Source organism: Stenotrophomonas sp. YJH_SMC_81 (assembly GCF_059370875.1).
The window spans coordinates 509,286-621,054 of sequence record NZ_JCAFUB010000003.1 but is presented as its reverse complement, the minus strand read 5'-3'; the positions used below and the strand labels follow the sequence as shown (position 1 = coordinate 621,054).

The window sequence follows — 111,769 nt, the reverse complement described above, 5'->3', positions numbered from 1 at the left end:
ATTTGCGAGCGGACGGCCGTTCGATGACCTGTATGACGTGGTGATCGGTGCCGAGGTGGCACAGGCACAGAAGGTCGTCCTCGGTGATGAGATCGTGCTGGCGCACGGCACCGGCGCAGTCACCCTGGCCAGGCACGCCGACAAGCCATTCCGTGTCACCGGCATCCTGCAGCGCACCGGCACGCCGGTCGACTCGTCGCTGCTGGTCTCGCTGGCGGCCATCGAGGCGATCCATGTCGACTGGCGCTCGGGCGTGCAGCTGCGCAGCCAGAGCGTCAGCGCCGAGCAGGCGCGTCATCTGGACCTGACCCCGACCAGCATCACCGCCTTCATGCTCGGCCTGAACTCGCGCATCGCGACGTTCTCGGTGCAGCGCAGGATCAACGAGTACCCGGACGAGGCGATGCTGGCGATCCTGCCCGGCGTGACGCTGCAGCAGCTATGGCAGTCGCTGGGTACCGCCGAGCGGGCGTTGCAGCTGATCAGTGCGATGGTGGTGCTGCTGGGCATGGTTTCGCTGGTGGCGCTGCTGGTCTCGACCCTGCAGGAGCGGCGGCGTGAGATGGCCATCCTGCGTGCCACCGGGGCACGGCCGGGTTACATCGCCGGCCTGCTGGTGGTGGAAGCGGTGGCGACCAGTGCGGTGGCGTGCGTGCTGGCCCTGTCGCTGCTGGTGGTCGCCAGCATTGCCGGGCGCGGCTGGGTACTGGCCACCTTCGGCCTGTCGATCACCCATGTCTGGCCGGATGGCCGCGAGCTGGCGTGGGTGGCGGGGGTGCTGGCGATCAGTGCGGTGGCTGGGCTGGTGCCGGCATTGCTGGCCTACCGGCGCACCTTGGCCGATGGCCTTTCACCGGGAGGCTGAGCATGCGCTGGATGCTGTCATTGCCGATGGTGCTGGCGCTGGCAGCCTGCGAGCGGCCGGTGGATACGGGCTTACAGGCCTTGCCACCCGCGCCGGTGGTCGACCGCGAGGACCCTGCAGGCGCTGCGGAGCAGGAGCTGGACTGGTTGCAGATGATGCCGAAGGATGAGCTGGCCGCGCTGGAGCGGGGCGAGGGCCCGGAGGTCGAGCACAACGGCAACCGGCGCATGCCGCAGTTCGGCACCTTCCGCACGGTGGACACGGTCCTGCAGCGACCGGTGCGCCTGCCAGGCTACGTGGTACCGCTGGCCAATGCGCAGGACGGGCGGCTGACCGAATTCCTGTTCGTGCCGTACTACGGCGCCTGCATCCACGTGCCGCCGCCGCCGCCGAACCAGATCGTGCACGTGGTGCTGCCGCGCCCGATCGAGATGCCGGACATGTACTCGCCGTTCTTCCTGGCCGGCACCCTGCGTGCCGAACGGCTGGATGACGATCTGGCCGGCTCGGCGTACACCATGCGCGATGCGGAGCTGAGGCCGTATGAACCGTAGCCCCCTTTTGCTCATGCTGGGATGCCTGTGGCTGGCGGGCTGTACGTCGCCGGGCGGCGATGCCGTGGCGGTCGTGCCGCAGGACAAGCCGGCGCCCTCCGCCACGGCCGAAGCCCCGATCGACCGTTGGGACGCGTTGCGGCCCGACGAAGTCACCTATCAGCGCCCGCCCCCGCAGATCGGCCTGTCACGCAATGGGATGGACGGCGTGGGCGGGCTGATCGACGACACCGGCTCGGGCACGCCGCCGGGGCAGGAGATCGACCATTCCAGCCCCGATCGCGCCAAGCAGTTCGGCTCCTCGCGCGTGGTCGATGCTGCCGATGGCCGCGCGGTGGACCTGGATGGCTACGTGGTACCGCTCGGCACCAACGATGCCGGTCTGGTGGATGAACTGCTGTTCGTGCCGTTCTACGGGGCCTGCATCCACGTGCCGCCACCGCCGCCGAACCAGATCATCCACGTGACCCTGGCGACGCCGATCGCGCTGGGCGATCTGTGGGATCCGTACCGGTTGGCCGGCCGCCTGCGGGTGAAGCGCTTCGATGCGGACATTGCCAGCGCGTCCTACGATGCCGCCGCGGCCACGCTGACGGCGATCCACAACTGATGCGGCGGCGCTGGGTCCTGGCTGCTGGGGTGCTACTGGGCGCAGTTGTGCTGCTGGTGTGGTGGCAGCGGCGGGCTGCACCCGCTGCGCCGCCGGAAGTCGCGTTCCCGGCACCGGCGTCCGATGCCCGCCAGCGCATCGAACAGCGCTTGGGCGATGACCACGCGTTTCGCAATGACGTGCTGTTCCTGCTCGCGGCAACAGTGCGCGACCGCTGCCAGCCGACGCAGGCCGGGCTGCTGGCGCGCATGGCCAATCGTGCGTCGTTGCCGGTGCTGGCGGCGGTCAGTGCGGTGACCCAGCAGAATCCAACGCTGGACCGGCCGATCTACCAGTACATCCAGCATCGCGCTGATGCGACGCCGTGCGGCCAGCCGCTGCAGATGCCGCTGGCCGGTGGGCGCAGCCTGGCGGTGGACATCGAGCAGTACGCGCGCACGTTCCCGGACAGCTATTTCGACCCGCAGCGCAGCAGCGAACCACGGGATTTTGGTGGGGTGTCGTTGCAGCAGCGGGCCGGCAATGCCTGCAACAGCCTGGTGTATTCGGTGTTGCCGCTGGGTGGCACCGATTGGCGGTGCAGCAGCCTGCGCGCCAATGCCCGGGCGCGGGTGCGCGGGCTGTGCGAGGACGAACTGCGGCGCCAGCATGGGAATACAGGTGGGGAGCTGGACATGGCCGTAGGGCAGGGCATGCAGGCGGCCGTGGTATCAGCCATCGCCGCGCTGCCAGAACACTGCCGGTGATGATCCCTGACACCGGCCACACTCGGCAGGCGCGGCGCGGCAACATGAACATTGGCCGGACCCCAATCTGAACCGGTGGTACAGTTTCCGTAACTATACCGGACATCCTGTATAGTTACGGTGGTACTTCATCCCATCAGGTTCTCCCATGGCTCTGTCCCAGCCCTTGGCCGGCGCTCCGGCCCTGTCGCGTGCCCGTCGGTGGGCACTGTTGTTCACCGTCGCCGCCGGCCTGCTGCTGGTCACGCTGGATAACTCGGTGCTCTACACCGCACTGCCCACACTGACTGGGGAACTCTCGGCCAGCGCCGGCCAGGCGCTGTGGATCATCAATGCCTATCCACTGGTAATGGCCGGCCTGCTGCTGGGGGCGGGCACGCTGGGCGACCGCATCGGCCACCGCCGCATGTTCCTGATCGGCCTGGTGGTGTTCGGCGTCGCCTCGCTGGCAGCGGCGTTCGCCGACTCCGCAGCACAGCTGATTGCCGCACGTGCGTTGCTGGCGGTCGGCGCGGCCGCGATGATGCCGGCCACGCTGGCGCTGATCGGCCTGAGCTTCCACGAAGAGCGCGAACGCAACATCGCCATCGCCATTTGGGGTTCGGTGGCCATCGTCGGTGCGGCGCTCGGCCCGATCATTGGCGGCTGGCTGCTGCAGCATTTCTGGTGGGGCTCGGTGTTCCTGATCAACGTGCCGGTGGCGGTGGTCGCCTTCGTGGCCACGCTGCTGCTGGCGCCGGAAGGACAGCGCGACACCTCGCGGCCGTGGGATCTGGTTTCGTCGCTGCTGGCATTGGCGGCACTGTCCGGCCTGGTGCTGGCGATCAAGTCGCTGATCGCTCCGCCGCCGTCGTATGCGCTGGGCGCGGGCGCGCTGCTGTTGGCTGTCACCAGCGGCGCAGCGTTCGCACGCCGCCAGCAGCAGCTGCCGTACCCGCTGCTGGACTTCGCTATCTTCCGTAATCCGGCGTTCCTGGCCGGCACGCTTTCGGCGGTGTTCACCCTGTTCGCGATGGCCGGCCTGCAGCTGGTCACCACGCAGCGCTTCCAGCTGGTGGCAGGTTTCACGCCGCTGCAGGCGGGCCTGCTGGTGTCGGTGGCGGCGCTGGGCAGCCTGCCCAGTGCGCTGCTGGGCGGCAGCATCCTGCACCGGGTGGGCCTGCGCCCATTGATCTGCGGTGGCCTGGCTACGGGCGCGCTGGGCGTCGGCCTGGTGGCGTTCGGCTTCCCGCACGGCCTCGGTTGGGTGATCGCCGGCATGGCGATCACCGGCTTCGGCATGGGTTCGGCCATCTCGGTGGCGTCCACGGCCATCCTCAACAACGTGCCGACGCACCGCGCGGGCATGGCGTCTTCCGTGGAAGAAGTGTCCTACGAGTTAGGTGGCCTGCTGGCGGTGGCGATGCTGGGCAGCCTGAGCGCGGCGATGTACAGCGTGTTCCTGCCGGTCTCGGCCGATATGCCCGCGCTTGCCCGCGAGGGTTTCACCCAAGCGCTGCATGCCGCGCGCGAGAGCGGGCAGGGTGATTGGTTCGCACTGGCTGCGGCGGCATATGACCGTGGCTACCAGAGCGTGCTGCTGGTGATCACGGCGGTACTGGCGCTGGGCGCGACGATCCTGGCGCACCTGCTGCGTGGCCGGGCCGGCAGCCGTGAGGGCGCGGCCGATCGCGTAAAATGACGCCATGAGAACCAGCAAGCGCGACCGCATCCTCGACGCCGCCGTCAACGTGATCAATCGTGACGGCGTGCGTGCGGTGACCTTCGAGTCGGTGGCGGCCGAGGCCAGGCTGACCCGCGGCGGCCTGCTGTACCACTTTCCCTCGCGCGAGGCGCTGCTGCGCGGGATCGACGAGTACCTGGCGCAGGCCTGGGAGGCGTCCATGGAAACGCTGCTGGGCAAGCGTGCGGACGAAGCCTCGGCGCTGGAGCGTTACCAGACCTTCGTGCGCGTGTCGGCCCAGAGCGCCACCCGTGCCGAACTGATGTTCATGCTCGAATCGGCCGACCCGGAGGCGGGCGAGCGTCCGTGGGGCCCGGCGGTTCAGCGCTGGGCACCGTCCGCGCCGGAGGCCGGGAATGTGGATCCGACGACGCTCGACAATTTCGTGGCGCGCCTGGCGGCCGACGGCCTGTGGATCTACGAGGCGATGTACGAAGGGCAGCTGGATGAAGGCGTACGTGCCCAGGTGGCCGAGCGCATCGCCGGGCTGCTGGCAAAGTCTGACGGCACGTCCAGTTGAGCGGCCAGCCGGCGCGCCGACATCGCCCGTGGTAGAGCCGACCGCGGGTCGGCAGCCCTTCGGTCAGGCCACGGAAATGCCGCTTCGATCGCCCGTGGTAGAGCCGACCGCTGGTCGGCTGCCCTTCGGTCAGACAACGAAAATCCCGCGCGTCGCGCGATAGTCGACCAGCGGCCGACTCCACCCCTCACCCATTTACCGAGCCTGCGTGGCGCTCGCGGCCAGCCACGCCCTGGGCGATGCCCTCAGCCGCTTGCGGAACGCCTTCGACAACGACGCGGCATCGGCAAACCCCACCTCGACCGCTACCTGCTTGACCGCCACGCCGGCCCGCAGCTGCGCGCAGGCCAGGCTCAGCCGCCAGTCCAGCAGATAAGCGGCCGGCGTCGCCTGCATCACCTCCTTGAACACTGCCGCGAATGCGCTGCGCGACATGCCGGCGGTCGCGGCCATCCGGGGCAGCGTCCATTCGTCCTGCGGTGCCTGGTGCATCGCCACCAGCGTGCGTGCCAGCCTCGCGTCGGACAGCCCGCGCATCAGTCCGTGACTGACGCCCGCTGCATCCGGGTGGTCGACCACCCAGCGCAGGATCTGGATCAGCGCCACCTCGAACAGGCGATTGGTCAGCAGCCGTGAACCGCAGCGCTGGCGATCGGCCTCGGCAAACAGCAGCTGCAGGGTGTCATCCAGTTCGCCGATGGCCGCCAGCGGTACTACCATCACCGGTGGCAGCGACTGCACGATCGGATTGCGCGCACCGCCATCGAAATCCAGCGTGGCGCAGGTGAAATCCGGGCCATCCAGCGGCGCGTTGAAGAACACATGGTGCAGCGGCTGCGGGTACAGCAGCAGGCTGGGTGTGTCGATCTTCAGCCGGGGCAGCGCGATATCGCCGTCGGGATGGCGGACTTCCATTTCACCCTGGCGCAGGATGTGCAGGAACGCACGACCGGGCTGCGGCTCGAAGACATGCCGCCCGCACAGCGGGCCACTGTAGAACAGCGCCGCCTGCACCCGGAAGCGTTCCAGCAGGCAGGAGAGTCGATCTGGCGCAGGGGCGGCGGCGGGCATGCTCATGGACGTATGGACAACATGTATGGCGAATTACGACTGATGCGTCCGGCGAGTCTACCTAGGATGAGCGGGTCGTCCAATCCCGGGCGCTTTCCCAAGGAGATCCACCATGTCCCGTGTCCCCCTGATCGATGCCGCCAACACCACCGCCGACCGCCAGGCCCTGCTGGGCCAGGTCCACGCCGCTTTCGGCGCCACCCCGGCCATGTTCCGCGCCGTGGCCAACTCGCCGGCCGCCCTGCAGAGCATGTGGGGTTCGTTCGGCGCGCTGGGCGGCGGTCGCCTGTCGCCGCTGCTGGGCGAGCAGATCGCCGTGGCCATCGCCAACCGCAACGCCTGCGAGTACTGCCTGGCCGCGCACACCGCGCTGGGCCGCAAGGCTGGTGCCAGCAGCGAGCAGATGGCGGCCGCGCAGATCGGCCAGTCCAGCGACCCGGCCACTGCGGCGGCGCTCGACTTCGCGTTGAAGGTGGTCGAGCAGCGTGCGCAGATCGCCGACGGCGACGTGCAGGCGCTGCGCGCGGCTGGCTTCGATGATGAGCAGATCGTGGAGATCCTCGCGCATGTGGCGCTCAACCTGTTCACCAACTACGTCAACGTGGCGTTCGACGTGCCGGTGGACTTCCCGAAGGTCGCGCTGCGCTGAGTGCAATTGCTCCGGGCAGCAGAGTGCTGCCCGGACTCAGGCCCGCAGCTCAGTGGCTACGCCGGCTGGAAGCTGAAACCGCATTCGCGCAGCGCTCTGATGTAGCCGTTCCCGTCGAACGCATCTGCAATATCGAGCATCGCAAGCGTGGTTGATCTTCCCGCGGTTACGGTTTCCACTGCGCTGAGCCAGGCCTCGCGTCGAAGCGTGTCCAGCTCGTTGCTGCCAGTCGCTGTCACGTGCATATCCATAGGCACGTCATGCCCACACATGCCAAGGGCATTGCCCTGCGCCCAGGCCTTGGACTGAACACGGGCGGTATCGTGAAGGCGACGGAGTCGTTCGACCTGCACCGCAAACCGTGTCGTGTCATCCAGTGCAGGATGCGGTTTACCGCAGTCGTCAGCTGCCGCGATGTCGATAGCCAGTTCAGTGCGCGGCACGAAGTAGCGCGCTCCACCCGCGCGTCCTATCCTGCGCAGCTCCTTGCAGAATGCCTTCGGCGACTCCAGCCGATGCCTGGCCATGACGGCCTTGCGCAGCGCTCTGGCCGCGAAGTGGGGACGCAGGCGTTCCAGCTCGATTGGATCGATTCCGCACTCATTCAATGCCGCTTGCCATTCTGCATGGACGTCCGCCGGCAGAACATCCTTCAGGGTCAGGTTGTCGGGATTGTGGTGGATGGTTTCGGCTTCAGACACCGCGCGGGCCAGTGTGAACAACGCGCTCAGTCCCGAGCCCTCCCATCTGCCGGTGATGTCCACCTTCGGCCGGCCCAGAATGGTGTGCGCAACCGCGGCAATGCGTCCTGCTTCGCCCGTCACGCATCGCATCGATCCGGGTAGCGCGGTGGGGACGGGCAGGATCCACAGGTGGGCCTCTTCACGCCTTGCCTGCCAGAGCGCCGGACCTTCTGCACGGATCGTGGGGGGAGGCAGGGCATCCGTTACCTTGGTTCCGCGGCTTCCGGAAGCCGGCGCACCTGCCAACGTACGGTGCACGGAAACATCAAGGGAAACCGACAGCAGTGAACGTGGTTGCCGGGCAGCCGACATGGGGAACTCCAGAAAGGACCATGATGAGTGTCCTCGATGGTGCGTGGCGCGCCGATTGTCGGCTATCGGACTACGACGATTTCGCCTTGGCTGGGCGAGGGGCCCGGAAGCCGTTGCGGTAGAGGCGACAGTTAATCGACTGCTCGTCCTTCAGGTGCCCGGAAACCTCGCGCCACGAGTGATAGTCGACCCTACGCAGCGGAGATTACCGGTCGTCCGCCTGCAACCGGTCCGGATGGGTATACACATTGAACCCGCTCTCCCGCGCGAACCCGACCAGGCACAGGCCGGCACTGCGGGCCAGGTCGATCGCCAGCGCGGTCGGCGCCGACACTGCCGCCAGCACGCTGGCGCCGGCGCGCACCGCCTTGCTGACCATTTCGTAGCTGGCCCGGCTCGAAATCACCAGCAGGCCGCCTTCGATGGCGTGTTCGTTGTGGTGCAGCGCACCGATCAGCTTGTCCAGTGCATTGTGGCGGCCGACGTCCTCGCGTACCCAGCCGATGCGCCCACTGGCGTCGGCCCAGGCCGCGGCGTGGATCGAGCCGCTTGCCGCATTCATCGGCTGGTGCTGCGCCAAGGTGGCCAACGCCCGCTGCAGGGCCGTGGCGGAATAGCTGCGGCGCTCGCGGATCTGCGGCAGTGGGCGCAGCACTTCTTCCAGCTGGCGCGTGCCGCACAGGCCACAGCCACCACGGCCGGGCAGCAGGCGCCCCTTGTCGGGGTCGAGGTTTGCGCCGGGCGCAGCCTCGTCCACGGTCATCTGCAGCTCGATGCCTTCCAGCTGTGGGTGGATATCGATCGACAGCAGCTGCGAGGGCGCGCTGATCAGGCCTTCGCTGAGCGAAAATCCGAGTGCGAAGTCCTCCAGATCACAGGGTGTGGCCATCATCACGGCAAAGGCGGCATCGTTGTAGCGCAGCGCCACCGGCACTTCCTCGGCCACCACGTCGACCCGCTGCTGTTGCGTGCCGCCGCGCCAGCGCTGCAACGGGCGTTGGGCGGTGCCGGCAGGCGGGGTGTGCGGCGGGATCGAATCAGGCATGCAGCGCGTCCGGACAAGGGAGAAACGCGGGCGGGCCACCGCCTGCGGTTTCGAGGATAGCGCAGTGGTCGCGCGCAGACGCGGCTGTAACCGTTGCCATGGCAGGTTGTGCTGAAATCAGCCTGTGCCCTCTGGCGAAGCGCCGTGGGCCGTGCTTGACTGTGCGGCTGGCCGTGCCACTGAATGCACCGCCGGACCGCGTTGTGCCGTTCGTTGCTGCGTTCCTTCCGCCAGGTTCCCGAACATGTCCGAGCAGAAACCGCCGCGTTACAAGCCCTACAACCAGCCCGCCGGAGGCTGGGGTGCCGCCGGCGCCACGGCCAAGGTGCTGCTGCAGCAGAGTGTGATCGGCAAGGGGTCGAAGGCATTGCTGGCGATGAACCAGCCCGGTGGCTTCAAGTGCCCCAGCTGTGCGTTCCCCGATGCCGACGAACGCAGGAAGCTGGAGTTCTGCGAGAACGGCGCGAAGGCACTGGCCTGGGAAGCTACGGAGTTCCGGTCCGGCCGCGAGTTGTTCGCCCGGCACACCGTGACCGAACTGATGGCGCAGACCGACTACTGGCTGGAGATGCAGGGCCGGCTGACCGAGCCGATGCGCTACGACGCAGCCACCGACCACTATGTGCCGTGCAGCTGGGAAGATGCCTTCGCACTGATCGGTCGCCACCTGCAGGCGCTGGACAGTCCTCACCAGGCCGAGTTCTACACCTCCGGGCGCACGCCCAACGAAGCGGCGTTCCTGTATTCGATCTTCGTGCGCGAGTTCGGCACCAATAATTTCCCGGACTGCTCGAACATGTGCCACGAGCCGACCAGCCGCGGGCTGCCGCCGGCCATCGGGGTGGGCAAGGGCACCATCGTGCTGCAGGATTTCGAGCACGCCGAGGCCATCTTCGTGATTGGCCAGAACACCGGCACCAATTCGCCGCGGATGATGAGCAACCTGGTCGAAGCACGCAAACGCGGCATCCCGATCGTGGCGGTCAATCCCATGCCCGAGCGCGCGCTGATCCGCTTTGCCGAGCCGCAGGACGTGGTGCAGATGGCCACGTTCGGCTCGACCGCGATCACCAGCGAGTTCGTGCACATCCGCATCGGCGGCGACCTGGCCCTGATCAAGGGCATGATGAAGGTGATGTTCGAGCGTGAGGCACAGGGCGAGCGCGTGCTCGACCATGATTTCCTGTCGGAACACACGGTGGGCCTGGAGGCGCTGCGCGAAGACGTGATGGCGCAGGACTGGGACCAGATCGTGCAGGTGTCCGGCATCTCGGAGGCGCAGATCCGCCGATGCGCAGAGATCTACATCCGCTCCAACGCCACCGTGATCTGCTACGGCATGGGGCTGACCCAGCACCAGTATGGCTCGCGCCTGCTGCAGCAGGTGGCCAACCTGCTGATGTTGCGCGGCAACTTCGGCAAGCCCGGTGCCGGCATCGGTCCGATCCGCGGACATTCCAATGTGCAGGGCGACCGCACCGTCGGCATCGACGAGAAGCCCAAGCCGGCCTACCTGGACCGCGTGCAGCAGGTGTTCGGCTTCGATCCGCCGCGTGAGCATGGTCACCACGTGGTCGAGTCGATCGAGGCGATGCTGGCGGGCAGCGCCAGGGTTTTCATCGGCCTGGGGGGCAACTTCATTCATGCGGTGCCCGATACGCCGCGTGCGTACGAGGCGATGCGTGGGCTGGACCTGACCGTGGGCATCGCCACCAAGCTCAATCGAGGTCATCTGGTTCATGGCCGCGATGCGCTGATCCTGCCGGTGGTGGCGCGCTCGGAGCGCATCGTCACGCCGGCCGGCGAGCAGTTCGTCACCATCGAAGACGCGATGTCGAACGTGACCGCCTCACGCGGCGTGCTCGAGCCGGTCAGTGCCGATGTGTTGCCCGAGGTCGAGATCGTCTGCCGCATGGCGATGGCCACACTGCCGCACAGCAAGGTCGACTGGATGCGCTGCATGCACGACTATGCCTCCATCCGCGCGCTGATCGCTGCCGTGTACCCGGAGATCTACGCCGGCTTCAACGAGCGCATCCAGCAGACTCATGGCTTCCACCTGGACATTCCGCCGCGCCGCCGGGTGTGGCCCACGCCCAACGGCAAGGCCAACATCCTGGTGATGCCCGGCCTGGACGTGGACGATCCGGTGCACGATCCGGACTTGTTGCGGTTGGCTACCGTGCGCTCGCATGATCAGTACAACACCACCATCTACAGCTACAACGATCGCTATCGCGGCGTGTACAACGATCGCATGGTGCTGTTCATGAACATCGAGGACCGGCTGGCGCGCGGGCTGGAGAAGGAGGCGCTGGTCAGCCTGGAGACGATCAGCGGCGATGGCGTGCAGCGCCGCATCGAGGGCCTGACGGTGCTGGACTACCCGATGCCGCGCGGCGCGCTGGCCGGTTACTACCCGGAACTGAATCCGTTGCTGCCGCTGGACTACTACGACCGGATCAGCGGCACACCCGCAGCGAAGTCGATCCCGGTGCGGATGCGGGCGATGGCGGCGGCGATTGCGTGACGCGCATCGGCTATCATCGGCGGGTGAACCTGCCTGACCTGCTGCTGCGATGGATGCTGCTCGTTGCCCTGGTGCTGAATGCACCGGCGCTGGCGCTTGCCTCGTCTTCGTACGGCGGGTCGGGCAACCAGGATCACTGCGCTGCACCGCACGCGGCTGCGCTGGCGGCAGCCGGCTGCTGCGATGATGCGGCCCGGGCGGCCTGCCAGAGCGGTGAGTGCGAATGCCCGCCGGCCTGCCTTGGCATGCTGGCCACGTTGAGCGGAACGCCCGCCTCGCCGTGGCGCGAGGCACCTGTAGCCGCGCGCTCCCAGCAACGCGCATCGCCGCCGATGCCGGACCCGTTGCGTCCCCCCATCGTGTGATGTCCTGCAGGCGCTCAAGCGCCTGCCATGACTGTTCGACTTTTTCTCGCCTCTGCCTGCGCCTTCGATGCGCGGGCGGCGGGCCGCGTTGTCCGCCTCTGCAAAGGAATTACTCAATGAACCGCACTCTCTCCCTCGGCCTGCTGCTGGGCACCGTGCTGACCACGACTGCCTGTGCACGTGCCGCCGAAGAATCCGCCGCTGCACCGATCGCCAGCGCAGCACCGGTGGCACCGATCCAGGCCGGCCCGGCCAAGGTCGATCCGGTCTTGCCGGTGGCCATCGTGCACAAGACTGCCAGCTGTAGCTGCTGTGGCATCTGGGTCGACCACCTGAAGGCCGCCGGCTTCCAGGTCGAGGTGCGCGACACCGATGACATGAATCCGATCAAGGTTCGCCTGGGCGTGCCGGTCCGCAAGGCCTCCTGCCATACCGCCGAGATCGGCGGGTATGTGGTCGAGGGCCACATCCCGGCCGAGGACATCAAGCGCCTGCTGGCCGAACGCCCGGCCGCGCGCGGGCTGGTACTGCCCGGCATGCCGGCCGGTTCGCCGGGCATGGAAATGCCGGATGGCTACGTGCAGCCGTACACCGTCGAGCTGGTGCGCAACGACGGCAGCACCGAGCCGTTTGCCCAGCACGGGCAGGGTGGCTGATTGACGGCGGGTGCCGGTCGTTCTGACCGGCACTCTTCGACGCATCCTGTGTAGAGCCGAGCCCACGCTCGGCTGTGTTTGGCCGGCAAGCCGAGCATGGGCTCGGCTCTACAGGATCAGCGTGCCGTGGCCGTTTCCTTGGCCAGCTGCGCGTCGAACTTCTTCTCTGCCGCATCCGCGTAGGCTTTGCAGCTCAGTACCTTCTCGCTGGCCTTGCTGCCAGCAGCATAGTTCCAGTTGCTGGCGCCCGGATGCGGGGTCAGCAACAGGTCGCAGGGCAGGCCGCGCACCGTAGCGAAGCTGCGTCGGTAGTCCTCGACCAGGCGGGGATAGCGGACATTGCCCTGCAGCTGGTAGCCCGGCGCGCTCAGGCTGTCGGCATAGGCGATGCGCACCGGCTTGCCATCGCGCGTATCGGTCCAGGTCCAGGCGGTGCTGCCCGGGGTGTGCCCGGGCATGAAGTGGGCGGTGAACTCGATGCCACCCACCGTGACCACTTCGCCATCCATGATGATGCGGTCGGTGCTGGCCGGCGGAAAGGTGATGCTGTCGCCAAAGTGCAGGTCGTTGCTGCCGCCGCGCGCCAGCAGCACCGCTGATTCGGCGTTGGCTACCACCATCGCACCGGTACGGCGCTTCAGTTCTGCCACCGGGCCCGCATGGTCGGCATGCGCATGGCTGAGCAGGATCAAGCGCAGGTCCTGCGGCGCCACGTCGCGCACCTTCATGTTGCTGATGAGGTGGCTGGCCATCTGCGGCATGCCGCCGTCGAGCAGCACCGCGCCGTCGGCGGTCTGCACCAGTAGCGCGGTCAGGTCCTCAGTGCCGATCTGCCAGGTATGGTCGGCGATCTGCAGCGGCGCCATCGGCTGCAGCCAGGATGGGTCTACGGTGTAGGCCTGCAGCTGTGGCAGCGGTGTGTCGGCGGCAGTGACATCAAAGGCAAGTGTGGCAGTCAGGGCAAGGGTCGTCAGGCAACGGTGCATGGCGGAGAGGGGTCTGGATAGGGTCGGATGAAGCTAGCACGTACCCTGGACGGCCCGTTTCGCGAATAACTCATGGCTGCCATAAGGTTCGCCGCAGCCGATGCCGGGATTGTTCGCTTGCTCTGGACTGTGAATCCATCTCCACGGGCTGTTGCGCACAATCGGCTGGGGCTAGCCTGTTCCCAGGCTCAAGGAGGTGGACCATGCATGTGCTCATGGTGATGCTCGGCGGCGTGCTCCTGCTGGGCGTGTTCCTGCTGTTTGGCCGTCTCTGGAGCGTGGGCACCTCGCAGCTGCCCACGGCGCTGATCGCCTTCATCGCTACCTGGCTGCTGGTGGCCGTGGCCAACATGTGGGTGGGGGTCAGCAAGGCCGGTTACGCGGTACGCGAGGAGTTGCCGATCCTGTTGCTGGTGTTTGCCGCGCCGGCGTTGCTGGCCGGTTTCCTGTACTGGCGCTTGGCGCGCTGAAGGAGTTCCATGCGTACCCGACTGCGCTTGCCCGCGCTTCGCCACCGCGACGGCCACCATGCCCGCGTGACCTACGAAGAACTGTTCTTCGATCTGGTCTACGTATTCGCGGTCACCCAGCTCAGCCACCATCTGCTGCACCACCTGGACCTGGCCGGTGTACTGCAGACGCTGGTGCTGTGGTTCGCGGTCTGGCTCGGCTGGCAGTACGCGTGCTGGGTCAGCAACTGGTTCGACCCGGAGGCGCCGCGCATCCGCGGCCTGCTGTTCGCCACCATGCTGCTGGCGTTGTTGATGTCCTCGTCCATTCCCGAGGCGTTTGCCGATCGTGCGTGGATCTTCGCCGGGGCGTACGCCACGATGCAGGTCGGACGCACCGCGTTCGTGCTGCTGGAGGTCGGCCGGAGCCATCCGTTGGCACCGAACTTCCGCCGCATGCTGGCCTGGGTCAGCGTGTCGGCCTGCCTCTGGCTGGCCGGCGCGGCGGCCGAGGGCAACCTCCGCCTGGCATTGTGGGCGGTGGCGGTGGCCTGCGAATACATCTCGCCGATGTTCGGCTTCGCGTTCCCGGGCATGGGTCGTTCGCACACCCGCGACTGGACTATCGAGGGGGGGCACCTGGCCGAACGCTGCCAGTTGTTCGTCATCGTCGCACTGGGCGAGACGTTGCTGGCCACCGGTGGCGTGCTCAGCGACGTCGAGCATTGGAGCCTGGAAGTGGTTTCAGCGGTGTTGGCCACCTTCGCCGGCACGATTGCCATGTGGTGGCTGTACTTCGGCATCTCCAGCCGCGATGCCACAGAGGCCATCACCCACGCCGAAGACCCCGGACGGATGGGCGCCAACTTCCACTACGTGCATGCATTGCTGATCGCCGGCATCATCGCCACGGCGGTGGGCAATGATCTGGTCATGGACCATCCGGGGGTGGCCGTCACCACGGTTTACGCCAGCGTGATGGTGGCAGGCCCGCTGATCTATCTGCTGGGCAGTGCCCTGTACAAACGCGTGGTCTATGGGCACGCGCCGCGCTCGCATCTGCTGGGCGCGGTGGCGCTGCTGGTGCTGGGGCTGATGCTACCGCACGTGCACCTGCTGGCCGCCGGATGGCTGACCAGCCTGGTGCTGCTGGGCGTGGGGCTGCTGGATACGCGATTGAAGCGCCGCTTGCAGCGGGCGTGACCCGTTGGGTCCGCCCACTGCTTCAGCCTCCACGGAGCGCGAGCGCAGCGCAGTGCCTGAGGGTCGACGCTACCGCCTCCGGCCAGCACGCGGATTGCTGGCAGGCCAGGTAAGCGCTGCGGCCATCACTGCAAGCTTGCCGATTGTGTTCATATTGCGGGCGGTGCCGTGCTGGGCATAGGGCACCCGCAAGCGCGAGTCGGCCATGCCGGCACCGTAGTGGATGAAGATCTCGCGCGTGCCGAGTGCAAGCTGTTCGTCGCGCCGGCCGGTCACGCCGTCCAGCGGATCGGCAGGCAGGCTGCCGTCGAGGAACAGGGCGACCACACGGTTGCCGGCCGCCTGTGCAAACGGGTTGCGTGCCACCACACCGGCAATCTCGTTGGCCGTGCGCACCAGCACGCCCACCGGCTTGCCGGCATAGGCCTGGAGCCGCTGGCCGAGGGCCTGGCGCACGCCTGCTTCGTCGAGCGAGCTGCGCAACACCACGTTGCCGCTGGCGATGTACGTGCGGACATCGGCGAAGCCTGCGTCCTCGCACATTGCCACCAGTTCGCGCATCGGCAGCTTGCCGGTGCCGCCGACATTGACCGCGCGCAGCAGCGCGACGTGGACGTTCATGGCGTACCCGCCTGCAGGCGGTCGTACATGCGCACCAGGTCGACCAGGGTGCGTGCGCCCATCTTGCGCATCACCTGCGCACGGCGCACCTTCACCGTGATCTCGCTGACGCCGAGATCAGCGGCGATCTGCTTGTTGAGGCGGCCGCGCACCACGCCATCGACCACCTCGCGCTCGCCGGCATTGAGGGTGTGCCAACGCAGCTGTAGCGCGCCGAGCGCCTTGTCCTCGCGGCGGCGCTGGCGGTCGATCTCGATGCCCTTGTGGATGGCATCGAGCAGCTCCTGGTCACGGAAGGGCTTGGTCAGGAATTCGATGGCGCCACCCTTGATCGCGTTGACACCCATCGCGATGTCGCCGTGGCCGGTGATGAACACCACCGGAAGCTGCAGGCCGTGGTTGCCCATCGTGCGATGGAATTCAAGACCGCTCTGGCCGGGCATTCGCACGTCCAGCACGAGACATGCCGGTGCGTCTTCCAGCGCGTGTTCGAGGAGGGCCTGGGTGGAGGCGAAGGCCCGCACCTGCAGGCCCATCGAGGCCAGCAGGTCTTCCAGTGCCGCGCGCACCGACGGATCGTCGTCGACCACATAGACGATGGGTGCCGGATCGGGGTTGGCGGCAGTCGGCTTACGCATGGTGGGCGTCCGTGGCAATGGGCAGGTCGAACACAAAGCAGGCACCGCCGCCTGCCGGTCGTTCGGCACGGATCTGGCCGTCGTTGGCTTCGATCATCGAGCGGCTCAGGCTGAGACCCAGCCCCAGACCGTGCGACTTGGTGGTCCAGAAGGCATCGAAGACGCGTTCGGGATGGTCGGCGGGCAGGCCGACGCCGCGGTCACGCACACTGAGGCTGATCCGCTGGCCGTTGCGCCGGGTCAGCAGGGACAAGCGTCGGTCGGCGGTGGGCACGGTCTCCATCGCGTCCACCGCATTGAGGATCAGGTTGCCGATCACCTGCTGCACCTGCACGCGATCGGCCTGCACCGGTGGCAGCTCGGTGTCCAGCAGCAGTGCCACGGCCACGCCATGCCGGTCCAGCTCGCTGCGCGACAGCGCCAGCATTTCCTCCACCGCTTGGTTCAGATCGAAGGCGCGTCGCTGCGGTGCCGCGCCCTGGGTCAGGCCGCGGATGCGGGCGATCACGTCACCGGCACGATGTGCATCGGCCAGGATGCGGGCCACGGTCTGCCGCGCCTTGTCCACGTTGGGTGGATCCTGCGCGAGCCAACGCTGGCAGGCTTCGGCGCTGCTGGCGATGGCCGCCAGCGGCTGGTTTACTTCATGCGCGATGGAGGTGGTCAGCTCGCCCACGGTGGAGGCGCGCGCTACCCGCAGCAGGCGGCCCTGTGCTTCCTGCACGGCGGCCTTGGCCGCTTCCATGTTCAGGGCAAGGTAGGTGGTGATACCGATCACCAGCATGCCAATGACCGAATTGACCAGGCCGATGCGGTAGGTGCCGAAGCGGGTCAGGAAGAAGCTCAGCCCGGTCAGCGCGATGCAGGCCAGGGCAAGCGTGATCAACCCGCGTGCGCCCAGCACGCGCGATGCGGCCAGGATGACCGCCGCGTAGAAGCAGGCGGCGGCAACCGCGTAATCGGTGACGGTGTCGATCAGGAAGATCGCCGCCATCACGACGAACAGGGCCAGCAGCACCAGTGGGCGGCGGGGCGACAGCGATGGCATCGGGACGGCTCCCTGGCGTGGGGTGAAAGGATAGCAAAGCCGCCATCGGTGGATGCCGGCCTTGGTCGGCACCGGTCAAAGCGATGCCTGGTAGTGCCGGCCGCTGGCCGGCATCTGCACGGTGCTTCCGGAGATCACGGGGTTGCCGGCCAGCGGCCGGCACTACCCCCAGCGGTGGGCATGCCGAGGCGATGCATGGGGCGTCCGCGGATCATGGGTCGGCGTGCTCGTGTGGGGTGGGTGCCGACCGTAGGCCGGCACAAGCCAGAACGATGCCTGGTAGTGCCGGCCGCTGGCCGGCATCTGCAGGGTGCTTCCGGAGATCATCAGGTTGCCGGCCAGCGGCCGACACTACTCCTCCAGGCTGGCGTTCCAGAACCCCTGCAGGACGCCGGGCGTGGTCGCCAGCGTGGCCAATACCGCATCGAGTTCGCCCGCATCGACGGTGGTGGCATACAGCACCGCTTCGATCTCCACGTCGCGCTCGCCAAACGGGCGCTGGTCGACTGCGCGCACCGGGTACTGTGCCTGTTCAAGCAGCAGCAACAGCTGGTCCAGCACCTCGGCCTGTTGCTCGCGCTGGCAGACCACGTTGATCGCATAGGTCGCTTCGCTGAACGCTTCCGGCAGCGGCTGCCGCTGGATGCGGTTCACCACCGGCCGCAGCAGGGTGTTGGCGGCCAGCACGAACACCGCCGCCAGCACCGCTTCCGGCAGCAGCTTGATACCCGCGCATGCACCCACCGCCGCCGAGCCCCACAGGGTGGCGGCGGTGTTCAGGCCGGACACCTGCGCACCATCCTTCATGATCGCGCCGGCGCCCAGGAAGCCGACGCCGGAGATCACATAGGCCACCACATGCAGCGGCGACGGCGGGCCGCCGTACAGGTCATGGAAGCGCACCGCCAGATCGACGAACACCGCCGCTCCCACCGCCACCAGGGTGTTGGTGCGCAGGCCCGCGGTGCGTTGGCGCAGCTGCCGTTCCAGGCCGATGGCCGTGCCAAGCACGAACGCCACCGACAGGCTGATCAGCGAACTCAGGGTTGCGCCGGCGTTGAACGCCGGCAGGTTCGGATTGATGTCCATTGTGATTCTCCCTGGACAAGGCGGCGGGCGCTTACTGCCAGCCGTAACGACGGATGTAGAGCCGCTTCAGCGCAGTGGTCAGCACCGCGTAGCCGAACAGGATCGCGACCAGGAACGGCCAGTAGCCGGCCGGCAGCGCCTGCAGCTTGAAGTAGCCGGCCAGCGGGCTCATCGGCAGGGCCACGCCAATGGCCATGATCAGGCCGGTCATCAGCAGCAGTGGCGGCGCGGCGATGCTCTGCAGGAACGGCAGCTTCGGCGTGCGGATCATGTGCACGATCAGGGTCTGGGTCAGCAGGCCGACCACGAACCAGCCGGACTGGAACAGGCCCTGGTCGGCCGGCGTGCGTGCATCGAACACGTACCACATCAGCGCGAAGCAGCTCAGGTCGAAGATCGAGCTGATCGGCCCGAAGAACACCATGAAGCGGCCGATGTCTGCCGGGTTCCACTTCAGCGGCCTGCGCACCAGCTCTTCGTCCACGTTGTCGAACGGGATGGCGATCTGCGAGATGTCGTACAGCAGGTTCTGCACCAGCAGCTGCAGCGGCAGCATCGGCAGGAACGGCAGGAAGGCCGAGGCCACCAGCACCGAGAACACATTGCCGAAGTTGGAGCTGGCGGTCATGCGGATGTACTTCAGCATGTTGTTGAACGTGCGCCGACCCTGGATGACGCCTTCCTCCAGCACCATCAGATTCTTTTCCAGCAGGATGATGTCGGCGGCCTCCTTGGCGATGTCCACCGCACTGTCCACGCTGATGCCGATATCGGCCGCGCGCAGCGCCGGTGCATCGTTGATGCCGTCGCCGAGGAAGCCGACCACCTTGCCCTGTGCACGCAGCTCGCGCACCAGGCGCTCCTTGTGCAGCGGCGTCAGCCGGGCGAACACGCGATGGTGGTGCAGCGCCCGCGACAACGCGCCGTCATCCATGCGCTCGATCTGCGGCCCGGTCAGGATGGTGTCGGCATCCAGTCCCACCTGTGCGCACACACGCGCGGTCACCAGTTCGTTGTCGCCAGTGAAGACCTTGACCTCGACGCCGTGTGCGGCCAGCGCCTGCAGCGCCTGCGCGGCCGATTCCTTCGGCGGGTCCAGGAACGCCACGTAGCCGACCAGGGTCAACCCGCACTCGTCCGCCTGCGAGTAGGTGGTCTGGCTGGCTGCGGTCTCCTTCATCGCCACCGCCACCACGCGCAGGCCCTGTTCGTTCAGTTCCTCGGTGGTCTGCCGCACCCGCGCCAGGCGGCGCTCGTCCAGCGGCATGTCCTGGCCGTTCTCGCGCACGGTGCTGCACACCGCCAGCATCTCTTCCACGGCTCCCTTGCAGATCAGCTCATGGTGGTCCTCGCGCTCGGAGACCACCACCGACATGCGGCGGCGCTCGAAGTCGAACGGGATCTCATCCACCTTGTGGTAGTCCTGCGACAGCCGCAACGAACTCTGCAGCTCCACGTGTTCCAGCACTGCGCGGTCCAGCAGGTTGATCAGCCCGGTCTGGAAGTGACTGTTGAGGTAAGCGAACTTCAGTACGTCTTCCGAATCGTGGCCGAACACATCGGTGTGGCGCTCCAGCGCGATCCTGTCCTGGGTGAGGGTGCCGGTCTTGTCGGTGCACAGCACTTCCATCGCGCCGAAGTTCTGGATGGCATCCAGGCGCTTGACGATTACCTTGCGCCGCGACAGCAGCACCGCGCCCTTGGCCAGGGTGGAAGTGACGATCATCGGCAGCATTTCCGGCGTCAGGCCCACCGCCACCGACAGCGCGAACAGGAACGCCTCGGTCCAGTCGCCCTTGGTCCAGCCGTTGATCAGCAGCACGAATGGCACCATCACCAGCGCGAAGCGGATCAGCAGCCAGCTGACACTGTTGACGCCGGCCTGGAATGCGGTGGGCGCACGGTCGCTGGCGGTGCTGCGCTGGGCCAGCGTGCCGAAGTAGGTGCGGTTACCGGTGGCCAGCACGATGGCGGTGGCCGTACCGGACACCACGTTGGTACCCATGAACAGCAGGTTGTGCTGTTCCAGCAGGCCGGCCAGGCCATCGCCCGGGTGCGCGAACTTCTCCACCGGCAGCGATTCGCCGGTCATCGCCGCCTGCGCCACGAACAGGTCCTTGGCATTCAGCACGCGGCAATCGGCCGGAATCATGTCGCCTGCCGACAGCACGATGTGGTCGCCGGGCACCAGTTCACGGATCGGCAGGTCCAGCAGGCGTGCAGGGCGACGGCTGTGCAGGCGCGCGCCGAAGTACTGGTCTGCCACATCCGCAGCCTCGGTGCCGGGATTGCGGCGCAGCACGCGCGCAGTGTTGCCGACCAGTGCCTTCAGCCGCTCGGCCGCTCGGTTCGAACGACCCTCCTGCACGAAGCGGATCAGCGTGGACAGCAGCACCATCGCACCGATGACGATCGTCGCCTTGATGTCCTCGGTCAGCCAGGATACCGCCGCCAGCACGGTCAGCAGCAGGTTGAACGGATTGCGGTAGCACTGCCACAGGTGGCGGCACCACGGCAGCGGCTTCTCGTGATCCACCTCGTTGGGGCCGAGCGTGGCCAGTCGCTCCTCGGCCTCGTGCGGGCTGAGGCCATCGGCATGTGATTCCAGCGTGGTCAGCAGCTCGGCTTCGTCCTGCTGGGCGAGGGTGACCAGGCCGGTGGTGAGCGCGAACGGCGCGGCCTCGGCGCTGCCAGGGCCGAAGCCGGCTTCGGGCATCGCACGGCGGCGGAACAGGTTGCCTGCGCGGCGGCTGCGCAGGAAGGCGTTGAACCAGGCGTTGAGCAGGCTCATGGGACGCTCCTCGAATGTCAGAGCCGGCCGCAGCCGGAACACGAACGGAATGGGTGAGGCAGGTCAGGCGTGGCGCATGGCCAGCACCGCTGGCGACCACGGCTGCATGCGCAGGCGCTGGCTGCCACCGATGCACAGTGGCTTCATCGCGTCGCGCAGGGGATAGGGCAGGTGGCGCAGCACATTGATGCGCTCGCTGATCGGGAGCAGCGACAGCGCGTCGGCCACAACGCGTGGCGAACCGAGCGACAGCGAACGGGCAAACATGATCGGGCCGTACTGCAGCAGCTGGCTGCGCAGGGCGGCAACATCGCGCTCGCCGATCAGGCGACGCAGGGTGATGTAGAGGATCTTGTAGGACATGGGGGCGATCTCCAGGCAGGCGGCGCCTGGCGGTCCCCCGTCACTCAGGCAGGCAGGGACCGGCGGCCAGGCGCCAGGAACAGGCAGCAATCAGGCATACGGGTCGCGGTGCGCCCGGAAGGGTCGGGGTCCATCTGCGTCTCCATGAGGGGAGGGGGCCGGCCAGGGTTGCCCTGCCCAGTGGTGCTATTGTCCGCGCCTGAACGGGAAAGTCCTAGAGGTCCGTGGGTTAGCCCGGCTATACCTTGGTATAGCCGGGCATGCACAGCGCCAATCGGGGGTTCGGTGATGGATCAATGCGAAGCGCTGGTCTGCTTGCACACGTCGTACTCGCCGCGGCTCAGCGTCTTGTTGCGGTCGGTATCGCAGGCATGCAGGCGCTCGGCCCAGTCCGGTGCCACCGCATCGACTTCCGCCAGGGTGACGATGCCGTCCTTGTCCTTGTCCAACGATTCATACGGCGGTATCAGCTTCACTTCGGTGACGTCCTCGTCGGCGGTGGCCCTGCTCGCCTCCTGGGTCCTGGAACAGGCGCCCAGCAGCAAGGCCGCAGAAAGCGAGAGTACAATCGGAAGGTAGCGACAAGCGATCATGGCGTGCTCCTGAAGAAAAGGCGGACGACCGGTGCGGTGGTCACGGCCGGATCTTCTGCGGGAGGCTGTAAGCGGGCTGCGAAGAATGGGGCCCGTCGACCATTGCCGGTGGGCCGCCATTCACCGGGCCGCGCAGAGGCGATTGCGCGCGGAGGCCTTGGGGGCGGTGGCTCGACGGAGACGCCTCGGTAGAGTCAACTGCTAGTGCAGCGCGGGGCCTTCAGCTTCCTGCCAAGAGCAGTCGACTAACAGTCCACTCTACCCTCGAACGGCAGGAAGCCGGCCAGCGGCCGGCACTCCCGTCTGCTTCAGAAGCGGTCTGCAAAGGCGTCGGTGGCTCGCACCAGCGCATCCACCGTGGCCGGCTCGTTGGCGCTGTGGCCGGAGGTCACCATTTCCAGCCGCGCCTCCGGCCAGGCCTTGGCCAGGTCCCACGCGCTGCGCGGTGGGCAGATGATGTCGTAGCGGCCCTGCACGATCACGCAGGGCAGATGGCGGATGCGATCGATGTTGCGCAGCAGCTGGTCGGGTTCCAGGAAGATGCCGTTGCGGAAGTAGTGCGCCTCGATGCGGGCCTTGGCCAACGTATCCAGCGGATCATCGGTGGATTGAGCGTCGACGTCGTGCTGCAGGGTTGCCGCATTGTCTTCCCAGCCCAGCCACGCCTGCGCGGCTTCGATGCGGGTCGCCTCATCCGGGCCATCCATGCGGGTCCAATAGGCCGCAATCATGTCGCCACGCTCAGCCTCCGGAATGTAAGCCTCATAAAGGTCCCAGCGCTCCGGAAAGATCCAGCGCGCACCGCCATCGGCCTCGGCGAACCAGCGATTCTCCATTTCGCGTCCAAGGAATACGCCGCGCACGATCAGGCCGGTGGCGCGCTCGGGATGCGCTTGTGCGTAGGCCAGTGACAGGGTCGACCCCCAGGAGCCGCCATAGACCAGCCAACGCTCGATGCCCAGGTGCTCACGCACTTTCTCGATGTCGGCCACCAGGTCCTGCGTGGTGTTGTCGCGCAGCTCGCCGAACGGTGTGGAGCGACCGCTGCCACGCTGGTCGATCAACACGATGCGGTAGCGTGCCGGATCGAAGAAGCGGCGATGGGTGGGCGAGATACCGGCGCCCGGGCCGCCGTGCAGGTACACCACCGGAATGCCGTCCGGTGTGCCGCACTCTTCGACATGCAGCGTGTGCAGATCGCTCACCGGTAGGGTGAACTCGCGGTAGGGCTCGATGGCGGGGTATAGGGTTCGCATGGCGGGTGTCTCACAAGCAGGGGCGGCCAGCATAGCGCCGCCACCTGCGGGCTGCAGCGACGGGCTCCTGCGCGGCGCTGGAAATGGGCTGGCCGATGCGCATAAGCTTCCGCGATGCAAGCGACCACGACCGGGACGTCAACCTTCAACTTCACCCTTGGCAGCGGTGCGCGCGAGCTGTTGAAGTGGATCGCACTGCTGGCCATGACCGGTGATCACGTGGCCAAGGTGGCCTTCGGCGGCTACGTGCCGGTGGTCAGCGAACTGGGGCGTATTGCCTTCCCGCTGTTCGCGCTGGTGATGGCCTGCAACCTGGCCCAGCCCGGGGCCGACCTGCGCAAATCGATACGCCGGCTCGTGCTTTGGGGGTTGATCGCCCAGCCAGTGCACGCATTCGCGTTTGGTTCCTGGCTGCCGCTCAACATCCTGCTTACTTTCACTCTGGCGGCCGTGGCCGTTCATGCGCTGGCGAACCATCGGCCCGTTCTGCTGTTGCTGGCTGCCGGCGTGCTGCCGATGTTCGTGGATTACCAGTGGGCGGGTGTCGGCTGCGTGCTGCTGGGATGGATCGCGTTCCGGCATCGCGCGTGGTGGCTGTTGCTGGTCGGGCTCGCAGCGGTGTGCTGGGCGAACCACAACGGCTGGGCGCTGCTGGCCGTTCCGGTGGTGCTGCTGGCCGCGCGGGTGAATTGGCCACTGCCGCGCTGGCGGTGGGTGTTCTACGGGTACTACGTGGGACATCTGGCGGTGCTGGCGTTGATTGCCTATCTGCTTGCGTAATGTCGCAACTGGCGCGTCGCCTGTCTTGAATGCCGGATGCGGTCAAGGAATGCGCGGTGCCGATGCGGGTGAAGCATGCCGCCATCGGCATGGTGCAAGTTGTTGAATCTTCGGCTCGATTGTCGATATGCGACAATGCTGCCACTGCGTGAACGTTGCTGTCTTTGCACGTGGGTTGTTGGCGCCTGCCACCCCGCCGTGCACATGATGGATTGCCGCCGGAAAAGGGTGGCCGGGTGTGGAAACCCGTTTAGCTATGCGTTGTTTACGCTTGCCAGCCGGCGTCGCCTTGCGCGGCGCCGGCTGGCATTCCGTTCGCGTTCCATGGCGGGCGGTACGTGGGGTGCGCGCAAGCGAACCCACCGGGTAATGACGCTTAGCTACCGGTTTCCACACACGTACCGTCCGCCGCCTTTGTTAAGGGCGGTGGTCCCGCATGCCTTGCACGGAGACCTGCCATGAACGCATCGGAGTTTCCCCATCAGCGCGCCCCGGCCAATGCCGATGAGGGGCACGACATCCCGCCCGATCCCAACAACCTGACGGCCCTGCTGCATCGCATCGGGTTGGGCGCGGCTGCCGACGGCCAGCCCTGGCCCGAGCGCCATCAGCTGCCGGGCCGGTGCCTGGCGTTGGCCGACAGCGACGGCGCGTTGGCGGGGCTGCGCATCGTCAACGAGATCCTGCTGGCCGCCGAGCGCGCCCGCCAGAATGGCGGCCCGGAACACTACGTGGGCGACCGCGTGATGGAAGGGCTGATGTTGGCCGCGCTGGCGCTGACCAATCACGCCATCTTCCGCCTGCATCCCGAGTAGAGCCACGCCATGCGTGGATGCTGTTGGCGTGGAGCCGAGCGTGGGCTCGGCTCTACAGAATATTCGCATCCTGCCTGGATGCCGTTGGCGGATGGCCCCGCGTTCTGTAGCGCCGAGCCTACGCTCGGCTCAGCGGGCGAACGGAGCCGAGCATGGCTCGGCTCTACAGGGATTCCACGTATGCTCAGAAGTCCATCGTCGCCGACACCAGCACCGTCCTAGGTGCACCCAGCGCCAGGCTCGACAACATCGGCATGCCCCAATACGCCTTGTTGGTCACGTTGTTCACACTGGCTCTCAGCGCAAGCGGTCGACCCGCCACGGTGGTGCTGTAGCGCGCGCCCACGTCGAACAACGTCCGCCCCGGCACCGACAGGCGGTTGTCGGCGCTGATGTACTGCTTGGACATGGCCGTGGCATTGCCGGTCAGGGTCAGGCCTTCCAGCGCGGGCACATCCCACTCCACGCCCAGCTTGGCCTGCCGCTGCGCAATTGCTGTGGCCATGCGTCCTTCGTTCACACCACCGGCGGTGCGGGTCAGTTTCGGCTGCACAAAGGCCACGCCGCCCAGCAGGCGCACGCCGTCCAGTGGCGCACCGAAGAAGCCCCATTCCACGCCGCGGTTCCGCTGTTCGCCGCCGAACGAGAAGATATTCGTGACCGGGTCGGTGTAGCTGCTGGGCCGCTTGATCTCGTACACGCTGAAGGTGTGCGCGAAGCGGCCCAGGTCCAGCTTCAGGCCCAGCTCCTTCTGCCTGGTGCGGAACGGCGCGAATACATCGCCGGCATTGGCGGCGGTCATCGGCGCGGTTGCGCCCTGGCTGAGGCCCTCGATGTAGTTGGTGTAGAGGGAGATCGTGTCGGTGGCTTTCACCAGCAGCGCCGCTGCCGGCGTGGTGGCGCTCTCGTCGTAGCGTGAGGTGCGCGCACCCGTGGCGACGTTGAAGGTCTCACTGACCACCTGCTGGCGGCGCACGCCCAGGGTCAACTGCACGCGTTCATCGGCGAAGGACAGGGTATCAGCGAAGCCGAGGCTGTCCAGCCGCAGTTCGGTATGCGAGATGTGCGGCGCTACGAACGGCGCGGCCGGGCCCCACACCGGGTTGTAGAGGTTGGTGGTCCAGTCCCAGCCCGGCACGCTGCGGCGGCCGTAGTCGTTCTGGGTGTGCTGGTAGTGCGTCACGTTGGCAGCCCACTGGTGGCCGACCCTGCCGGTCCGGAACGAACCACGCAGGCCGGCATCGCCGGACTGCTTCCTGATATCGAAGGCGAGCTGGCCGATCACCGTGGTGAAGTCGCCGGCCGGGTTGAGGATCTGCGCGCTGATCGAACCGTTGTAGCGGTAGTCGGTCCTGCTGGTGCCGTAGGCCAGGTAGGCCATCAGGGTATCGTTGATGTCCAGTTCGCCGCGCAGCATCGCGCCCTTGTCCTGGCTGTCCACGTAGGCCCAGTCCGGGTTGATCAGCGTATCGCCACGCGGCGGCCGCGGAATGGCGACGCCGGGTGCCAGGCCGACGCCACGTGCGGGGCCGTCAACACGGTCATCGGCGCTGTACAGATCGGCCGACAGCCGCGCACGTTCGCCGCGCCAGTCCAGTGCCAGCGAACCGAGCTGGACCTTCTTGCGCTGCTTGCCCACGGCGCCATCGCCATCACGGTACGCGCCGTTGAAGCGGATGCCGAACTGCTTGTCCGCGCCGAGCCGACGGCCTATGTCCACATGGGTGCCGAACTGCGCGTCGGAGGCGAAGTTGGCGCTGACCCGCAACAGCGGCTGCTGGCCGGCGCGCTTGGGCACGAGGTTGACGCTGCCACCGACCGAACCACCCGGCGGCATGCCATTGAGCAGCGCGGAGGGGCCCTTCAGTACCTCGATGCGTTCGAACATTTCCGGCGAGGTGCGGTAGTAGGGCGCCATGCCACTCAGCCCGTTGAAGGTGGTGTCGCTGGTGCTGGAGGCGAAGCCGCGGATTGCGTAGTTCTCGCTCCAGGAACCGGTGACGCCGTTGCTGAACACCGTGGGGTCGGTGGCGGCGATGACGTCGGTCAGGTCCTTGGCCTGGCGGTCGCGGATGAAGGACTCGGTGTAGCTGACCGTACTGAACGGCGTATCCATGAAGTCCTTGTCGCCGAGCAGGCCGATACGGCCGCCGGCGGCCACCTGGCCGCCGGCATAGTCGCCGGTCACGCGGCGCTGTTCCTGTACCTGCACCGAGGGCAGGGTGGACGGCGCGGTTTCGGCCAGCGCGGCACACGATGCCATCAGGCCAAGCGCGAGCGCCGATGCGCGGTAGCGCAGGGCCAGGCCGTGTGGAAGTGGCTGGCTGCAGGACACGGCGGCAGCTTGGTTCTGTGAAGAGGAGAAGGGGGATACGGTCATACCAGGGTCCTGTGAATCGCGAGGGCGAGCGCGCCTGGCGCGCGGCCATCGGCAAGCACGGGGGAGGGCGCAGCGCGGGGTTGTCGGCTGGGTGGGGACCTGGCGGGAAGTGAGCCACGGGCTCGATCCGGACGGCGCCATGATTGCGAACCAGACGCATTCCGAATTAGTTGAGTAAATTAAACTAAAGAGACCAAAGCGGACAAGAGGGTCCCTTTGCTGGCACCCTCGGCAGGGTATGAACACGCAACGCGAAACCACGGTGCCGCCGCGCGGCCGTCCACCGACCATCACCCCCGAGCGCCTGGCCGACATCGGCATCCGCCTGGGTCTGCCCAACCTGACCATGGCCAATGTGGCCGCCGAGCTCGCGGTCACCCAAGCGGCGCTGTACAAGCGCGTTGCGAACCTGGAGGCGTTGAAGCGGCTGGTGGCCGAAGCCGTGTTCCAGCGCTGGCAGATTCCGCGCGCGTCGGCCGATGCGGCGGGCGGCCTGCAGGGCTATCTGATGGTGTTCGTGGAATCGTTGTGCGAGGTGGTGAAGGCGCATCCCGGGTTGCCGCCATACCTGCTGCGGCGCACGGTGGCGACCGCGCCGATGCTGGAAAAGATTGCCTCGCACCAGGCGCACGTGGCCGAAGTGTTCGGCCTGCCGATGGACAAGGCGCGCTGGCTGCTGGCCACGATCGCGTTCTACTGCATCGCCGGCGCCGACACCATCTACGCGATTGCGGATGACGAAGAGGGCCAGGTGATCACCGAGTTCAAGCAGGGCATGCAGGCGCTCGTGATCGGGTCGTTGCAGTTGTTGGATGCGGACGGCGATCTGTAGCGTTGGTCGTGCCTGTTGGCCCTACGGGCGGGCACATCTGGGACCTGTCCTATGTGTGGCCAGGTGTGCCCGGTCTAGCCTAGGGCTCCGAGTCCTTCCATCACCTTCCGGAGCCCTTATGGATGCCACCCTCCGCGCGTCGTGGTCCCAGCGAATGCTGGCGTGGCTGAAGAAGGAGGCCGCGCCGCTGCTGATGCTGCTGGGCCTGTTCTTCGTTGCACGCGACACCCTGGCCAACCATTACGTCGTGCCGAGTGGTTCAATGCAGCCCGCCTTGCAGCCGGGTGACCGCGTCGTTGTCGATATGCGCGCGTACGGCCTGCGCCTGCCTTTCAGCGGGCTGAAGCTGATGGGCGCCACCGTGCCGCAACGCGGCGAGGTGGTGGTGTTCGCTTCGCCGGCCGATGGCGTGCGCATGATCAAGCGCGTGGTGGCCGTGGCCGGCGACCGCGTGCGTCTGCAGGATGGGCGCCTGAGCGTCAATGGACGCCCCCTCCAGATGACCTATGCGAGCGGCGTGGAACGGTTTGGCAAGCGGCACGCCTGGCTCGACCTGACGCATGGCGGAGGCCCGGACATTGCCGATGTGCAGGTACCCTCCGGCAAGGTACTGGTGCTGGGTGATCACCGTGGCAACAGCCTGGACGGCCGCTTCTTCGGATGGGTCGATGCGGACCGGATTTATGGCCGCGCGATGGCGGTGTACTACCGCCGGGGTGAGGGCGTGGTCTGGCAGCGCCTGTAGTTGGATCCGGTGAAGGGTCCGGGTGCGATGAGCGCTAGCCCTCGGGGGAATTGCCGTGATCCCATCCACGCATGGCGTGGATCTACAATGCAGCCATGCCTGCCACGCCTACCCTTGAAGATCTGCGCCGCTACGCGGTGGCGCGCACCCTGTTCAAGCCGACCACGCTGTTGACCGCGATCCGGCGGCTGGGCTTCGTGCAGGCCGACCCGATCCGGGCACCGGCACGCGCGCAGGATCTGACCCTGCGGCACCGGGTGAAGGACTACCGCGCGGGTGATCTTGAACGTCGTTATGCGCGCTTGCCGGTGGAAGAGGACTGCCTGGTGAACTACGGCTTCCTGCCGCGCGAGCATCTGGCGCTGATGCACCCGCGCGTGTCCAAGCGCGAGTGGGACGCCGAGACCCATCGCCGCGCGGCCGACGTGCTGGCGTTCGTGCGCGAGCGCGGCAGCGTGCACCCCCGCGAGGTCGACCAGGCGTTTGCGCATGGGCGGGTGACCAACTACTGGGGCGGCACCAGCAATGCCAGCACCCACCTGCTCGATGGCATGCACTACCGCGGAATGCTGCGCGTGGCGCGGCGTGACAACGGCACCCGTATCTACGCCGTGGCCGAGCATGCCGAGGCGGATGCCAGCGAGCAGTCGCAGGTCGAACGCGCGGCCGCCCTGATTGATCTGGTGGTGCGCAAGTACGCGCCGCTGCCATCGGCCAGCCTGACCTACCTGGTGCGCCTGCTGGGCTATGGTGCACCGCATCTGGCCGAGCAGACCCGCAAGGCATTGGCGCTGGCCAAGCAGCAGCTGGCCAGCTGCTCGCTGGAGGGCACCACCTGGTACTGGCCGGCAGACGAGAATCCACGCTCGCGCAGGCACGCGCCAGACGATCAGGTGCGCCTGCTGGCGCCGTTCGACCCGGTGGTGTGGGACCGCCGCCGTTTCGAGTTGCTGTGGGATTGGGTCTATAAGTTCGAGGCCTACACACCTGCGCCAAAGCGCCAGTATGGGTACTACGCACTGCCGGTGCTGTGGCATGACCAGGTGGTGGGCTGGGCCAACCTGAGCGTGTGCGGCGGTGAGTTGGTGCCGAACGTGGGTTATGCCGGAAAGTCGCTGGCCCGCGACAAGGCATTTCGCAGCGCATTGGACGACGAGCTGCAGCGCATGGCGGAGTTCCTGTAGCGCCAAGCGGCGCATGGGTACCTATCTGGTGCTGGCCGCGTTGGTGTGTTCGTCTGTGATCGGGCTGGGCTTTGGCTACTTTCCGGCGCGCAGCGCCGCGCAGCTGGACCCGATCCAGGCATTGGCGGCGGAGTAGGGTTGCACCCGCTGTGGCACCCGTAGAGCCGAGCCCATGCTCGGCTGCTCTCCGTTCAGGTCGCGCTGCACCGAGCGCTGCGCGCAGCAAGCCGAGCATGGGCTCGGCTCTACAGCTACTCAGCGCACCTTGCCTTTGATTGGCACGCTTCCCGGCAGCTGGGAATAGCCGCTGTCACCCCAGTGGCGGGTGATGCGCTGGAAGAACAAGGAGTTGGGCACGCGCAGTAGGCAACCGCGCGCGCCTTCGCCACGATCACTCAGCGTGGTGTAGATCAGGTTGATGTCCACCACCTGACCGCACAAGCCCGGCTTGTCCACGCTTTCCAGCACCTCGATGGTGTCATTGATGCGGAACGGGCGCGTGGCGACGATCAGGAACGAACAGAACAGGTTGGACAACACGCTCCATGCAGCAAAGAACGCCACCGCACCGACCGCCATGAACCCGGTCAGCGCGGTCCACAGCACCGAGCGCGACACGCCCAGTCGCTCCAGTATCAGCAGCGCAGCCGCCAGATACAGCAGCAGGGCACCGCCGCGGCGCAGGCCCACATGAAGCTCTGGTGCCAGCCTGCCGCGCTGCCGCGCCTGCACCAGCAGCCACGCCAGGGCACGCACCATAACCCATGCGACGCCGAGGATGGCGAGCACCTCGGCCACCGGCACAACCACGGTCAGCCAGTCCTCAATCCAGGCGGGCAATCCGGCCATGAGGGGTCACAGTGTTGCCGCGCCGCCGGAGATGGTCAGCAGCGCACCGGAGGTGTAGCTGGCGCTGTCCGAAGCCAGCATCACATAGGCCGAGGCCAGCTCGGCCGGCTGTCCGGGGCGGCCGAATGGCGTCTGCGCGCCGAACTGTTCGACCTCTTCGGCGGCCATGCCTGCGGGAATGAACGGCGTCCAGATCGGGCCGGGCAGCACGGCATTGACGCGGATCTGATGCTCGGCCAGCAGGCCGGCCAGCCCCAGCGTCAGGTTGGCGACGGCACCTTTGGTTGCAGAATAGGGAAGGATGTTCGGCGTCGGCCGCTTGGAGTTGACCGATGCGGTGTTGATGATCGCACCGCCACCGCGCAGGTGCGGGACGCACAGTCGGGTCAGATTGAACACGGCATGCACGTTGGTATCGAACGTCCGCTTCCAGTCATCCAGGGTGATGTCGTCGAAGTGCTCGTAGTAGCGCTGGTAGGCCGCGTTGTTGACCAGGATATCGAGACCGTCCAGTTCGCTGGCCACGCGGTCTACGAGCGATCGCGCCTGTGCCTGGTCACTGATGTCGCAGGGTACCAGCACGGCTTTGCGCCCGGCCTGTTCGATCTGCTGCTGCACATGGCGGGCGTCGTCCTGCTCGCCATCGAGGAATGCGATGGCAACGTCGGCGCCTTCGCGCGCGAAAGCGATCGCCACCGCCGCGCCGATACCGCTGTCACCGCCAGTGATCAATGCCTTCTTGCCCTGCAGCAGGCCATGCCCGCGATAACTGTCCTCGCCGTGGTCCGGCCGGGGCCGCATCTGCGCAGTCTTGCCGGGGAAGGATTGCTGCTGGGCCGGGAAGGGCGGGCGTGGATAGTCGGGCAGGGCCATCGTCACTCTCCGAAAGGAAACCGGCGCCAGTCTCCCTCCAAGCGGGTAAACGGCTGGACGGCGCGGTGTCGTTGCAGCGTGGACGCCTGCGCGCGCGGCTTCACACTGGATGCGCGATGGTGGTCATGATGCTGTTGGCCGGTTGCCGTGAATCCAGCCGCGTGTGCTGCACGATGATCGGCTGGTCGGATTCGACGAGGGTGGCGAAGCCCGTTCCGCGCGGCACAGGTGCCGGATCCTGCAGGTCGTTGAAGCGCAGATGGCAGGTGCGCCGCGCCGGCACTGTAATCCGGTAGGGACCCACCGGATCGCGCTCCTCGAAGTAGAGGGTCAGCGTGACATGCGCGTCCTCGCTGCCGGCATTGAGGACACAGCAGGTTTCGTGACTCTGCATCTCCGGTGACGGGCCGTTGCTCCAGGCTGGAATGTAGCCCTCGGCGATAGCCCAGCGTCGATGCCCGATGCAGGGAGTGTTCGTTTCCATGACGCCGTTTTAGCTGGAGGGGTGTTGCCATCGTGTCCAGTCCCCGCACGGAATCCGTGATGACCATCGGCTACCACGCATCGCATGAGCAGTTCCCGCCCGCCACCTTGCTGGGCCTGGCGCTGCGCGCCGAACAGGCGGGATTCGAGGCCCTGATGTGCTCCGACCATTTCCACCCGTGGACGGCTGCGCAAGGGCAGTCGGGCCACAGCTGGGTGTGGGCCGGCGCGCTGGCGGTGCAGAGCGCGTTGACCCTGGGCATGGTGACCTGCCCGATGCTGCGCCAGCACCCGGCCTTGGTGGCACAGGCAGCGGCGACGCTGGAGCAGCTGGCGCCGGGCCGGATCTGGCTGGCGCTGGGTACCGGCGAGGCCCTGAACGAGCGCATCACCGGCCAGCCGTGGCCAGCCAAGCGCGAGCGGCAGAAGGCACTGCGCGCTGCGGCCGAGGTGATGCGGCGGCTGTGGGGAGGCGAGCGGGTCGACCACAGCGGTGGCTTCCAGGTGCGCCAGGCGCGACTGTACAGCCGACCGGCCCTTCCCCTGCCGCTGCTGGGTGCAGCCGTCACCGAGGAAACCGCACGCTGGATGGGGGGCTGGGCCGATGGCCTGATCACCATCAGCCAGCCACTGGCGCAGTTGCGGCGTGTGGTGGCGGCGTTCGAACAGGGCGGTGGCAGGGGCAAGCCGATGTACCTGCAGGCCAAGCTCTCCTACGCGCGTGCCGAACAGGCGGCACTGGAAGGCGCGATGGAGCAGTGGAGCGCCAATGTGCTGCCACCGGAACTGGCCGAAGGCCTGGACCAGCCCGAGCAGTTCGAGGCACAGGCCCGGTCGGTCAGTGCCGAGGAGCTGCGCCAGCACGTGCATGTCTCGGCGGATCTTGGCCAGCACCGGGCCTGGCTGCAGGAACTGCAGTCACTGGGCTTCGATCGCATCTACCTGCACAACGTGAACCGCGAGCAGGACCGCTTCATCGATGATTTCGCCGAACACGTGCTGCCCGCGCTGCGCACTCAGGCGCCCTCGGCGGCCAGCCACGCGTAGCCGTGGCCCTGCAGGATGCAGCGGTTATCCTGCATGGTGGTGCCGTGGCCCACCAGCATACGCAGCGGGCCGTGCAGTGGCACCTCTACCTCAACCGGGTTGTCGCCGAAGTTGATCAGTGCAAGCGCCTGGTGGGGGGCCTCGCCGTAGCGGAGCATCAGCAGCGCAGGTGAAGGTGGGTCGAGCGTGTGTGGCCCCTGCTGCAGCACGGGATGGGCATTGCGTTGCTGCAGCAGCTCGCGCACACGCCGCAGCAGCGAGCCGGGCGTCGCGCGTTGCGCCTCGACATTCACTGTCCGGTAACCGTAAGCGCCGTCTGCCGGAGGCGCGCGCCACGCATGCCGTGGCTGATCGGTAAACCCCGCCCCTGGGCGGTCGTGCCAGTGCATCGGCATCCGCACGGCGTTGCGCTCGGGCAGTTCCAGGCAGTCGCCGAGGCCGATTTCCTCGCCATACCGGATCACCGGCACCTGACCCAGCGACAGCAGTGCGGCCCAGGCCATGGCCTGCCACGCGGTGTCGCCGTCCAGCATGGGCGCCAGCCGGCGGCGGATGCCGCGGCCATAGATGCGCATGCCAGGTTCGGGCGCGAAGCGCTCCATCACCGCTTCGCGTTCGTCGGGCCGCAGCTGCTCCAGGTCAAGCTCATCATTGTTGCGCAGCCAGGCGATGCGCGTGTGCGGCGGCGCCTGCGGTCCGTATTCGGCCATGACCCGGGCCACTTCACTGGCGTCGCCGCGCGCCAGGGCCAGGAAGAAATGATTGTTCAGGTGGAAGTCGAGCAGGTGCGAAAGCCGCCGCCCCTGGCACAGGAAGTCACCGTAGCGGGACGCGCGGACATCCGCTTCGCCGATCAACGGCAGCCCTGGCTGCTGTGCGTCTGCCGTGGCGCGCATTTCCTCCAGCAGCCACAGCCCGTCGTCGCGCGGGTCCGCGTGGCGGGCGCGCTCGACCATGTACGGGACCGCATCCACGCGGAAGCCGGCCACGCCGCGCTGCATCCAGAACGTCATCACCCGCAGCAGTTCGTCGCGTACTGGCGCATGGGCCAGCTCCAGGTCTGGCTCGTGCCGGTAGAACATGTGCCGGTTGAACGCGCCGGCCTCGGCGTCCCATGTCCAGGCAGACGCCTCGATCGGCGGGAACATCGGCTGCAGGCCGTCGTCGGGCACGTGGTCGCTCCACAGGTACCAGCGGCGCCAGGCCGGGTCGCCGCGCTGCGCGGCGACGAACCATGGGTGGGCGCTGGCAGTGTGCTGCATCACCAGCTCGACGATGATGCCCATACCGCGTGCGTCGGCAGCATCGACCAGGCGCTGGAACGCGGTCTGGTCGCCCAGGCGTGGATCGATGCGATAGTGATCGGTGACATCGTAGCCACCGTCACGGCCGGCATTGCAGTAGAACGGCAGCAGCCACACATGGCTGATGCCGAGCCACTGCAGGTAGTCCAGCTTTTCGGTGATGCCATCCAGGGTGCCCCAGCCGCGCCCATTGCTGTCGCGGAACAGGTAGGGGTCGACCTGGTAGATCGCGCGCAGCGGGCGCACCGCCATGGGGCTTCTCCGTCACTGGCCACGGGTGACCAGCCTGCTGTCGCCCGTGGCAGCGGTTGGTGAAACGGATGGCACCCTGTCATGACATGGCATCCACGGACTCTGCATGCGCGGGCGGGCACAGTGAATGCTCATTCCCGGCGCCGAGGAGGCTTCCTGCATGGCCCGACGCAAGACGCTTCGCATTGCCACGTTCAACGTCAACGGCATCGGCACACGCTTGCCGCAGCTGTTGGACTGGCTGCACAGGGAATCGCCGGATGTGGTTGCCCTGCAGGAACTGAAGGCGACCGACGCCGCGTTTCCGGCTGCGGCATTGGAAGAGGCGGGCTACGGCGCGCTCTGGCAGGGCGAGGCGCGGTGGAACGGCGTGGCGCTGCTGGCACGAGGGACCACGCCGGTCGAGAGCCGCCGCCGATTGCCGGGCGAGCCCAAGGACACCCAGAGCCGCTACCTGGAGGCGGCGGCGCACGGGGTCATCGTGGGTGCCCTCTACCTGCCCAACGGCAACCCGCAGCCCGGTCCCAGGTTCGACTACAAGCTGCGCTGGATGGCGCGCCTGATCCGGCATGCGCGCAGCCTGGTCGAGCTGCCGCATCCGGCGCTGCTGCTGGGTGATTTCAACGTGATTCCCACCGAAGCCGACGTCTACGACCCCAAGGCCTGGCGCCGCGATGCGCTGTTCCAGCCGGAGGTGCGCGAGGCCTTCGAACGACTGCTGGCGCAGGGCTGGACCGATGCGGTGCGGAAGGTGCACGGCGACGCCACGATCTATACCTTCTGGGATTATTTCCGCCAGCATGCCGAGCGCGACCGTGGGTTGCGCATCGATCATCTGCTGTTGAACCCCGTACTGGCGTCGCGACTGAAGGGCGCTGGCGTCGACCGCTGGGTACGCCTACAGGAAAAGGCCAGCGACCACGCGCCGGCGTGGGTGACGGTAAGCGCGTGATCAACGCGCGGCTGGGTCCTCGCGTCGCTCGCGGCGTACCCGTGCGCGGGTGCGATACAGGCGGCTGTCCGCTTTCTGGATGGTGTCGGCCACCGGCTCGCCGGGCGTGTTGATGGCCGCACCCATCGAGAACGCGCTGGGCGAGAGCGCGGCGTGGTCCTGGTACCAATGCTCCAGTTCGCTCAACCGGCCGTCCGCAGGCGCGACCAGTACCACCATGAATTCGTCGCCGCCCAGACGCACCACCGTCTCCTCCTTGCCCAGCGGCGAGCGCAGGAAGGTGGCGAACTCGACCAGCACGGCGTCGCCACGCCGGTGGCCTTGGGTGTCGTTGATGTGCTTGAAGTGGTCCAGGTCGAACATCACGCAGGCCCAGCGCTCGTCAATCAGTTCATCCAGCCGGTGCAGGTAGCGCCGGTTGTAGCACTGGGTGAGCGGATCCTTGAAGGACATTTCGCGCAGCTGCTGCTCCTGCATCCGCAGCGCGGTGACGTCCTGTGCATGTCCCAGCACGTAGGGCGGGCTGGCCTCGCTGTCGAGCACGTTGTGGTACGCCCAGTAGTGGCGCGTACCGTCCGCGGCAATCAGCTCGATCACGCCAGCGTCGGTGTGATTTGCCCGGATCCGAGCGAGGTAGGCCTTGAAGCCCTCGCGTTTTTCCGGCGGCATCAGGTCACACAGGCTGCGCCCGATCATCTGGCTTTCCTCGAAGCCCAGCGACTGCACCGCCGCGGGATTCACCGAGGTCAATGTGCCGTCCAGCGTGTGGGTGCAGATCAGGCCCAGGCTGTAGTGGAACAGTCGCCGGTAGCGGGTTTCGCTTGCTTCCAGCGCGTCGAGCGCGGCTCGCTCGTCCGTGATGTCCTGGATCGCCCCGACCAGGCGCGGATGGCCGTCGACCTGTTGCCGGCTGCCGACCACCCGGGTCCAGATCGCGCGCCCGTCGGCGGTGGTCATTGGCAGCTGCACCTCCCAGGACGTGCCTTCGTCGATGCAACGCTGCACTGCTGCCCGGATGATGTTGCGGCTGTCTTCGCGATAGAACGACAGCGCGGTGTCGAGCGTCGGTTCAAAGTTGCTGCGCACGCCGTGCAACTGCTTGGTCTCGCGGGTCCAGCGCACTTCGTTGGTGACCAGGTCCATCTCCCAGCCGCCCACCCGGGCGGCGCGGTTGGTGCGCTCCAGGAAGTCCTCACTGCGTTTGAGCTCACGATGCAGCGCCTTGGCCTGGCCCACCTGCGCCATCAGCGTGCTGCGCTGCTCCAGTACCTGGGTGGTGACCCGGGCCAGATGCACCATCAGCTCGCGCTGCGACGGCGACAGCACACCCGGCATCGGGTCGAGCAGGCACAGTGTTCCGATACGCGCGCCGTGCGCCGTGCCCAGCGCGATGCCAGCGTAGTGGCGGATGCGCGGTCCACCCGTCACCAGCGGATTGGTGGAGAAACGTGGGTCCTGGCGCGCATCGGGTATCTCGAACAGCTCGTCCTGGCGTATGGCATGGGTGCAGAAGGAAATTTCGCGGGCCGTTTCGCGGACGCCCTCAAGGCCGATGTTGGCCTTGAACCACTGGCGGTCTTCGGCCACCACGCTGATCAGGCCCATGGTCATGCCGGTTGCGGCGCGGGCGGCGGCGACGATGGCATCGAACACCGGCTCCGGGGGCGTATCCAACAGGTGCAGTCGTTCGATCTCAAGCAGTCGTTCGGCTTCGTCCATGGTGCTTTTCAGGGCAGGGTGGCGAGGGCGCTTGCGGCGGCTGTCTGGGACTACGGTAGTCGGTACAGTGTTATGTATCGCTGTGACGGGGTGATGCCGACGTGAGCTGGGTGCGCCGGTTCAGTGCTCGCGCAGCGACGCCTGCAATGCGGTTGCCAGCGCCGCGTCCCCGGACACCAGATCCTGCCAGCGCAACGCAATGCCCTTGCGTCGCCCCTTCTCCGCCAGCTTCAGGCCTTCAGGGTCCACAGTCAGGGTGTAGGGCTGGCCATCGATCTCCAGTTCGCGTCGCAACGGCTTGTCGAGAGGTGTCATCAACGTTTCCTTGCGGGGGCGGAGATGCGGCGTCGCCGCACCGATACGTGACGGTGGTCACGGACGTGCCATCGCCACGGGAAATCCACGGCTCGGGTGATGCCGATGCGAGGACCAACTTCCGGGTCGGACGGAGGCGGGGTGCCATCGCTGGCGATCACGATGCCATGGCTGCCGGTCACCAGATCGGCGCCGTCGAAGCTGCGGTCCAACCCGAAGGCCTGCGAGAGCTTGCCGGGGCCACTGGCCAGATCGTGGTCGCGGCGCGCGGCGGAGCGCAGCTCGTGCATGCGCTCCAGGCCCGCCAGCGGCTCGACGGCCCGCAGCAGCACCGCCACGCCTTCACCGACCTCTCCGCAGACCACGTTGCTGCCCCAGTGCATGCCGTACGTGAAGTAGACATAGAGGTGGCCGGCCTCACCGAACATGCTGGCCGTGCGCGGCGTTGGCCCGCGATAGGAGTGCGCGGCGGGGTCGTCGCTGCCGGCATAGGCTTCAACCTCGACGATGCGGCCAGCGCGACCATCGTCGCGCACCAGCAGCTTGTTGAGCAGCTCCGGCGCAACGTCGGTCGATGGACGCCGGTAGAAGCGGCGCGGCAGGATCTGCAGGGAGGCGGGCAACCAATCCGGCACGGTGGTGGCAGGCTCGGGAGAAAGACCGTGGCACTGTGGCATCGATCAGGTGAAACGGGCGCAGACGCCGCGTCATTCCGGCGCAGGCGGTGCGGCCAATGCAGCGCGCCGGGCGGCATACACCTCCGGCGTCTGCGGCTTGATGAACAGTGCCACCAGCTCCGGATACTCGCGCTTCACCGCCGTTTCGATGCGGGTGATGCAGGCTTCGATCTGCGGGGTCCGCCGGTCATCCTCGAACTCGGCGCTGAGCATGGCCACCACCTGTTCCGGGCCCATCTGCATGGTGGTCACCCCGTTGGCGCGGCGCAGATCCGGATCGGTTTCGGCCACCGCCATGATCCGCTCGGCCACTGCGGGATGGGCAGGCTCTCCGACCAGCAGGCCCTTGGTCTCACGGGCCAGGAGGAAGGCGGTGGCGGCCAGCACGCCAGCGATGCACAGCGACGCAACGCCATCAAGCACCGGCATGTCCAGCACCTGCGCGGCCACCAGGCCGATCAGTGCGAAGCCCAGGCCCAGCAGGGCCGCGCTATCCTCCAGCAGCACGGTAAAGGTGGAAGGATCCTTGCTGCGGCGGAACGCTTCGAAGTAGCCAAGTCTGCCCTTGGTGCGCCGGAACTCACGCAGCGCCACCCACCAGGAAGCCCCCTCGAACAGGATGGAGATGCCCAGCACGCTGTAGCTCAACGCGTGGTTGGTGGCCGGCTCCGGCTGGCGGATGTGCTGGATACCTTCGTAGGCCGAAACGCCGGCGCCGGCAGCGAACACCAGCAGGGCGACGATGAAGCTCCAGAAGTACAGTTCGCGGCCATAGCCGAACGGATGCAGGGAATCCGGCGCCTTGCTGGCACGGCGCAGCCCGTACAGCAGCAGAAGTTCATTCAATGTGTCGACCAGCGAATGCACGCCTTCGCTGAGCATGGCCGAGCTGCCGGAGATGCCGGCTGCGATGAACTTGGCCACGGCAATGGCCAGATTGCCTGCAAGGGCCGCATAGATGACGAGACGGGAGCCGGTGGGAGCGGACATTTCGGTGGCGGGGTGGGGCGGATGCCTGATCTTCCCGATCAGCGCGTGCCCACTGCGTGCACGGTGCGATCAGCGCCCCTTGGGATTGATATACAAGCGCGCACCATCCGATTCACGGTACCCCGTCCAGCGTCCGCCGCCCGACGCGCGGAAGCGCCCGAATACGGTGTTGCTGGTGTCAGTCAGCAGCAGCTGGTTGCCCGACAGCACCCAGCGGTTGGCCGAGAAGAAGCCATCCGGGCAGCCGGCAGGCACATAGGCACTGTAGCCGCCGAACCACTCGATGTTCTTCAGCTCGATGGTGCAGGTGCTGCCGTTCTCCTGGCCCAGTGTCCAGTTGCCGACCAGGTCGCTGTCGCGTGTATCGCGGTCATCGCGCCAGTCGTCGTTGTTGTCATGGACGCCGAAGTCCACGTCGATGCCTTTGCTTTCGCTGCGTGATTCGGATTGCGAGCTGCCACTGCTGGTGGTCTGCATGGTCATCGAGCCACTGTTCTGGATCTCGGTACTGCTCGAATGGGTGGTCTGGTCGGTGCGGGCGGTCTGCTGGCCGAAGCCGAACGAGGCCTCCTGGGCGAGGGCGGGCAGCGCCAGGCAGCACAGCGCGAGCAGGCAGGTACGGGGGAGCACGGCGGCCATTGCAGCATCCTCGGCAGGTTGGATCGCGCGAGTACCGAACCGGTGGGGCGGGAGACGGTGTGAGGGCGCGCCCTGAGGCAAGCCAGCCAAGAACAGGTGCTGTCCGCTGAAGGGTCGTGCCGGCCGCTGGCCGGCTCCCCTTTGACGCCCAGAGACCGAAGGGATGCCGGCCATCGGCCGGCATGACCCGCAGCCAGGCATGGCCTGGCGCTACTGATCCGGCTTCACCCTTGCCACCCGTTTCCGGTACTCATACACGTTGTCACCGCGGATACGCTTGTCCTCGGTGCCGGTGACCCGGCCGACCTGCTGGTCCGAGCCGGTGACCGGCTTGGCCTCGATCTCGGTCTCGTGCTCGAAGGAGTGCGATTTGTCGGTGTTGCGGTAATAGCGGTACAGCGCCCAGTACAGCGCGGTTGCGCCGGCCGGACCTGCCGCCAACAGCCAGAGGCCACTGTCGTCGCTCATGTCGATGCCACCAGGAAGGCAATTGCGAGGGCTTCAATGACGGTGCCGGTGGCCAGGGCCGCCAGCAGCATCTTCCATTGCTGCACGGGCACACTGCCCATGGTTTCGCCGGTACGGCCGTTCACTGCGATGTAGTGCAACATGCCGCCGTTCTTTCCGGGCTGGTGATACGAGTACAACCACACCGGCAGGTACATCGACACCCAGCGCGTTCCATGCACCTCCAGCTGTTCATGTTCCCAACGCACGCCACGGTTGTAGCGCCTCACCGACCCTTCCACCTGCGCGCGGGCGATCGACAGCAGCTGGTCTTCCAGCCGCGGCCGCAGCTTTTCCACATCCAGGTTGCGCTTCTCAGAGGTGAAGCCAGCCAGGTATGAGGCGTTCCATTTCACCGCGTTCTTGGTGTCGAACGGCAGGATGGTGTTGATGATGTTGTTGGTGTTGGCGCGGGTATCCAGATTGCCGCGCTCGGCCGAGGATTCCAGGGGCAGGTCATCAACCGTGAAATCCACCTGGCGTTCGACCTGGTAGACATCGGCGTCGTACAGGGTGCGCTTGTTCTTCTCGGTGCCGACCGTGTATTGCCGGGTCTGGATCTCGCCCTTGCCGGCCACGGCCGCGCTGACGTTGCTGTCCACGATCATGTAGGGCAGGAATACACCCACCACGTTTTCCGGGGTGAACTGCTCCTTGAACGCCTTCAGCGCGAACATGCGGCGCTTGTCGACGAACTGGCGGATGCGCGCGACCGCATCGTCCTTCTTGATGTGGAAGGGCAGCACCGCGTCGGGCACCGCACCATTGCTGATCTGTTCGTTGACGCCGAATACATGGCGGCACCAGTGGCAGCGCGCCGTCATCGTGCTTTCGGTATTGACCGTGACTTCAGCGCCGCAGCCCGTGCACTTGAACGTCATCAACGCCGAGGTGTCGGCGTCGATGTCACGCGCGCCGGAGGCGATGACCGTGCCACGCAGCTGGTCGATGGCCTCGCCCAGCCCGAATTCCTCCTCGACCCGCGCGCCATGCCATTCGTGACGGCAGTACAGGCAGATGAGGATATCGGTGCCGGCCTTGGGCCGGATGTCGGTGGCGCCGCACTTCGGGCAGCGGTTGAGGCCGTCCTCCAGCTCGCTGGCCGAGGTATCAATGGCCACAGGATCGGGCGCTTCCACTTCATCGCGGATGGCCTGTGGCAGTTTCGAGGTGTCCAGCGGGAAGCTGCCCGGCAGGGGAGGGACGTCCTGCGGCGAACCGGGCCCATCCAACGACGCCGCCGGCAAGAGCGGCGGCGTCGCGGGCGTGGATCCGGGCAGCGGCGGTGGGCCGTTTCTGGGATCGGACATGTGGGTTGTGCGTCCTGCTGTTACAGGCCCAGCGCCTTGGCTTTCAGGGCGTCATAGTCGCCCTGGGTGATCAGGCCCAGGTCCAGCATTTCCTTGGCCTTCTTCAGCTTGGCCACCGGATCGTCGGCAGCCGGCGTGACCGGCTGCTGCATGCCGCCGACACCGAACATGCCCGAGGCCATGCCGACACCGACCAGGCCGGCCGCACCGCCGTTCTCGCCGGCCGACTGGATGCCCTGGGCGACGCTCGCCTGCAGGTTGGAATTGCCGCGCGAGCCGGACAGCGCATCGGCGCGCTGGACGGTCTTCAGCAGTTCGCGGGTGTTGGCGTCGTACTCGATCGAGACAATGGCGGTCTTGACGATGGCCAGGCCGCGATCCGACTTCCACTGGTAGCCCTGCTCGACGGCGGCCGACAGGCTCTGTGCAAAGCCCAGCGAGTCCTGCTGCAGCCTGGTGATGCGGTTGCCCTTGCCCGCATCGTTCGTGTACAGGCTGAAGGCCGGCGCCAGCGAACCGACCACTTCATTGAACAGCTGGCTGGCGGCGGCGTTGTCCAGGTCGGTGAAGTCGAACACCTGGCCCGGCTGCAGGTAGCTGGCCGGCACGAAGTTCTTCACGAACAGGATCGGGTCGACGATCTTCAGCGTGTACGAGCCGCGCGTGACCGCGCCCACCTGGGTATTGAGGAAGCCGTCGTCCCAGTAGATTTCCGACTGGGTCCCGAAGCGGTTGTCCGGCAGCTCCTTCAGCGAGACGAAATAAGCCGCCTGCTGCGAACCGGGCTGGCCGCCGAACTTGAAGCGTTCCCAGCTCTGCTTGATGAAGGTGCTGACCAGACCGTCGCCGGCGAAGATCGATTGCGAGTTCAGGTCGTCCGAACGCCACTCGTAGCCGCCCGGTTCGGCGACGAACGCGGTGATCGCGCCGTCCTGGAACAGCAGCAGGCCGTAGCCCTCCGGCACGATGATCTTCGAGCCGTTGCTGATGATGTTGGACGAGCCGCTGGTGTTGGAGCCGCGGCCGGCGTTGGTGCCGCGCGGCACCGCCGCGAACAGGGCCGCCGTCGAGGGCAGGCCCGTGGGCACGGTGTAGAAGTCCTTCCACTGGTCGGCCAGCACACCACCGACCGCACCCTTCACCGCCTGTACCAGACCCATGTCCAACTCCCTGTGATTCGAGGGCAGGCACCATGCCTGCCGAGCTGGGCTGAATATAGCAGCGGGCAGGGACCGCTGTGGTGCCGGAAGATGAATCCAGGCCCTGCCGGGGCGCAGGACCGTGCCTGGCGCTGTCTCTACAACATGTACGGGATCTTGAAGGCGAGCGTGAAGTCCGGTGCATCCGGGGTCAGCCCGATGCCGAGCAGGGTCACCAGTGTGGTGTGCTGGTTGAGCGCGTAGGTCACGCCCAGATTCAGTGATGCCGCGTTGGCGTCGCTGCCGATCACTTTCATCCACTTCCCGCCTTGGAAACGGGTGGAAGCGCGGGCGCTGATGCGGTCGCTGAAGGACAGGCTGAGGCTGGTGCGCTCGTTGAACGCAAAGGCCACGCCAGCGCCGAAGTAGACCGCGCCGCCGAGCTTCACGTCACCCGGGTTGACCGTGTCGGGGTTGCTGTCGATATCACTGAAACCACGCGGGAACGAATGCACATAGCCGACGTTGGCGAACAGGATTGCCGGATCGGCGGTCTTGACCATCGACAGGCCCACATTGGCCTGCCACACGCCATTGCCGGTGGGCTGTTCCCTGGGTACTGCGAAGCGGATGTAGTCATCGTCGTCGCGCTCGATCACCTTCCAGTCCAGACCGTAGGGTGCGCGCCCGGTAGGGGCGGTGACTCCGGCGGTGAGCACCGTTTCCGGGCGCCAGCCGCGTTCGCCGAACAAGCGGTAGTTCGCACTCAAACCGATATCGCCCAGCCCGTTGCCATTGGTTTCTTCCTGCGCGATCGCGGCCGCCGCGCCGCCGGCGCCGCCCTTCTGGTAGACGGTGCGCCGCGCCAGGTAAGGCACGTCCAGGTTGAGCGTCAGGTTCGGGCTGACACCCCAACGTGCGGCCAGGTTGTAGGTGAGCGAATCGGATTCAACGTTCTCGATGGCGATGTTGCCGAGGAAGATCGCGTCCAGCGCCAGGAAACCATTGAGGGTGAGCTGCTTGCGGTCGTAGCGGGCGTAGGTGAGGCTGTTCTCGACGGTGAAGCGGCGCGAGAATAGGGCCGACTGCTGTTGTTTCACATCATCCACGCTGCGCCGCGATTCCTGCTTCGCCTGCTGTGCCTCGGCCGCCGTACTGGCGTAGCTCTCGCTACCCTGCGACGTCTGTAGCGTCGAGCCATGCTCGACTGCTGCGCCCGTTGCCGCCGCCGTTGCCGGCCCGGTGGGCCCCGTGCGTCCACTCAATCGCGCCTGCATGGCCTGCACCTGCATGTCCAGTTCGCGCAGCCGCCGCACTTCCTGTGCATAGTTGGATTTGAGCTGCTCCAGCTGGTTGGCAAGTGCCTGCACGTCGCCGCCATCGTCCGCCGCTGGCGGTGCGGCAAAGGCGGTGCCCGCCAGCGCCGCCAGCGCCAACGGGGTGATCCTCATCAAGGTGTGCATGTTCGTGTCCTGCGTTGTGGAACGCCTCCCCCAACGCCGTGCCGTGGTGCTATCGGCCCGGCCCCATGCCGCGGTTCATCGCAATCGCCTGGGCCACGTTCTGGCTCAACGGCAGGTTGCCGCCCGCGGTATCCCGCACCAGTTCCAGCCGCAGCTGGTTGCTGGCGATCTGGCCGTCACCGGCCAGGGCGATGCCCTGGCCGACGCTGCCGTTGCGTATCCATTGCTGGACCATGCCCTGGCCCTCCACCTGCAGCTGCAGGCGTGCCTGGTTGCCGTCCAGCACTGCGGAGGCCGACGCGCCTGCACCCTGCGCACTGAGCGAATGCGCACCGTCATCCGAAAGGCCCGGCACCGTGCCGTTGCGCACCACCAGCGTGGTCGAATTGCGGGCAACGTTGCCATCGCCGGCCACCTGCACGCTCTGCACCAGGCCATTGGCGTTGGCCAGGCCGGTGCTGTCGATATGGCGGCCCTGCGTGTCCGGCAGCGGCGCATCTGCGGCAGTCACGTGCACGCTGGGCTGGAAGCTCAGTTTCGGGCTGCCGCCGCCGCGGAAGTCCATGCCCAGAGTCAACGCACCCTGCAATACGTTTCCGTTGCCGGCCTGCCACTGCGAGACCATCGTCACCCCGAACCACGCGACGGTACTGCCGCCCACGGTGTAGCGGCCGCGCATCAGGTTCAGTTCGGGATCCGGAATTTCCTTCAGGCCGCGTCCCGGCGCAGCATCCGCCGCCTGCAGGGGCAGGGCGGGGCTCGCCAGCAGCAGGAGCATCAACAGACGGTGGCGGAACATGGCGGAACCTCCTTCAGAACAGGTCGGCGTGGCTGAAGCCGAAATCGACCAGTTCGGCATCGGTGATCGGCCCCTGTCGCGCGTAGAGCGCGCGGGCACTGGGCCGTTCGCTGGGTTGCAGCAGGACTGTGTTGCGATCGAAATCACTCCCGATCACCACGAATACGGCACGCGATGGCCACGCAGCGAGGAATTCAGGCAGCGCCAGGCTGCGGTTGCCAAGGATGGGATCAGCCACCTCGACCACACCGCCGCGCACCTGCTTGAGCACCACGAAGTGGCGGAAGCCGCGCACGTCCATCAGCACAAGACCCGGAACCCGAAGCGTGCGCAGGCGGGCCTCATCGATGCGATAGCCGCGCCCGCGCATGCCCAGCGACTCCACGTAGCGCTTGATGTCGAGCAGCGAGAAGCCACGCTCGGCCACCAGCGCCGGGTCGGACACCCCCATCATCCCTTCGATGACCGTCGCCTCGTCGGTGTCCAGGTGGTAGGCATGGCGCAGGACGGTCGCCAGTGCGGCCGCTCCGCAGCTGTAATCGGTGTGCTGGCGTACCACGTTGCGGTAGCGCCGTTCCTGCATGCTCTCCACCTTCTGCTGCAGCAGTGCGCCATTGGGCAGTACGCCGGCGAAGCCGACGTCGCCCGCCCGCGCGGACGCGCCGCCCAGCAACAGCAGGCAGGCCAGCAGGCGTATCGAGAGACGGTGGCCGAACATCGCATTCTCCGGCAGCAAGGGGGAGCTCCTGTCCCAAGGGGGAGGAGGAACAGGAGCTCCCGGGGAACCCGGCCATTGGCGGACGGCCGGGGTGTTGCGCTTACTCGCCGCTGCCACCACCGCCGCCGGTGCTGGGCTGGGCGACTGCCAGGGCCAGGCTGTTGGCCTGCAGGTTGCCGGTGCCCGCGGCCACGTTCACGCCGATGTTGCCCGAGGCGCCGGAGAAGGCGCTGCCCGACAAGGCCGAGGTGTTGGTCGCGTTGACGTTCACCCAGCGCGTGGTGCTGACCGTGCCGCTGAGGCTGGCATACAGGTCGGCCACGCCCAGTTCGACGAACTGGCTGGTGCCACTCTCACGCGTATCGAAGCCCAGGCCACCCACCCCCGGCCGGTTGGGGTTCATCGTGGCGTTCTGGATTTCGTCGTCCAGATCGATATGGCCGGTGCTGCTGCCACCCGGGTGCGGCAGCTCGCCACTCCAGGTATCCAGGTAGTAGTTGGCCATCTGGTAGGCGTTGCCGGTGCCGCGGTAGGTGCCCGCGCCATAGGCCAGGGTCAGGCCGCTGACGCCGCCACGCATGCCGACCTGCACGGTATCGGTGTAGGACTGTACGAAGCCGGCGTTGCTGACCGTGTTGCCGGTGGAGACCTGGTTGGAGCTGATGCTCGACTGCGCCACCGCGGTGGTCGCGACCGACGCCGCCAGCGCGTTCTTCTGCTCGTTGTTGTTGCCCGAAGCAATGTTGACGCCGATGTTGCCTGACGCACCGCCGAAGGCATTGCCACCGAGACCTGCGGCATTGGTGACGCCGGAGTTCATGGTCGCGTTGCCGAAGCCGGCCTGGTTGACGAACACCTCGGCGTCGGCCATGCCGAAGCTGAAGGACGCGTCGGCGGCGGACAATGACGCGGCATTGTCCTGGGCGTTGTTGTCGCCCGATACCACGTTGAAGCCGAGGTTGCCGGAGGCACCTGCGCCCACGCTGTCACCGATGGAGGCACTGTTGGTGACCAGGCTGTTGCTGGTGGCGTTGTTGCTGATCGACTGGCGGTTGTCGATCACGGCGATGGCCGCCGAGTCGAGGTCGATGTCGCCGGTGATGTTCGGGTCGCCGGAGAAATTGATGTCGGTGCTCAGTCGCAGGTCCTTCTCCAGGTTCACGTCGACGCCGTGGTTGTTCTTTTCCTTGCGTTCGTCGGCCTGGATGGTGCTGTGCTTCTGCACATTGACGTTGACGGTGCGGTTGCTCACGTCGTTGTCGGTGTGGTTGTGCGTCTCGTTGCGGGTTTCGCTGACGGTGTGGGTGTGGTTGATGTTCGCGTTGGCGTTCTGGTTGTCCCAGCCATTGGCCGCAGCGGCGGTCGAGGCAGTGGCAATCGCCATGGCGAGCATGGTCCGTTTGACGGTCGCTTTCATGGTGCCCTCTTTCTCTCATCAGGTGGTGCATCGGTTGGGTGGTTGTCACGGGCGGTCCTGCACGACCAGGCCCAGCACATTGGCCGTGTCATTGCCGCTGCCCGCGATCTGATTGAGTTGCAGGACCCCGTCGAATCCCCGCAGCGCGGTGCTGGTGACACCGGCGCTGCGGGTGCCCGTCGCGACGCCGCGACCGGCGTCGTCCCGCCCCCCTGCCAACGCGGAACCCTCGGCGGCCAAGGCCGTATCGTCGGTTTCGCGTATGCCCTGTCGGGCCAGCGTCGCGCTGACGACGTTGAGCGTCGTGTTGGCGATGCCGCTGGCCTGGTTGATGGATGCGATGCCGCTGGCACTGGCCAGCGCCTTGCCATCGATGACGGCAGTGGCGTGCATCGGCGCACCCAGCACGCGGTTGCCACCGCGCAGTTGTCGGTTGCCGATCGAGACGTCGGCATGTTCGCCCGTGGCGATGCCGCGCAGGTTGGCCTGCAGATTGAGGTCGCCGGCCGCCTGGTTGACCGCGATGGCGCCGTTCGCGCCGGCCAGTGCATGGCCGTCGATGCGGGCAACGTCGAGGTAGGCGAGCATGCCGCTGTAGTCATCGGCCTGCGCGATCAACGGCGTGGCAGGCAGGATCAGCAGCAGCCAGTGCGCCCGCCTCACTTGCCACCTGCCGGGGCCATGCCCTGCAGCGGGAACTGGCCGAGCGCGCCGCGCACGGTCTCGCTGATGCCGCGGGTATTGTTGCCGACCGCGCCGAGCGGCCCGCTCATGGCACCACCGAGACTGCTGCCGACCATGCCGTCACCGTTGCGGCCGAGCGTACCGCCCAATGCCTGCTGCGTCACACGTTCGACCGTGGTGCCTGCGGGTGCGGTGGCTGTGGCGGCGTGACCTGCCCCCATGCCTGCGTAGTCCTCATCGCTCAGCTCGTCCATCCCGTTTGCCGGGGCACCCGCACCGAGGGCCGCCGCGATCTCGCGCTGGGGTTTCGGGTCGGCGATCAGCGCCATGCCGGGCGGCGCCATGCGATAGGCCGGGCGTGCGGACACATCACGCAACAGGACGATTTCGCCCGGTTGAGCCTTCACACCCTGGCGCGCACCGGAGGCAGAGGCGCTCGCGCCAACCGACAGCAGGGCCACAGCCAGCGTTGCCAGCAGGCCGCGAATGGGGGTGATGCCGTCCATGCCGATCTCCCGTGGTGGGTGCGGCGGAAGCACGCATCAACCGTGCCAACCCTGCAAGGCTTGGCTGCCTTGGCGTCAGGCGCTGGCAGGCGCAGGGGGCTGCTGCCGCGCCGTTACAGCGGCGTCGGAAAAATGTTGGGATCGCGCTGTACCACGCGCCGCAGGGCAAGGCGGGCGCCCGACTGTCACACCGGCGTTACAGGTGCCGTCGCGGACTGTAACGATGCCGCTTCAGCCGGTGGTCTCTTGACGTGGCGCTCATTGCGCCGCCGTTTAGCGCAGCGCTAGGATCCGCCCATCAAAGGCCGCTGCGGTGGCCGTAGAGGGTCCCGGCGGAGGGCGGCACGCCGGCGATTGCCTGACAGTCCGCCGACGGTGTCCGGATGCTGGGGGAAGCATGGCGGCGGTCCCGGAGGCTTCTACATCACGTTGCGTGCTCTGGTTCGGCGAGCCGCTGGCGAACGAGCGCAGCGCGCTGGCGGCCGCAGGCTGGTACGTGCGCTGCATCCATCCCGACCCGGCGATGGCGATCGGGCTGCGCGGGCGTGATCGGCTGGTCGCTGTGCTGGATCTTCGCCATCTGGATACGCCCGCGCTGCAGTTGCTGGCGCCATGGATCGAACAGCACGTGCATCTGCCCTGGATTGCGGTGCTGCCACCCGGCGCGGGGCCCACGCCTGCAGCGTGGCTGCCCTTGCTGCAGCGTTGCATCTCGCGGTTCACGCTGCCTTTCGGCCTGCAGGACCTGGTGGCTGCGATGCGCCAGCAGTTCGACGCGGATGATCCTTCTGCCAGCGAGGTATGCGCCGGCCAGGGGCCGCGCACACTGATCGGCGAGAGTCCTGCGTTGCATGCGGTGCGCAGCGTGCTGCACAAGTTCGCGCCGGTCGAACTGCCGGTGCTGGTCACCGGCGAAACCGGCACTGGCAAGGAGCTGGCGGCTCACGCGCTGCATGCGTTGTCCGGCCGTGCGGGCAAGCCGTTCATCGCGGTCAACTGCGGTGCCATTCCGGCCAGCCTGGTGCAGTCGGAGCTGTTCGGCCACGAGCGCGGCTCGTTCACCGGCGCCGACAAGCGCCAGATCGGCGTATTCGAAGCCGCCCACGGCGGCACCGTGTTCCTCGACGAGGTGGGCGACCTGCCGGCGGAGGCGCAGACCAGCCTGCTGCGCGTGCTGCAGGAAGGCACCTTCGAGCGCGTCGGCAGCAGCCAGCCGCTGCGGGCCGACGTGCGTGTACTCGCCGCCACCCACGTCGAACTGGAGCACGCGGTGGCGCAGGGGCGGTTCCGCAGCGATCTTTACTATCGGCTCAATGTGCTGCGCCTGCTGATGCCGCCCTTGCGCGAGCGTGGCGCCGATGTGCAGCTGCTGGCCGAGCACTTCCTGCGCTGCTTCCGCCTGCGCCACAGCGTGCGTGCACGTGGCTTTGCGCCCGCTGCGCTGCAGGCGATGCGGCGCTTCGGTTGGCCCGGCAACGTGCGTGAACTGCTCAACCGGGTGCAGCGGGCGGCGATCATGGCCGAAGGCGAGCTGATCAGCGAGCGTGACCTTGAACTGGGTGGGGCCGAGCATGCGCCGCCGGGCGCGATGCTGCAGGATGCCCGCGGCCAGGCCGAGCGCGATGTGCTGCTGCAGACCCTTCGCCAGACCGGCTACAACGTCTCCGAGTGCGCACGGCAGATGCAGATCTCGCGGGTGACCGTGTACCGGCTGTGCCGCAAGCATCGTCTGGAACTGCCGGCGCAGCGTTGAGTGCGGATCATGGTTCGCCCGAACGGTAGCGGATGCGGTACAGGTCCAACCCCGCACCGTCTGCGCGCCGCGCCGAATAGGTCAAAGTGTCAGGTTGCGAGCCATCCAGCATCGCACCGTAGCTGTCGCCGGAGGCTTCGTTCACCGGGGAGGGCAATGCATGGCCCGCGTCATAACGGCCTCCACGCTCGTAGGCAATGAACTGGCGGACCGGTGCAGTGGCGAAGTCCAGGGCGCGGGCAAACACCACCGTTTGGCCGTTGCCGAGGAACGTGGCATCGAACTCCTGTGCGGCGGTATTGATGCCACCCGCCAGCGGCCGCGCCAGCTGCGCCACGCCGCCGATCATCGTGGCGCTGTAGAGGTCATGGCCGCCGGCACCGCCCGCGCGATCGCTGGAGAACAACAGCGTACGACCGTCCGGCGAGAGCATCGGCGCGAACTCGTCGGCCGCGCTGTTCACCGCGGGGCCCAGATTCTCCGGTTCGCCGAATCGACCGTCACGTCCAATGCTGACCCGGTACAGATCGTCGCCGCCCTGGCCGCCTGCTCGATCCGAACAGAAATGCACCGTGCGGCCATCGGCAGAAAAGGCGGGATCGAAGTCTCGTCCCGGCGTGTTGAACGAGACCGGCGTCGCCGGCCGCCAGCGCTGCCCATCGTGGCGGGAGACCCAGATGTCATACCCGCCCGGACCGCCGGGACGGTTGCGGCTGAACCACAGCGCGGTGTTTCCGTCCGGGCTCAGGGTCAGTCGAATCTCGTCGTACTGCGTGGATGCAACGCCCGGCGCAAAGCGTTCAGCGGAGCCGACGATCTGCAGCACGCTTGAGGGAGTCGCGGGGGGCGACGCAGCAACCAGCAGCATCACGGCCAGCCGCGCTTTCATGCCTGCCGCTCGAAGTCGCTGACCCAGTTGGTTTCCCAGCTGCGCCCGCCATCGGTCGATGCCGCCTGTTCCCAGCGCGCCGAGCGCGGGGTAATGCGTGACCAGATCACCCGCGTCTGGATTGATCGACCGTCGTGCTGGTCTTCGCCGAAGAAGCGGCCGACGCCGGCCTCGAAACCACCGCGCAGCGGCGCGCCGATCCGGGTCGGCTCCCGGCCATCCAGCCACCAGCTCAGCCAATGCCGCTCAGCGGCGTTCCAGGCGCGGATACCCATGCCGCGCAGCGGTGCTCCCGGCACGTCCATCAGGTTGTCGCCCACGTTGCCGAATCCTCCCAGTACCGGCCAGTTGTGCAGGGTGCCGTTGAACGCGTCCCACGCATCACTGCCTGCCAGCCGAGCACGCAGGCGACGATGGCGCACGTTCCAATGGCCCACCAGGAAATCGAAATCGCGCGGTGCATCCGGCAGCTTCGGAAGCGGTGAGGGGACCGCCGCAGTGCGGCGGAACCAGTTGCGCCAGTTCACTTCCCAGTGCGCGCCGGCATCGTCGGAGAACGCCTGCTCCCACCATGGCTCCTCGCCATGGATGTCATGCCAGCGGAACCAGACGTCGATGGGGCGTCCCCTGAAGTGATCACGACCACGGAAGCTGCCGCCATCGCCTTCGAAGACGCCGCGCACGGGCGCTTCGATATGGGCAGGGTTGCGCCCATCGATCCACCAGATCGACCACGTGGAAGACACTGGATCAAAAGCACGCACGCCCAGGCCTCTGTACGGGCCCGAAGGCAGCGCCATGACGTTGTCATCGATGGTGCCGAGTCCGCCCAGGGTGAGCCAGACCGCGCTGGCGCCGGTGAAGGCTTCCCAGCGGGTGTCGCCCACCAGGCGCTCCTTCAGGCGTTGGTGCCGGACCTGCCAGTTGCCCTGCAACCATTTCCAGTCTTCGCTGTGGCTGGACAGGGGCCGCCCCGAGGGTAGGGCGCTTGAGGCTGCCACTGCGGCCAAGGTGGCCAGGAACTGCCGTCGATCCATGTGCGTGACCCCTTGCCGGAAGTGCCTCCATCGTTGCGGGTGCGAGGGGGATTGACCACGCAGATATCCGGGCTCAGGCTAAGCCACACTTATGGTGAGCCAACGCCAGCTTCCATCGCTTGCCGCCATCCGCGCCTTCGAAGCGGCGGCGCGGCTGGGCAGTTTTGCCCGTGCCGCCGAGGAGCTCGACACCAGCGCGGCATCGGTGAGTTACCACGTGCGCCGGCTGGAGGCCCAGACCGGCACCTGCCTGTTCCTGCGCCACGCACAGCATGTGGAACTGACGGCAGCGGGTGCCAGCGTCGCGCAGGAGGCCACCCGGGCCTTCGACGCGCTTCGTGCCAGTTTCATGCGCGCCGCAGACATGGATGCGGCGCGACTGCGCCTGTCCGTGCTACCCACGCTGGGCACGAGCTGGTTGACACCGCGGCTGGGCAGTTTCCGCGGCCGCCATCGGAGCATCGTGCTGGAACTGGACCTGTCGGCAGAGCCGCAGGACCTGGCCGCCGGGCATTTTGATGCTGCCATCCGCAATGGGCATGGCGAGTGGCCCGGGCTGCAGGCCACGCCCCTGTTCCCCAGCATTTTCACCCCGTTGTGCGCGCCAGCGCTGCTGCCGGCGGCAGACGGGCTCGGGCGCCGGGCCTTGGAGGTTCCGCTGCTCGGCAGGCCCGACTGGTGGGCACTGTGGTTTTCCGCACATGGCGCGGTTCCGCCGCCGGCCGAGGAGAGCCTGGTCAGCCCCTTTGCGGTAGAGCATCTGGACGTCGGCGCGGCCATTGCCGGGCAGGGCATCGCCATTGCTTCGCCAATCCTGTTCCAGGCCGAACTGGACAGCGGGCGCCTGGTGCAGGCACATCCCGGTGTGGCCAGCGACGGGCGTGGTTTCTGGTTCGTGGCACCGACGGCGCGCAGCCGGAGCGCCAAGGTCATTGCATTCGGTGACTGGCTGGGCGAGCAGGCCGCGCAGGCCAGGCATGCGGCGCGACATCATCTGGCGAGCACGGTGGCGGCATGAACCAGAGCCCTGAACTGCTGCGACGCCTGCTGCGTGCCAAGGACCGGATGGACCATGCCAGCCACGAGGACTGGCCGGTGGCCCGCCTGGCCGAAGTGAGTGCCGTATCCGCGGCGCATTTCGCGCGTTCGTTCAAGCAGGCCTTCGGGCTGCCGCCGCACCGCTACCTGCTGAGCCGCCGCATCGAACGGGCCGTGGCGATGTTGCGTGACACCGATCTGCCGGTCACCGAGATCGCCGCGCAGACCGGCTGGAGCAGCCTGGGCACCTTCGGCCGCATCTTCCGTGACATCATCGGCGACAGCCCGGGCAACGTGCGCGAGCGTGAGCGGGCCGGCCAGGCGACGCCGGCCTGCGTGCCGGAGTGCCACGCACGTGCCGCGCAGCGACCGGACCTGAACATGGCAGTTTTGGAGAAGCGCCGGCGCGCGGCGGTTGCTAACGTGGATCCCACGTGAGGGAGGTCCCATGACAAACACTGTGAACACGGTCGGCCTCTATGTGCGCGACCAGGATGAAGCGCTCGCGTTCTACGTCGGCATGCTCGGTTTCGAAGTGCACACCGATGTGCGCAATGGCAGCTACCGTTGGCTGACGGTACGCAGCCCCGGCCAGGACGGATTCCAGCTGGGGCTGTTCGTTCCGGGCCCGCCCACACACGACGCGGCCACCGCGCAGGCACTGCAGCAGCTGGTGGCGAAAGGCGCAATGCCTCCGCTGGTGCTGGCCGTCGATGACTGCCGGGCACGCTATACGCAATGGCTGGCACGGGGCGTCGAGTTCACCCAGGAGCCGGTCGAACGCTATGGCGCCATCGATGCCGGATTCCGTGACCCGTCCGGCAATGGCTGGAAGATGATCGAAGCCCGATCCGAAGCGAGGCGCCGTCAATGAGCCGGGGTGGCTGGGCGCGGCCCGTGCATCGCTGGACCTCGATCGTCTTCACCCTGGCGGTGATCGCCAATTTCGCCGCTCGCGGGCTGGGGCAGGGCGAGCCGGCAGCGTGGATCACCTATTCGCCGCTGCCGCCATTGTTCCTGCAGCTGTTCACTGGCCTGTACCTGTTCGTGCTCCATTACACCGGGAAACGCCGCAGCGCCACGCTGGGCGCTGCAGGCTGAGGCCGCCTCAGGCGGCAGCGTCGGCGGCGTAAGCCGCCAGCAATGCCGGCAGCTGGTCCATGCGCTGGAAGATCACCTTCGCACCCGCAGCGCGCAGGGCCTCCGGCGTGCTGTGGTGCGGGCCGCCCTCGCTGAAGCCAAACACGGTGGCACCCGCCGCGACGCCGGCGGTCGCGCCGGTCACGGTGTCTTCAATGACCGCGCAGCGCTTCGGATCCACACCCAGCGCGGCAGCGGCCGCCAGGTAGACGTCCGGGTGCGGCTTGGTGTTCGGCATGTCCTGGCCGCTGTAGACGTGGTCGCCGAATGCATCGAGGATGCCGACCTTGCCCAGCTGCAGTTTCACCTTGATCAGGTCGGCACCGGACGCGCAGGCAATGCGGCCACCGGTCGCTGCGGCGATCGCACGCACGGCCTCGGGCGCCCCCCGGATCGGCTCCAGATCCCGTTCCAGCGCCCGGTTGCGCTGCTGGCGGAACTCCTCCAGCCATTCCTCGGTGAACGGCTTGCCGGTGCGCTCTGCGATCAGCCCGGCCAGATGGGCCACGGATTGGCCCAGGAAGACCTCGCCGGCCTGCGCCGGGGTCAGCGGCCAGCCGCGTGCGGTCAGCATTTCCGAGAGCACGCGGGCCACCAGCGGCTCGGAATCGACCAGTACGCCGTCGCAGTCGAACAGCACGGCATCGAAGGGGAAACGGGACATCAACTACTCCGGGAACAGCCAAAGGGGCGAGGCGCCCGCCATTTTCCCATAGCGGGACGGGCAGGGCACGCTGGCCACAGGAACGCTAGACTGCCGGGCCACCCCACCCAGCGCTTGCACGGGAATACCCCTTGAACCGAGTGCGATCCCGGGCCCGGCACCATCGCCTCATCAGTGCCGGCATCGCCGGCGCGGTGACGCTGGCCGGCAGCTGCCTGCTCCCCGTCCTGCTTGTCGTTGCCACCGTCGCAGGCGCCGCAGTGCAGTTCCTGGTTGCCAGAGTGCTGGCGTCACGATGGCTGCGCGTGCAGGCATCGTGATTCCTCTGCCTGCCGATCAGCCCAGGTCACACCCTGCAGGCTGTGGCCAGGTGCTGGCCGGCAGCATGTTCTTCAGCGAGGTCGGTGCGTTGATCGCCACATAGCTGGCGCCCAGCAGCTCCTCCAGATCGGCAATCGTCACCAGATAGTTGTCCAGGCTGCCCAGGTTGGCCTCGTTGGGAATGATCCAGCTGATCGCCTTGGCGGTTCCGGTGTTCGGGTCACGGGTGATGATCGTCTTCCAGAAGAACTCCGGGGTCGGGATGCCATGGCTGGCCAGGAAGTAATCGTTGGCGGCGTCGCCGTAGACCACACCACCGTAGACGTCCACCGGTGCGATGTCGCGGTAGCACTCGGCCACGTTTTCGGCCTTCACCCAGATGCCCTGGTTGAAGCTGGACACCTGCGGCACGATGTTGGTCATGTAGTTGGCGTGGCGGATGTAGGTCGCGTCGTAGTCCATGTGGTTGGACGTGACCAGATGGCCACGGTCGTAGCCGGATCTGATGCTGGCGTAGGACGCGGTGCTGGTCTGGCCCAGGCAACCGGCCGGCAGGTCCGGGTCCTTGTAGAAGCTGGACGGCCGTGCGGCCGAACCGGTATCGGCAGTAAGCGTGTACTCGTAGCGGGTGGCGCTGTGGATGCTGCAGTCGTAGGTCAGCACGAAGCCGCCCTTGTTGAGGGTGACCACCTGGGCCTGTGCAGCACCGGCAAAAGCACTGAGTACGAAAGCAAAGACAAAGCTTGCAAGGCGCATTTCGATTCTCCAGCAGAAGATTCAGGGCGCAGCCGCCCGTCACGACCTGGCCGGGGCGAGGTCATGCGGAGATGCTGCGGAGACGGATGCTGCGGATTGCGGTGGAGCCTGGCCGCGTTGTTGGGCCATCAGCCCTGCGGTGTCATAAGCGTCACAAGCTGGCGTCTTGTGGTCAATGACGAAAGGGCGAAGCTGTGATCATGCGCAAGCACTGGTGATATGTCAGATCACGCGGCGCGTGGATGACACGCGCGCGTGCTAGGCGCCCGGCAGGCCTGCCAGCTGCGCCCCTGGGCCTGCGGCGGCGGGCGCTACAGGAATGTTTCCTGTTCTTCGTCCGGCGCCAGGCATGCGGCCTTGCTTTGCTCGGTCGAGTGCGCAATGGCCGCCTCGTCGAAACCGGCGCGGCTCAACCACAAACGATTCCAGCGGACCAGTGCGTCGCCGTCGCGTGCCAGGCAGGCATAGCGGACGATCGATTCCAGGTTGTCGATGGTCGGGTACTGCTGGGCGATTTCGTCCAGCCCCTGGCGCATCAGCGGCCAATCGGGCTTCGCTGCGCGGAAGTGATCGGGCGAATATTCGGTGGCCGACCAGTACAGCCGTGCGTAGCGCATGGCCCGCTTCTTCTTCGGTGCACTGGCCATCGAGTGCCGCGCGAAGGCTTCCATCTTCTGCGCGCTGCCACCCCAGGCCGGCGTGAAGTACTCCATGGCAATGAGGTGCAGTGGTTCGTAGTCGGGGAAGGCCTTCGCTGCGCGATCAACGAGCGCCAGCATTTCGTCGTCATCCGCGCTTTCGCGCAGCGCGATCAGCACGTTCATCTCGTGCCAGAACGGGTCGCCGCCGGCAACATCCTCATGCGATTGCAGGTAGGCCCGCGAAACCGCGTTGTACTCATGGAACTGTGCCCAGTCGTCGGCGTTGACGGTGTTGGCGTAACCGTTGCCGCGGTAGCTCCAGGCCAGGTTGAGTGGAATCCGTGCGGAGATCAGGTGGGCCGCCGCAGACTTCGGCGCGTGCTGAACCCAGCGCGCCGCCCATGCAGACCAGTCGTTCCAGGCTTGAACCTCCTGCCGCGACGTGCCGATTGCACGCGACATGCAGATGTAGAAACGGCCGAGCCGGGATTGGCCGGCGGCGTTGAGCTCGCCCTTGCGGAAACGTGCGGCCATCGCATCAAGTGCCGCAAAGTCGTCGTTGGCCATCAGCCGCGCAATCTCCGCGCAGTCGTTGGCCGGTTCGGGGGCATCTTCCGCCAACACTGAAGGGGCGAACAGACAGGCGACGCTGGAGAGCGTGCCTGCGACGAGCATCCTGTGCATCGGGGGCGTCCTTGCTTTGATGGGAGACTGCGGAGGGCCCGCAGTGCCTTGAAGCATAGCAAGGCGCGCTTTGCGGCATGTTGCGTCGCAAGGTGCCAGCCACCATTCGCACTGGTACGGTCCGATCCGTTGCACCACCACCGACGGGGAGAGACAACGATGCGCAAGGTTCTGCTGCTGTTGATCCTGCTGACCGGGCTGGCGCCCACGGCCCTGGCGGCCACGGTCAAGACCACCCATCGCACCATCCCCAGCTGGGATGGCACGCCCCTCGGGGCCTTCGTCATCGAACCCCAGGATGCCGGCAGTGGCCGCTATCCGCTGCTGGTGATGCCCAGCAGCTGGGCAGTGCCCAGCGTGGAGTACGTGGGCGCGGCACAGTCGCTGGCGCAGCGCGGCTATGTGGTCATCAGCTACAGCTCGCGCGGCTTCTGGGAGTCCGGCGGCAGCATCGACATCGCCGGGCCCGCCACGGTCGAAGATGTCAGTGCCCTGATCGACTGGGCGCTGGCCAACACCCGGGCCGATCCGGCCAGCATTGGTGTCTCTGGCATCTCCTACGGGGCCGGCACCAGCCTGCTGGCGGCGGCACGCGATCCGCGCATCAAGGCCGTTGCCGCGCTGAGCGGCTGGGCCGACCTGCAGGCGTCGCTCTACAGCCATGACACGCCCAGCGCACAGGGCATCGCCCTGCTGGTGGCAGCCGGCCTGGCCACTGGCCGCCCCGGGGCGGAGCTGGCCACCATCAACGGCAATGTGCTGGTCGGCAACTACCAGGGGGCGGTGGACTCGCTGCTGCCGGTAGCGGCACAGCGCAGCCCGGCCAGCAGCCTTGATGAGATCAATGCCAACCAACCCGCGGTATTCCTCGCCAACGCCTTCAACGACAGCCTGTTCCCGCCGGGCCAGCTGGTCGACTTCTTTACCCGCCTGAAGGGACCCAAGCAGTTGCAGCTGCGCCATGGCGACCACGCCCTCAACGAAGCCTTCGGTGCGCTCGGCATTCCCAATGAAGTCTATGCCGCGGTGGGCGACTGGTTCGACCACTACCTCAAGGGCGTGGCCAATGGCATCGACCGCCAGCCGGCGGTGCAGTTGAAGTCGCAGAAGGGCAGCTGGAGCCGTTATCCGGACTGGCAGGCCACCTCTACCGGCGCCGTAAGCTACGGGCTGACCGCGCCGACCGGGCTGCTGCTGCCCACCGGAGGGCTGGCCGAGAGCGGTGGCGGCACCGGTTGGAACTACCGGATCGGCAGCGGCCTGCTGACCGCCGCCAACTCCGGCGTGGTGATGGCGTCCGGCGCGCTGCAGATGTTCAACCTGCCGCCCGGCGCCTATGTGCCGTTCGTTGGCCGCAACGCCGCAGGCGTCTGGCAAGGCCCGATCTACTGGAGTGCACGCCGCCTGGATGGCGCACCGGAAGTGCGGTTGACGGTGACGCCCACGCGCGCCGACACCACGCTGTATGCCTACCTGTATGCCGAGGATATGCTGGGCAACGGCCAGCTGATCAGCCACAAGCCGTACACCCTGCGCGGTGCCACGCCCGGCCAGCCGAGAACCATCGATCTTCGCCTGGAAGCCAGCAGCTGGAACCTCCCGACCGGCAGCCGGCTGACCCTGGTGGTCGATACCGTGGACCTGCGCTATGCGGGCATCAGCCAGCTGGGCGGTGCGGTGACCTTCAGCTCGCCAGCCAACGCGCCTTCGGTGCTGAAGGTGCCTTTGCATTGATGGGTCAGCGCAGGTCCGGTGGATTCATCGAAGCGTCGCGGACACAGGGATCACCGGCGTCCGGTGTCAGGCACGCCTCGATGTCCGGTGGAAACCGCGGAATCCTGCTGGTCTGCATCACCACCCAGCGCATGATCGTGTGCAGGTAGTTGAGTGGCAGCATCGTGAGCCACATGAAACCCGGGAGCTGCGCGTCTTCGGCGAAGATGCGCTCCTTGCCGGACGCGAAGCTCTCGCGCTTGCCGTCCAGCGGCATGCAGTAGTGCACCGCGTCCACGACGGCTGCCGGTCCTTCTTCCATGTAGCGCCGCAGGAACTCCCAGTGGGCATGCGCGTTCTCGATGCGGGAGGTCGCGATGCAGAACGCGAACGTCTCCCGTACTGTCACGCCATCCGCGTCTAGGATCAGTCCGCGGACATCCCAGTTGTACCATCCGAAGGTTCCGGTTCCGCGGCCAAGCGTGAAATACACTCGGTCCCAGGGCGCGCTGAGGGTGGTGCCATCCAGCCGGAACACGTGTATCTGCCGATGCTTGCGATCAAGCGCGATCGGATAGTAGGTCCAACGGAACAGCTCGAGGCAAGCTACCCATATGCTCGCTGCAGTGAAGACGGCCAGCATCGCCATGCCTATGAATATCGCCTCCCACAGGCCGTTTTGGTTCGGTAGCCTGTTCACGACCAGCAACCAGAGCAGCATCAGCATGCCGCCCAGCCCGAAGGCAATGCCGATCGCGCCCAGCAGGGCTGCAAAGCCACGTGCGGCGAACCAGCGATCCACCGAAACCAGGCAGTTCGAATTCATCTTCACCACGCACAGCTGCGCCAGCGGCGCGACATCCAGTCGCTTCTTCCGCAGCAGGCGGTGCTCACGATCAAACGCATTCAGCGGGCGGTTGTTGGGAAATTTGCGCGTGTATCCGGTGTAATCCATGGGCGATCCCTGCGCGATTCCAGCGCCCGTTGGATTCTAGCGGGATTATCCTGGGGGAGATCAGCGACGAACGTCGAACTGGTCGCTCTCCATCAGCGCCCGGACTTCAGCTTCGCGGGCAGGGCTGAAGTCGCCGGGAATGGCGTGCTTCAACGCGCCCGCAGCCAGTCCGAAGCGCACGGTGCTTTCTGCGTCCAGCCCGGACAGCAATCCGTGCACGATGCCGGCGGCAAAGGCATCGCCACCGCCGATGCGATCAACGATGCCGGGCAGCGGCCTCGGAGGAGCCTGCGCGCGGGTTCCATCGCGTCCCAGCAGCAGCGCACCGAGCACGTGATGGTCGGCGCTGATTACTTGGCTGTTTCTGAAGAACTACCAGCGCTAAGCTTGATCTGGCGCGACGCACACCTGCGTTGAAGCGCGCAATGCCTCACGAAACGGTGAATGGCCCTCCTGCCCCGCCGAGCGCAAAGAGGTTTCCTGCTACCTTCGGCCGTGGAGCCGGCACTGGCTCCTGAACTCATTCCATGGAGGAAACCTAGATGTCGCTAGCATCAGTTCTGCTTGTTCTCGCGTCAGCTCAGAGTCTCGCGGTCATGCCGGCAGGCCAGGCATTTTCGGAGAAGGAATCGGATATCGCTGCCAAGGCCTACATGAGTGCGAACGGCGTGTCACTCGACACCGCCAAGCGCAGGCTGGAAGTTGAATCCGAGCTACCTTCGGTCATCGCCGAACTGAAACGGCGATACAGTGATCGGCTCGCATTTGTTTCGATCGAAAACATGCCCGATCAACACCTCGTTGTTGGACTGAAGGGAAACATGATGGAGGCGGTCCGGCACTTCAGAGTGAGCGACTCATCCATCAGGGTCGAGTTCGAGGAGGGGTATCCGTACACGGAGAAGGAGTTCTCCGAAACCATGCATAGAGTCGTTCCACTTGTGGTCGAACTCATACCTGATGCAGTGAGTGTGGACGGCCGCCCCGAGCTGGGCATGATTGACGTTTCGGTTCGTGGAGCCGATGCAAAATCGTATGAAGCGGCCAAGCGCAAGATTGAAGAGGCTGCGAAGCTGAAGGTCAACATCATCCTTGGGAGGGATCCCTTCCGCAATTCGGCGTACACCGCCGGTGGGGCGATCCTGACTGCCAATGGCAGGATGTGCACAAGCGGCCTTGCGGTTCGGCACAAGCTGACCAAGGTAAAAGGGCTCCTTACGGCAGCGCACTGCGATGATCAGTTGCTTTACAGCAATTACGGTCATGAGGTTGGTGGCCCGCAGGTCATGATGCCACTGACATTCCAGGACGCGCTCTTCGACGGTAGTCACGATGTTCAATGGCACTCGCTTCCTGCTGGAAATACACCGCTCCAGGAAGTGTTCGCAGAATTGAAGGGTGAGTACCAGACGAAGGCATTGATACTGATCCATGCGGACCTTCCACTGCATGGCCTCCTTTGCTTCCGAGGGGCTCGCACCGGCTTCAGTTGCGGAACCGTCACATCGGTGCAGCACGCCCCGTTGGGCGTATGTGGCGCTGCAGTCTGTGCACCCACTTGGGGAAGAGTGGAAGGCTCCGAACTTGCATGCGCGTCCGGTGACAGCGGCGCCGCCGTCTTCAACAAGAGCGGCTCAGGCTACGGGATCGTAAAATCCGCTGAGAATCCCAGTGATTCAATCGAGAAGGGAAGCTGCAAGGCGTTGACCGTCATGCCTTTCGGCAAGGTTGCCGATCTGAATCTCGACCCGGTATGAGGCACCGGGACCGAGGAAGCCTTCAGTAGGCGCCGCAGGGAATTGCTGCGGACAGGAGAGGTGGCGCGCTCTGCCGTGGGCGAGAGCAGGGCACCACGGCGGCGGACTATGCCGATCGTGCGCGACACTACCGGGTTGCCGATCGCGCGTGTCACCAGGGTGGGGTGATCCCCGTCCGGCGTGGCCATCTTCGGCAGCGCTGACACGCCGATGCCGGCCTCGACCATGCCCAATGAGTCGATAGGTGGGCCACTTCGTAGTGCCAGCTGAGCTTGAGGCTCTCACGCGCCAACGCACCATTCAGCAGCGTGCGGTTGCCGCTTGTGCGGTGCACGGTGATCAACTGGCGCTTGGCCAGATCCGCCCATTCCACCTTGCGCTTGCGTGCCAGGGAATGATTGTGCCGGGTCGAACAGGCCTTCGCGCCGGGCCAGCCGGGCCAGCCCGGCCAGCATCATCATGCCGATCAGGAACAGATAGACATCGCGGCCCTCGGCCACCGCGTGCAAGGTCGTGCCGAACGGCACCGTTCCCAGCAGTGGAAGCAGAAGAGCAGCCCCCAGTGCCCACACGTACTCCGGAATGCGGAATGGCCGGAACAGCAGGCCGAGGGTCGCCACGGTCACGGCCGCCCAGATGAGGAAAGAGGAACAGGAAGCGAGCATCGGGCGGGGTGTCGCACCTCCCCGCATAAGGTGGGAGCCATTCAGGGCGTTGCGGTGGACTCAACGATGTTCGACTACCAGGGCTGGACCTTCAACGCCAATGGCCGAACCCGGGTGGCCCGGGTGGAACTGGATGGCGACGGCGACGGCACCATCAACCGTTACCGGTTGACCCTCGGGCCCGCCCAGTCCGGGCTGTGCATCAAGGTGGCCTCGCAGGAGGAAGCCGCCAAGAGGCTCGAAACCGAGGTGGAGAAACTGCTCGGCCCAGAGTGGTAAAGAGGGGAGTGGTAAAGAGGGCTTCACTGCGGCAGAAGCGTTGTGAGGTTGCCAGCGCCACTCCGCAATCTCAGTCCATGCGACGGCCGACCGTATTCTTACGGCCATGCATTCGCCCTCCAGCGCTCCCGATTTCATGATAGCCCGCCGGCCCTCGGGCTGGGTGCAGAGCGGCGAGCGCTGGGATCTGTGGTGGAACGGCCGTTCGGTGGCCAGTATCGTGCCGCATGCCGCGCTCGGGTTCCGTCTGTACCTGGACGCACGCAAGATGTCACAGGTCAAGGTCGTGTCCGCCACCAGCACCCGTCAGGCCAAGCGCTACGCCGAGCGCTGGTGTGCTGCACGGCTCTGCCCGCAGTTGCCTCTGCGCGATGCGGTGGCGCGATTGGTGGATGCCGGTACTCCACCGCCTCCGGCGCTCACGCGGGAACAGCGGCAGCAGGCCCGGCGCCTGGCCGAAGCCGGGGCAGGGGAGATGGGGCGGATCAAGGAAGCGCTGGCGCCACGGCCGCGCATGACGGCCGCCAGGCCCGAGGTGCAGGGGCGAGGTGGAGCCTGGTCTGTACCAGGCCAGGTTCCATCCTCCCCGCGCCGAAACGGGAACACATCCCCAGCCAGGGCTACGCCGAAAGCTCCTCACGTACGATCCTCGCCCCCGCGCTGAGTGCGCGCAGCTTGCCCCTGGCCACGTCGCGCGCCAACGGCGCCATGCCACAGTTGGTGCTCGGGTAGAGCTTGTCGGCGTCCACGAACTGCAGCGCCCTGCGCAGCGTGTTGGCCACATCCTCCGCCGATTCCACCGTGTTGGAGGCCACGTCGATGGCGCCCACCATCACTTTCTTGCCACGCACCAGCTCGATCAGGTCGATCGGTACGTGCGAGTTGTGGCATTCCAGCGAGATGATGTCGAGGTTGGAGGTCTGCAGCTTGGGGAACGACTCTTCATACTGTCGCCATTCCGATCCCAGCGTCTGCTTCCAGTCGGTGTTGGCCTTGATGCCGTAGCCGTAGCAGATGTGCACGGCGGTCTCGCACTTCAGCCCTTCGATCGCACGCTCCAGCGCGGCCACGCCCCAATCGTTCACTTCGTCGAAGAACACATTGAAGGCCGGCTCATCGAACTGGATGATGTCAACGCCGGCGGCCTCCAGCTCCTTCGCTTCCTCGTTGAGGATCTTCGCGAACTCCCAGGCCAGCTTTTCGCGGCTCTTGTAGTGCGCGTCGTACAGCGTGTCGATCATCGTCATCGGGCCGGGCAGCGCCCACTTGATCGGCTGCGTGGTCTGCCGGCGCAGGAACTTCGCATCCTCCACGAACACCGGCTTCGGACGGCTCACTGCGCCGACCACGGTCGGCACGCTGGCATCGTAGCGGTTGCGGATGCGCACGGTTTCGCGCTTCTCGAAGTCGACGCCGCTGAGATGCTCGATGAAGGTAGTGACGAAGTGCTGGCGGGTCTGCTCGCCGTCACTGACGATATCAATGCCGGCATGCTGCTGTTCCTGCAGGGACAGGCGCAGGGCGTCCTGCATGCCCTCGATCAGGCTTTCGTCCTGCAGCTTCCAGGGTGACCAGAGCTTCTCGGGCTCGGCCAGCCAGGAGGGTTTGGGCAGGCTGCCTGCGGTGGAGGTGGGGAGCAGCGTCTTCGTCGGCATCGTGTGGTGTGTCCTGGGGGCGAATGGGAAATCGATGGATCAGCGGGCGGCCCACTGCTCAAGCACGGCGCGGTACGGCTTGATGAAGTGTTCTTCGGTGAACCGGCCCTGCTTGACGGCCAGCTGGCTGCGCTCTTCGCGGTCGTAGACGATGCGGGTGGAGGAGTAATCCTGGTGCTTCAGGCTGGGCTGGTAGACCTTGCCGGCCACGGAGTTGGCGTTGTAGATCTCCGGGCGGTAGATCTTCTGGAAAGCTTCCATCGTGCTGATGGTGCCGATCAGTTCCAGGTTCGAGTAGTCTCCCAGCAGGTCGCCCTGGAAGTAGAAGGCAAGCGGCGCCACGCTGCCCGGTGGCATGAAGTAGCGCACCTGCAGGCCCATCTTGTCGAAATACTGGTCAGTGGGGGAGGACTCGCCCTGGCGGTATTCCACGCCCAGGATCGGATGGTGGTTCTCGGTGCGGTGGTAGGTCCTGCTGCTGGAAACACTGATGCAGATCACCGGCCCCTTGCTGAAGTTGGCGCGGTAGGCGTCCGAGCGCAGGAAGTGCTGGAACAGCTTGCCATGCAGGTCGCCAAAGCCCTCCGGAAGGCCGAAGGTGTCCTTGCCTTCGTTGCTGGCCGGAAGAACCACGCTGAAGTCGTAGTCACGGACATAGGACGAGAAGTTGTTGCCGACGATGCCTTCGGTGCGTGCGCCGGTGTGCGTGTCGACGATGGTCGGGCGCAGCACTTCTATCAAGGGAAAGGGGTCGCTGCCCGCGTTGCCATCGATGTGCATCTCCACCGAGATGATGTCCAGCTCGACCGCGTAGCGATCGGCGCTTGGGTTGTCCCAATGCGCCAGATCATTGAAGCGGTTGTTGATCATGCGGATGGTGTTGCGCAGGTTTTCCTGCCGGGACGCGCCGCGCGCCAGGTTGGCGAAGTTGGTGGTGATGCGCGTGCCTTCGGCCGGCTGGTAGTCCTCGTTGAAGGGGATGCGCGTGATTCTGAAGGTGAAGGCGTCGGTCGTCATGGGCGGCGTTCCGTGTTGCGGGGTGGCATCCGGATGCGGGCGAGGGCATCCGGCATTCAAAGAGCTGCGGCGGTCTCAAGGGCGGTGGCACGATGGCGGGGCAGCGCCAGCAGCGGCATGGCCCGCCGTACCGCCAGTCGCGCCCGCTCGATCAGGGCGTCGCTGTGCACGCGGCCGTCGGCGAAATCGCGATCGGTGGCGTAGATACCCAGTGGCAGGGTGCGCGCCTGGAAGAAGCTGAAGAGCGGCCGCAGCTGGTGATCGATCACCAGTGCATGGCGGTCACTGCCGCCGGTCGCGGCCAGCAGGATGGGGGTATCGACCAGCGCGTCCTGGTCGATGAAGTCGAAGAAGTGCTTGAACAGCCCTGTGTAGGAGCCTCGATAGACCGGCGTGCTCACCACGAGCACATCGGCCCGTTCGACGGCCACCAGCTGGCGCTCGACAACCTCCGGGAGCTGCGAACGCCACAGCGCACCGGCCAGCTGCGGCGCCAGTTCGCCGAGTTCGATCAGCTGTTGTTCGCTGCGCATGTTGTCGCCGATCAGGCCCAGCAGGTGCTCGGCGAGGGTGGCGGCCCGGGAGGGGCGCTGCAGTCCACCGGAGACGGCGACGATTCGGAGGGGGCGTTGGGATGAAGGCATGACCCGATCCTAGCCATGCCTTTCCATGACGTAAAATGGTATTACTTCACCTATCCATGAGTGAGATTCATCTTTATGTTGGAGCGGATCCACCTCAGCATCGTGCAGCAGGTCGAGCAGCAGGGCTCGCTCACCGCAGCGGCCGGCGTGCTCAACCTGACCCAGTCGGCGCTCAGCCACAGCATGAAGAAGCTGGAGCAGCAGCTGGGTACCGATGTCTGGCTGCGCGAAGGCCGCAGCCTGCGGCTGACCCAGGCCGGGCAATATCTGCTGGCAGTCGCCAACCGGGTGCTGCCGCAGCTGGACCTGGCCGAGGAGCGCCTGCGCCAGTTTGCCCAGGGCGAGCGCGGCGCGCTGCGCATCGGCATGGAATGCCACCCCTGCTACCAGTGGCTGCTGAAGATCGTCTCGCCGTATCTGGCCGCGTGGCCGGATGTGGATGTGGACGTCAAGCAGAAATTCCAGTTCGGCGGTATCGGCGCCTTGTTCGGCTACGAGATCGACCTGCTGGTCACCCCCGACCCGCTGCTGAAGCCAGGCCTGAAGTTCATCCCGGTGTTCGACTACGAGCAGGTGCTGGTGGTGGCCAGCAACCACGCCCTGGCCAAGGTGGACCACGTAAAGCCGCGCCAGCTCAGCCAGGAAGTGCTGATCAGCTACCCGGTGCCGTTCGAGCGCCTGGACATCTACAACCAGTTCCTGCTGCCGGCCGGCATCACCCCGCGGCGCCACAAGGCCATTGAAACCACCGACATCATGATGCAGATGGTGGCCAGCGGCCGCGGCGTGGCCGCCATGCCGCGCTGGCTGGTGGAGGAGTACGCCGCGCGCATGGACGTGGTGCCCGTACGCCTGGGTGCCAAGGGCATCCCCAAGCAGATCTATCTGGGTGCGCGCGAGGCCGATACCAGCATCGATTACCTGCAGGCCTTCATCGAGCTGGCCCGCAACAGCTCGCCGCTTGCCGGCAACGCAGACGGAGCCCGTTGATGCCCGTACCTGGATCACTGCGGGCGGAAGCCTTCATCAACACCTTTTCATTGGAGGTCAGCGCGAAGGCCATGCCCGCGCTGCGCGCCGAGGCTGACCGCATACCGCGCGGCACGATCATCTCCATTCCCTGGCTGGCCAGCGAGGATGACGACGCACGCCTGGCCGCCGCACGCACGGTGCGCGCGCTCGGCTTCGAGCCGATGCCGCATCTGTCTGCGCGCCGTATCGGCTCGCGCGCGGTACTCGGGCGGTTCCTTGAGCGCGCGGCCAGCGAGGCTGGTGTCGAGCAGTGCCTGGTGATCGCCGGTGACCTCGCCACGCCTGCTGGACCGTTTGCAGACAGCATTTCGATCATCGAGGCCGGACTTCTGGAACGGTGCGGCATCAAGGTCGTTGCTATCGGCGGGCACCCGGAAGGGCATCCTGTAATGAGCAGTGACGAACGCTGGCAGGCGCTGGAGGGAAAATGCCAGGCCATCGAAGCACGTGGCATGGCCCCCTTGGTCGTCACCCAGTTCGCCTTCGATGCCGATACCGTGCTGGCCTGGCTGGATGCACTGCGCGCGCGTGGCATCACGGTTCCGGTGCTGGTCGGTGTGCCGGGCCCAGCCAGCATCCCCCGGCTGCTGCGCTATGCCGCAATGTGCGGCGTGGGCGCCAGTGCATCGATGTTGGCCCGGTATGGCATCTCGATCGGCCGGCTGCTCGGCACGGCGGGGCCGGAAGCGTTCGTCGACCGCCTGGTGAAGGGGTTGACCAGTGCCCATGGCCCGGTCAGCCCGCATTTCTTCCCGTTCGGCGGTGTTGCGCCGTCGCTGGAGTGGATGGCGCGGTACCGGCGGCGCATTTCCAGTGCCCGCAGCGTAATCCCCGAAGGCTGACAGCTGTCACTGGCTGCAACCCGGGCGGAAGCGAATAGTGAGCGCCAAGGCGAGCGCACCTCGCCACCACTCACCAAGGGGACCGCTCATGAACATGCTCCAGCATCTCGCCTCGCAGACGCCGATCTGGGTCTGGCTGCTGCTGGCCTTCCTGGTCACCCGTGGCATCGCCGCCATGAAGCCGGCCGAGACCTCGCTGCAGAAGCTGGCGATCGTACCCGCCTTGTTCGCCGTCTGGGGTGCCTGGTCGGTCAGTCATCGCTTCGGCGCGTCGCTGAGCGCCTGGAGCGAATGGCTGGCCGGCATCGCCACGGGCGCCGCGCTTGCCTGGCTGCTGCTGAATCGGTTGAAGCTGACGCTGGACCGCAGTACCGGCAAGCTCTGGCGCAACGCGGATTTCAGCCTGCTGCCACTGCTGTTGATCACTTTCCTGGTGAAGTACGGGTTCGAAGTCGCATTTGCGGTGTCGCCGTCGCTGTCCGCCAATGCTGGCTTCAATGCCGCCTACCTGCTGCTGGCAGGCGGATTCACCGGCATCTTCGTTGGCAAGTACGGCCGATACCTGGCCTCGCTGCGGATGGATGCGGCAGGCAAGGGGCTGGAAACCGCAGGCTGATCGCCCGGGTAGTGCCGGCCGCTGGCCGGCTTCCCCATGCAGGGTTGTGCGGGGCTGACGCAGGCGTCACGATGCCCACCACTGGCCAACACCGGAAACGCTGACGTCATGAAGACCACATCCTGGTTCTGGATCAACGTGGCCAGTCACTTCGGTATTGTCGCAGCCCTGGCCTGGCTGCCCGCACGGTGGACGGGCCAGCTTGTAGAGGGTTTGGCCGGCACTCAGCCGGCTATTGGCGATGCCCAGCATGTGGCCCTCATTGGTTCCATTTTTGGTTTCTGCGTGACCGCACTGATCTTCATGGGGGCGCTGACAGTCACCGGCGAACTCCTGGGTTTCTCCAGGCCCTATGCGCGGCGGCCGGAGCCCCGGAACGAAGCGCAGGTCGTGCACCGGAAGGTGTTGCTGGTTGCATTCGCCACGCTCTCGTGGGTGGCCGTGGGATCGCTTGCAGGTATTGCGTCGATCTTCGCGGCTTCGTCATGAAGGGCGGCCCTGCCAGCGTCTGGCGCGCCGGAACGCATAGGCGCGTGAACCGCGCAGTTGCTCACGCCTCCCCGCGCCACTGGCTCATCAGCATCTGCAGGAATCGCTCCGCCGTGGGCGAGAGCAGGGCGCCGCGGCGGCGGACGATGCCGATCGTGCGTGACACCACCGGGTTGCCGATCGCGCGTGTCACCAGGGTGGGGTGATCCCCGTCCGGCGTGGCCATCTTCGGTAGCACCGACACGCCGATACCGGCCTCGACCATGCCCAGTGACGTCGACAGGTGCGTCACTTCATAGTGCCAGCTCAACTTGAGGTTCTCGCGCGCCAGCGCACCATCCAGCAGCGTGCGGTTACCGCTGGTGCGATGCACGGTGATCAGCTGGTGCTCGGCCAGGTCGGCCCATTCCACCTTGCGCTTGCGTGCCAGAGGATGATCGCGGCGGCATGCCAGCACGAATGGATCTTCAGCGAGCACGTCGAAATCGAGATTCGGATCGTTGGCGCCCATGAAGTTGATGCCGAACTCGACTTCACCACGTTCCACTGCCTGCAGACCCTCCGTCGCCGGGATATCCAGGATGCGGAAGCGCACGTTCGGGTGCGCTTCGTGGAAACGCGCCATCACGCTGGGCAGGAAGTAGAACGCCGCCGTCGGCAGGCACGCGATGGTCACGGTAGCGCCGCGGGTGTCTTCGCGGCCACGCAGTGAGAACAGCGAGCCATCGAACTCCTCCAGCATGCGGCGCACCAGCGGCAGCAGGTTCTCGCCGACGGCGGTAGTGCTGACGCTGCGCGTGGTGCGCTCCAGCAGCGGCGACCCCACCGCCTGCTCCAGTTTCTGGATGCGGCGGCTGAGTGCTGGCTGGGAGACGTGCAGGATTTCTGCGGCGCGGTGGAAGCTGCGGGTCTCCGAGACCAGCAGGAAGGCGCGTAGATCCAGGATTTCGCAATTGATGCTCATGGGGTATCAATCATCCAAAAATCAGCAATTCACAGATCAATTGGGGTCATGCCAGTATCGAATCACAGAGGGGTCATTCATCCCCTATACGCATCAATCTAGCACACGTATGTCCAACGATCTGCTCAGCATTCCCTGCGTACTCATGCGCGGCGGCACCTCCAAAGGCCCGTTCTTCCTGGCCAGCGACCTTCCGATGGACATCGCTGAACGCGATCGCCTGCTGCTGGAAGTGATGGGCTCGGGCCATCCGTTGCAGATCGACGGCATCGGCGGTGGCAACGCGCTGACCAGCAAGGTGGCGATCATCGACCGCTCCAGCCGTCCGGACGCCGATGTCGACTACCTGTTCGCCCAGGTGCGGGTAGAGCAGCAGGTGGTGGATACCTCGCCGAACTGCGGCAACATGCTGGCGGCCGTAGGCCCGTATGCCATCGAGCGTGGGCTGGTGCAGGCGCAGGATCCGCAGACCGAGGTGCGCATCCACAACGTCAACACCGGCAAGCTGATCATCGCCACGGTGGAAACGCCCGGCGGCAACGTGGTGTACCGCGGTGACACGCGCATTGCCGGCGCGCCGGGCTCGGCCTCGCCGGTCAGGCTCGCTTTCCTTGATGCGGCAGGCGCCCGCACCGGCAAGCTGCTGCCCAGCGGCCACGCGCAGGAAACCATCGATGGCGTGCCGGTCAGCCTGGTGGACTGCGCGATGCCGATGATGCTGGTGCGCGCAGAAGATCTGGGCGTGCGCGGCGATACCCCGCCCGCCGAACTGAACGCGGACGCGGTATTCATGCGCCGGCTGGAAGCGCTGCGCATCGAGGCGGGCGCCCGCATGGGCATCGCCGACGCCGGCAACAAGGTCATTCCCAAGCCGGTGCTGCTGTCGGCGCCGCAACATGGGGGCGATCTGCAGGTGCGCTATTTCATGCCGCATCAATGCCACACCGCGCTGGCCATTACCGGCGCGGTCGGCCTGGCCACCGCCGCTGTTACGCCGGGCACGCTGGCCCACACTTTGGTCGGATGCCTGTCCGTTCCCGGCAGCATTACCCTCGAACATCCGAGCGGGGCCCTGGAGGTGGGCCTCAGTCGCAGCTCGCAGGACGCGCCGGTCGTTGCCAGCGTCGTGCGCACCGCACGCCGGCTGTTCGAAGGACGCGTGTTTGCCACCACGCCAGCACTTGCCGTGGCCGGTTCCACCCAAGCCCGCCAATGGACGTCAGCGGCATGATCTGAACCCGGACGGGCCGGCGCAGGTGCGCATGCCCGCCATTACAACGTAGATGCTTCACTCCTGGGAGGGATGATGTACAAGCAGTTCTTGATGGCCGCGCTGTGCGCGGCTGGTCTGGCCGCGGCCGGATGCAGCAACAGCGGGCGCACCGAAGGCGCATCCGCCGGCGGTGGTGACCATGCACCGGTACGCATCAGCGTCGGCTCCTACAACCTCAACAACCTGCCGTTCTTCATCGCCGACGCCAAGGGCTACTTCAAGGACGTCGGCCTGCAGGTGAAGACCGAGAACTTCGCCCAGGGCGGCTCCAAGGTATTGCAGGCGCTGGTGGCCAATTCCACCGACGTGGCCGTCGGCTTCTACGACCACACCATCCAGATGCAGGCCAAGGGCAAGGACGTGGTGGCCTTCGTGCTGCTCTCGCGCAACTCCGGCCTGGTGATGGCCGGCCGCGAGGATGCCAGCTTCGATCCGGCACGCCCGGAAACCATCAAGGGCCAGAAGGTCGGGATCACCGCGCCGGGCTCATCGTCGGACTTCTTCGTCCGTCACTTCCTCGCTCAGCACGATATCCCCGTCGACAGTGTCTCGCTGATCGGCGTCGGCTCGGGCGCGGCTGCGGTGGCCGCGCTGGAGCAGGGCAAGATCGACCTGCTGGTCAACTACGACCCGGCCGCCACCCTGATCACCGAGCGCAAGGTCGGGAAGATCCTCCTCGACGCGCGCAGCGATGACGGCGCCCGCCAGGTCTATGGCGGCCTGTACCCGACCTCGGTGATGTACGCCAACCAGAGCTTCCTGGACAAGCGCCCCGAAGCGGCCGAGAAGATCGCCCGCGCCGAGCAGATGGCGTTGAAGTTCATCGCCGACAACAGTGCTGAAGACATCGTTGCGGCGCTGCCGGACAGCTACGTCTCCGGCGACCGCGCCACCTATGCGCGCGCGGTGGAGAACGCCCGCGCGATCTTCACCCGCGACGGTCATTTCACGCCGGCTGATCTGGAAACGCCGTTGAAGGTGCTGCGCGAGTTCAATACGGATGTGGCCAAGGCCAACATCGATCTGTCCCGCACCTACACCAATGCCTTCGTCGAGCGTGCCAACGCCGCGGCGCCGGCTGCCCAACCGTAAGCGGAGGTAACCCCATGGCCCTCAATGCCACCGTGCGCCAGCTCAATGGCGCACCGCAGCTGGAGCCTGCACAGACCATGGTCGCCATCAACAAGGTGACCATGTCCTTCGGCGAATTCACCGCCGTCCGTGATGTCGACATCCAGGTGGGGGACGGCGAGTTCCTTGCCATCGTCGGGCCGACCGGCTGCGGCAAGAGCACCATCCTCAATTCCGTGGCGGGCCTGCTGAAGCCGTCGTCCGGGCAGGTCAGCATCGATGGCCGTGCGGTCAGCGGCGTCCAGGAGTCGGTCGGCTACCTGTTCCAGCAGGACGCGCTGCTGCCGTGGAAGACGGCTTACCAGAACGTTGAGCTCGGCCTGCGCTTCCGTGGTGTGCCCGAAGCCGAACGCAAGGCCAAGGCCAACGCGTGGCTGGCCAAGGTCGGCCTGGCCGGTTTCGAGCACCGCTATCCGCACCAGTTGTCCGGTGGCCAGCGCAAGCGCGTGCAGATGGCGCAGGCGCTGATCGTCGAGCCGAAGGTGATCCTGATGGACGAACCTTTCTCGGCGCTGGACATCCACACCCGGCACCTGATGCAGAACGAACTGCTGCGCCTGTGGCAGGAGGACCGGCGCTCGGTGATCCTGATCACCCACGATCTGGAAGAAGCGATCGCCCTGGGCGACCGCGTGGTGGTGCTGTCATCCGGTCCGGCCAGCCGCGTGGTGCGCAGCTTCGACGTGGATCTGGAACGCCCGCGCAACGTGGCCGAGATCAAGCTGGATGACCGTTTCACCGACCTGTACCGCGACATCTGGGCCTGCCTGCGCGGCGAAGTGGAGAAGAGCTATGCACGCCAAGACTGACAAGTTCATCCAACTGGCCCTGGTTGTGGCCGTGTTCGGCGGCTGGGAGGGCGGCATCGCGCTGGGCGTGATCGATCCGTTCTTCTTCCCCTCGCCAACGGCGATCGTGCAGCAGGCCTGGACCTGGCTGTCCGATACGTCGTTCTACCAGCACGTCTACATCACCCTGACCGAAACCGCGCTGGGCTACATCATCGGCACCGGCCTCGGCGTGGCCGGCGGTGTCTGGTTGGGCCTGAGCCGCCGCTCGGCGCGCATCCTCGATCCCTTCATCAAAGGCTTCAACGCAATTCCGCGCGTGGTGCTGGCCCCGATTTTCGTGTTGTGGCTGGGGCTGGGCCTGTGGTCGAAGGTGGCGCTGGCGGTCACCCTGGTGTTCTTCACCACGTTCTTCAATGCCATGCAGGGCGTACGCGAGGTGAATCCGGTGGTACTGGCCAATGCCCGCATCCTGGGCGCAAGCCGCAGCGACCTGCTACGCCATGTCTACTTCCCGGCAGCAGCCAGCTGGATCCTGTCCTCGCTGCGCACCTCGGTGGGCTTCGCCGTGGTCGGCGCGATCATCGGTGAGTACCTCGGCGCCTCGGCGGGCCTGGGTTACCTGATTGCGCAGGCAGAAGGCAACTTCAACGCCGTCGGTGTGTTTGCCGGCATCATCATCCTTGCCGCCTTCGTGCTGGTCATCGACGCGCTGCTGGACGTGGTCGAGAACAAGCTGATCACCTGGCGTCCCAACGCCCAGGCCCAGGCCACCAGCTGACCGGGCCGGGCTGAGCCCGCCTGCCGCGCCGCCGGGCCGATCCGGCGGCGCGCGCTTCCTCCCCCGATCTTCCCCCGCACCACCGCAACAGGCCAGCGCCGGGCCAGGGGGCCGGCTGGCCGGAGAGAGAGTCCATGAACCATTCCACCGTGCTGCCGCTGGCAGCGCTGTCGGTCGCGCTCGGCCTGCTGTTGGCCAGTGGCCATGCCGGCGCCCAGTCCACGTCTTCGCTGCCCGCGCCGCTGAGCCAGGCTGAGCTGTCACGCCTGGTGCAGCAGCAGGCACTGCAGATCCAGCAACTGGAAGCACGCCTCCGCGCCGTGGAGGGCGGGCACAGCACCGCCGGTGCGGCGGCCGCAACGCAGGCCCCCGCGCTGGACACCCGCGTCGCCGCACTGGAATCCAGCCAGGCCAAGGCGCCCAAGGTCACCTGGTCCAAGGGCGCACCGGAGTTCAGCAGTGCCGATGGCAGCGTGGTGTTCCGTCCGCGCGGACGCCTGTTCGTCGACGCATCCAGCACCGATGGATCGTCAGTGAGTGACCGCAACATCTCCGGTACCGAGATCCGCTCGGTGCGGCTGGGCGCCGAAGGCCGCTACGGCATCCTCGGCTGGGCGGTGGAAGGTGACTTCGCCGACAACGCGGTGGCGTGGAAGTCGGTCTACGCCACCGTTGACCACCGCCTGTTCGGGCTGCCGGCCGACCTGACCGTAGGCAACCGCCTCAACGACCGGGGTATCGACGGCTCCAGCAGCACCTCCAACACGCCGTTCCAGGACCGCAACGTGGTCGGCACGCTGATGATGCCGCAGCGCGGCCTGTTCGGTGTCGGCCTGACCGAGCGCGTGTACGGCAAGAACTGGCATGCCAGCCTGTCGGTGGCCGGCAACGATCTCAACAACGCCGGCACCGACAACGACAGCCAGACCTGGGCCACGCGCGTGCATTGGAACCCGGTGGCCAACGACGCAGTCACGGTGCACCTGGGGGCCTGGGCCTTCCACGAGGAGATTGCCGCAAGCGCCAGCGGCGTCGTCCGCAGTTCGGCCATCGCCGGGCACTTCAACGACCTGGTCAAGATTGCGCCGGGCACACTGCTGGGCGCCGAGCGCAGCACGTCCTATGGCGCGGAACTGGCAGGCTTCTTCGGGCCGGCCTGGGCGACCGGCGAATGGGGTACGCGCAACCTGCGCGGGGCCGGCGCCAGCGGGCGCTACGATCTGGACCACCAGGCCTGGGCGATCTCGGCGGGCTGGTTCCTGGCCGGTGCAAGGCCGGCCTATTCGGGCAAGGCCGGCACCTGGGGCCGGGTGAAAGTGGCCGATCCTGTCACCCGCGGCGGCGCCGGGGCATGGGAACTGAAAGGGCGCTACGAAGACGTGGACTATGCCGAGCTGCCCAGTGGCGGTACCGGCCACGCGTGGACGCTGGGTGCGAACTGGTATCTCAACGACTTCAGCCGCGTGATGTTCGAGGCGATCCGTTGGCAGACCCGCAACCGCAGCGGCACCGGCCAGGGCAGGGATGAAGGCACCACCTTCAACACCCGCCTGCAGGTGGCCTTCTAGCAGCGCATGCCGCTTGCGCGCCGATCAGAGCAGCAGTAGTGCTCCGATCAACGCCGGCGGCATCACCAGCGCGCCGACGCGCAGGAAGTCGAGCGCGCTGACATGCTCGCCCTCGCGGCGCAGCGCCACCAGCCACAGCATTGTCGCCAGCGAACCGGTGACCGACAGGTTGGGCCCCAGATCCACGCCGACCAGCAATGCGGCACGGGTCTGCGCCGGCAGGTCGGCCATCTGCCCCAGCGAACCGGCGGCCAGGCCGACCGGCAGATTGTTGGCCACGTTGCTCAGCAGCGCAGCCGCGCCACCGGCCAGCCAGCTGGCCTGGCGGGGAGATGCCTGCGCCAGAGCCTGCAGCGCGCTGGCCGCGCTCTGGATGACACCGGTCTGCGCCACCGCTTCCACCAGCACGAACAGTCCCGCCACCAGCGGCAGCACGCCCCAGGACACGTGTCGCAGCAGTGGCAGCGGGCTGCGCCTCTGGCGGATCGCCACCACGGCCACACTCAGCGTGCCCGCACAGAACGTGGTCAGGCCCAATGGCCCGTTCAAGGCGGACGTGACCAGCAACACGGTGCCGGTGAACAGCACGCCCAGTGCGCTCAGCCGGCCGCCGTCGGTCAACGGGCGATGCGCCGGCGCGGCCACCAGCGGCTGGGCGATCTCGCGCCGGTGCACCCAGCGCAGGACCAGATAGGTGGCACCGATCGCCGCCGCCGACGGCAGCGCGAACTGCGCCAGCCACTGCAGCAGCGGCGGCAGGTGCTGGCCGTACACCACCAGGTTGGCCGGATTGGAAATGGGCAGCACGAAGCTGGCCGCATTGGCGATGAAGGCACAGACAAACAGGTAGGGCAGGGGGTTGGCGCGCGCCGCCTTGCAGGCGGCGTAGACCGCCGGCGTCAGCACTACGGCCGTTGCATCGTTGGACAGGAACACGGTCACCAGCGTGCCGACCAGGAACACCAGGTCGAACAGGCGTCGCCCGGATCCGCCCGCATGCCGCACCGCGTACAACGCCAGCCAATCGAACAGGCCTTCGCGCCGCGCCAGTTCGGCCAGCACCATCATGCCGACCAGGAACAGGTAGACGTCGCGGCCTTCGGCCACTGCGCCCCATGCGGTGTGCAGCGACACGGCGCCCAGCAGCGGCAACACGGCGGCAGCGCCCAGCGCCCACACATATTCGGGGATGCGGAAAGGACGGAACAGCAGGCCGAGGGTGGCAACGGCGACCGCTGCCCAGATCAGGAGGGGGGCTTGGGAGGCAAGCATGGAGTGGGGCTTCAGCGGCACCTGCACCGACCCCGGCGCAGGGGGGGCCTGGCGCGCGATCAGCGGATGGGCGGCCGCTGCAATCATCGCAGGTTCCGGGTCGCCGCATCATACCGTGCGGCGCTGCATGGCGACCGCTGCGGTCGACCGCGTTGCAGGTGGGCCGGGGGTGGCGCCCAGCCCACGTTCAGCACGCAAGCGCGCCATCACTTCAGCCACTGCAGTGTGACTACGCATGTAGTCACACTGCACGCACACTCATTGGACGAGATTGCGATGCCAGGATCCTGCTGGTTGTCCTGCGCCCTGGCCCTGGTGTTCGGCATCGCCGGGCCCAGCCAAGCGGCGACGCGTGCCGAAGCCCTCGCCGCGATCGAGCGCAACGCGCGTGGCGCGCATTCCGACGCGGTCCTGGTGATGCACGACCGGGAGACGCTGCTTGAGTTGAAGCCCGCCGCCGGAGCCAGATCTCCGCGCGCGGACTGAAGCGCGCCGATCTCTACGACATCACACGGGGGCCGGTCGTCGGCTTTGCCGCCAACGGCTACCTGGGCCAATACCTGATGATCGTCCCGGAACAGCGGGTGGTCGCCGTGCGTCTGGTCCACCGGCGCGAGACCCACAGCGCTCCACAGGACGACTATCCCTCCTTCTTCGCCGATGTCCTGCAGTTGGCGCGGACACTGCGATAGGCCCTGTCGCCATCATGTCCACGCGCGCTGAACATCTTCCTGGAGCGTTCTTCACTGGCGTGCCGCCTAAAGTGGGATGACATCTTGGCCGCACAGCAACTTAGGCATGTTTGATTATCAGGACTGGACCTTCCACGCCAATGGCCGAACGGTAGTGGCGCGGGTAGCGCTGGACGGCGACGGTGGCGGCACCATCAACCGCTACCAGCTGGTGCCGGGGCCGGCGCAGTCGGGGCTGTGCATCAAGGTCGCCTCCCAGGACGAGGCCGCGCAGAAACTGGAGGCCGAAGTGACCAAGCTGCTCGGGCCGGAGTGGTAGCTACTACGCCATGCCGGGCAGGGATCCGCATGGTGACGTCGGGATGACCGGGCCCGGGCAACGGGCATCGCGCCGGATGCCCGTTGCGTGAGGCCGCTTACCTGGGCATCAGCACGGTGTCGACCACGTGGATGACGCCGTTGGACTGGCCGACATCTGCAATGCTGATGCCTGCCTTTCCACCCTTTGCGTCGATGACCCAGAGCTTGCCATCGTGGAGCGCCACGGTGAGAGGCTCACCCTGCACGGTCTTCAGGGTGGCCTTGCCGCCGTGCTTGCGGGCATCGGCCAGAAGCTGGGCGGAACTGTAGCTGCCCGGGACGACGTGGTAGGTCAGGATCCGGGTCAGCTGTGCCTTGTTTTCAGGCTTCACCAGTGTATCGACAGTGCCTGCAGGCAGCTTGTCGAAGGCCGCATTGGTGGGCGCGAAAACAGTGAAGGGCCCGGCGCCGTTGAGGGTGTCGACCAGGCCGGCTGCTTTGACCGCTGCAACCAGCGTGGTGTGATCCTTGGAATTGACGGCGTTCTCGACGATGGTCCTGGTGGGGTACATTTCTGCCCCGCCCACGATGACGGTGTTGGCGGCGAAAACCGAGGAGCCGGACGAAACGAGTACGGCGAAGCCGACTGCGGCGGCGATGCGCTGAAGAGCGTTCACGGTGCGTTCCTTTCTGGATGACCCGCAAGTGCGGGCATCTTTCCTACGTCGGGTGAGCGTGACCGGATGCAGCAACGGCCGAGTCATCAGCTGTTTGGCGCGCAGGCGGTTTTGCTGCGCTGCATGGTGACAACGGCGAACCTCGGTGATTACTCTCCGCTGCAACGCGATGGTAGCGCTACCAGTCGGACGGGGATCCAGGGTCCGGGAGGCTGCCTTCTTTGCCGCGTGTTTGTCCTGGCAGGCTTGAAAAGCAAGTGTAAGTCGCGGCGTGCCCGAGCACCCGTGCTGTTCGGTTTGGAATGCGGGCCACGCCCGTGCGTGCCCCTGGGAGGGGGCGGTACATCCATTCGATCGTATGTCAGAGGGGACTTTCATGAGCACCTGCAGTTTCCGTGGCACCCCGGGCCCGAGGTCCGGTTCATGAGCCGCGCGTTGGCGAAGTTCCGGTCCCGGGCCATGTTCACCTTCGTGGGTGGTGCCCTGGTCATCAATCCCGCCTTTGCGCAGGACGCCGCACCGGCGACCGGGCCGCAGCCGCAGAGCCAGTCGCAACCCACCCAGCTTGATGCAGTGCAGGTCACGGGCATACGCAACAGCCTGAGCCAGGCCATGGACATCAAGCGCGACTCGGCGGGCGTGGTCGACGCGATCAGTGCCGAGGACATCGGCAAGTTCCCCGATACCAATCTTGCCGAGTCGTTGCAGCGCATCACCGGCATCTCCATCGAGCGCCGTGACGGCGAGGGTGCGCAGGTGACCGCGCGTGGCTTCGGCCCCCAGTTCAACATGGTCACGCTCAACGGTCGGCAGATGCCGGGTGCCGATGCATTCGGTGCCTCTGGACAGGTCGCCATCGGCGGTGTCGACGGCGGCACCCGCGCCTTCAATTTCGCGCAGCTGGCCGCCGAGGCCATCAATGGTATCGAGGTCTACAAGACCAGCCAGGCGCAGGTGCCCAGCGGTGGCATCGGTGCGACGATCAACATCCTGACCTCGCGTCCGCTCGATCACGCCGGCATCGTGGCCAGCGCCGGGGCGAAGCTGGTGTCCGACCAGAGCCAGCCGTTTGACAATGACCTGACACCGGAGCTGTCGGGCATCTTCAGTTACAGCAATCCGGAAAAGACCTTTGGCGTCAGCCTCAGCGCGAGCCAGCAGAAGCGCAAGGGTGGCTCGGTGCAGGCCACGGAGAACTACTGGAACGTGCAGCCGTGGACAGGGTCGATGCCGGGCAACCCGACCGTGGTCAATGCTCCGGCCGTCGGCCAGCTTTACGCGCGGCCCAACGACCTGCGCTACGCGTTCTCCGAATTCGAGCGCGAACGCGTCAACGGCCAGGCCGTGCTGCAGTTCGCACCGACGGACAGCCTGACTCTGACCGTGGATTACACGTACTCGACCAACGAGATCACCGAGAATCGTGGCGAGCAGGGCATGTGGTTGCAGAACAGTAACTACACCAACGTCGAGTTCGACACCAGTGGCGCCGTCGCGACGCCGGTCTACATCCGTGAAATCGCCGGCACCAAGGATTTCGGCCTGGAGCAGCAGCGCAGCATGCAGGAGTACAAGCTGGGTTCGCTGGGCTTCAACGCCGTCTGGAATGTCAGCGACCGCTTCAAGCTCAGCTTCGATGCGCACAACTCGAAGAACGAGAGCCGCCCGAATGATCCGCTCACCGGCGGTGGTTCGATCTTCATGAGCATCGCCGGCACCAACAACTGTACCCGTGGCCCGCATTGCGGTGGCTCCTGGGTGCAGGAGCTGAACTTCAACAATGGCCTGCCGGTTGGCACCCAGGTCTGGTATCCCAGCACCGCCGATGCGCTCGCCGGGACCAATGGCGTGGTCAATCCGGGCTTCCAGGAAGGCGAGGTTGGCACGCAGGTGCTGCGCGTCAACGCGCAGACCCAGATCAGCGAGATCAAGCAGGCGCGCGTCGATGGCGAATGGAACTTCGACCACGGGCGCTTCCAGTTCGGCGTGGACACCAACAAGTCCACCACCCACCGCATCCAGGCCGCCGAGGCCTACTCGACCCTGGGCGACTGGGGCGTGGCCAACGTGGACCGGGATACCGCCGCAGGCCTGATGGACCTGCTGCAGCCGGTCAGCATCGTCGGCCTGTTCGACGACTACAGTGCCAACAGCTGGCCCGCCTGGCGCGGCAATGCCGGGCAGCTCGCGCAATGGGCATCGCGCGAGTACGGCGTCGGCCTGGGTGTGAACCCGCAACGCGCGGCCGACAACTTCGTCGAAGAAAAGACCAAGGCGGCGTACTTCCAGGTGGAGCTGGACGGGGAGCTGGGTGGCATGCGCACCAACACCCGCCTGGGCGTGCGCTATGAAACCACTGACGTGGTGTCGACCTCGGTCATTGCCGTCCCCGAGTCCATCGAGTGGCAGGCCAACAACGATTTCCGCATCGTGCTGTCCGATGAGCAGCAGCCCTTCACAGAGAAGGCGCGCTACAGCTACATCCTGCCCAACCTTGATTTCAGCATCGACCTCACCGAGGAACTGAAGGGCCGCGTTTCGTTCGGCAAGAGCATCGCCCGCGCGCCGTACGGCAATCTCTATGCAGGACCCGGGGCCCAGCAGCCGTTCGGCTCGGTGCTGATCGACCCCTCGTCGCGCGCCAGCGGCAACTCGCAGAACCCGAGCCTGAAGCCGCTGGAATCGGACAACCTCGACCTGGGGCTGGAGTGGTACTTCGCCGATGCCAGCTATGTGTCATTGACCTACTGGAACAAGTCGGTCAGCAACTTCATCGGCAACACCGTCGTCCAGGAAAGCCTCTACGGCCTCACCGACCCGACCTCCGGGCCGGATGCGCGGGCGGCGTTGGACTTCCTGACCAGCGGCGCCTGCGTCGCCCAGGTCGGGCCGGCCAATGCCGCTGCCTGCTCGGCCAACGACACCTCGCTGTTCACCGCGCTGGCATTGCTGCGAAACAATCCTGCCGGCCTCGGCGCCTACAACGGCACTGATGCGCAGGTGCTGGCCACCGAAGCGGCCTACGATCTGTATGGGCAGCCCAACGATCCGCTGTACCAGTTCAACGTCAATCGCCCGATCAACCAGAACAAATCCAAGCTGCATGGCTGGGAGCTGGGCGGCCAGTACTTCTTCGGTGACACCGGCTTCGGCGTGCTGGCCAACTACACCGTGGTCAAAGGTGATGTCGGCTACAACAATGGCGGCGATCCGGGCATCGACCAGTTCTCGCTCACCGGCCTGAGCGACACCGCCAACGCCATGCTGATGTACGAGAAGTACGGGTGGTCGGTGCGCCTGGCATGGAACTGGCGCGACCAGTACCTGATCCTGGCCAACCAGGGCTCCAGCCGCAATCCGTACTATGTGGAGCCGTACGAGCAGTGGGATCTCAGCGTCAACTACGCGCTGGATGACCACTGGTCCTTCAGCCTGGAGGCGATCAACCTGACCGGCGAGGATGTGCGGTGGCGCTCGCGCACGTCGCAGATGATCGTCAAGCTGGCTGACCAGAGCCCGCGCTACATGCTGGGCGTCCGCTACAAGTTCTGAGCCTGGCTGCCGATGCGTCCGGCACGGCACCGCTGCCCGCCAGCGGTGCCGTGCCGGGACGGTGTCGCCGCAGCTGTCGCGCCTGCGCTACGCTGCCGGCCAGCCACCCCGCACTGGATACCCTGATGGCCCGCTACGAAATGCTCAACAACATCGCGCATCGGGACCTGAAGGTCGCCACCGGATTCGGGCCGCAGTTCGGCGATGCCGTGGGCATGGTGCCGGCCTATCCCAGCGAGTTCGCAGAACTGCAGCGTGAGTATCCGATCTTCCTGCGCAGGGAAACCGGGACGGAAGCGTGGCAGTCCGTGGCCCTGCTGGGTTTCGAGCAACACGAGAACCTGTTCCTGCAGGACGGGCGCTGGAATGCTTCCTACCTGCCTGGCGCGGCGGCCAAAGGGCCGTTCCTGATCGGCTTCCAGGAGCACCACGTGGATGGCCTGCTCACCCAGGATGCGGTGATGCACGTGGACCTGGACCATCCGCGCGTCACCGACGGGGGCGGCGAGCCGGTGTTCCTGCCGCAGGGCGGCAACACCCCTTACCTGGACCACATCGCCAGCGTGCTGCGCGGCATCCACGAGGGCAGTGCCTTCGCGGCCGGGATGTTCACGATGCTCGACGACTGTGGCCTCATCCAGCCGGTCACGCTCGACGTGCAGATCGCGGCGCACCACCGGGTGAGCGTGAGCGGATTGCACGGCATCGACCGCGAGCGCCTGGCGGCGCTGGACAGTTCGCGCCTGGCTGCGTTGAACCGCGCCGGTTACCTGGAAGGTGCATACCTGATGCTTGCCTCTCTGCATAACATGCGCCGCCTGATCGCCGAGAAGCAGCGCCGTCTCCGCGTCCAGCACGGCACCGCGCAGGCGGCCAGGAACTGACCGGTGCACGCCAGCCTGCCGATGCGGATCCTGGAAGGCATCGATCCTGCCGCCTTGCCACTGGCGGCCCTGGTGGAGGCCGGTGACCCGGTCGTACTGCGCGGCATCGCCACCGATTGGCCACTGGTCCAGGCCGGGCTGGGCGGGGTGCAGGACGCAATGGCGTACCTGTGCAGCGTCGATGCGGGTGCGCCCATCCAGTACTCGTTCGGCGGCGCCGAGATCGGGGGGCGCCCGTTCTACAGCGCGGACTTCACCCGGTTGAACTTCGAAGTACGGCGCGGTGGGCTGGCCCAGGTGCTGGAAGAGATCGCCATGACGCTGCATGCACCGCAACCGCCAACCTACTACGTGGCCTCGCTGCCGATCGCGCGGGCACTGCTACCGGCATTCGCGCAGGCCAACGACGCCGGTCTGGCCAAGCAGGGCATCGACGCCACCGCCAGCATCTGGATCGGCAACCGGGTGACGGCCTCGTGCCATTTCGACACACCCGACAACCTCGCCTGCTGCGCGGTGGGGCAGCGCGAGTTCACCCTGTTCCCGCCCGACCAGATCGACAATCTGTATCCGGGCCCGCTCGATCCCACGCCGGGGGGACAGGTGGTCAGCGTGGTGGACTTCGAACAGCCCGACTTCGATCGGCATCCACGTTTCCGCGAGGCGCTGGCGCACGCGCGCCGCGCGGTGCTTGGGCCCGGCGATGCGATCTTCATCCCCAGCATGTGGTGGCACCATGTACGCAGCCTGGAACCGTTCAACGTGCTGGTGAACTACTGGTGGCGAAGCTCGCCGGCCTGGCTGGGATCCGCGCTGGCGGCGCTGCACCACGCGATGTGGGCCGTGCGTGATCTGCCGGCGCGCGAAAAGCAGGCCTGGGAAGGGCTCTTCCGCTACTACGCATTCGGCCCTGGCGAGCGCGCGGGGCAGCACCTGCCTGACGCCGCGCGCGGGGATCTGGCACCGTTCGACGAGCAGCGCGCCCGCCGCATGCGCGCGATGCTGCTGGGCAGGCTCAACCGTTGAGAGAGGGCGTCGTTTTGGATACCCAGAGCACGCCTTCAGGGCGCATCCGCAAGGTGGTCATTGCCGGTGGCGGTACGGCGGGTTGGCTGGCCGGCTGCGCGCTTGCGCACCAGTTCCGTGACCAGCTGCAGATCACGCTGGTCGAGTCCGAGCAGATCGGCACGGTCGGTGTCGGTGAGTCCACTGTGCCGCCGATCCGCACCTTCCACCGCTTCCTGCAGATCGACGAGCAGGAGTTCCTGCGCGCGGTGGCCGGCACCTTCAAGCTGTCGATCTCGTTCGAGAACTGGCGCCTGCCGGGCGATCGCTTCTTCCATCCGTTCGGCACCATCGGCCATGGCACCTGGGCGGCCCCCTTCCATCACTTCTGGCTGGACAGCCTGCGCCGCGGTATGCCCTCGGACCTGGGCGACTTCTGCCTGGAGAGCATCGCCTCGCGTGGCGACCGCTTTTCGCTGCACACCCAGCCGCAGGCCAGCTATGCGTATCACTTCGATGCCGGTCTGTATGCGAGGTTCCTGCGCGGCAGGGCCGAGGCCCACGGCCTGCGCCGGATCGAAGGCCGGATCGCCCAGGTCAGGCAGCACGCGCACGACGGTTCGGTGCAGGCGCTGGTGCTGGACGACGGCCAGGTGATCGAGGGCGATCTGTTCATCGACTGCACCGGCTTCCGCGGCCTGCTGATCGAGCAGGCACTGTGCACCGGCTACGAGGACTGGCACGAATGGCTGCCGTGCGACCGGGCCGTGGCGGTGCAGACCGAAGCGGTGGCGCCGCCGGCGCCCTATACCCGGGCGATCGCCCACGAGGCGGGGTGGCGCTGGCACATCGCGCTGCAGCACCGCGTTGGCTGCGGGCTGGTGTATGACAGCCGCCATCTGTCCGATGACGAGGCCGCCGCGAAACTGCTGCGCGATGCCGGGGCTCCACCCTTGCGCGATCCATGGAAGGTGCCGTTCCGCAGTGGACGCCGGCTGAAGGCCTGGAACAGGAACGTGGTGTCGCTCGGGCTGGCCAGCGGCTTCATCGAACCGCTGGAGTCGACCAGCATCCATCTGACGATCAGCGCAGTGGTGCGGCTGATCCAGCTGTTCCCGTTCGACGGCATCAGTGCATCGCTGGTGCAGCTGTACAACGATGTCAGCCGCCAGGAAATGGAGCACGTGCGCGACTTCATCATCCTGCACTACCACGCCACGCAGCGCAGCGAACCGATGTGGAAGGCCTGTCGCGAGATGCGCGTGCCCGAGTCGCTGCAGCATCGGCTGCAGGCGTGGCGCGAGCGTGCGCATGCGTGGCAGGACCCCGGCGAGCTGTTCCGCGTCGAATCCTGGACCAGCGTGCTGCTCGGGCAGGGCATCGCGCCCGGTCCTGCGCACCCGCTGGCGCGGGCCGTGAGTGATGTCGATCTGCGCACCTTGTTGAAGGGCATCCAACGGCCTGTGCAGCAGGCCGCCGCGCAGATGCCGGCGCAGGCGGAGTTCATCGCGCAGTACTGCAGGTCCGGCGTGGACGTGTGGCGTTCGACGGCAGCAAGCGCGTAGCAGGGTTTTGCGTTGCAGCACGCTTTTTCCGCTGCGGCTGGTTACAGTGCGGCAACACCGCGGGCGATGACGCGCGCGGTGGCAACGAGGGGGCCGGACACCACGCCCCCTTTTTGAGTCCACGGAATGTTAGCGCTACCTTTTTTGATCGGAGGCGGTTTCGATGGGTCTGGTTGCAGGGATCGATGCAGGGACGCAGAGCCTGAAGGTGCTGGTCTATGACCCGCGGAAGCAGGCGGTGGTGGCCTCGGCCAGCGCGCCGCTCGCGCTGGACAGCGGTGCCGATGGCAGCCGTGAACAGGCGCCGGCCGACTGGGTGTCGGCCCTGCGCGACTGCTTTGCCCGGATCGATCCCTCGCTGCGCGCACGCATCGTTGCGCTGGCGGTATCGGGCCAGCAGCATGGATTCGTGCCAGTTGACGATGCTGGCGAGGTGCTGGCACCGGCCAAGCTGTGGTGCGACACCAGCACCTCGGCCGAATGCATCCAGATCATGGACGCCGTGGGCGGGTTCCAACGAACCATAACGCTGGCGGGCAACCCGATCCTGGCCGGCTACACAGCGTCCAAGCTGCCCTGGACCCGCACCCACCGTGCCGACGCCTATGCGCGGCTGGTGACCATCCTGCTGCCACACGACTACCTGAATTTCGTGTTGACCGGGCAGCGGTTCTGCGAGCTTGGCGACGCGTCCGGAACCGGCTGGCTGGACGTGCGCACGCGCACCTGGTCGCAGGAACTGCTGCGCGCCACCGATCCTGATCGTGATCTTGCTGCCTGCCTGCCGCCGGTCGCTGCGCCCGATGCCCTGTTCGATATCGCGCCGGAGGCTGCGGCCGCGCTCGGGCTTGCAGCGGCGGTGAAGGTGGCCGTTGGTGGCGGCGACAACATGATGGCGGCGATCGGCACCGGCTGCGTCACGGAAGGGCGGCTGGCGATGAGCCTGGGAACCTCCGGAACGCTGTTTGCGTATTCCGGCTCGCCGGTGATCGATCCGGATGGCGCGTGGGCGGCGTTCTGCTCGTCCACGGGGGGCTGGCTGCCGCTGATCTGCACCATGAACTGCACCGTGGCCACCGAACGCGTGGCCAGCGCCTTCGGTTTCAGCAGCCGCGACGGCGACGCGCATCTTCGCGCAACGCCGCCGGGGGCAGGGGGCCTGGTAATGCTGCCGTTCCTCAATGGCGAACGTACCCCTGACCTGCCGCTCGGCAAGGGCGTGCTGGCTGGCCTGGACATCGCCAATTTCACCCCGGCGCATGTGTACCGCGCCGCCATGGAGGGCGCGACCTACAGCCTGAAGTACGGCTACGACGCCTTCGTCCGCGCGGGCATGCAGTTCGATCGCATCGTGCTCACCGGCGGCGGCAGCAACAGCGCTGCCTGGCGTCAGCTGGTGGCCGATGTATTCGGCCTGCCGGTGGAGGTCCCGGTGCAGGCCGAGGGTGCGGCGTTTGGAGCGGCGCTGCAGGCGCTGTGGGCGCTCGCCCGATCGCAGGGCAACGCCACTTCGATCAGCGACATCACCGCACGGCACGTCACCGTCGATCCCGCGCTGTCCGCACGACCGGATCCGGATCGCAGCGATGCCTATGCACGGGCCTACGCACGCTTCCTCAGTCATCTCGATGCCATCACGCCGCTGCAGCGCGGTTGATGGCTCCTCCACGACACCCCGTACAACGACAGGAGCACGCACCATGAGCACGCAGCCCTTCATCGGCGCCAAGGAGTACTTCCCCGGCGTCGGCCGCATTCCGTTCGAGGGCAAGGGCTCGGACAATCCGCTTGCCTTCAAGGTCTACGATGCCAGCCGGGTCATCGGTGGCAAGACCATGCAGGAGCATCTGCGCTTCGCCGTGTGCTACTGGCACACCTTCTGCAATGCCGGGCACGATCCGTTCGGCCCGGGCACCCGGCAGTTCCCGTGGGAGGCCGCCTCGCCACTGGCCACGGCAGAAGCCAAGGTGGACGCGGCGTTCGAGTTCTTCACCAAGCTGGGCGTGCCGTACTGGTGCTTCCACGATATCGACCTGGCGCCGGATGCCGACGACATCGGCCAGTACCAGAAGAACCTCTCGCATATGGTGGGCCTGGCCAAGGCACGCCAGGAGGCCACTGGCGTCAAGCTGCTGTGGGGCACGGCCAACCTGTTCTCGCACCCGCGCTACATGAACGGCGCATCGACCAATCCCGACTTCGCGGTGGTCGCGCGTGCAGCCGTGCAGGTCAAGGCCGCCCTGGAGGCCACGGTCGAACTCGGTGGCGAGCACTATGTGTTCTGGGGCGGGCGCGAAGGCTATGCGTCGCTGGCCAATACCCAGATGAAGCGGGAGATCGAGCATTTCGCGCGCTTCCTGACCATGGCACGCGACTATGGCCGCAGCATCGGGCTGAAGGGCAACTTCCTGATCGAGCCCAAGCCGATGGAGCCGATGAAGCACCAGTACGACTTCGACAGTGCCACGGTGGTGGGCTTCCTGAAGGAACACGGGCTGGACAAGGACTTCAAGCTCAACATCGAGGCCAACCACGCCACGTTGTCGGGCCATACCTTCGAGCACGACCTGCAGGTCGCGTCCGATCATGGCCTGCTCGGCAGCATCGATGCCAACCGCGGCAACGCACAGAACGGTTGGGACACCGACCAGTTCCCCAGCGATCTGTACGACACCGTGGGCGCAATGCTGGTCGTGCTGCGTCAGGGCGGGCTGGAGGGCGGGTTGAACTTCGATGCGAAGGTGCGCCGTGAGTCGACCGACCTGGAGGATCTGTTCATTGCCCATATCGGCGGCATGGATGCGTTCGCACGCGGGCTGGAGGTTGCCCATGCACTGCTGACCGAGTCGCCGTGGGAACAATGGCGTGCGCAACGCTACGCCAGCTTCGATTCCGGCGCCGGCCAGGATTTCGAGCGTGGCACGCTCAGCCTGCCGGACCTGGCGGCACTGGCCGCCCGCCTCGGCGAGCCGCGCCAGGCCAGCGGCAAGCAGGAGCGTTACGAAAACCTGCTCAACCAGTACCTGCTGCGCTGAGCGCGGCAACGGTGCACTCAAGGGGACGGGGATGAACCAGGCAGCAGGCAGCGGTGAGAACACGCGGCTGATCGTACTGATCAGCGTGGTGGCGACGATTGGCGGTTTTCTGTTCGGCTTCGACAGCGGCGTGATCAATGGCACCCAGGATGGCCTGCACCGGGCGTTCCGGTCCGGCGAGTGGATGCAGGGCTTCGAGATCGCGTCGATGCTGCTGGGCTGTGCGGTGGGCGCGTTCAGTGCTGGCCGGCTGGCCGACCGCCTGGGCCGTCGCAACGTGTTGATCCTGTCGGCAGTGATGTTCCTGCTGTCGGCACTCGGTGCCGGGGCGGCGGTCTCCTCGGGTTGGTTCATTGCGGCGCGGGTGGTGGGTGGATTCGCGGTCGGCGCAGCCAGCGTGATCTCGCCGGCCTACATTGCCGAGGTCGCTCCGGCCCGTTACCGCGGTCGCCTGGCAACGGTGCAGCAGATCGCGATCATCACCGGCCTCACTGCCGCCTTCCTGTCCAACTATCTGCTGGCGGCCGCAGCGGGCGCGTCGACCGAACCGCTATGGGGCGGGCAGGCCGCCTGGCGCTGGATGTTCTGGATGCAGGCCGCGCCATCACTGGTGTTCCTGCTGCTGTTGCTGACCATTCCGGAGAGCCCGCGCTACCTGGTGGTGAAACGGCGCAAGGACGACGCCCTGCGGGTGCTGACCCGGCTGCTGGGCAGCGACAAGGCCAGGGCCACGCTCGAGGAGATCGATGCCTCGCTGTCCAACGACCATCATCGCCCGCGCCTGTCCGATCTGAAGAGCCGGGCGACCGGGCGGATCCGCCCGATCGTGTGGGTCGGCATCGGGCTGGCCTGCTTCCAGCAGCTGGTCGGCATCAACGTGGTGTTCTATTACGGCGCGGTGCTGTGGCAGGCAGTCGGCTTTTCCGAGAACGACGCGCTGCTGATCAACGTGCTGTCCGGCGCACTGAGCATCGGTGCCTGCGTGGTCACCGTGCTGCTGATCGACCGGATCGGCCGCAAGCCCTTGCTGTGGTTCGGCTCGGCCGGGATGTCGCTGTCGCTTGCACTGGTGGTGGTGGCGTTTGCCAGCGGTTCGCTGGCTGACGGGCATCTGCAGCTGCCCGGCCGCATGGGCACGCTGGCACTGGTGGCGGCCAATGCCTATGTCGTGTTCTTCAATCTGTCCTGGGGACCGGTGATGTGGGTGATGCTGGGCGAGATGTTCCCGAACCAGATCCGCGGTTCGGCACTGGCGGTCGCCGGCGCGGCGCAGTGGACCTCCAACTTCGTGGTCACGGTGACGTTCCCGATGCTGCTGGCCGCGGCAGGGCTGGCGGCCACCTACGGCATCTACCTGGTGGCTGCCGTGATCTCGGTGATCTTCGTCGTCCGGCATGTGCACGAGACCAAGGGCAAGGAACTGGAGCAGATGGAAGGATGAGCACCATGACATCGCAGGCCTTCGTCATCCGCAGCGGCGTGCTGGTCGCCGCACTGATGCTGGGATTGCTCGGCTGCCGCGGCCAGGACCGGGCTGCCGCCGCCGCAGCCACCGACAAGGATCCCTGGCCGGAGGTCATCTGGCCCCTGGCTGCGGACCCGGCGCTGGAGAAGCGCATCACCGACCTGATGGCCGGAATGACGGTGGAGGAAAAGGTCGGCCAGCTGGTGCAGGGTGACATCGCCAGCGTCACCCCAGATGATGTGCGCCGCTACCGGCTTGGCTCGATCCTGGCCGGTGGCAACTCCGATCCCGGTGGCCGCTATGACGCCTCGCCGGCCGAATGGCTGGCGCTGGCCGACGCCTTCTACGACGCCTCGATGGACACGTCGAAAGGCGGCAAGCCCATTCCGCTGCTGTTCGGCATCGATGCCGTGCACGGGCAGAGCAACATCATTGGCGCCACGTTGTTCCCGCACAACATCGGGCTGGGCGCCACGCGCAATCCGGAGCTGCTGCGGCAGATCGGTGGCATCACCGCGCTGGAGACCCGCGTTACCGGCATGGAGTGGACGTTCGCGCCGACCGTTGCCGTACCCCAGGATGATCGCTGGGGACGCACCTACGAAGGCTACTCCGAATCGCCGGACGTGGTGGCCAGCTATGCCGCCGCCATGGTGGAGGGGCTGCAGGGCAGGGTGGGAACCCCGGAGTTCCTCGATGGCCGCCATGTGATCGCCTCGGTGAAGCATTTCCTCGGCGACGGTGGCACCACTGACGGCAAGGACCAGGGCGACACCCGCATCAGCGAGTCAGATCTGGTGCGCATCCACGCCGCCGGATATCCGCCGGCAATCGCCGCCGGCGCGCAGACCGCGATGGCGTCGTTCAACAGCGTCAACGGTGAAAAGATGCATGGGCACCGGCACTACCTTACCGATGTACTCAAGGGCCGCATGAACTTCGGTGGCTTCGTGGTGGGTGACTGGAATGGTCATGGACAGGTCAAGGGTTGCACCACTACAGACTGCCCGGCCACGATCAACGCGGGCCTGGACATGGCGATGGCCTCGGACAGCTGGAAGGGTTTCTACGAGACGACGCTGGCTGCGGTGAAGGATGGGCGGATCACGCCGCAACGCCTGGACGATGCGGTGCGCCGGATCCTGCGGGTCAAGTTCCGCCTTGGGCTGTTCGAGGCCGGCAGGCCATCCACGCGGGCCGTCGGCGGGCAGTTCGCACTGATCGGCGCGCCGGCACATCGCGCGGTTGCCCGGCAGGCCGTGCGCGAATCGCTGGTCCTGCTGAAGAACCAGAACGGCCTCCTGCCGCTGTCGCCGAAGCAGCGGATCCTCGTCGCCGGCGACGGTGCCGACGATGTCGGCAAGCAGGCCGGCGGCTGGACGCTCAACTGGCAGGGCACCGGCACCACCCGCAAGGACTTCCCCAATGCGGACACGATCTACGAGGGCATCGCGCGCCAGGCCAGGGCGGCAGGGGGTGAAGCCGTGCTTGCCGCCGATGGTCGCTATGCAGTGAAGCCCAACGTGGCGGTGGTGGTGTTTGGCGAGGACCCCTATGCCGAGTTCCAGGGAGACCGGCCGACGCTGGCCTACAAGCCCGGCAACGAAACGGACCTGGCGCTGCTCAAGCGGCTCAAGGCCGATGGCATACCGGTTGTCGCGGTCTTCCTGAGCGGGCGGCCGCTCTGGGTGAACCGGGAAATCAATGCCGCCGATGCCTTCGTGGCTGCGTGGCTGCCGGGTTCGGAAGGCGCCGGGATTGCCGATGTGCTGCTGCGCGGAAGCGATGGACGCGTGCAGCACGATTTCAAGGGCAAGCTCAGTTTCAGCTGGCCGCGCACTGCCACCCAGTACGCCAACAACGTCGGCCAGAAGGACTACGATCCGTTGTTTGCGTCCGGCTACGGCCTGACCTACGCCGATAACGGCGACCTGGCCGCGCTGCCGGAGGCATCGGGCGTGACCGGCAACGAGGGCGCGACCGGCGTGTTCTTTGCGCGCGGCGACGCAGGCCCTGGCATGGCGCTGCGGCTCGAGGATGCTGCTGGCCAGGGCCTGACCGTGACCCGCGTGCCGGACGCATTGCCCGATGATCGGCTGAAGATCACCGGCGTGGATCATCTGGCGCAGGAGGATGGACGACGCCTGGCCTGGTCGGGCAATGGCGAAGCCGTCGCGGCACTGCAGTCGCACACGACGCTGGACCTGCAGCGCGAATCCAACGGCGACCTGATGCTGCTGACCACGCTGCGGGTGGACGCAGCCCCGAAGGGTGAGGCGTGGCTGTCGGTCGGTTGCGGCGTGGGCTGCTCGGCGCGCATCGCCATCGGGCCGGCGCTGGCGGCGCTTCCACAGGGCCAGTGGAAGCGTGTCGGCGTGCCGCTGAAGTGCCTGGCCAAGGCGGGCGCCAAGCTGGACGCGATCGACCGACCGTGGTCGGTGGCGACGGGCGATGCGATGACGATTTCCGTGTCACGCGTCGCGCTGGGCGCGCTTAACGAAGCCGAGGTCACCCTCGGATGCGGAGCATGAGGCCTGCGCTACCGCGCACGGGGCGGCGCGGCGACCGAACCGCGTGCGATCAGCCGATGCGGCATCACATGATCGCGCAGCACCGTTGCGTCCCCTGCCGGACGGCGGATGGTGCGCAGCAGGATGTCGACGGCCGCGTTGGCCATCGAGGCGATGGGCTGGTGGATCGTGGTCAGTTCCGGCCACACGGTGGTGGCGGCCGAGGTGTCATCGAATCCCACGACCGACAGGTCGCGCGGCACTTCCAGCCCGCGCCGGTGCGCGACGGATATGGCGGCAGCGCCCATGTCGTCGTTGCTGGCGAAAATCGCGGTCGGTGGGCGGCGTTGGGACAACAGCTTTTCGGCGGCAGCCAGGCCGGACCGGTAGGTGTAGTCACCGTGCTGGACCAGGCCAGGCTCCACCGCCAGCCCGGCCTCGCGCAGGGCGGTGACGAAGCCGTCGTAGCGGAGCGCACTTGCGCTCAGGTCATGGCGCCCACGGATGAAACCGATGCGGGTGTGTCCCTGCCGGAGCAGGTGATCGGTCATTTCCTTGCCGGCACTGAAATCGTCGATGCGGACGCAGGACAGGGCCTCGCTCAGGCGCCCCGATGCGATGGCCACGACCGGAATGCCTGCCTTGACCAGTTCGTTTACGGCGGCCTGCGATTCGCACAGGGGCGGCGGCAGGATCACCCCGTCGACGCGTCCGGCGAGCGCGCGCGCCGCCTTGCGTTCGGATTCGGCATCCAGCTTGTCCCAGTAGTCGATGACCAGCTGGATGGCGGAACTGGAGGCGACGCGCAGCAGGCCCACCAGCAGTTCGCGCAGGTAGGCGCCGCTGGGGTTGGTGTAGATCAGCGCAATGCGCGTGTGCTGTGCGGCGGCCAGCGAACTGGCGGCAAGATTGGGCGTATAGCCCAGCTCGCGCACGGCGCGCAGCACGCGCTCGCGGGTGACGTCGCGCACCTTGCCCTGGTTGATCACCCGCGACACGGTCATCGGCGAAACGCCGGCAAGGGCCGCAACCTCGTCGATCGTCACGCCTGCGGTTCTGCGGCGAACCGATTTCTTCGGCTTGTCCAATGCACGATCCCTTTGTTCTTGGTGGCGCTGCCGCGCGGGTGCGAAGGACGATGATGCGCCGCCCCGGGCCCGGACGTAGTCTACAAAGGCGCATGTTAACGCCGTTGTTGCGTGCTGTCGGCACGCACCTGTGCGCCGTGCTCGCACTGCTGGCCTGTGCTGGCGGGGCACGGGCGGAGGATGGCTATGCGCTGTGGATGCGCTACCAGCCGGTTGCCGCAACGGTCGCTGCCGATTACCGGCGGCAACTGGCCGAAGTGGTGGCCCCGGATCGCACGCCAATGCAGCGCGCCACCCGCGACGAGCTTGCGCGGAGCCTTTCTGGATTGCTCGGAGCGGCGCCGCCAATGCGAACGGCAATCAGTACTGGCCATGCCCTGGTGCTGGGTACGCCGCAGTCCTCGGCGCTGGTCGCCGCGATCGGCAACGAGGTTGTCACGCTGGGCGACGAGGGCTTCCTGATCCGGCAGGTCCGGACCGAGGGGCGCGATGTGCTGTTGGTGGCGGCACGCCGGGATGTCGGCGTGCTGTATGGCACGTTCCACCTGCTGCGCCTGTTGCAGCGTGGCATGCCGCTGCAGGGGCTGGACGTTCGGGAGTCGCCGCGGGTCACACTGCGTGTGCTCGACCATTGGGACAACCTGGACCGCTACGTCGAGCGTGGCTATGCGGGCAGCTCGCTGTGGGACTGGCAGACGTTGCCGCAATGGCGTGACCCGCGCTACACCGACTACGCCCGTGCCAACGCTTCGCTCGGCATCAACGGCACCGTCCTCAACAACGTCAACGCCAATGCGCTGAGCCTGTCGCCGGCCTATCTGGCCAAGGCCGCCACGCTGGCCGATCTGTTCCGCCCCTATGGCATCCGGGTCTACCTGAGCGCACGCTTCAGTGCGCCCATCGAGCTCGGCGGCCTGGCGACGGCTGACCCGTTGGATCCCGGCGTGCGGCGCTGGTGGCGCGACAAGGTCGATGAGATCCATGCGCACATTCCGGATTTCGGCGGCTTCCTGGTCAAGGCGAACTCGGAGGGGCAACCCGGCCCGCAGGATTACGGTCGTTCCCATGCTGACGGCGCCAACCTGCTGGCCGACGCGCTGGCGCCCTACAACGGCGTGGTGATGTGGCGGGCCTTCGTGTATTCGCACGAGGTCCCCGAAGATCGCGCCAAGCAGGCGTACAGCGAGTTTGTCGGGCTGGACGGCGCCTTCCGGCCCAACGTGATCGTGCAGGTGAAGAACGGCCCCATCGACTTCCAGCCGCGCGAGCCGTTCCATCCGCTGTTCGGCGCGATGCCACGCACGCCGCTGATGATGGAACTGCAGATCACCAAGGAATATCTGGGTTTTGCGACGCACTTGGTCTACCTGGGAACGCTCTACGAGGAAGTGCTGCAGGCCGACACGCATGCCCGCGGCGAAGGCTCCACCGTTGCCCGCGTGGTCGATGGTTCGCTGGAGGGCCACGCACTGACCGGTATCGCCGGCGTCGCCAACATCGGCATGGACCGTACCTGGAGTGGCTCGCACTTCGACCAGGCCAACTGGTACGCCTTCGGCAGACTGGCATGGAACCCGCAGCAATCCGCGCGCGCGATTGCCGAAGATTGGGCAGCGCTGACCTTCTCGCCCGACCCGCAGGTGACCGGCCCGATCGTGCGGATGATGATGGACTCGCGCGAGGCGGCAGTGGATTACATGACGCCGCTGGGCCTGCATCACCTCATGGCACGCGGCCATCACTACGGCCCCGGCCCCTGGGTGGACGGCGGCCCGCGTGCGGACTGGACGTCGGTCTACTACCACCGAGCCGATAGCAAGGGCATCGGCTTTGACCGCAGCGCCAGCGGAAGCAACGCCGTGGGCCAGTACGCCCCGCAGGTCGCCGAGGTCTATGGCGACCCCGAGCGGGTGCCCGAGTCGCTGCTGCTGTGGTTCCATCATGTGCCGTGGGACCGCCGCATGCGCTCGGGCAGGACGCTCTGGGAGGAACTGGTCGGGCGCTATTCGCGCGGCGTGCGCCAGGTGCAGTCGATGCAGGCGACCTGGGCCGGCCTGCGCGACCGGATCGATCCGCAGCGGCATCGGCACGTCGCGGCGTTCCTGCAGATCCAGCACGACGAAGCACAATGGTGGCGTGACGCCAGCGTGGCGTACTTCCAGTCACTCAGCGGACGGCCGCTGCCCGTCGGCGAACGGCCACCGCCGCAGCCATTGTCGTACTACCAGGCGTTGCAGTTTCCGTTCGCACCGGGGGATGGCCGATGAGCAGGTTCGGAGCGGTTGGTCATGCGCTGATGCTGGTGGCCATGGCCGGGTTTGCGGTGCCGGCTGCGGCGCGGGAAGTGAAGGGATTGCTGCATCCGCTGTTCAGCGATCACGCCGTCCTGCAGCGTGACCGGCCCATTGCGGTCTGGGGGCACGCAAGCCCCGGGCAGCCGGTTTCCGTGACGTTTGCCGGGCAGGCGGTAAGCACCCGGACGGACGCCGCAGGCGGCTGGCAGGCGACGCTGCCCCCGGTGGCCGCGGGCGGTCCGTACACGCTGGAGGTAAACGCTGGGACACGTCGGGAGATGGCGCGCGACGTGCTGGTCGGCGACGTGTGGCTGTGCTCGGGCCAGTCGAACATGGAGCTGCCGGTGTGGCGCTCGCTCAACGCAGCCAGCGAGATCGCCGCAGCCACGATGCCACGGATCCGGCTGTTCACCGTGCCGCAGCACGCCGCCGTGCAGGCACAGGAGAGCTTCAACGGCAGCACTGCCTGGACATCGGCAACGCCTGATACGGTGCGCGATTTCTCCGCCACCTGCTTCTACTTCGCGCGCGAACTGCAGCGCACCGTCGACGTGCCGATGGGGCTGATCGAGGCGGCGTGGGGCGGCTCTCGGATCGAGGCCTGGACCAGCGTGGGTGCACTGCGAGAGCAGGGTGGCCTGGACGAGCCCCTCGATATCCTCGCGCGGTCTGCGCGTGATCCGCTGGAGGCACGCGCAGCCTGGGGCCGCTACTGGCAGCACTGGTGGGCCACACGCGAGGGCACGCCGCCCGGCGACGCCCCATGGCGCGCGGATGCCGATGACCGAGGATGGCCGCGCGCACCGGCCACACTGGGCGCATGGGAGCGTTGGAACGAGCCCGCGCTTGCCGACTACAACGGCATGGTCTGGTATCGCACGCAGGTGATGCTGAGCGCTGAACAGGCTGCACGCGGCGCGACCCTGGAGCTGGCATCGGCCGACGAGGTGGACGTGACCTGGGTGAACGGGGTCGCCGTCGGCAGCCAGTACGGCGCCGGCAAGAGGCGCTACCCGTTGCCACGTGGCCTGCTGAAGGCAGGATCCAACAGCATTGCGGTCAACGTGCTGGACACCTACGGCGAAGGCGGCCTGGCCGGCCCCGCCACGGCATACGGCCTGCAGTTCGACAACGGTGAGCGGGTGGCACTGCAGGGTCCGTGGAAGTACCGGGTCGCGCCGGGCCAACAGGCGCCGCCATTTGCCCCCTGGCAGGCCGCCACCGGGCTGTCGACGCTGTACAACGGAATGATCGCACCGCTCGGCGCTTTCGGGCTGCGCGGCATGCTGTGGTACCAGGGTGAATCGAACACCGGTGATGGCGCGGCGTACGCGGCGCGGTTGCGTGCGCTGCGCGACGATTGGCGGCGTCAGTTCGGTGCGCGCACGCCACTGCTGCTCGTGCAGCTGGCCAGCTATGGCCAGCCACCGGTTGCGCCCGCCGACAGCGGTTGGGCGCAGGTGCGCGAGTCGCAGCGGCGCGTCGCCGCCGAGGATGCGCAGAGCGGGCTCGCCATCGCCATCGACATCGGAGATGCCTACGACATCCACCCACCGAACAAGCAGGAGCTCGGGCGCCGCCTGGCGCGCGTGGCCCGCCAGGTGGTGTACGGCGAGAAGGGTCTGGCACCGTCAGGGCCGCGGGCGGTCACCGCCGTGCGGACGCCCACGGCCGTCGCCATTGCGTTCGAGGATGTCGAAGGCGCGCTCACCGCGACCGGCGCACTGCGTCCGATCGGCTTTGAACTGTGCGAGGCCAGGGGCCATGCGCACCACTGCGAGTACGCCGAAGCCGAACTGGATGCGCGCCGGATCCTGCTGCGCGGCCCGCGGTCGACGCACGCAACGCACGTCCGCTACTGCTGGGCCGATGGCCCGGTGTGCACGCTGCGCGATCGCAGCGGGGCGCCGGCCGGCCCGTTCGAACTCCCCATTGCCGAAGCCGAGGCCCGACGATGATGACGTTGTCCACGCAGTCCCCTGTGGCCCGCGACAGGGCCGGCCTGAGATCCATGGCGCGCCGGCTGCTGGCGGCAGTGTTCCTGCTGTCGGCCGCAGCCGCCCGGGCCAGCGCGCCGCCGGACGCTCCGCCGGTGTACTTCGACTGGTTCGAGTACCGCGGCAATGACCAGGCGTTTGAAGTGCCGCTGCCGGCCGGGCACTACCGCAATCCGGTACTGGCCGGCTTCCATGCCGATCCCAGCATCGTGCGCGCGAACGGCCGGTTCTATCTGGTCAATTCCAGCTTCACCTACTTCCCGGGCATTCCGGTGTTCGAGAGTGCTGACCTGGTGCACTGGAAGCAGATCGGCAACGTGATTGACCGCCCCACGCAGCTGGATTTCGACGGGCTGAGCGTGTCGCGCGGCATCTTCGCCCCCACCATCGAGTACCACGACGGCACCTTCTACGTCGTCACCACCGCCACCGACAGCGGTGGCAACTTCATTGCCACGGCGCGCGACCCGGCCGGGCCGTGGTCCGATCCGCACTGGCTGCCCGGCATCGATGGCATCGATCCATCACTGTTTTTCGATGACGACGGCAAGGTCTACCTGATCAACAACGATGCACCGCCCGGTCCGCCGCGCTACGACGGGCACCGCGCCATCTGGATGCAGCAGATCGATCTGCCGGCGTTCAAGCCGGTTGGGCCACGCCGGGTGCTGGTTGATGGAGGCGTGGAGCCGGCGAAGAATCCGATCTGGATCGAGGGACCGCACATCTACAAGCGGGAGGGCTGGTATTACCTGTCCGACGCTGAAGGGGGTACCGGGCCGCAGCATTCGCAGGTGGTGCTGCGCAGCCGCGCGGTGTGGGGACCCTACGTTCCCTATGCGGGCAATCCGATCCTGACCCAGCGCGAGCTGCCGGACGACCGTCCGCTGCCGATCACCAATGCCGGCCACGCCGACCTGGTCGAAGGCCCGGATGGCTCGTGGTGGGCGGTGTTCCTGGCCAGCCGCAACTATCAGAAGCGCCACTACAACACCGGGCGCGAGACCTACCTGTTGCCGGTGCGATGGCAGGATGGCTGGCCGCAGATCCTGCCGACCGACCAGGCCATTCCCTACGTGGCCAAGGCGCCGTCATGGATGCAGGGCGAGGCATCGCAGGCCCCGTCGACCGGCAATTTCGTGGCGCGCGACAATTTTGATGGCCCAGCGCTCGATCGCCAGTGGCTGCGCGTGCGCGTGCCCAGGCATGCCTGGGCTGACCTGCACAAGCGCCCCGGGATGCTGGCCGTGCACCCGCTTGCCGAGGATCTGGACACGTTGCGCAATCCGGCATTTCTCGGCCGGCGCCAGCAGCACCTGCGTTTCGAGGCGAGCACCGCGATGACCCCGCCAGCCCCCGGTGTCGCCGCCGGTCTGGCGGCGTTCCAGAGCGAGGCGTACTGGTACTTCCTCGGCGTTCGTGACCTTGGCGGGGGTCGCCTCTCGCTCTTTCTCGAAGCGTGTGACGGGGGGGGCAGCACGCGGACGCTGGCCAGCCATGACGTGCCGGCGTCTGCAGCACTGCGCCTGAAGATTGCCGGCAACGAGGGCGCCTACGCGTTCTCGTTCGACACCGGCGACGGGCAGGGCTGGCAACTGCTCGCAGGCGACGTGGACGGCACCGTTCTGAGTACGGACCGGGCAGGCGGCTTCGTGGGCGCACTGCTGGGTCCCTTCGCGCGCGACGAGCGCACCGGGAGAAGCAAATGAGACTGTCGATTTCGTCCAGGACCCGCCGCCGCACATGGCGTGGCCGGGCTACCCTGTTCGTCCTCACCTGCGTGGCGGCCGCGGCGTCCGCGGCCGCGCCACGGCCCTGGCTGGATGCCTCGGCAAGCTTCGAGCAACGGGCCGCCGCACTCGTCGCGCAGATGACCCTCGAAGAGAAGGCCGCGCAGATGCAGAATGCTGCACCGGCAATCGAACGGCTGGGAGTGCCCGCCTACGACTGGTGGAATGAGGGGTTGCATGGCGTCGCACGGGCGGGGCAGGCCACGGTGTTTCCGCAGGCAATCGGCCTGGCCGCGACCTTTGATGTACCGTTAATGGGGCAGGTGGCCACGACCATCAGCGACGAGGCCCGCGCAAAGCACCACCAGTTCCTCCGAGAAGGCGCGCATGGCCGTTACCAGGGCCTGACCTTCTGGTCGCCGAACGTCAACATCTTCCGCGACCCGCGCTGGGGTCGCGGACAGGAGACCTACGGCGAGGATCCCTACCTCACCGCGCGCATGGGCGTGGCCTTCGTACGCGGCCTGCAGGGCGACGACCCCGTCTACCGCAAGCTGGACGCCACCGCCAAGCACCTGGCCGTGCACAGCGGACCGGAGGCCGACCGCCATCACTTCGATGCGAGGCCCAGCCGGCGGGACCTGTATGACACCTACCTGCCGGCGTTCGAGGCGCTGGTGAAGGAGGGCGAAGTGGATGCGGTCATGGGCGCCTACAACCGCGTGTACGGCGAGTCCGCCAGTGCCAGCCGTTTCCTGCTGCGTGATGTGCTGCGACGCGACTGGGGTTTCAAGGGCTACGTGGTCTCGGACTGCTGGGCCATCGTCGATATCTGGAAGCACCACCATATCGTCGGCACGCGCGAAGCCGCCGCGGCGCTGGCGGTCAGGAACGGCACCGAGCTGGAATGCGGCCAGGAGTACGCAACGCTGCCTGCGGCAGTGCGCCAGGGGCTGATCAGCGAAGCGGAGATCGACGATGCGGTAACCCGCCTGTTCACCGCACGGATGCGCCTGGGCATGTTCGATCCGCCGGAGCGGGTGCGCTGGGCGCGCATTCCGGCCTCGGTGAACCAGGCGCCGGCCCATGATGCGCTCGCGCTCAAGGCCGCGCAGGCATCGCTGGTGCTGCTGAAGAACGATGGCATCCTGCCGCTGTCGCGCGACACCAGGCGCATTGCCGTGGTTGGACCCACCGCCGACGACACCATGGCGCTGCTCGGCAACTACTTCGGCACACCGGCCGCGCCGGTCACGATCCTGCAGGGCATACGCGAGGCGGCCAAGGGCGCTGAGGTGCGGTATGCGCGTGGCGTCGACCTGGTGGAGGGCCGCGATGACCCCGGTGCCACGCCGTTGATCGAGCCGACCTTCCTGCGGCCCTCGGCGGATTCGCCCGAGCGCGGCCTGCGCGGCGAGTACTTCCGCACGCCCGACCTGTCTGGCACTCCGGCCCTGGTGCGGACCGACGCGCAGATCGGCTTCCGCTGGGACCGCGGCTCGCCGACCGACAACCTGCTGGCACGCGGCGAAGCGGCACCGGGGCAGGGGATTCCCAACGACCGCTTCAGCATCCGCTGGAGCGGCCAACTGCTGCCCCCCGTGTCCGGTCGTTACCGGCTGGAGGTGGCCGGCGATGATGGCTACCGCCTGTACCTGGACGGCAAGCGTGTGATCGATCACTGGGTGAACACGGATCGCCTGCATGCCGAGGGTGTCGAACTCGACCTGCAGGCGGGGCGTGCCTATGACCTGAAGCTGGAGTACTACGACGACCAGCGCGATGCCGGCGTGCGCCTGGGGTGGCGCATGCCCGGTGCCAAGGCGCCGTTCGATGAAGCGCTCGATGCCGCACGCGAGGCCGATGTGGTGGTGTTCGTTGGTGGACTCACCGGCGATGTCGAAGGCGAGGAGATGACGGTCAACTATCCGGGTTTTGCCGGTGGCGACCGTACCGACCTGCGCTTGCCCGCGCCGCAGCGCACCCTGCTGGAGGCCCTGCACGCTACCGGCAAGCCGGTGGTGATGGTACTCACCGGCGGCTCAGCCATCGCCGTGGACTGGGCGCAGGCGCATCTGCCGGCGATCCTGATGAGCTGGTACCCCGGGCAGCGCGGCGGCACCGCCGTCGGCCAGGCGCTGTTCGGCGACGTCAATCCGGCGGGTCGCTTGCCGGTCACGTTCTACAAGGCCGGCGAAGTGATGCCGGCATTCGACGACTACGCCATGGAGGGCCGCACCTACCGCTACTTCCGCAGCACGCCGCTGTATCCGTTCGGTCACGGACTCTCGTACACGCGCTTCGATTATGGAGCGCTCCGCCTCGATGCGGACACCATCGGCGCCGATGGCCGCCTGGGCGTGACGGTGGATGTGACCAATGCGGGCACACGCAGCGGTGATGAAGTGGTACAGCTGTACGTGCGGCGCGAACTCGCCGGCAGCGGCGATGCCGTGCAGGAACTGCGTGGCTTCCAGCGCGTCCAGCTGGCCCCGGGCGAACGCCGCACGGTGACGTTCACCCTGCAGGCGGCGCAGGCCCTGCGCCACTATGACCAAGCGCGTGCGGCGTACGCGGTGCAGCCCGGTGCCTACGAGGTCAGGGTAGGGGCGTCCAGTGCCGATATACGTGCGCAGGGCAGGTTCAGCGTGGTGTCCGCGCATGACTGATCGCCCTCGTTGGCATCGGTTCCCCTTCGACCAGATTCCTTTTCCAGGACGTCCGCTGCATGGCAAGCACTGAACACGCGCTATCGGTACGCGAGAAGCTCGGCTACAGCCTGGGCGATCTCGCTGCCAACCTGATCTTCCAGACCCTGATCACCTACCTGGCATTCTTCTACACCGACGTCTACCGCCTGCCAGCGGCGACCGCGGCCACGATCATCTTTGTGGTGGGCCTGCTGGGAGCGTTCGTGTTCACGCCGTTGATCGGCATTGCGGCTGACCGAACGTCCACCCGTTGGGGCCGCTTCCGCCCGTGGATCCTGTGGACGGCCATCCCCTTTGGCGTACTGTCCCTGCTGGCGTTCAGCACCCCGGACCTGGGCGAGCGCGGAAAGGTGATCTATGCACTGGGCACCTACGCGCTGCTGGTCTGCGTTTACGCCGCGAACAACCTGCCGTACTCGGCGCTGAGCGGCGTGCTGACCGGCAGCATGGCCCAGCGCAACAGCCTTTCGGCGTACCGCTTCGTGGCCGTGATGATCGCGCAGTTCATCATCCAGGTGCTGCTGATGCCGCTGGTGCTGATTCTGGGTGACGGCGACCGGGTGCGCGGCTTCGAACAGGTCATGACCGCCTTCGCACTGATCGGAACAGTGTTCTTCCTGATCACCTTCGCCACCACCCGCGAGCGCATCGTGCCGACGCGCGAGCAGACCGGCGGCATTGTGCAGGACCTGTCCGACCTGCTGCACAACCGCCCGTGGCAGGTGATGCTGGCCCTGACCGTGCTGGTGTTCATCAACCTGGCGTTGAAAGGCGGCACCTACATCTATTACTTCCAGTACTACATGAGCGAAGCGGCGCTGGCCGGTTTCCTGGAGAACTCAGGCTTCAACGGCCTGATCCGTGCATTGAATGGCGCCTTGGCCAGCGCCGGCTTCGCGGCGTTCACCTGGCCGAAGGACGCGGCCACCTCGGCGTTCAGCCTGTTCAACGCGTGCGGCATCCTCTGCATGATCCTGGGTATTGGTGCATCACGGCGGCTGGCGGATCGCTTCGGCAAGCGCGATGTCTTCGGTGGCGCCCTGTTTGTCTCGACCCTGTTCCTGCTTGCCTTCTACCTGTTTCCACCCACGGGCGTGGCGGTGGCCTTCGCTGCCTTCATGCTGCATGGCTTCTGCTATGGCATCACCATCCCGCTGCTGTGGGCGATGATCGCGGACGTTGCGGACTACTCCGAGTGGAAGAACCATCGCCGGGCCACTGCGATCATCTTCTCGGCGATGCTGTGCGGCCTGAAGATCGGCCTCAGTGTCGGCGGCGCGCTGGTCGCCGCGATCCTTGCCCACTACGGCTACCAGGCAGGCCTGGTGCAGCAGCCTGAGGCCGTGGTGCAGGGCATCCGCCTGACCGTAAGCGTCTATTGCTCCCTTCCGTTCCTGCTCGCCGTGGCGCTGCTGTTCTTCTACCGGATCGACAAGCGCGCGGAAACCCGCATCGAGCAGGATCTCCACCTGCGTCGCCGTTCCGCCGACGCCTCCGCGTAACGCCAAGATGACAACCATGATCGACCTCTCTGCCGGTGAAGACGGCCAGGCCAGCGAAGCCCGTCTCGCGCAGCTCAGCGCACACGCCATTTCGCAACCGCTGGTGACCCACATCTACACCGCCGACCCTTCGGCGCACGTATTCGAGGGGCGCCTGTACATCTATCCGTCGCACGACATCGACGGTGGCCAGCCATTCGACGATGAAGGCGGCCACTTCGGCATGCAGGATTACCATGTGCTGAAGATGGATACGCCCGATAGCGCGGCCGTGGATTGCGGCATGGCGTTGCACGTGCGCGACGTGCCGTGGGCGCGGAAACAGATGTGGGCTCCCGATGCCGCCTGTCGCGATGGCCGCTACTACCTGTACTTCCCGGCCAAGGACGCCGAGGGCCGGTTCCGCATCGGCGTGGCAATCGGTGCGCGACCGGAGGGCCCGTTCGTACCCCAGCCGGAGCCGATCAAGGGCGCGTACTCGATCGACCCGGCCGTGTTCGAAGACGACGATGGCAGCCACTACCTGTACTTCGGTGGCATCTGGGGCGGGCAGCTGCAGAAGTATCGTGACAACCAGTACAGCGAAGCGCACGAGGAACCCGAGGGCGGCGCGCCGGCCCTGGGGCCGCGCGTGGGCCGCCTGGATGCTGGAATGACCGAGCTGGCCGAACCCACCCGCGAAGTGCAGATCCTGGATGAGCATGGCCAGCCGCTGCGTGCGGACGACCATGCGCGCCGTTTCTTCGAAGGCCCGTGGCTGCACAGGTACCAGGGTCGCTACTACCTGTCGTACTCCACTGGCAACACCCACCAGCTGTGCTACGCCGTGGGTGACAGCCCGTACGGGCCGTTCACCTATGCTGGCGTGATCCTCACCCCCGTGGTCGGTTGGACCACCCACCACTCCATCTGCCAGTTCCAGGGCCAGTGGTACCTGTTCTATCACGATGCGCTGATGTCCGGCGGCATTACCCACCTGCGCTCAGCCAAGTGCACGCCGCTGCACATGGAGCCGGACGGAAGCATCCGCACGATCAATCCCTATGGGGCCTGAGCACATGTTGCCGAGGGATGATGCGCTGGCCCCGCTGCCGACCGGTCAGCTGCACTGGCTGAGATGCGGCGAACTGGAGGTTGCGCTCGCCGCAGCGGCGGGCGGGCGCATCGCGCACCTACGTTACCGGGGCGTGGAATGGCTGGTGGACGCGCAGGAGACCGGGGCGGCGGCGATCGCCTGGGGCTGCTACCCGATGGTGCCGTGGGCCGGGCGCATCCGCCGTGGACAGTTCCGTTTTGACGGCATGCCGCATCGGCTGCCGCTCAACTTCGACGGGCATGCCATCCATGGGGTCGGCTTCTCGCGACCCTGGCAGATCGACCGGCTGGATGCGGCCGCAGCCGAGGTGTCGCTGCAGCTGCCGCGCGACAGCTACTGGCCCTTCGGTGGCATTGCCATGCTGGAACTGCGGTTGCAGGGGCACACCCTGCAGCTGCGCCTTTCGGTCCAGGCCGGCGAGCAGGCGATGCCGGCGGTGCTGGGCTGGCACCCCTGGTTCAGGAAGCCGGACCGGTTGCTGTTCAATCCTCGCGCGATGTATCCGCGGGACAGGGAAGGTATTGCCACGCTGCCCCACGTGGAGCCCACCACCGGCCCCTGGGATGACTGCTTCGTTGCCGACGGTGACATCACGCTGGTACGCGAAGGCCAACGCCTGCGGCTGAGGTCGGACCACGACCACTGGGTGGTCTACGACGCTGCGCCGCACGCCACCTGTGTCGAACCGCAGAGTGGCCCGCCGGACGGCTTCACGCTGGCACCGCACCGGCTGGAGCCTGGCCAGCGCCTCGCGTTGACGTTCGAACTGGCGTGGGTGGCGGACAGCAGCTGAAGCCCGGCCAGGGCCCGCAATCGCCCTGGTTCCGGAGTATCGGTACGCCGCCTGGACCGGTTGTGGACCCTGGTGCCTGACACGGGCTGCGCCTGACCGACACGTGCCATCTGCTACAGGTTCCAGTCAACCCGCATGCCCGCGATCAGTGCATTCGGCAGGTCCCGCTGCCGCGCAGGTTCGTTGAACGGGTCCGGATGCACGATGTAGTGCAGGTTCGGTGCAATCCTGAGCTGCGGGGTGAGCTGGATGCCATAGCTCAGCTCCATCATCACCTGGCTTCCGTGCGGGGTGCCGCTGCCGCCGGCGGCAGCGCGGGCCAGGCGGAGGTTCTCCAGCGCGATGCCGCTGTACTTCTGCCGGGTGACGACGAAGCCGATGCTGTCCTGCGGCCGGCGGGCGAACGTGCCCTTCTGCACAAGCCCGGCCTGCAGGAAGTGATCCTCGATCAGCTGCCCGGAGGTACCCTTGAGCGCGGCGCCGAAAAGGGTCAGGCCGCGGCCATTGCCATCGCCGGTAAGCTGCTGCTCGAAGCGCGCGAACGCACCGGAGCGACCGTGGCGTGCCGCGTACTCCTGGCCACTGAGCAGCGCGGGAATGCCGTTGGCATCGCGCAGCGGATCGCGATAGGTCGAGTTGTCCTGCCAGCCACCGAGTTCGTAGCGGGCTTTCAGTCGTGCCGAAGCCGGGCTGCGCCAGCCGATCGTGTAGGGCACGATCCAGCCGGTGGCCTGGTTCGTATTCCACTTCAGGCCATGCTGGCCATCCTCGGCCTGGCTGGGATCGACTTGGTAGGCACCGATGCGGACATAGACATCGGGCGTCACCCAGGCCGTGGCGTCGGCCATCCAGCTCGACACCGGCCACCAGGTGAAGTTGCTGGTGCGGAAAACGTAGGTCGGGTTGCCGCACGCCGAGTTGCCCTGGAAGTACTGGCACAGCTCCGACCCGAGGTGGTGGATGTTGGCGACGCTGCGACCGGCCTCCAGCACCAGCCGGTCGTTGAACAGCTTCTGTTCCAGGGTCAGGTTGGCCAGGCGGGTCCCCTGGCCGCCGTAGATTTCCTGCACCGAGGTGCTGTTGCCGGTGCTGCTGTTGGCGAGGTTGGTGCCGTGGCGATTGATGCCATAGGCCTTGATCGTGGCCCCCCGCCAGCCGAACGCAGCGTCGAGGTCAACATCGGCGCCGAACATCAGCTGGCCGGCGTAAGCGGTGCCGCTGCGCTTGCCACCATCGAGCGTGGCGGCCGCCTCGCCGGTGTAAGCCAGTTTGGGAGTGAAGACATCACTCGCGTTGGCAGCTACGGCCAGTGAGGGCAGGGTCAGCAGGATCGCTACCGGCACCAGGCGGCAGGAAGGGCAGGTCATGGGCGGGGTTCCTTTTACAGGGTGGGGGCTGTGACCGGCTTCTTGAGGATGCGCAGTGCAATCGCGGTGACCGCCACGCCGGCCAACAGCGCCAGCAGGTAGACACCAAGATGGGTGACCGCGTTCGGGATCGGCAGCACGAACACACCGCCGTGCGGCACCTTCAACTCGACGCCTGCGGCCATCGAGATCGCACCGGCCACGGCCGAGCCGAGGATCAGCGCAGGAATGGTGCGCAGCGGATCGCGTGCCGCGTAGGGAATAGCCCCCTCGGTCACGAAGCTCAGGCCGAGCACGCCGGCGGCACCGGCAGTGCCGCGCTCCTCGGCAGTGAAGCGGTTGCTGAACAACCACGTCGCCAGCGCGATGCCCAGCGGTGGCGTCATGCCGCCGATCATGGTCGCCGCCATCGGCGTGTAGACCTGGCTGGAAATCAGGGCGGTGGAGAAGGCGTAGGACGCCTTGTTTACCGGTCCACCCATGTCAACGGCCATCATGCCGCCCAGCAGCAAACCGAGCAGGATCGCGCTGCTGCCCTCCATGCCGCGCAGCCAGTCGGTCAGCCAGGCCAGCAGTGCGGCCACCGGCGTGCCGATCACGTACATCATCAGCAGGCCGACCAGCAGCGTGCCCAGCACCGGCAGGATCAGCACCGGCTTGAGGCCTTCCAGGCTGCGCGGCAGGCGCAGCGCACGGTTGATCCAGTGCACGCCATAGCCGGCGATGAAGCCCGCCAGGATGCCGCCGATGAAACCTGCGTCCATGTTGACCGCAACCAGCCCGCCGATCATGCCGGGCGCGATGCCGGGGCGGTCGGCGATGGAGTAGGCGATGTAGCCGGCCAGCGCCGGCACCATCAGCATGAAACCGGACTTGGCGCCGATCTGGAACAGCGACCAGGCCAGCGTCCCCTTGTGTGCGTCGTCGAAGGCATAGATGCCGCCGAGTGCGAACGCCAGGGCGATCAACAGGCCGCCGGCTGTCACGAACGGCAGCATGAACGACACGCCGGTCATCAGGTGCTTGTAAGGACCGGTGCTCTTGTTCCTTTCTGCGGTACGGCCCGAAGCCGCTGTCCCCGCGTGCACGCCGGCCTCGGCCAGCGCCTTGCGGATCAGGTTCTGGCCGTCATTGATCGCCGGCTTGGTACCACTCTTGAACAGGCGCTTGCCTGCGAAACGCGAAAGATCGACTTCGCGGTCGGCGGCGATCAGCACCACATCGGCAGCGGCGATTTCCGCATTGCTCAACGCATCCTGCGCGCCGACCGAGCCCTGTGTTTCAACCCGGATCGCATGGCCCAGCGCTTTGGCAGCCTGTTGCAGGCCTTCTGCTGCCATGAAGGTGTGAGCGATGCCGGTGGGGCAGGAGGTGACGGCAACGATGCGCTTGCCAGCCCCGGTGGCGGGGGCACTGGCCGGCGCAGCTGCGAGCGGTGCAAGCGCGGCGACCGGATCGTCCAATACCTCGCCCAGGCTGGCATGCACGATCCGGGCATTGCCGAAGCGTGCGATGTCTGCCTCGCCATCGCCCACCAGCAGCAGCTGGGTCGGGGAGGCGGCGTCCGAGGCGGGCAGCGCGCCGGTCACGCCCTGGTCGCTGCGGATTTCGATCATCAGCTCAAGCCCGCGCTGGCGGGCCGCGCGACGCAGAGCCTCGGCGGCAAGTACCGCCTCGATGCTGCGTTCGCCAGCGGCGATGACTACGGTGGAAGCGTGCATGGGAACTCCTGGAATGCTTCGGGTTCGTCCTTGCCGGAGGCATCGCGGGTGGCCCGAAGCCAACCGCTGCTCCTCCGGCAGGTGTTTCAATCCAACCGCTCGATCAGTACATCGCCGGCCCCGGCGCGCACCTGCGCCGGATCGAGCCGCCGCGCGTCTCCGCTATCCAGCCGGCTCATCGAGAACGCCGTGGCCAGTCGTGCACAGGCGGCGAGGTCGAGGGAGCGCTCCAACAGCGCGGCGGCGATGCCGGCGACCATGGCATCACCGGCGCCCACCGTGCTGCCCTGGGCCAGACGCGGCGGTCGCGCGACCAGGGCGCCGGCGCGATCAATGAACAGCGCGCCGTCGGTCCCCATGGAGATGGCAACGAGTGCGACACCGCGTTCGACCAAGGCCTGGCCTGCAGCGCGCAGTGCGCTGCGATCCGGCAGCGACGTGCCGGTCCAGGCCTCCAGTTCGTGGCGGTTGGGCTTGATGGCGTAGGGCAGCGCGCCCCGCGCGCCGTCCAGCGCAGCTGCAAGCGCATCGCCGCTGGTGTCCAGCAGCACGCGCGCACCGGCCGTTCCGGCCTGCGCCTGCAACCGCGCCCATGCATCGGCCGGCAGTCCGTGCGGCAGGCTGCCGGACAGCACGACCGGCAGGCCGGGCGCGAGCAGGGCGCCGAGCTGGCGCGACACCGCGTTCAGATCGGCAGCGTCCACGGCCAGGCCCGGCAGGTTGATGTCCGTCGTTTCGCCGTTGGCCTCTTCGACCAGCTTGATGTTGGTGCGGGTATGGCCCGGAACGCGCAGGCAGCCGTCAATGATGCCCCGCTCGCGGAACAGCGTGCGGAACACGCCGTCGTTGCCGTCGCCCAGCACACCCAGCGCGGTGATCGGCACGCCCCAGTCGGCCAGGCAGGCCGCCACGTTGATGCCCTTGCCGCCTGCGTCGTCGCGGGAGCTGCCGGCCCGATGCACGCGGCCTGGCTGCAGGCGGGCCAGGCGCACGGTCTGGTCGATGGCCGGGTTCAGGGTCACGGTGACGGCGCGGGCAGTCATGCGCGCGCTCCATCGAGGCCGCGCACCTGCTCGGCGGTTTCGCACCCCAGTGCGGTGCTCGCCAGCGCTTGCAGTTCGGTCATCGCGGTGCCACGCAGGCGCGCCTTCACCGCCGGGATGTCGTTCGGAGTCATCGACAGTTCGTCCACGCCCAGGCCAGCCAGCAACATGGCGCCGAAGGGGTCGCCGGCCAGGCCGCCACAGACGCCGACCCAGCGCCCATGCAGCCGTGCGCCTTCAACCGTGGCGCGGACCGCGCGTAGCACCGCCGGATGCAGGCTGTCGGCCTCGGCGGCGAGTTCCGGGTTCTGGCGGTCGATCGCCAGCACGTACTGGGTCAGATCATTGGTGCCGATCGAGAAGAAGTCGGCATGGCGCGCCAGTACGTCGCTCTGAGCGGCGGCAGCCGGCACTTCGATCATGATGCCGATCGGCACCACCGGCGCCTCCAGCTCGGCACGCAGGCGCTCACAGATGGCGCGCAGTGCGACCAGCTCGGTCACCGACGTGATCATCGGGAACATGATGGACAGGCGTGCACCGTCCTTGGCGGCGCGATACAGCGCACGCAGTTGCGGCTCCAGCAGGTCAGGGCGGCGCAGCAGCAGGCGCGCGCCGCGCACGCCGAGGAACGGGTTCTCCTCGCGTGGCAGTTCCAGGTGCGCCACCTGCTTGTCGCCGCCGATGTCGAGCGCGCGCACGATCAGCGGGCGGCCGTTGAGTGCCTTGGCCATCGCCAGGTAGGTGGTGTACTGCCCCTCCTCGCTGGGCGTACTGCCACGTTCGAGGAACAGGAACTCGGTGCGCATCAGGCCGACGCCTTCCGCACCCTGTTCCAGTGCCAGTGGCACCTGGTCGGGCAGGTTGACGTTGGCGCCGATGTCGATGCGGTGGCCGTCGGGGGTCTGGGCGGGTTGCGCGCGTTGCGCGGCTTCGCGCTCGCGGATCTGCTGCTGTTCGGCGATCCATTCGCGTGCCGAGGCGAGATCGGCTTCGGAGGGGGACAGGTAGAGCCGTCCGCTGCTGCCGTCCAGGATCGCTTCGCGGCCTGGCTGGATCGCCAACAGCCCGGCGCCGCCGGCCACCAGCGCCGGCAGGCCCAGCGTGCGCGAGAGGATGGCGGTGTGCGAGGTCGGCCCGCCCTGCGCGGTGGCCAGGCCGAGCACGCGACCGGTGTCGAGATTGGCGGTATCCGAAGGCGACAGATCTGTGGCGATCAGGATGCACGGTTGCGACGGCAGATCCGCCAGGCCACCACCTTCAGCAGAAGGGTCAAGCTGCGCCAGCACGCGCCGGCCGACATCACGCAGGTCCGCCGCGCGCCCGGCCAGCACCGGATTGCCCAGCGCCGCCAGCCCGGAGGCGATCTGCTCGATGGCCTGGTGCCATGACCACGCCACACCATGGCCTTCGACCATCAGCTGGCAGGTGCGGGTGATCAGGTCGGTGTCGTCGAGCAGCGCGGCCTGCGCCTTGAAGATCGCCGCATCCGAAGCGCCAAGGCGGCGCTGTGTGTCGTCCTGCAGGGCGGCCAGCTGCTGGCGGGTGCGGCCGAGTGCATCCTGCAGGCGTG

Annotated in this window: 103 protein-coding genes and 4 pseudogenes (2 of these 107 only partly in view); 56 read left to right on the top strand and 51 right to left on the bottom strand. The window is 66.9% G+C overall.

Translation table 11 applies throughout. From position 1 onward, the window contains the following. The 6 genes from AC5P8U_RS09400 to AC5P8U_RS09375 all read left to right on the top strand — a co-directional run. Positions 1–865, top strand: partial view of an ABC transporter permease gene (locus AC5P8U_RS09400; protein WP_495214118.1) — the 3' portion only. It extends 389 nt beyond the left edge of the window; 865 of the gene's 1,254 nt are visible here — the last part of the coding sequence; the start codon falls outside the window, past its left edge; it ends in the stop codon at positions 863–865. Positions 866–867: 2 nt separating this feature from the next. Beyond that, positions 868–1,419, top strand: coding sequence for a DUF3299 domain-containing protein (locus AC5P8U_RS09395; protein ID WP_072168802.1), 552 nt, complete (start codon positions 868–870; stop codon positions 1,417–1,419). Continuing rightward, the gene (locus tag AC5P8U_RS09390) at positions 1,409–2,029 is read left to right on the top strand and encodes a DUF3299 domain-containing protein (RefSeq protein ID WP_072168801.1); all 621 of its coding nucleotides are present in this window, start codon (positions 1,409–1,411) and stop codon (positions 2,027–2,029) included. The genes AC5P8U_RS09395 and AC5P8U_RS09390 overlap by 11 nt, the downstream gene beginning before the upstream one ends. After that, complete coding sequence (locus AC5P8U_RS09385; protein ID WP_495214117.1) at positions 2,029–2,775, top strand: hypothetical protein; 747 nt, start codon at positions 2,029–2,031, stop codon at positions 2,773–2,775. Before AC5P8U_RS09390 ends, AC5P8U_RS09385 begins: the two co-directional genes overlap by 1 nt. Positions 2,776–2,923: 148 nt before the next feature. Further along, on the top strand, positions 2,924–4,456 hold the full coding sequence (locus AC5P8U_RS09380) for an MFS transporter (protein WP_495214116.1): 1,533 nt from the start codon (positions 2,924–2,926) through the stop codon (positions 4,454–4,456). Positions 4,457–4,460: 4 nt separating this feature from the next. Beyond that, the gene (locus tag AC5P8U_RS09375) at positions 4,461–5,018 is read left to right on the top strand and encodes a TetR/AcrR family transcriptional regulator (RefSeq protein ID WP_072168799.1); all 558 of its coding nucleotides are present in this window, start codon (positions 4,461–4,463) and stop codon (positions 5,016–5,018) included. Between the two features lie 195 nt (positions 5,019–5,213). Here AC5P8U_RS09375 and AC5P8U_RS09370 read toward each other — a convergent pair whose 3' ends face one another. After that, positions 5,214–6,095 carry an AraC family transcriptional regulator gene (locus AC5P8U_RS09370; RefSeq protein WP_495214115.1) on the bottom strand — a complete coding sequence of 294 codons (882 nt, stop codon included), beginning with the start codon at positions 6,093–6,095 and terminating at the stop codon, positions 5,214–5,216. Positions 6,096–6,201: 106 nt separating this feature from the next. Here AC5P8U_RS09370 and AC5P8U_RS09365 point away from each other — a divergent pair, with 106 nt between their 5' ends. Then, entirely contained in the window at positions 6,202–6,738 is a 537-nt protein-coding gene (locus AC5P8U_RS09365) for a carboxymuconolactone decarboxylase family protein (RefSeq protein WP_072168797.1), read from the top strand. Positions 6,739–6,794: 56 nt separating this feature from the next. Here the strand turns inward: AC5P8U_RS09365 and AC5P8U_RS09360 are convergent, their stop codons facing one another. Further along, positions 6,795–7,793: a TraB/GumN family protein gene (locus AC5P8U_RS09360; RefSeq protein WP_495214114.1), complete on the bottom strand. Its 999-nt coding sequence runs from the start codon at positions 7,791–7,793 to the stop codon at positions 6,795–6,797. A gap of 205 nt (positions 7,794–7,998) precedes the next feature. Beyond that, positions 7,999–8,838: a formate dehydrogenase accessory sulfurtransferase FdhD gene (gene fdhD, locus AC5P8U_RS09355; RefSeq protein WP_072168795.1), complete on the bottom strand. Its 840-nt coding sequence runs from the start codon at positions 8,836–8,838 to the stop codon at positions 7,999–8,001. Between the two features lie 244 nt (positions 8,839–9,082). Here fdhD and AC5P8U_RS09350 point away from each other — a divergent pair, with 244 nt between their 5' ends. From AC5P8U_RS09350 to AC5P8U_RS09340, 3 genes are all read left to right on the top strand, one after another. Beyond that, the gene (locus tag AC5P8U_RS09350) at positions 9,083–11,368 is read left to right on the top strand and encodes an FdhF/YdeP family oxidoreductase (protein ID WP_111200958.1); all 2,286 of its coding nucleotides are present in this window, start codon (positions 9,083–9,085) and stop codon (positions 11,366–11,368) included. A 23-nt stretch (positions 11,369–11,391) separates the two neighbouring features. Next, positions 11,392–11,733: a hypothetical protein gene (locus tag AC5P8U_RS09345; RefSeq protein WP_088497595.1), complete on the top strand. Its 342-nt coding sequence runs from the start codon at positions 11,392–11,394 to the stop codon at positions 11,731–11,733. 116 nt (positions 11,734–11,849) lie between these two features. Continuing rightward, a complete protein-coding gene (locus AC5P8U_RS09340; protein ID WP_188240953.1) occupies positions 11,850–12,389 on the top strand; it encodes a DUF411 domain-containing protein in 540 nt (179 codons plus the stop codon). Between the two features lie 116 nt (positions 12,390–12,505). Here the strand turns inward: AC5P8U_RS09340 and blaL1 are convergent, their stop codons facing one another. Further along, on the bottom strand, positions 12,506–13,375 hold the full coding sequence (gene blaL1, locus AC5P8U_RS09335) for a L1 family subclass B3 metallo-beta-lactamase (protein WP_151355102.1): 870 nt from the start codon (positions 13,373–13,375) through the stop codon (positions 12,506–12,508). A 203-nt stretch (positions 13,376–13,578) separates the two neighbouring features. Between blaL1 and AC5P8U_RS09330 the strand changes: the two genes are divergently transcribed. Further along, entirely contained in the window at positions 13,579–13,845 is a 267-nt protein-coding gene (locus AC5P8U_RS09330; RefSeq protein ID WP_005416705.1) for a hypothetical protein, read from the top strand. 9 nt (positions 13,846–13,854) lie between these two features. Next, positions 13,855–15,027 carry a low temperature requirement protein A gene (locus AC5P8U_RS09325; RefSeq protein WP_088497550.1) on the top strand — a complete coding sequence of 391 codons (1,173 nt, stop codon included), beginning with the start codon at positions 13,855–13,857 and terminating at the stop codon, positions 15,025–15,027. 69 nt (positions 15,028–15,096) lie between these two features. Here the strand turns inward: AC5P8U_RS09325 and AC5P8U_RS09320 are convergent, their stop codons facing one another. The 8 genes from AC5P8U_RS09320 to pip all read right to left on the bottom strand — a co-directional run bounded on the left by AC5P8U_RS09320 (position 15,097) and on the right by pip (position 23,426). Then, the gene (locus AC5P8U_RS09320) at positions 15,097–15,648 is read right to left on the bottom strand and encodes a DUF1697 domain-containing protein (protein WP_088497551.1); all 552 of its coding nucleotides are present in this window, start codon (positions 15,646–15,648) and stop codon (positions 15,097–15,099) included. Beyond that, positions 15,645–16,286, bottom strand: a complete 642-nt coding sequence (locus AC5P8U_RS09315; protein WP_088497552.1) for a response regulator transcription factor — start codon at positions 16,284–16,286, stop codon at positions 15,645–15,647. The genes AC5P8U_RS09320 and AC5P8U_RS09315 overlap by 4 nt, the downstream gene beginning before the upstream one ends. Continuing rightward, positions 16,279–17,334 (bottom strand): sensor histidine kinase, encoded by a 1,056-nt coding sequence (locus tag AC5P8U_RS09310; RefSeq protein WP_088497553.1) that lies wholly within the window; start codon positions 17,332–17,334, stop codon positions 16,279–16,281. The genes AC5P8U_RS09315 and AC5P8U_RS09310 overlap by 8 nt, the downstream gene beginning before the upstream one ends. A 351-nt stretch (positions 17,335–17,685) precedes the next feature. Next, entirely contained in the window at positions 17,686–18,423 is a 738-nt protein-coding gene (locus AC5P8U_RS09305; RefSeq protein ID WP_049448085.1) for an MgtC/SapB family protein, read from the bottom strand. A gap of 31 nt (positions 18,424–18,454) precedes the next feature. Continuing rightward, positions 18,455–21,214, bottom strand: coding sequence for a magnesium-translocating P-type ATPase (gene mgtA / locus AC5P8U_RS09300; RefSeq protein WP_495214113.1), 2,760 nt, complete (start codon positions 21,212–21,214; stop codon positions 18,455–18,457). A 63-nt stretch (positions 21,215–21,277) separates the two neighbouring features. Beyond that, the gene (locus AC5P8U_RS09295; protein ID WP_072167132.1) at positions 21,278–21,577 is read right to left on the bottom strand and encodes a hypothetical protein; all 300 of its coding nucleotides are present in this window, start codon (positions 21,575–21,577) and stop codon (positions 21,278–21,280) included. Positions 21,578–21,870: 293 nt separating this feature from the next. After that, positions 21,871–22,170 (bottom strand): EF-hand domain-containing protein, encoded by a 300-nt coding sequence (locus AC5P8U_RS09290; protein WP_111007768.1) that lies wholly within the window; start codon positions 22,168–22,170, stop codon positions 21,871–21,873. Positions 22,171–22,478: 308 nt separating this feature from the next. Then, positions 22,479–23,426 carry a prolyl aminopeptidase gene (gene pip, locus AC5P8U_RS09285; RefSeq protein ID WP_447899678.1) on the bottom strand — a complete coding sequence of 316 codons (948 nt, stop codon included), beginning with the start codon at positions 23,424–23,426 and terminating at the stop codon, positions 22,479–22,481. A 114-nt stretch (positions 23,427–23,540) separates the two neighbouring features. Here pip and AC5P8U_RS09280 point away from each other — a divergent pair, with 114 nt between their 5' ends. Then, a complete protein-coding gene (locus tag AC5P8U_RS09280) occupies positions 23,541–24,206 on the top strand; it encodes a TraX family protein (RefSeq protein ID WP_072167129.1) in 666 nt (221 codons plus the stop codon). Positions 24,207–24,664: 458 nt separating this feature from the next. Continuing rightward, positions 24,665–25,021, top strand: a complete 357-nt coding sequence (locus AC5P8U_RS09275) for a hypothetical protein (protein WP_334271172.1) — start codon at positions 24,665–24,667, stop codon at positions 25,019–25,021. Positions 25,022–25,205: 184 nt separating this feature from the next. On the opposite strand, the gene AC5P8U_RS09270 is transcribed toward AC5P8U_RS09275, so the two are convergent. Then, a complete protein-coding gene (locus tag AC5P8U_RS09270; protein ID WP_495214112.1) occupies positions 25,206–27,401 on the bottom strand; it encodes a TonB-dependent receptor in 2,196 nt (731 codons plus the stop codon). Positions 27,402–27,639: 238 nt separating this feature from the next. On the opposite strand from AC5P8U_RS09270, the gene AC5P8U_RS09265 reads away from it, so the two are divergent. The 4 genes from AC5P8U_RS09265 to AC5P8U_RS09250 all read left to right on the top strand — a co-directional run bounded on the left by AC5P8U_RS09265 (position 27,640) and on the right by AC5P8U_RS09250 (position 30,298). Continuing rightward, positions 27,640–28,233, top strand: a complete 594-nt coding sequence (locus AC5P8U_RS09265; RefSeq protein WP_088497563.1) for a TetR/AcrR family transcriptional regulator — start codon at positions 27,640–27,642, stop codon at positions 28,231–28,233. Between the two features lie 118 nt (positions 28,234–28,351). Further along, positions 28,352–28,978: a signal peptidase I gene (gene lepB, locus AC5P8U_RS09260; protein WP_088497564.1), complete on the top strand. Its 627-nt coding sequence runs from the start codon at positions 28,352–28,354 to the stop codon at positions 28,976–28,978. A gap of 95 nt (positions 28,979–29,073) precedes the next feature. Continuing rightward, the gene (locus AC5P8U_RS09255) at positions 29,074–30,162 is read left to right on the top strand and encodes a DNA glycosylase AlkZ-like family protein (RefSeq protein ID WP_072167150.1); all 1,089 of its coding nucleotides are present in this window, start codon (positions 29,074–29,076) and stop codon (positions 30,160–30,162) included. A 13-nt stretch (positions 30,163–30,175) separates the two neighbouring features. Next, positions 30,176–30,298, top strand: a complete 123-nt coding sequence (locus tag AC5P8U_RS09250; protein ID WP_260808591.1) for a hypothetical protein — start codon at positions 30,176–30,178, stop codon at positions 30,296–30,298. A 119-nt stretch (positions 30,299–30,417) separates the two neighbouring features. On the opposite strand, the gene AC5P8U_RS09245 is transcribed toward AC5P8U_RS09250, so the two are convergent. The 3 genes from AC5P8U_RS09245 to AC5P8U_RS09235 all read right to left on the bottom strand — a co-directional run bounded on the left by AC5P8U_RS09245 (position 30,418) and on the right by AC5P8U_RS09235 (position 32,368). Continuing rightward, positions 30,418–31,011: a mechanosensitive ion channel domain-containing protein gene (locus AC5P8U_RS09245; protein ID WP_069138450.1), complete on the bottom strand. Its 594-nt coding sequence runs from the start codon at positions 31,009–31,011 to the stop codon at positions 30,418–30,420. 6 nt (positions 31,012–31,017) lie between these two features. Then, on the bottom strand, positions 31,018–31,884 hold the full coding sequence (locus AC5P8U_RS09240; RefSeq protein WP_495214110.1) for a glucose 1-dehydrogenase: 867 nt from the start codon (positions 31,882–31,884) through the stop codon (positions 31,018–31,020). Positions 31,885–31,984: 100 nt separating this feature from the next. Continuing rightward, positions 31,985–32,368, bottom strand: a complete 384-nt coding sequence (locus tag AC5P8U_RS09235) for a sensory rhodopsin transducer (RefSeq protein ID WP_495214109.1) — start codon at positions 32,366–32,368, stop codon at positions 31,985–31,987. A 59-nt stretch (positions 32,369–32,427) separates the two neighbouring features. Between AC5P8U_RS09235 and AC5P8U_RS09230 the strand changes: the two genes are divergently transcribed. Beyond that, positions 32,428–33,414 (top strand): TIGR03885 family FMN-dependent LLM class oxidoreductase, encoded by a 987-nt coding sequence (locus AC5P8U_RS09230; protein ID WP_227836748.1) that lies wholly within the window; start codon positions 32,428–32,430, stop codon positions 33,412–33,414. Here AC5P8U_RS09230 and AC5P8U_RS09225 read toward each other — a convergent pair. After that, positions 33,384–34,970, bottom strand: a complete 1,587-nt coding sequence (locus AC5P8U_RS09225; protein WP_072167123.1) for an alpha-amylase family glycosyl hydrolase — start codon at positions 34,968–34,970, stop codon at positions 33,384–33,386. The two genes, AC5P8U_RS09230 and AC5P8U_RS09225, sit on opposite strands and share 31 nt — an antisense overlap. A gap of 160 nt (positions 34,971–35,130) precedes the next feature. On the opposite strand from AC5P8U_RS09225, the gene AC5P8U_RS09220 reads away from it, so the two are divergent. Further along, positions 35,131–35,922: an exodeoxyribonuclease III gene (locus tag AC5P8U_RS09220; protein ID WP_188240979.1), complete on the top strand. Its 792-nt coding sequence runs from the start codon at positions 35,131–35,133 to the stop codon at positions 35,920–35,922. Here the strand turns inward: AC5P8U_RS09220 and AC5P8U_RS09215 are convergent, their stop codons facing one another. From AC5P8U_RS09215 to AC5P8U_RS09150, 14 genes are all read right to left on the bottom strand, one after another. Beyond that, a complete protein-coding gene (locus AC5P8U_RS09215) occupies positions 35,923–37,641 on the bottom strand; it encodes a sensor domain-containing diguanylate cyclase (protein WP_495214108.1) in 1,719 nt (572 codons plus the stop codon). Positions 37,642–37,761: 120 nt separating this feature from the next. Then, complete coding sequence (locus AC5P8U_RS09210) at positions 37,762–37,956, bottom strand: hypothetical protein (RefSeq protein ID WP_061480303.1); 195 nt, start codon at positions 37,954–37,956, stop codon at positions 37,762–37,764. Further along, the gene (locus AC5P8U_RS09205) at positions 37,956–38,591 is read right to left on the bottom strand and encodes a DNA-3-methyladenine glycosylase (protein ID WP_111007801.1); all 636 of its coding nucleotides are present in this window, start codon (positions 38,589–38,591) and stop codon (positions 37,956–37,958) included. The genes AC5P8U_RS09210 and AC5P8U_RS09205 overlap by 1 nt, the downstream gene beginning before the upstream one ends. Positions 38,592–38,663: 72 nt before the next feature. After that, the gene (locus AC5P8U_RS09200) at positions 38,664–39,623 is read right to left on the bottom strand and encodes a cation diffusion facilitator family transporter (RefSeq protein WP_072167118.1); all 960 of its coding nucleotides are present in this window, start codon (positions 39,621–39,623) and stop codon (positions 38,664–38,666) included. 69 nt (positions 39,624–39,692) lie between these two features. Further along, complete coding sequence (locus AC5P8U_RS09195; protein WP_495214107.1) at positions 39,693–40,262, bottom strand: AprI/Inh family metalloprotease inhibitor; 570 nt, start codon at positions 40,260–40,262, stop codon at positions 39,693–39,695. A 210-nt stretch (positions 40,263–40,472) separates the two neighbouring features. Beyond that, the gene (locus tag AC5P8U_RS09190) at positions 40,473–40,730 is read right to left on the bottom strand and encodes a hypothetical protein (protein ID WP_053496535.1); all 258 of its coding nucleotides are present in this window, start codon (positions 40,728–40,730) and stop codon (positions 40,473–40,475) included. Further along, a complete protein-coding gene (locus AC5P8U_RS09185; RefSeq protein ID WP_072167116.1) occupies positions 40,727–42,079 on the bottom strand; it encodes a hypothetical protein in 1,353 nt (450 codons plus the stop codon). The genes AC5P8U_RS09190 and AC5P8U_RS09185 overlap by 4 nt, the downstream gene beginning before the upstream one ends. A 20-nt stretch (positions 42,080–42,099) precedes the next feature. Next, positions 42,100–43,239, bottom strand: coding sequence for an SPFH domain-containing protein (locus AC5P8U_RS09180; protein WP_495214106.1), 1,140 nt, complete (start codon positions 43,237–43,239; stop codon positions 42,100–42,102). A 137-nt stretch (positions 43,240–43,376) separates the two neighbouring features. Further along, positions 43,377–44,681 carry a transporter gene (locus AC5P8U_RS09175; protein ID WP_088497573.1) on the bottom strand — a complete coding sequence of 435 codons (1,305 nt, stop codon included), beginning with the start codon at positions 44,679–44,681 and terminating at the stop codon, positions 43,377–43,379. A 49-nt stretch (positions 44,682–44,730) separates the two neighbouring features. Next, entirely contained in the window at positions 44,731–45,480 is a 750-nt protein-coding gene (locus tag AC5P8U_RS09170) for a hypothetical protein (RefSeq protein WP_088497574.1), read from the bottom strand. Between the two features lie 13 nt (positions 45,481–45,493). After that, positions 45,494–46,198 carry a C39 family peptidase gene (locus AC5P8U_RS09165; protein WP_072167149.1) on the bottom strand — a complete coding sequence of 235 codons (705 nt, stop codon included), beginning with the start codon at positions 46,196–46,198 and terminating at the stop codon, positions 45,494–45,496. A gap of 100 nt (positions 46,199–46,298) precedes the next feature. After that, positions 46,299–47,615, bottom strand: a complete 1,317-nt coding sequence (locus tag AC5P8U_RS09160) for a FapB/FapC family functional amyloid domain-containing protein (RefSeq protein WP_227836740.1) — start codon at positions 47,613–47,615, stop codon at positions 46,299–46,301. Positions 47,616–47,660: 45 nt separating this feature from the next. After that, the gene (locus AC5P8U_RS09155) at positions 47,661–48,278 is read right to left on the bottom strand and encodes a FapB/FapC family functional amyloid domain-containing protein (RefSeq protein WP_334271180.1); all 618 of its coding nucleotides are present in this window, start codon (positions 48,276–48,278) and stop codon (positions 47,661–47,663) included. Beyond that, positions 48,275–48,805: a FapA family amyloid fibril periplasmic chaperone gene (locus AC5P8U_RS09150; RefSeq protein ID WP_227836738.1), complete on the bottom strand. Its 531-nt coding sequence runs from the start codon at positions 48,803–48,805 to the stop codon at positions 48,275–48,277. The genes AC5P8U_RS09155 and AC5P8U_RS09150 overlap by 4 nt, the downstream gene beginning before the upstream one ends. A 397-nt stretch (positions 48,806–49,202) precedes the next feature. On the opposite strand from AC5P8U_RS09150, the gene AC5P8U_RS09145 reads away from it, so the two are divergent. Beyond that, positions 49,203–50,558, top strand: a complete 1,356-nt coding sequence (locus AC5P8U_RS09145; RefSeq protein WP_227836737.1) for a sigma-54 interaction domain-containing protein — start codon at positions 49,203–49,205, stop codon at positions 50,556–50,558. Positions 50,559–50,565: 7 nt separating this feature from the next. On the opposite strand, the gene AC5P8U_RS09140 is transcribed toward AC5P8U_RS09145, so the two are convergent. Together AC5P8U_RS09140 and AC5P8U_RS09135 are read right to left on the bottom strand one after the other, a co-directional pair. Further along, positions 50,566–51,447 (bottom strand): TolB family protein, encoded by an 882-nt coding sequence (locus AC5P8U_RS09140; protein ID WP_088497579.1) that lies wholly within the window; start codon positions 51,445–51,447, stop codon positions 50,566–50,568. After that, positions 51,444–52,484, bottom strand: a complete 1,041-nt coding sequence (locus tag AC5P8U_RS09135; protein ID WP_227836736.1) for a hypothetical protein — start codon at positions 52,482–52,484, stop codon at positions 51,444–51,446. The genes AC5P8U_RS09140 and AC5P8U_RS09135 overlap by 4 nt, the downstream gene beginning before the upstream one ends. A gap of 91 nt (positions 52,485–52,575) precedes the next feature. Between AC5P8U_RS09135 and AC5P8U_RS09130 the strand changes: the two genes are divergently transcribed. Genes AC5P8U_RS09130 through AC5P8U_RS09115 form a run of 4 tightly spaced genes read left to right on the top strand, consistent with a single transcriptional unit; the run spans position 52,576 to position 54,623 of the window. Next, positions 52,576–53,502: a LysR substrate-binding domain-containing protein gene (locus AC5P8U_RS09130; protein ID WP_188240986.1), complete on the top strand. Its 927-nt coding sequence runs from the start codon at positions 52,576–52,578 to the stop codon at positions 53,500–53,502. Further along, a complete protein-coding gene (locus AC5P8U_RS09125) occupies positions 53,499–53,960 on the top strand; it encodes a helix-turn-helix domain-containing protein (protein WP_353079968.1) in 462 nt (153 codons plus the stop codon). Before AC5P8U_RS09130 ends, AC5P8U_RS09125 begins: the two co-directional genes overlap by 4 nt. 10 nt (positions 53,961–53,970) lie before the next feature. Next, positions 53,971–54,396, top strand: coding sequence for a VOC family protein (locus AC5P8U_RS09120; RefSeq protein ID WP_005416636.1), 426 nt, complete (start codon positions 53,971–53,973; stop codon positions 54,394–54,396). Further along, entirely contained in the window at positions 54,393–54,623 is a 231-nt protein-coding gene (locus AC5P8U_RS09115) for a hypothetical protein (protein ID WP_061478310.1), read from the top strand. Before AC5P8U_RS09120 ends, AC5P8U_RS09115 begins: the two co-directional genes overlap by 4 nt. 7 nt (positions 54,624–54,630) lie before the next feature. Here AC5P8U_RS09115 and AC5P8U_RS09110 read toward each other — a convergent pair whose 3' ends face one another. The 3 genes from AC5P8U_RS09110 to AC5P8U_RS09100 form a co-directional block, all read right to left on the bottom strand. Next, positions 54,631–55,326, bottom strand: a complete 696-nt coding sequence (locus AC5P8U_RS09110; RefSeq protein ID WP_005416634.1) for an HAD family hydrolase — start codon at positions 55,324–55,326, stop codon at positions 54,631–54,633. A gap of 336 nt (positions 55,327–55,662) precedes the next feature. Further along, positions 55,663–56,403 (bottom strand): DNA/RNA non-specific endonuclease, encoded by a 741-nt coding sequence (locus AC5P8U_RS09105; protein WP_151354688.1) that lies wholly within the window; start codon positions 56,401–56,403, stop codon positions 55,663–55,665. A 311-nt stretch (positions 56,404–56,714) separates the two neighbouring features. Next, positions 56,715–57,863: a hypothetical protein gene (locus AC5P8U_RS09100; RefSeq protein ID WP_447897082.1), complete on the bottom strand. Its 1,149-nt coding sequence runs from the start codon at positions 57,861–57,863 to the stop codon at positions 56,715–56,717. A 24-nt stretch (positions 57,864–57,887) separates the two neighbouring features. On the opposite strand from AC5P8U_RS09100, the gene AC5P8U_RS09095 reads away from it, so the two are divergent. Continuing rightward, entirely contained in the window at positions 57,888–59,462 is a 1,575-nt protein-coding gene (locus tag AC5P8U_RS09095; RefSeq protein ID WP_088497586.1) for a S15 peptidase family protein, read from the top strand. A 4-nt stretch (positions 59,463–59,466) separates the two neighbouring features. Here AC5P8U_RS09095 and AC5P8U_RS09090 read toward each other — a convergent pair whose 3' ends face one another. Then, a complete protein-coding gene (locus tag AC5P8U_RS09090; protein ID WP_070489131.1) occupies positions 59,467–60,396 on the bottom strand; it encodes a DUF6708 domain-containing protein in 930 nt (309 codons plus the stop codon). 60 nt (positions 60,397–60,456) lie between these two features. After that, a pseudogene (locus AC5P8U_RS09085) lies at positions 60,457–60,753 on the bottom strand (PfkB family carbohydrate kinase); the annotation flags it as partial. Positions 60,754–60,938: 185 nt separating this feature from the next. Between AC5P8U_RS09085 and AC5P8U_RS09080 the strand changes: the two are divergent. Continuing rightward, a complete protein-coding gene (locus tag AC5P8U_RS09080) occupies positions 60,939–62,153 on the top strand; it encodes a chymotrypsin family serine protease (protein ID WP_070489134.1) in 1,215 nt (404 codons plus the stop codon). Positions 62,154–62,218: 65 nt separating this feature from the next. Here AC5P8U_RS09080 and AC5P8U_RS09075 read toward each other — a convergent pair. Continuing rightward, positions 62,219–62,553, bottom strand: a pseudogene (locus AC5P8U_RS09075) (LysR substrate-binding domain-containing protein); the annotation flags it as partial. Next, positions 62,492–62,818: pseudogene (locus tag AC5P8U_RS09070) on the bottom strand (arsenic transporter); the annotation flags it as partial. The pseudogenes AC5P8U_RS09070 and AC5P8U_RS09075, both read right to left, overlap by 62 nt. 66 nt (positions 62,819–62,884) lie before the next feature. On the opposite strand from AC5P8U_RS09070, the gene AC5P8U_RS09065 reads away from it, so the two are divergent. Both AC5P8U_RS09065 and AC5P8U_RS09060 read left to right on the top strand, forming a co-directional pair. Then, positions 62,885–63,097, top strand: a complete 213-nt coding sequence (locus tag AC5P8U_RS09065; protein ID WP_088497589.1) for a hypothetical protein — start codon at positions 62,885–62,887, stop codon at positions 63,095–63,097. A gap of 106 nt (positions 63,098–63,203) precedes the next feature. After that, positions 63,204–63,761 carry a hypothetical protein gene (locus AC5P8U_RS09060; RefSeq protein ID WP_227836732.1) on the top strand — a complete coding sequence of 186 codons (558 nt, stop codon included), beginning with the start codon at positions 63,204–63,206 and terminating at the stop codon, positions 63,759–63,761. On the opposite strand, the gene AC5P8U_RS09055 is transcribed toward AC5P8U_RS09060, so the two are convergent. The 3 genes from AC5P8U_RS09055 to msuE are packed head-to-tail and all read right to left on the bottom strand — an operon-like array spanning position 63,718 to position 66,413. Beyond that, complete coding sequence (locus tag AC5P8U_RS09055) at positions 63,718–64,752, bottom strand: methionine synthase (RefSeq protein WP_151354685.1); 1,035 nt, start codon at positions 64,750–64,752, stop codon at positions 63,718–63,720. The two genes, AC5P8U_RS09060 and AC5P8U_RS09055, sit on opposite strands and share 44 nt — an antisense overlap. A 39-nt stretch (positions 64,753–64,791) precedes the next feature. Further along, entirely contained in the window at positions 64,792–65,769 is a 978-nt protein-coding gene (locus AC5P8U_RS09050; RefSeq protein ID WP_353079970.1) for a DUF1852 domain-containing protein, read from the bottom strand. 56 nt (positions 65,770–65,825) lie between these two features. Beyond that, positions 65,826–66,413 (bottom strand): FMN reductase, encoded by a 588-nt coding sequence (gene msuE / locus AC5P8U_RS09045; RefSeq protein WP_088497592.1) that lies wholly within the window; start codon positions 66,411–66,413, stop codon positions 65,826–65,828. Positions 66,414–66,488: 75 nt separating this feature from the next. Between msuE and AC5P8U_RS09040 the strand changes: the two genes are divergently transcribed. From AC5P8U_RS09040 to AC5P8U_RS09025, 4 genes are all read left to right on the top strand, one after another. After that, positions 66,489–67,403: a LysR family transcriptional regulator gene (locus AC5P8U_RS09040; protein WP_072167094.1), complete on the top strand. Its 915-nt coding sequence runs from the start codon at positions 66,489–66,491 to the stop codon at positions 67,401–67,403. Beyond that, complete coding sequence (locus tag AC5P8U_RS09035) at positions 67,403–68,287, top strand: methylenetetrahydrofolate reductase (RefSeq protein ID WP_111007748.1); 885 nt, start codon at positions 67,403–67,405, stop codon at positions 68,285–68,287. Before AC5P8U_RS09040 ends, AC5P8U_RS09035 begins: the two co-directional genes overlap by 1 nt. An 88-nt stretch (positions 68,288–68,375) precedes the next feature. Further along, positions 68,376–68,903, top strand: coding sequence for a DUF6622 family protein (locus tag AC5P8U_RS09030; protein ID WP_111007747.1), 528 nt, complete (start codon positions 68,376–68,378; stop codon positions 68,901–68,903). A gap of 108 nt (positions 68,904–69,011) precedes the next feature. Next, positions 69,012–69,392, top strand: a complete 381-nt coding sequence (locus AC5P8U_RS09025; protein ID WP_111007746.1) for a hypothetical protein — start codon at positions 69,012–69,014, stop codon at positions 69,390–69,392. 61 nt (positions 69,393–69,453) lie between these two features. Here the strand turns inward: AC5P8U_RS09025 and AC5P8U_RS09020 are convergent, their stop codons facing one another. Beyond that, complete coding sequence (locus AC5P8U_RS09020; protein ID WP_010485668.1) at positions 69,454–70,356, bottom strand: LysR family transcriptional regulator; 903 nt, start codon at positions 70,354–70,356, stop codon at positions 69,454–69,456. A gap of 109 nt (positions 70,357–70,465) precedes the next feature. Between AC5P8U_RS09020 and AC5P8U_RS09015 the strand changes: the two genes are divergently transcribed. The 5 genes from AC5P8U_RS09015 (at position 70,466) to AC5P8U_RS08995 (ending at position 75,897) form a co-directional block, all read left to right on the top strand. Further along, entirely contained in the window at positions 70,466–71,587 is a 1,122-nt protein-coding gene (locus AC5P8U_RS09015; protein WP_151354690.1) for a 4-oxalomesaconate tautomerase, read from the top strand. A gap of 75 nt (positions 71,588–71,662) precedes the next feature. Continuing rightward, entirely contained in the window at positions 71,663–72,721 is a 1,059-nt protein-coding gene (locus AC5P8U_RS09010) for an ABC transporter substrate-binding protein (protein WP_072167148.1), read from the top strand. Between the two features lie 14 nt (positions 72,722–72,735). Continuing rightward, on the top strand, positions 72,736–73,569 hold the full coding sequence (locus AC5P8U_RS09005) for an ABC transporter ATP-binding protein (RefSeq protein ID WP_049467258.1): 834 nt from the start codon (positions 72,736–72,738) through the stop codon (positions 73,567–73,569). Next, positions 73,553–74,329, top strand: a complete 777-nt coding sequence (locus tag AC5P8U_RS09000; RefSeq protein ID WP_005409726.1) for an ABC transporter permease — start codon at positions 73,553–73,555, stop codon at positions 74,327–74,329. The genes AC5P8U_RS09005 and AC5P8U_RS09000 overlap by 17 nt, the downstream gene beginning before the upstream one ends. Positions 74,330–74,463: 134 nt before the next feature. Next, complete coding sequence (locus tag AC5P8U_RS08995; RefSeq protein ID WP_252744996.1) at positions 74,464–75,897, top strand: OprO/OprP family phosphate-selective porin; 1,434 nt, start codon at positions 74,464–74,466, stop codon at positions 75,895–75,897. Between the two features lie 24 nt (positions 75,898–75,921). On the opposite strand, the gene AC5P8U_RS08990 is transcribed toward AC5P8U_RS08995, so the two are convergent. Continuing rightward, positions 75,922–77,169 (bottom strand): arsenic transporter, encoded by a 1,248-nt coding sequence (locus tag AC5P8U_RS08990; RefSeq protein WP_072167088.1) that lies wholly within the window; start codon positions 77,167–77,169, stop codon positions 75,922–75,924. Positions 77,170–77,463: 294 nt separating this feature from the next. Here AC5P8U_RS08990 and AC5P8U_RS08985 point away from each other — a divergent pair, with 294 nt between their 5' ends. The 3 genes and pseudogenes from AC5P8U_RS08985 (at position 77,464) to AC5P8U_RS08975 (ending at position 78,180) form a co-directional block, all read left to right on the top strand. After that, complete coding sequence (locus AC5P8U_RS08985) at positions 77,464–77,655, top strand: hypothetical protein (RefSeq protein WP_072167087.1); 192 nt, start codon at positions 77,464–77,466, stop codon at positions 77,653–77,655. Further along, positions 77,622–77,861: pseudogene (locus tag AC5P8U_RS08980) on the top strand (penicillin-binding protein); the annotation flags it as partial. The gene AC5P8U_RS08985 and the pseudogene AC5P8U_RS08980, both read left to right, overlap by 34 nt. A gap of 106 nt (positions 77,862–77,967) precedes the next feature. Further along, complete coding sequence (locus AC5P8U_RS08975) at positions 77,968–78,180, top strand: hypothetical protein (protein WP_049411161.1); 213 nt, start codon at positions 77,968–77,970, stop codon at positions 78,178–78,180. Between the two features lie 97 nt (positions 78,181–78,277). Here AC5P8U_RS08975 and AC5P8U_RS08970 read toward each other — a convergent pair whose 3' ends face one another. After that, positions 78,278–78,838, bottom strand: a complete 561-nt coding sequence (locus AC5P8U_RS08970) for a fasciclin domain-containing protein (RefSeq protein WP_227836728.1) — start codon at positions 78,836–78,838, stop codon at positions 78,278–78,280. Between the two features lie 423 nt (positions 78,839–79,261). Here AC5P8U_RS08970 and AC5P8U_RS08965 point away from each other — a divergent pair, with 423 nt between their 5' ends. The 8 genes from AC5P8U_RS08965 (at position 79,262) to AC5P8U_RS08930 (ending at position 92,875) form a co-directional block, all read left to right on the top strand. Then, positions 79,262–82,390, top strand: a complete 3,129-nt coding sequence (locus AC5P8U_RS08965; protein WP_312249936.1) for a TonB-dependent receptor — start codon at positions 79,262–79,264, stop codon at positions 82,388–82,390. Positions 82,391–82,515: 125 nt separating this feature from the next. Beyond that, positions 82,516–83,274: a SapC family protein gene (locus tag AC5P8U_RS08960; RefSeq protein WP_494534206.1), complete on the top strand. Its 759-nt coding sequence runs from the start codon at positions 82,516–82,518 to the stop codon at positions 83,272–83,274. Positions 83,275–83,277: 3 nt separating this feature from the next. Next, positions 83,278–84,300 carry a cupin-like domain-containing protein gene (locus AC5P8U_RS08955; RefSeq protein ID WP_134971000.1) on the top strand — a complete coding sequence of 341 codons (1,023 nt, stop codon included), beginning with the start codon at positions 83,278–83,280 and terminating at the stop codon, positions 84,298–84,300. Positions 84,301–84,314: 14 nt separating this feature from the next. Next, positions 84,315–85,844: a tryptophan halogenase family protein gene (locus AC5P8U_RS08950; RefSeq protein ID WP_495214105.1), complete on the top strand. Its 1,530-nt coding sequence runs from the start codon at positions 84,315–84,317 to the stop codon at positions 85,842–85,844. A gap of 163 nt (positions 85,845–86,007) precedes the next feature. Beyond that, the gene (gene xylB / locus AC5P8U_RS08945) at positions 86,008–87,501 is read left to right on the top strand and encodes a xylulokinase (RefSeq protein WP_353762573.1); all 1,494 of its coding nucleotides are present in this window, start codon (positions 86,008–86,010) and stop codon (positions 87,499–87,501) included. A gap of 43 nt (positions 87,502–87,544) precedes the next feature. Then, complete coding sequence (gene xylA / locus AC5P8U_RS08940; RefSeq protein ID WP_072167081.1) at positions 87,545–88,879, top strand: xylose isomerase; 1,335 nt, start codon at positions 87,545–87,547, stop codon at positions 88,877–88,879. Positions 88,880–88,910: 31 nt separating this feature from the next. Next, the gene (locus AC5P8U_RS08935) at positions 88,911–90,320 is read left to right on the top strand and encodes a sugar porter family MFS transporter (protein WP_439426908.1); all 1,410 of its coding nucleotides are present in this window, start codon (positions 88,911–88,913) and stop codon (positions 90,318–90,320) included. Further along, the gene (locus AC5P8U_RS08930; RefSeq protein WP_495214103.1) at positions 90,317–92,875 is read left to right on the top strand and encodes a glycoside hydrolase family 3 protein; all 2,559 of its coding nucleotides are present in this window, start codon (positions 90,317–90,319) and stop codon (positions 92,873–92,875) included. Before AC5P8U_RS08935 ends, AC5P8U_RS08930 begins: the two co-directional genes overlap by 4 nt. A gap of 8 nt (positions 92,876–92,883) precedes the next feature. On the opposite strand, the gene AC5P8U_RS08925 is transcribed toward AC5P8U_RS08930, so the two are convergent. Next, positions 92,884–93,942 carry a LacI family DNA-binding transcriptional regulator gene (locus AC5P8U_RS08925; protein WP_447897491.1) on the bottom strand — a complete coding sequence of 353 codons (1,059 nt, stop codon included), beginning with the start codon at positions 93,940–93,942 and terminating at the stop codon, positions 92,884–92,886. Between the two features lie 92 nt (positions 93,943–94,034). Here AC5P8U_RS08925 and AC5P8U_RS08920 point away from each other — a divergent pair, with 92 nt between their 5' ends. The 7 genes from AC5P8U_RS08920 to AC5P8U_RS08890 are packed head-to-tail and all read left to right on the top strand — an operon-like array spanning position 94,035 to position 106,065. Continuing rightward, on the top strand, positions 94,035–96,209 hold the full coding sequence (locus tag AC5P8U_RS08920) for an alpha-glucuronidase family glycosyl hydrolase (protein ID WP_447897492.1): 2,175 nt from the start codon (positions 94,035–94,037) through the stop codon (positions 96,207–96,209). After that, positions 96,206–98,194: a sialate O-acetylesterase gene (locus AC5P8U_RS08915; RefSeq protein WP_181503427.1), complete on the top strand. Its 1,989-nt coding sequence runs from the start codon at positions 96,206–96,208 to the stop codon at positions 98,192–98,194. The genes AC5P8U_RS08920 and AC5P8U_RS08915 overlap by 4 nt, the downstream gene beginning before the upstream one ends. 53 nt (positions 98,195–98,247) lie before the next feature. Then, positions 98,248–99,942: a glycoside hydrolase family 43 protein gene (locus AC5P8U_RS08910; protein ID WP_088497157.1), complete on the top strand. Its 1,695-nt coding sequence runs from the start codon at positions 98,248–98,250 to the stop codon at positions 99,940–99,942. Further along, complete coding sequence (locus AC5P8U_RS08905) at positions 99,939–102,632, top strand: glycoside hydrolase family 3 protein (RefSeq protein ID WP_495214102.1); 2,694 nt, start codon at positions 99,939–99,941, stop codon at positions 102,630–102,632. Before AC5P8U_RS08910 ends, AC5P8U_RS08905 begins: the two co-directional genes overlap by 4 nt. A gap of 59 nt (positions 102,633–102,691) precedes the next feature. Continuing rightward, positions 102,692–104,176 (top strand): MFS transporter, encoded by a 1,485-nt coding sequence (locus AC5P8U_RS08900; protein WP_072167075.1) that lies wholly within the window; start codon positions 102,692–102,694, stop codon positions 104,174–104,176. A 16-nt stretch (positions 104,177–104,192) separates the two neighbouring features. After that, on the top strand, positions 104,193–105,230 hold the full coding sequence (locus AC5P8U_RS08895) for a glycoside hydrolase family 43 protein (RefSeq protein WP_088497159.1): 1,038 nt from the start codon (positions 104,193–104,195) through the stop codon (positions 105,228–105,230). Continuing rightward, the gene (locus AC5P8U_RS08890) at positions 105,220–106,065 is read left to right on the top strand and encodes an aldose epimerase family protein (protein ID WP_447897494.1); all 846 of its coding nucleotides are present in this window, start codon (positions 105,220–105,222) and stop codon (positions 106,063–106,065) included. Before AC5P8U_RS08895 ends, AC5P8U_RS08890 begins: the two co-directional genes overlap by 11 nt. 113 nt (positions 106,066–106,178) lie before the next feature. Here the strand turns inward: AC5P8U_RS08890 and AC5P8U_RS08885 are convergent, their stop codons facing one another. The 4 genes from AC5P8U_RS08885 to ptsP all read right to left on the bottom strand — a co-directional run. Further along, on the bottom strand, positions 106,179–107,432 hold the full coding sequence (locus AC5P8U_RS08885; RefSeq protein WP_072167072.1) for a carbohydrate porin: 1,254 nt from the start codon (positions 107,430–107,432) through the stop codon (positions 106,179–106,181). 14 nt (positions 107,433–107,446) lie between these two features. Next, a complete protein-coding gene (locus tag AC5P8U_RS08880) occupies positions 107,447–109,153 on the bottom strand; it encodes a PTS fructose transporter subunit IIC (RefSeq protein WP_334271194.1) in 1,707 nt (568 codons plus the stop codon). Between the two features lie 86 nt (positions 109,154–109,239). Beyond that, positions 109,240–110,196 carry a 1-phosphofructokinase family hexose kinase gene (locus AC5P8U_RS08875; protein ID WP_088497163.1) on the bottom strand — a complete coding sequence of 319 codons (957 nt, stop codon included), beginning with the start codon at positions 110,194–110,196 and terminating at the stop codon, positions 109,240–109,242. Beyond that, positions 110,193–111,769, bottom strand: the 3' portion of a protein-coding gene (gene ptsP / locus AC5P8U_RS08870; protein ID WP_495214100.1) for a phosphoenolpyruvate--protein phosphotransferase. Its footprint extends 937 nt past the window's final position; 1,577 of the gene's 2,514 nt are visible here — the last part of the coding sequence; its start codon lies beyond the right edge, outside the window; its stop codon occupies positions 110,193–110,195. Before ptsP ends, AC5P8U_RS08875 begins: the two co-directional genes overlap by 4 nt.

What these genes read in the sequence shown, in the direction of transcription:
- AC5P8U_RS08905 (WP_495214102.1), top strand. Translation starts at nt 99,939, where the DNA reads ATGAGACTGTCGATTTCGTCCAGGACCCGCCGCCGCACATGGCGTGGC.
- fdhD (WP_072168795.1), bottom strand. Translation starts at nt 8,838, where the DNA reads ATGCCTGATTCGATCCCGCCGCACACCCCGCCTGCCGGCACCGCCCAA.
- AC5P8U_RS09050 (WP_353079970.1), bottom strand. Translation starts at nt 65,769, where the DNA reads ATGACGACCGACGCCTTCACCTTCAGAATCACGCGCATCCCCTTCAAC.
- AC5P8U_RS09290 (WP_111007768.1), bottom strand. Translation starts at nt 22,170, where the DNA reads ATGATCGCTTGTCGCTACCTTCCGATTGTACTCTCGCTTTCTGCGGCC.
- AC5P8U_RS08885 (WP_072167072.1), bottom strand. Translation starts at nt 107,432, where the DNA reads ATGACCTGCCCTTCCTGCCGCCTGGTGCCGGTAGCGATCCTGCTGACC.
- AC5P8U_RS09360 (WP_495214114.1), bottom strand. Translation starts at nt 7,793, where the DNA reads ATGTCGGCTGCCCGGCAACCACGTTCACTGCTGTCGGTTTCCCTTGAT.
- AC5P8U_RS09255 (WP_072167150.1), top strand. Translation starts at nt 29,074, where the DNA reads ATGCCTGCCACGCCTACCCTTGAAGATCTGCGCCGCTACGCGGTGGCG.
- AC5P8U_RS08915 (WP_181503427.1), top strand. Translation starts at nt 96,206, where the DNA reads ATGAGCAGGTTCGGAGCGGTTGGTCATGCGCTGATGCTGGTGGCCATG.
- blaL1 (WP_151355102.1), bottom strand. Translation starts at nt 13,375, where the DNA reads ATGCACCGTTGCCTGACGACCCTTGCCCTGACTGCCACACTTGCCTTT.
- AC5P8U_RS09095 (WP_088497586.1), top strand. Translation starts at nt 57,888, where the DNA reads ATGCGCAAGGTTCTGCTGCTGTTGATCCTGCTGACCGGGCTGGCGCCC.
- AC5P8U_RS09265 (WP_088497563.1), top strand. Translation starts at nt 27,640, where the DNA reads ATGAACACGCAACGCGAAACCACGGTGCCGCCGCGCGGCCGTCCACCG.
- AC5P8U_RS09130 (WP_188240986.1), top strand. Translation starts at nt 52,576, where the DNA reads ATGGTGAGCCAACGCCAGCTTCCATCGCTTGCCGCCATCCGCGCCTTC.
- AC5P8U_RS09150 (WP_227836738.1), bottom strand. Translation starts at nt 48,805, where the DNA reads ATGGACGGCATCACCCCCATTCGCGGCCTGCTGGCAACGCTGGCTGTG.
- AC5P8U_RS09005 (WP_049467258.1), top strand. Translation starts at nt 72,736, where the DNA reads ATGGCCCTCAATGCCACCGTGCGCCAGCTCAATGGCGCACCGCAGCTG.
- mgtA (WP_495214113.1), bottom strand. Translation starts at nt 21,214, where the DNA reads ATGAGCCTGCTCAACGCCTGGTTCAACGCCTTCCTGCGCAGCCGCCGC.
- AC5P8U_RS09040 (WP_072167094.1), top strand. Translation starts at nt 66,489, where the DNA reads ATGTTGGAGCGGATCCACCTCAGCATCGTGCAGCAGGTCGAGCAGCAG.
- AC5P8U_RS09195 (WP_495214107.1), bottom strand. Translation starts at nt 40,262, where the DNA reads ATGGCCGCCGTGCTCCCCCGTACCTGCCTGCTCGCGCTGTGCTGCCTG.
- AC5P8U_RS09365 (WP_072168797.1), top strand. Translation starts at nt 6,202, where the DNA reads ATGTCCCGTGTCCCCCTGATCGATGCCGCCAACACCACCGCCGACCGC.
- AC5P8U_RS09145 (WP_227836737.1), top strand. Translation starts at nt 49,203, where the DNA reads ATGGCGGCGGTCCCGGAGGCTTCTACATCACGTTGCGTGCTCTGGTTC.
- AC5P8U_RS09025 (WP_111007746.1), top strand. Translation starts at nt 69,012, where the DNA reads ATGAAGACCACATCCTGGTTCTGGATCAACGTGGCCAGTCACTTCGGT.
- AC5P8U_RS09035 (WP_111007748.1), top strand. Translation starts at nt 67,403, where the DNA reads ATGCCCGTACCTGGATCACTGCGGGCGGAAGCCTTCATCAACACCTTT.
- msuE (WP_088497592.1), bottom strand. Translation starts at nt 66,413, where the DNA reads ATGCCTTCATCCCAACGCCCCCTCCGAATCGTCGCCGTCTCCGGTGGA.
- AC5P8U_RS09225 (WP_072167123.1), bottom strand. Translation starts at nt 34,970, where the DNA reads ATGGCGGTGCGCCCGCTGCGCGCGATCTACCAGGTCGACCCCTACCTG.
- AC5P8U_RS09330 (WP_005416705.1), top strand. Translation starts at nt 13,579, where the DNA reads ATGCATGTGCTCATGGTGATGCTCGGCGGCGTGCTCCTGCTGGGCGTG.
- AC5P8U_RS09170 (WP_088497574.1), bottom strand. Translation starts at nt 45,480, where the DNA reads ATGTTCCGCCACCGTCTGTTGATGCTCCTGCTGCTGGCGAGCCCCGCC.
- AC5P8U_RS09305 (WP_049448085.1), bottom strand. Translation starts at nt 18,423, where the DNA reads ATGGACATCAATCCGAACCTGCCGGCGTTCAACGCCGGCGCAACCCTG.
- pip (WP_447899678.1), bottom strand. Translation starts at nt 23,426, where the DNA reads ATGCGAACCCTATACCCCGCCATCGAGCCCTACCGCGAGTTCACCCTA.
- AC5P8U_RS08895 (WP_088497159.1), top strand. Translation starts at nt 104,193, where the DNA reads ATGATCGACCTCTCTGCCGGTGAAGACGGCCAGGCCAGCGAAGCCCGT.
- AC5P8U_RS09310 (WP_088497553.1), bottom strand. Translation starts at nt 17,334, where the DNA reads ATGCCATCGCTGTCGCCCCGCCGCCCACTGGTGCTGCTGGCCCTGTTC.
- AC5P8U_RS09320 (WP_088497551.1), bottom strand. Translation starts at nt 15,648, where the DNA reads ATGAACGTCCACGTCGCGCTGCTGCGCGCGGTCAATGTCGGCGGCACC.
- AC5P8U_RS09325 (WP_088497550.1), top strand. Translation starts at nt 13,855, where the DNA reads ATGCGTACCCGACTGCGCTTGCCCGCGCTTCGCCACCGCGACGGCCAC.
- AC5P8U_RS09380 (WP_495214116.1), top strand. Translation starts at nt 2,924, where the DNA reads ATGGCTCTGTCCCAGCCCTTGGCCGGCGCTCCGGCCCTGTCGCGTGCC.
- AC5P8U_RS09390 (WP_072168801.1), top strand. Translation starts at nt 1,409, where the DNA reads ATGAACCGTAGCCCCCTTTTGCTCATGCTGGGATGCCTGTGGCTGGCG.
- AC5P8U_RS09125 (WP_353079968.1), top strand. Translation starts at nt 53,499, where the DNA reads ATGAACCAGAGCCCTGAACTGCTGCGACGCCTGCTGCGTGCCAAGGAC.
- AC5P8U_RS09135 (WP_227836736.1), bottom strand. Translation starts at nt 52,484, where the DNA reads ATGGATCGACGGCAGTTCCTGGCCACCTTGGCCGCAGTGGCAGCCTCA.
- AC5P8U_RS09235 (WP_495214109.1), bottom strand. Translation starts at nt 32,368, where the DNA reads ATGGAAACGAACACTCCCTGCATCGGGCATCGACGCTGGGCTATCGCC.
- AC5P8U_RS09160 (WP_227836740.1), bottom strand. Translation starts at nt 47,615, where the DNA reads ATGAAAGCGACCGTCAAACGGACCATGCTCGCCATGGCGATTGCCACT.
- AC5P8U_RS09000 (WP_005409726.1), top strand. Translation starts at nt 73,553, where the DNA reads ATGCACGCCAAGACTGACAAGTTCATCCAACTGGCCCTGGTTGTGGCC.
- AC5P8U_RS09270 (WP_495214112.1), bottom strand. Translation starts at nt 27,401, where the DNA reads ATGACCGTATCCCCCTTCTCCTCTTCACAGAACCAAGCTGCCGCCGTG.
- AC5P8U_RS09220 (WP_188240979.1), top strand. Translation starts at nt 35,131, where the DNA reads ATGGCCCGACGCAAGACGCTTCGCATTGCCACGTTCAACGTCAACGGC.
- AC5P8U_RS09215 (WP_495214108.1), bottom strand. Translation starts at nt 37,641, where the DNA reads ATGGACGAAGCCGAACGACTGCTTGAGATCGAACGACTGCACCTGTTG.
- AC5P8U_RS09315 (WP_088497552.1), bottom strand. Translation starts at nt 16,286, where the DNA reads ATGCGTAAGCCGACTGCCGCCAACCCCGATCCGGCACCCATCGTCTAT.
- AC5P8U_RS09175 (WP_088497573.1), bottom strand. Translation starts at nt 44,681, where the DNA reads ATGCACACCTTGATGAGGATCACCCCGTTGGCGCTGGCGGCGCTGGCG.
- AC5P8U_RS09185 (WP_072167116.1), bottom strand. Translation starts at nt 42,079, where the DNA reads ATGTCCGATCCCAGAAACGGCCCACCGCCGCTGCCCGGATCCACGCCC.
- AC5P8U_RS09385 (WP_495214117.1), top strand. Translation starts at nt 2,029, where the DNA reads ATGCGGCGGCGCTGGGTCCTGGCTGCTGGGGTGCTACTGGGCGCAGTT.
- xylB (WP_353762573.1), top strand. Translation starts at nt 86,008, where the DNA reads ATGGGTCTGGTTGCAGGGATCGATGCAGGGACGCAGAGCCTGAAGGTG.
- AC5P8U_RS09240 (WP_495214110.1), bottom strand. Translation starts at nt 31,884, where the DNA reads ATGGCCCTGCCCGACTATCCACGCCCGCCCTTCCCGGCCCAGCAGCAA.
- AC5P8U_RS09020 (WP_010485668.1), bottom strand. Translation starts at nt 70,356, where the DNA reads ATGAGCATCAATTGCGAAATCCTGGATCTACGCGCCTTCCTGCTGGTC.
- AC5P8U_RS08995 (WP_252744996.1), top strand. Translation starts at nt 74,464, where the DNA reads ATGAACCATTCCACCGTGCTGCCGCTGGCAGCGCTGTCGGTCGCGCTC.
- AC5P8U_RS09180 (WP_495214106.1), bottom strand. Translation starts at nt 43,239, where the DNA reads ATGGGTCTGGTACAGGCGGTGAAGGGTGCGGTCGGTGGTGTGCTGGCC.
- AC5P8U_RS08920 (WP_447897492.1), top strand. Translation starts at nt 94,035, where the DNA reads ATGTTAACGCCGTTGTTGCGTGCTGTCGGCACGCACCTGTGCGCCGTG.
- AC5P8U_RS09090 (WP_070489131.1), bottom strand. Translation starts at nt 60,396, where the DNA reads ATGGATTACACCGGATACACGCGCAAATTTCCCAACAACCGCCCGCTG.
- AC5P8U_RS09350 (WP_111200958.1), top strand. Translation starts at nt 9,083, where the DNA reads ATGTCCGAGCAGAAACCGCCGCGTTACAAGCCCTACAACCAGCCCGCC.
- AC5P8U_RS08990 (WP_072167088.1), bottom strand. Translation starts at nt 77,169, where the DNA reads ATGCTTGCCTCCCAAGCCCCCCTCCTGATCTGGGCAGCGGTCGCCGTT.
- AC5P8U_RS09200 (WP_072167118.1), bottom strand. Translation starts at nt 39,623, where the DNA reads ATGTCCGCTCCCACCGGCTCCCGTCTCGTCATCTATGCGGCCCTTGCA.
- AC5P8U_RS09280 (WP_072167129.1), top strand. Translation starts at nt 23,541, where the DNA reads ATGCAAGCGACCACGACCGGGACGTCAACCTTCAACTTCACCCTTGGC.
- AC5P8U_RS09395 (WP_072168802.1), top strand. Translation starts at nt 868, where the DNA reads ATGCGCTGGATGCTGTCATTGCCGATGGTGCTGGCGCTGGCAGCCTGC.
- AC5P8U_RS09110 (WP_005416634.1), bottom strand. Translation starts at nt 55,326, where the DNA reads ATGTCCCGTTTCCCCTTCGATGCCGTGCTGTTCGACTGCGACGGCGTA.
- AC5P8U_RS09230 (WP_227836748.1), top strand. Translation starts at nt 32,428, where the DNA reads ATGACCATCGGCTACCACGCATCGCATGAGCAGTTCCCGCCCGCCACC.
- AC5P8U_RS08965 (WP_312249936.1), top strand. Translation starts at nt 79,262, where the DNA reads ATGAGCCGCGCGTTGGCGAAGTTCCGGTCCCGGGCCATGTTCACCTTC.
- AC5P8U_RS09030 (WP_111007747.1), top strand. Translation starts at nt 68,376, where the DNA reads ATGAACATGCTCCAGCATCTCGCCTCGCAGACGCCGATCTGGGTCTGG.
- AC5P8U_RS09295 (WP_072167132.1), bottom strand. Translation starts at nt 21,577, where the DNA reads ATGTCCTACAAGATCCTCTACATCACCCTGCGTCGCCTGATCGGCGAG.
- AC5P8U_RS09340 (WP_188240953.1), top strand. Translation starts at nt 11,850, where the DNA reads ATGAACCGCACTCTCTCCCTCGGCCTGCTGCTGGGCACCGTGCTGACC.
- AC5P8U_RS08875 (WP_088497163.1), bottom strand. Translation starts at nt 110,196, where the DNA reads ATGACTGCCCGCGCCGTCACCGTGACCCTGAACCCGGCCATCGACCAG.
- AC5P8U_RS09190 (WP_053496535.1), bottom strand. Translation starts at nt 40,730, where the DNA reads ATGAGCGACGACAGTGGCCTCTGGCTGTTGGCGGCAGGTCCGGCCGGC.
- AC5P8U_RS09055 (WP_151354685.1), bottom strand. Translation starts at nt 64,752, where the DNA reads ATGCCGACGAAGACGCTGCTCCCCACCTCCACCGCAGGCAGCCTGCCC.
- AC5P8U_RS09370 (WP_495214115.1), bottom strand. Translation starts at nt 6,095, where the DNA reads ATGAGCATGCCCGCCGCCGCCCCTGCGCCAGATCGACTCTCCTGCCTG.
- AC5P8U_RS09010 (WP_072167148.1), top strand. Translation starts at nt 71,663, where the DNA reads ATGTACAAGCAGTTCTTGATGGCCGCGCTGTGCGCGGCTGGTCTGGCC.
- AC5P8U_RS09140 (WP_088497579.1), bottom strand. Translation starts at nt 51,447, where the DNA reads ATGAAAGCGCGGCTGGCCGTGATGCTGCTGGTTGCTGCGTCGCCCCCC.
- lepB (WP_088497564.1), top strand. Translation starts at nt 28,352, where the DNA reads ATGGATGCCACCCTCCGCGCGTCGTGGTCCCAGCGAATGCTGGCGTGG.
- AC5P8U_RS09250 (WP_260808591.1), top strand. Translation starts at nt 30,176, where the DNA reads ATGGGTACCTATCTGGTGCTGGCCGCGTTGGTGTGTTCGTCTGTGATC.
- AC5P8U_RS08890 (WP_447897494.1), top strand. Translation starts at nt 105,220, where the DNA reads ATGGGGCCTGAGCACATGTTGCCGAGGGATGATGCGCTGGCCCCGCTG.
- AC5P8U_RS08880 (WP_334271194.1), bottom strand. Translation starts at nt 109,153, where the DNA reads ATGCACGCTTCCACCGTAGTCATCGCCGCTGGCGAACGCAGCATCGAG.
- AC5P8U_RS08975 (WP_049411161.1), top strand. Translation starts at nt 77,968, where the DNA reads ATGTTTGATTATCAGGACTGGACCTTCCACGCCAATGGCCGAACGGTA.
- AC5P8U_RS09120 (WP_005416636.1), top strand. Translation starts at nt 53,971, where the DNA reads ATGACAAACACTGTGAACACGGTCGGCCTCTATGTGCGCGACCAGGAT.
- AC5P8U_RS09105 (WP_151354688.1), bottom strand. Translation starts at nt 56,403, where the DNA reads ATGCGCCTTGCAAGCTTTGTCTTTGCTTTCGTACTCAGTGCTTTTGCC.
- AC5P8U_RS08900 (WP_072167075.1), top strand. Translation starts at nt 102,692, where the DNA reads ATGGCAAGCACTGAACACGCGCTATCGGTACGCGAGAAGCTCGGCTAC.
- AC5P8U_RS09065 (WP_088497589.1), top strand. Translation starts at nt 62,885, where the DNA reads ATGTTCGACTACCAGGGCTGGACCTTCAACGCCAATGGCCGAACCCGG.
- AC5P8U_RS09245 (WP_069138450.1), bottom strand. Translation starts at nt 31,011, where the DNA reads ATGGCCGGATTGCCCGCCTGGATTGAGGACTGGCTGACCGTGGTTGTG.
- AC5P8U_RS09375 (WP_072168799.1), top strand. Translation starts at nt 4,461, where the DNA reads ATGAGAACCAGCAAGCGCGACCGCATCCTCGACGCCGCCGTCAACGTG.
- AC5P8U_RS08930 (WP_495214103.1), top strand. Translation starts at nt 90,317, where the DNA reads ATGAGCACCATGACATCGCAGGCCTTCGTCATCCGCAGCGGCGTGCTG.
- AC5P8U_RS09060 (WP_227836732.1), top strand. Translation starts at nt 63,204, where the DNA reads ATGCATTCGCCCTCCAGCGCTCCCGATTTCATGATAGCCCGCCGGCCC.
- AC5P8U_RS09275 (WP_334271172.1), top strand. Translation starts at nt 24,665, where the DNA reads ATGAACGCATCGGAGTTTCCCCATCAGCGCGCCCCGGCCAATGCCGAT.
- AC5P8U_RS08960 (WP_494534206.1), top strand. Translation starts at nt 82,516, where the DNA reads ATGGCCCGCTACGAAATGCTCAACAACATCGCGCATCGGGACCTGAAG.
- AC5P8U_RS08935 (WP_439426908.1), top strand. Translation starts at nt 88,911, where the DNA reads ATGAACCAGGCAGCAGGCAGCGGTGAGAACACGCGGCTGATCGTACTG.
- AC5P8U_RS09165 (WP_072167149.1), bottom strand. Translation starts at nt 46,198, where the DNA reads ATGTTCGGCCACCGTCTCTCGATACGCCTGCTGGCCTGCCTGCTGTTG.
- AC5P8U_RS09015 (WP_151354690.1), top strand. Translation starts at nt 70,466, where the DNA reads ATGTCCAACGATCTGCTCAGCATTCCCTGCGTACTCATGCGCGGCGGC.
- AC5P8U_RS08910 (WP_088497157.1), top strand. Translation starts at nt 98,248, where the DNA reads ATGGCGCGCCGGCTGCTGGCGGCAGTGTTCCTGCTGTCGGCCGCAGCC.
- AC5P8U_RS09115 (WP_061478310.1), top strand. Translation starts at nt 54,393, where the DNA reads ATGAGCCGGGGTGGCTGGGCGCGGCCCGTGCATCGCTGGACCTCGATC.
- xylA (WP_072167081.1), top strand. Translation starts at nt 87,545, where the DNA reads ATGAGCACGCAGCCCTTCATCGGCGCCAAGGAGTACTTCCCCGGCGTC.
- AC5P8U_RS09080 (WP_070489134.1), top strand. Translation starts at nt 60,939, where the DNA reads ATGTCGCTAGCATCAGTTCTGCTTGTTCTCGCGTCAGCTCAGAGTCTC.
- AC5P8U_RS09210 (WP_061480303.1), bottom strand. Translation starts at nt 37,956, where the DNA reads ATGACACCTCTCGACAAGCCGTTGCGACGCGAACTGGAGATCGATGGC.